This window comes from Pseudomonas sp. LY-1 (assembly GCF_053502595.1).
Genome location: NZ_CP094353.1, coordinates 4,797,501 through 4,911,269 on the forward strand (window position 1 = coordinate 4,797,501; position 113,769 = coordinate 4,911,269).

Annotated in this window: 101 protein-coding genes, 1 tRNA gene, 1 rRNA gene and 4 pseudogenes (2 of these 107 running past the window's edge); 50 read left to right on the plus strand and 57 right to left on the minus strand. The window is 61.3% G+C overall.

The window, feature by feature from the left end:
• A 16S ribosomal RNA gene (locus tag MOQ67_RS21920) occupies positions 1–448 on the minus strand; it reaches 1,089 nt to the left of the window's first position.
• Between the two features lie 417 nt (positions 449–865).
• Positions 866–2,047: a PDDEXK-like family protein gene (locus tag MOQ67_RS21925; RefSeq protein ID WP_198717615.1), complete on the minus strand. Its 1,182-nt coding sequence runs from the start codon at positions 2,045–2,047 to the stop codon at positions 866–868.
• A 134-nt stretch (positions 2,048–2,181) separates the two neighbouring features.
• On the opposite strand from MOQ67_RS21925, the gene MOQ67_RS21930 reads away from it, so the two are divergent.
• The gene (locus tag MOQ67_RS21930) at positions 2,182–2,328 is read left to right on the plus strand and encodes a DUF2986 domain-containing protein (RefSeq protein ID WP_017849362.1); all 147 of its coding nucleotides are present in this window, start codon (positions 2,182–2,184) and stop codon (positions 2,326–2,328) included.
• A gap of 24 nt (positions 2,329–2,352) precedes the next feature.
• On the opposite strand, the gene MOQ67_RS21935 is transcribed toward MOQ67_RS21930, so the two are convergent.
• The 9 genes from MOQ67_RS21935 to MOQ67_RS21975 all read right to left on the minus strand — a co-directional run bounded on the left by MOQ67_RS21935 (position 2,353) and on the right by MOQ67_RS21975 (position 12,576).
• Complete coding sequence (locus MOQ67_RS21935) at positions 2,353–4,410, minus strand: methyl-accepting chemotaxis protein (protein WP_017849363.1); 2,058 nt, start codon at positions 4,408–4,410, stop codon at positions 2,353–2,355.
• A gap of 241 nt (positions 4,411–4,651) precedes the next feature.
• Positions 4,652–5,347: a tRNA (adenine(22)-N(1))-methyltransferase gene (locus MOQ67_RS21940; protein ID WP_169886381.1), complete on the minus strand. Its 696-nt coding sequence runs from the start codon at positions 5,345–5,347 to the stop codon at positions 4,652–4,654.
• Positions 5,348–5,385: 38 nt separating this feature from the next.
• A complete protein-coding gene (gene argE / locus MOQ67_RS21945; protein ID WP_102618551.1) occupies positions 5,386–6,537 on the minus strand; it encodes an acetylornithine deacetylase in 1,152 nt (383 codons plus the stop codon).
• Positions 6,534–7,211 (minus strand): DUF1028 domain-containing protein, encoded by a 678-nt coding sequence (locus MOQ67_RS21950; RefSeq protein WP_193040247.1) that lies wholly within the window; start codon positions 7,209–7,211, stop codon positions 6,534–6,536. Before MOQ67_RS21950 ends, argE begins: the two co-directional genes overlap by 4 nt.
• A gap of 9 nt (positions 7,212–7,220) precedes the next feature.
• Positions 7,221–7,952, minus strand: a complete 732-nt coding sequence (locus MOQ67_RS21955) for a class II aldolase and adducin N-terminal domain-containing protein (protein WP_198717614.1) — start codon at positions 7,950–7,952, stop codon at positions 7,221–7,223.
• Between the two features lie 50 nt (positions 7,953–8,002).
• On the minus strand, positions 8,003–8,833 hold the full coding sequence (locus tag MOQ67_RS21960) for an ABC transporter substrate-binding protein (RefSeq protein ID WP_198717613.1): 831 nt from the start codon (positions 8,831–8,833) through the stop codon (positions 8,003–8,005).
• Between the two features lie 28 nt (positions 8,834–8,861).
• Positions 8,862–9,734, minus strand: a complete 873-nt coding sequence (locus tag MOQ67_RS21965; RefSeq protein WP_017849369.1) for a phytanoyl-CoA dioxygenase family protein — start codon at positions 9,732–9,734, stop codon at positions 8,862–8,864.
• 25 nt (positions 9,735–9,759) lie between these two features.
• Positions 9,760–11,277 carry an amino acid ABC transporter permease/ATP-binding protein gene (locus MOQ67_RS21970; RefSeq protein ID WP_198717612.1) on the minus strand — a complete coding sequence of 506 codons (1,518 nt, stop codon included), beginning with the start codon at positions 11,275–11,277 and terminating at the stop codon, positions 9,760–9,762.
• A gap of 324 nt (positions 11,278–11,601) precedes the next feature.
• Positions 11,602–12,576, minus strand: coding sequence for a LysR family transcriptional regulator (locus tag MOQ67_RS21975; RefSeq protein ID WP_198717611.1), 975 nt, complete (start codon positions 12,574–12,576; stop codon positions 11,602–11,604).
• 196 nt (positions 12,577–12,772) lie between these two features.
• Between MOQ67_RS21975 and MOQ67_RS21980 the strand changes: the two genes are divergently transcribed.
• From MOQ67_RS21980 to dmeF, 7 genes are all read left to right on the plus strand, one after another.
• Positions 12,773–13,195 (plus strand): RidA family protein, encoded by a 423-nt coding sequence (locus MOQ67_RS21980; RefSeq protein ID WP_010567220.1) that lies wholly within the window; start codon positions 12,773–12,775, stop codon positions 13,193–13,195.
• A gap of 54 nt (positions 13,196–13,249) precedes the next feature.
• Entirely contained in the window at positions 13,250–13,699 is a 450-nt protein-coding gene (locus MOQ67_RS21985; protein ID WP_198717610.1) for a type II 3-dehydroquinate dehydratase, read from the plus strand.
• Positions 13,700–13,770: 71 nt separating this feature from the next.
• Entirely contained in the window at positions 13,771–15,021 is a 1,251-nt protein-coding gene (locus MOQ67_RS21990; protein WP_198717609.1) for a flavin-containing monooxygenase, read from the plus strand.
• A gap of 75 nt (positions 15,022–15,096) precedes the next feature.
• Positions 15,097–15,453 (plus strand): VOC family protein, encoded by a 357-nt coding sequence (locus tag MOQ67_RS21995; RefSeq protein ID WP_198717608.1) that lies wholly within the window; start codon positions 15,097–15,099, stop codon positions 15,451–15,453.
• Positions 15,454–15,707: 254 nt separating this feature from the next.
• Positions 15,708–17,729 (plus strand): FIST N-terminal domain-containing protein, encoded by a 2,022-nt coding sequence (locus MOQ67_RS22000; protein ID WP_198717607.1) that lies wholly within the window; start codon positions 15,708–15,710, stop codon positions 17,727–17,729.
• Between the two features lie 208 nt (positions 17,730–17,937).
• The gene (locus MOQ67_RS22005; protein WP_046382607.1) at positions 17,938–18,213 is read left to right on the plus strand and encodes a metal/formaldehyde-sensitive transcriptional repressor; all 276 of its coding nucleotides are present in this window, start codon (positions 17,938–17,940) and stop codon (positions 18,211–18,213) included.
• The gene (dmeF, locus tag MOQ67_RS22010) at positions 18,210–19,133 is read left to right on the plus strand and encodes a CDF family Co(II)/Ni(II) efflux transporter DmeF (RefSeq protein WP_198717606.1); all 924 of its coding nucleotides are present in this window, start codon (positions 18,210–18,212) and stop codon (positions 19,131–19,133) included. The genes MOQ67_RS22005 and dmeF overlap by 4 nt, the downstream gene beginning before the upstream one ends.
• Positions 19,134–19,159: 26 nt before the next feature.
• Here dmeF and MOQ67_RS22015 read toward each other — a convergent pair whose 3' ends face one another.
• Positions 19,160–19,585, minus strand: coding sequence for a DNA/RNA non-specific endonuclease (locus MOQ67_RS22015; RefSeq protein WP_198717605.1), 426 nt, complete (start codon positions 19,583–19,585; stop codon positions 19,160–19,162).
• Between the two features lie 258 nt (positions 19,586–19,843).
• Between MOQ67_RS22015 and arsA the strand changes: the two genes are divergently transcribed.
• Complete coding sequence (gene arsA / locus MOQ67_RS22020) at positions 19,844–21,604, plus strand: arsenical pump-driving ATPase (protein WP_198717604.1); 1,761 nt, start codon at positions 19,844–19,846, stop codon at positions 21,602–21,604.
• Between the two features lie 271 nt (positions 21,605–21,875).
• On the opposite strand, the gene MOQ67_RS22025 is transcribed toward arsA, so the two are convergent.
• Positions 21,876–22,160 (minus strand): hypothetical protein, encoded by a 285-nt coding sequence (locus tag MOQ67_RS22025; RefSeq protein WP_198717603.1) that lies wholly within the window; start codon positions 22,158–22,160, stop codon positions 21,876–21,878.
• A gap of 383 nt (positions 22,161–22,543) precedes the next feature.
• Here MOQ67_RS22025 and MOQ67_RS22030 point away from each other — a divergent pair, with 383 nt between their 5' ends.
• Positions 22,544–22,774: a hypothetical protein gene (locus MOQ67_RS22030; protein WP_017845892.1), complete on the plus strand. Its 231-nt coding sequence runs from the start codon at positions 22,544–22,546 to the stop codon at positions 22,772–22,774.
• Between the two features lie 23 nt (positions 22,775–22,797).
• Complete coding sequence (locus tag MOQ67_RS22035) at positions 22,798–22,995, plus strand: hypothetical protein (protein WP_198717602.1); 198 nt, start codon at positions 22,798–22,800, stop codon at positions 22,993–22,995.
• Positions 22,996–23,191: 196 nt separating this feature from the next.
• Here MOQ67_RS22035 and MOQ67_RS22040 read toward each other — a convergent pair whose 3' ends face one another.
• The 3 genes from MOQ67_RS22040 to MOQ67_RS22050 all read right to left on the minus strand — a co-directional run bounded on the left by MOQ67_RS22040 (position 23,192) and on the right by MOQ67_RS22050 (position 26,685).
• Positions 23,192–24,205, minus strand: coding sequence for an isocitrate dehydrogenase (locus tag MOQ67_RS22040; RefSeq protein WP_198717601.1), 1,014 nt, complete (start codon positions 24,203–24,205; stop codon positions 23,192–23,194).
• Between the two features lie 562 nt (positions 24,206–24,767).
• Entirely contained in the window at positions 24,768–26,012 is a 1,245-nt protein-coding gene (locus MOQ67_RS22045) for a malic enzyme-like NAD(P)-binding protein (RefSeq protein WP_253397595.1), read from the minus strand.
• A gap of 442 nt (positions 26,013–26,454) precedes the next feature.
• Entirely contained in the window at positions 26,455–26,685 is a 231-nt protein-coding gene (locus MOQ67_RS22050) for a hypothetical protein (protein WP_198717600.1), read from the minus strand.
• 141 nt (positions 26,686–26,826) lie between these two features.
• Here MOQ67_RS22050 and MOQ67_RS22055 point away from each other — a divergent pair, with 141 nt between their 5' ends.
• Positions 26,827–28,482: a SulP family inorganic anion transporter gene (locus MOQ67_RS22055; RefSeq protein ID WP_198717599.1), complete on the plus strand. Its 1,656-nt coding sequence runs from the start codon at positions 26,827–26,829 to the stop codon at positions 28,480–28,482.
• A gap of 68 nt (positions 28,483–28,550) precedes the next feature.
• Here the strand turns inward: MOQ67_RS22055 and MOQ67_RS22060 are convergent, their stop codons facing one another.
• From MOQ67_RS22060 to MOQ67_RS22075, 4 genes and pseudogenes are all read right to left on the minus strand, one after another.
• Complete coding sequence (locus MOQ67_RS22060) at positions 28,551–28,736, minus strand: ribbon-helix-helix protein, CopG family (protein WP_019694382.1); 186 nt, start codon at positions 28,734–28,736, stop codon at positions 28,551–28,553.
• A gap of 214 nt (positions 28,737–28,950) precedes the next feature.
• Positions 28,951–29,325: pseudogene (locus MOQ67_RS22065) on the minus strand (ParA family protein); the annotation flags it as partial.
• Between the two features lie 122 nt (positions 29,326–29,447).
• Positions 29,448–29,523, minus strand: a tRNA-Asn gene (locus tag MOQ67_RS22070).
• An 85-nt stretch (positions 29,524–29,608) separates the two neighbouring features.
• Positions 29,609–30,493: a LysR family transcriptional regulator gene (locus MOQ67_RS22075; protein WP_198717598.1), complete on the minus strand. Its 885-nt coding sequence runs from the start codon at positions 30,491–30,493 to the stop codon at positions 29,609–29,611.
• Between the two features lie 101 nt (positions 30,494–30,594).
• Between MOQ67_RS22075 and lldD the strand changes: the two genes are divergently transcribed.
• Both lldD and MOQ67_RS22085 read left to right on the plus strand, forming a co-directional pair.
• Positions 30,595–31,737 (plus strand): FMN-dependent L-lactate dehydrogenase LldD, encoded by a 1,143-nt coding sequence (lldD, locus tag MOQ67_RS22080; protein WP_198717597.1) that lies wholly within the window; start codon positions 30,595–30,597, stop codon positions 31,735–31,737.
• A 315-nt stretch (positions 31,738–32,052) separates the two neighbouring features.
• The gene (locus MOQ67_RS22085) at positions 32,053–32,979 is read left to right on the plus strand and encodes a GGDEF domain-containing protein (RefSeq protein ID WP_198717596.1); all 927 of its coding nucleotides are present in this window, start codon (positions 32,053–32,055) and stop codon (positions 32,977–32,979) included.
• Positions 32,980–33,000: 21 nt separating this feature from the next.
• Here the strand turns inward: MOQ67_RS22085 and MOQ67_RS22090 are convergent, their stop codons facing one another.
• The 5 genes from MOQ67_RS22090 to trhO form a co-directional block, all read right to left on the minus strand.
• The gene (locus MOQ67_RS22090) at positions 33,001–33,771 is read right to left on the minus strand and encodes a TenA family transcriptional regulator (protein ID WP_232925539.1); all 771 of its coding nucleotides are present in this window, start codon (positions 33,769–33,771) and stop codon (positions 33,001–33,003) included.
• Between the two features lie 78 nt (positions 33,772–33,849).
• A complete protein-coding gene (locus tag MOQ67_RS22095; protein ID WP_198717594.1) occupies positions 33,850–36,312 on the minus strand; it encodes an EAL domain-containing protein in 2,463 nt (820 codons plus the stop codon).
• 71 nt (positions 36,313–36,383) lie between these two features.
• Positions 36,384–38,201, minus strand: coding sequence for an ABC transporter ATP-binding protein (locus MOQ67_RS22100; RefSeq protein ID WP_198717593.1), 1,818 nt, complete (start codon positions 38,199–38,201; stop codon positions 36,384–36,386).
• A complete protein-coding gene (locus MOQ67_RS22105) occupies positions 38,194–38,829 on the minus strand; it encodes a DsbA family protein (RefSeq protein WP_198717592.1) in 636 nt (211 codons plus the stop codon). The genes MOQ67_RS22100 and MOQ67_RS22105 overlap by 8 nt, the downstream gene beginning before the upstream one ends.
• Positions 38,830–38,832: 3 nt before the next feature.
• Positions 38,833–39,774: an oxygen-dependent tRNA uridine(34) hydroxylase TrhO gene (trhO, locus tag MOQ67_RS22110; protein ID WP_198717591.1), complete on the minus strand. Its 942-nt coding sequence runs from the start codon at positions 39,772–39,774 to the stop codon at positions 38,833–38,835.
• A gap of 86 nt (positions 39,775–39,860) precedes the next feature.
• Between trhO and MOQ67_RS22115 the strand changes: the two are divergent.
• Positions 39,861–39,983: pseudogene (locus MOQ67_RS22115) on the plus strand (outer membrane lipoprotein carrier protein LolA); the annotation flags it as partial.
• A 17-nt stretch (positions 39,984–40,000) separates the two neighbouring features.
• Here MOQ67_RS22115 and MOQ67_RS22120 read toward each other — a convergent pair.
• A complete protein-coding gene (locus MOQ67_RS22120; protein WP_198717590.1) occupies positions 40,001–40,294 on the minus strand; it encodes a BolA family protein in 294 nt (97 codons plus the stop codon).
• A 6-nt stretch (positions 40,295–40,300) separates the two neighbouring features.
• Positions 40,301–40,819: a DUF2059 domain-containing protein gene (locus MOQ67_RS22125; protein ID WP_010567461.1), complete on the minus strand. Its 519-nt coding sequence runs from the start codon at positions 40,817–40,819 to the stop codon at positions 40,301–40,303.
• A 193-nt stretch (positions 40,820–41,012) separates the two neighbouring features.
• On the opposite strand from MOQ67_RS22125, the gene MOQ67_RS22130 reads away from it, so the two are divergent.
• Together MOQ67_RS22130 and MOQ67_RS22135 are read left to right on the plus strand one after the other, a co-directional pair.
• Complete coding sequence (locus MOQ67_RS22130) at positions 41,013–42,401, plus strand: class II fumarate hydratase (RefSeq protein WP_198717589.1); 1,389 nt, start codon at positions 41,013–41,015, stop codon at positions 42,399–42,401.
• 335 nt (positions 42,402–42,736) lie between these two features.
• Positions 42,737–43,754, plus strand: a pseudogene (locus tag MOQ67_RS22135) (IS110 family transposase).
• Positions 43,755–44,229: 475 nt separating this feature from the next.
• Here MOQ67_RS22135 and MOQ67_RS22140 read toward each other — a convergent pair.
• The 3 genes from MOQ67_RS22140 to pap form a co-directional block, all read right to left on the minus strand.
• A complete protein-coding gene (locus MOQ67_RS22140; RefSeq protein WP_198717172.1) occupies positions 44,230–45,186 on the minus strand; it encodes a DMT family transporter in 957 nt (318 codons plus the stop codon).
• A 155-nt stretch (positions 45,187–45,341) separates the two neighbouring features.
• Complete coding sequence (locus tag MOQ67_RS22145; protein WP_198717173.1) at positions 45,342–46,526, minus strand: thiolase family protein; 1,185 nt, start codon at positions 46,524–46,526, stop codon at positions 45,342–45,344.
• A gap of 92 nt (positions 46,527–46,618) precedes the next feature.
• The gene (gene pap / locus MOQ67_RS22150; RefSeq protein ID WP_198717174.1) at positions 46,619–48,136 is read right to left on the minus strand and encodes a polyphosphate:AMP phosphotransferase; all 1,518 of its coding nucleotides are present in this window, start codon (positions 48,134–48,136) and stop codon (positions 46,619–46,621) included.
• Between the two features lie 141 nt (positions 48,137–48,277).
• Between pap and mnmC the strand changes: the two genes are divergently transcribed.
• A complete protein-coding gene (gene mnmC, locus MOQ67_RS22155; RefSeq protein ID WP_198717175.1) occupies positions 48,278–50,263 on the plus strand; it encodes a bifunctional tRNA (5-methylaminomethyl-2-thiouridine)(34)-methyltransferase MnmD/FAD-dependent 5-carboxymethylaminomethyl-2-thiouridine(34) oxidoreductase MnmC in 1,986 nt (661 codons plus the stop codon).
• On the opposite strand, the gene MOQ67_RS22160 is transcribed toward mnmC, so the two are convergent.
• Positions 50,258–55,078, minus strand: a complete 4,821-nt coding sequence (locus MOQ67_RS22160) for an NEL-type E3 ubiquitin ligase domain-containing protein (RefSeq protein WP_198717176.1) — start codon at positions 55,076–55,078, stop codon at positions 50,258–50,260. The two genes, mnmC and MOQ67_RS22160, sit on opposite strands and share 6 nt — an antisense overlap.
• Positions 55,079–55,387: 309 nt before the next feature.
• Here MOQ67_RS22160 and MOQ67_RS22165 point away from each other — a divergent pair, with 309 nt between their 5' ends.
• From MOQ67_RS22165 to MOQ67_RS22180, 4 genes are all read left to right on the plus strand, one after another.
• A complete protein-coding gene (locus MOQ67_RS22165; RefSeq protein WP_198717303.1) occupies positions 55,388–57,160 on the plus strand; it encodes an N-acetylglutaminylglutamine amidotransferase in 1,773 nt (590 codons plus the stop codon).
• A 3-nt stretch (positions 57,161–57,163) separates the two neighbouring features.
• Positions 57,164–58,909: an N-acetylglutaminylglutamine synthetase gene (gene ngg, locus MOQ67_RS22170; RefSeq protein ID WP_198717302.1), complete on the plus strand. Its 1,746-nt coding sequence runs from the start codon at positions 57,164–57,166 to the stop codon at positions 58,907–58,909.
• A 161-nt stretch (positions 58,910–59,070) separates the two neighbouring features.
• Positions 59,071–60,255 carry an osmoprotectant NAGGN system M42 family peptidase gene (locus MOQ67_RS22175; protein WP_198717301.1) on the plus strand — a complete coding sequence of 395 codons (1,185 nt, stop codon included), beginning with the start codon at positions 59,071–59,073 and terminating at the stop codon, positions 60,253–60,255.
• A gap of 59 nt (positions 60,256–60,314) precedes the next feature.
• Entirely contained in the window at positions 60,315–60,542 is a 228-nt protein-coding gene (locus MOQ67_RS22180; RefSeq protein WP_003236706.1) for a YheU family protein, read from the plus strand.
• Positions 60,543–60,551: 9 nt separating this feature from the next.
• On the opposite strand, the gene csrA is transcribed toward MOQ67_RS22180, so the two are convergent.
• Both csrA and MOQ67_RS22190 read right to left on the minus strand, forming a co-directional pair.
• Positions 60,552–60,755: a carbon storage regulator CsrA gene (csrA, locus tag MOQ67_RS22185; protein ID WP_198717300.1), complete on the minus strand. Its 204-nt coding sequence runs from the start codon at positions 60,753–60,755 to the stop codon at positions 60,552–60,554.
• Between the two features lie 156 nt (positions 60,756–60,911).
• Positions 60,912–61,727, minus strand: coding sequence for an SDR family oxidoreductase (locus MOQ67_RS22190; protein WP_198717299.1), 816 nt, complete (start codon positions 61,725–61,727; stop codon positions 60,912–60,914).
• 331 nt (positions 61,728–62,058) lie between these two features.
• Here MOQ67_RS22190 and MOQ67_RS22195 point away from each other — a divergent pair, with 331 nt between their 5' ends.
• On the plus strand, positions 62,059–62,211 hold the full coding sequence (locus MOQ67_RS22195; RefSeq protein WP_198717298.1) for a DUF3309 family protein: 153 nt from the start codon (positions 62,059–62,061) through the stop codon (positions 62,209–62,211).
• 55 nt (positions 62,212–62,266) lie between these two features.
• Here the strand turns inward: MOQ67_RS22195 and MOQ67_RS22200 are convergent, their stop codons facing one another.
• From MOQ67_RS22200 to MOQ67_RS22220, 5 genes are all read right to left on the minus strand, one after another.
• Entirely contained in the window at positions 62,267–64,354 is a 2,088-nt protein-coding gene (locus MOQ67_RS22200) for an LTA synthase family protein (RefSeq protein ID WP_198717297.1), read from the minus strand.
• A gap of 412 nt (positions 64,355–64,766) precedes the next feature.
• Entirely contained in the window at positions 64,767–64,958 is a 192-nt protein-coding gene (locus MOQ67_RS22205) for a PLDc N-terminal domain-containing protein (protein ID WP_198717296.1), read from the minus strand.
• A 68-nt stretch (positions 64,959–65,026) separates the two neighbouring features.
• A complete protein-coding gene (locus MOQ67_RS22210) occupies positions 65,027–65,557 on the minus strand; it encodes a hypothetical protein (protein ID WP_198717295.1) in 531 nt (176 codons plus the stop codon).
• A 41-nt stretch (positions 65,558–65,598) separates the two neighbouring features.
• Entirely contained in the window at positions 65,599–66,114 is a 516-nt protein-coding gene (locus MOQ67_RS22215; RefSeq protein WP_198717294.1) for an ankyrin repeat domain-containing protein, read from the minus strand.
• 111 nt (positions 66,115–66,225) lie between these two features.
• On the minus strand, positions 66,226–68,052 hold the full coding sequence (locus MOQ67_RS22220; RefSeq protein WP_198717293.1) for a long-chain-acyl-CoA synthetase: 1,827 nt from the start codon (positions 68,050–68,052) through the stop codon (positions 66,226–66,228).
• Between the two features lie 401 nt (positions 68,053–68,453).
• Between MOQ67_RS22220 and MOQ67_RS22225 the strand changes: the two genes are divergently transcribed.
• Positions 68,454–68,732, plus strand: a complete 279-nt coding sequence (locus MOQ67_RS22225) for a DUF3509 domain-containing protein (protein ID WP_048721059.1) — start codon at positions 68,454–68,456, stop codon at positions 68,730–68,732.
• Positions 68,733–68,788: 56 nt separating this feature from the next.
• On the opposite strand, the gene MOQ67_RS22230 is transcribed toward MOQ67_RS22225, so the two are convergent.
• From MOQ67_RS22230 to aroC, 4 genes are all read right to left on the minus strand, one after another.
• A complete protein-coding gene (locus MOQ67_RS22230) occupies positions 68,789–69,055 on the minus strand; it encodes a response regulator transcription factor (protein WP_198717292.1) in 267 nt (88 codons plus the stop codon).
• 210 nt (positions 69,056–69,265) lie between these two features.
• Positions 69,266–69,796 (minus strand): acireductone dioxygenase, encoded by a 531-nt coding sequence (locus MOQ67_RS22235; RefSeq protein ID WP_198717291.1) that lies wholly within the window; start codon positions 69,794–69,796, stop codon positions 69,266–69,268.
• A complete protein-coding gene (locus tag MOQ67_RS22240; protein WP_198717290.1) occupies positions 69,793–70,956 on the minus strand; it encodes an MFS transporter in 1,164 nt (387 codons plus the stop codon). The genes MOQ67_RS22235 and MOQ67_RS22240 overlap by 4 nt, the downstream gene beginning before the upstream one ends.
• Before the next feature lie 52 nt (positions 70,957–71,008).
• Positions 71,009–72,100 carry a chorismate synthase gene (gene aroC / locus MOQ67_RS22245; protein ID WP_198717289.1) on the minus strand — a complete coding sequence of 364 codons (1,092 nt, stop codon included), beginning with the start codon at positions 72,098–72,100 and terminating at the stop codon, positions 71,009–71,011.
• 142 nt (positions 72,101–72,242) lie between these two features.
• Here aroC and MOQ67_RS22250 point away from each other — a divergent pair, with 142 nt between their 5' ends.
• Positions 72,243–73,205, plus strand: coding sequence for an alpha/beta hydrolase (locus MOQ67_RS22250; protein ID WP_253397638.1), 963 nt, complete (start codon positions 72,243–72,245; stop codon positions 73,203–73,205).
• Positions 73,206–73,304: 99 nt separating this feature from the next.
• Positions 73,305–74,111: a hypothetical protein gene (locus MOQ67_RS22255; protein ID WP_198717288.1), complete on the plus strand. Its 807-nt coding sequence runs from the start codon at positions 73,305–73,307 to the stop codon at positions 74,109–74,111.
• Between the two features lie 98 nt (positions 74,112–74,209).
• Here the strand turns inward: MOQ67_RS22255 and prmB are convergent, their stop codons facing one another.
• The gene (gene prmB / locus MOQ67_RS22260; RefSeq protein ID WP_198717287.1) at positions 74,210–75,118 is read right to left on the minus strand and encodes a 50S ribosomal protein L3 N(5)-glutamine methyltransferase; all 909 of its coding nucleotides are present in this window, start codon (positions 75,116–75,118) and stop codon (positions 74,210–74,212) included.
• A gap of 240 nt (positions 75,119–75,358) precedes the next feature.
• Between prmB and MOQ67_RS22265 the strand changes: the two genes are divergently transcribed.
• The 5 genes from MOQ67_RS22265 (at position 75,359) to MOQ67_RS22285 (ending at position 78,139) form a co-directional block, all read left to right on the plus strand.
• Positions 75,359–75,949, plus strand: a complete 591-nt coding sequence (locus tag MOQ67_RS22265) for a cysteine hydrolase family protein (protein WP_198717286.1) — start codon at positions 75,359–75,361, stop codon at positions 75,947–75,949.
• 140 nt (positions 75,950–76,089) lie between these two features.
• Positions 76,090–76,410 carry a hypothetical protein gene (locus tag MOQ67_RS22270; RefSeq protein WP_198717285.1) on the plus strand — a complete coding sequence of 107 codons (321 nt, stop codon included), beginning with the start codon at positions 76,090–76,092 and terminating at the stop codon, positions 76,408–76,410.
• A gap of 75 nt (positions 76,411–76,485) precedes the next feature.
• A complete protein-coding gene (locus MOQ67_RS22275; protein WP_198717284.1) occupies positions 76,486–77,043 on the plus strand; it encodes a Smr/MutS family protein in 558 nt (185 codons plus the stop codon).
• 78 nt (positions 77,044–77,121) lie between these two features.
• The gene (gene folE, locus MOQ67_RS22280; protein ID WP_017845839.1) at positions 77,122–77,667 is read left to right on the plus strand and encodes a GTP cyclohydrolase I FolE; all 546 of its coding nucleotides are present in this window, start codon (positions 77,122–77,124) and stop codon (positions 77,665–77,667) included.
• 100 nt (positions 77,668–77,767) lie between these two features.
• Positions 77,768–78,139: a glutathione S-transferase N-terminal domain-containing protein gene (locus MOQ67_RS22285; protein WP_198717283.1), complete on the plus strand. Its 372-nt coding sequence runs from the start codon at positions 77,768–77,770 to the stop codon at positions 78,137–78,139.
• 110 nt (positions 78,140–78,249) lie between these two features.
• Here the strand turns inward: MOQ67_RS22285 and MOQ67_RS22290 are convergent.
• The 4 genes and pseudogenes from MOQ67_RS22290 to MOQ67_RS22305 all read right to left on the minus strand — a co-directional run.
• Positions 78,250–78,363 (minus strand): annotated as a pseudogene (locus MOQ67_RS22290) (AtuA-related protein); the annotation flags it as partial.
• A gap of 96 nt (positions 78,364–78,459) precedes the next feature.
• Positions 78,460–78,786: an AtuA-related protein gene (locus tag MOQ67_RS22295; protein ID WP_198717282.1), complete on the minus strand. Its 327-nt coding sequence runs from the start codon at positions 78,784–78,786 to the stop codon at positions 78,460–78,462.
• The gene (locus MOQ67_RS22300) at positions 78,783–80,108 is read right to left on the minus strand and encodes an acyclic terpene utilization AtuA family protein (protein WP_198717281.1); all 1,326 of its coding nucleotides are present in this window, start codon (positions 80,106–80,108) and stop codon (positions 78,783–78,785) included. The genes MOQ67_RS22295 and MOQ67_RS22300 overlap by 4 nt, the downstream gene beginning before the upstream one ends.
• A gap of 1 nt (position 80,109) precedes the next feature.
• Positions 80,110–81,402: a CitMHS family transporter gene (locus MOQ67_RS22305; RefSeq protein ID WP_198717280.1), complete on the minus strand. Its 1,293-nt coding sequence runs from the start codon at positions 81,400–81,402 to the stop codon at positions 80,110–80,112.
• Positions 81,403–81,513: 111 nt separating this feature from the next.
• On the opposite strand from MOQ67_RS22305, the gene MOQ67_RS22310 reads away from it, so the two are divergent.
• Complete coding sequence (locus tag MOQ67_RS22310) at positions 81,514–82,431, plus strand: LysR family transcriptional regulator (protein ID WP_198717279.1); 918 nt, start codon at positions 81,514–81,516, stop codon at positions 82,429–82,431.
• Between the two features lies 1 nt (position 82,432).
• Here the strand turns inward: MOQ67_RS22310 and MOQ67_RS22315 are convergent, their stop codons facing one another.
• On the minus strand, positions 82,433–83,035 hold the full coding sequence (locus MOQ67_RS22315; protein ID WP_198717278.1) for a glutathione S-transferase family protein: 603 nt from the start codon (positions 83,033–83,035) through the stop codon (positions 82,433–82,435).
• Positions 83,036–83,045: 10 nt separating this feature from the next.
• Positions 83,046–84,212 (minus strand): aminotransferase-like domain-containing protein, encoded by a 1,167-nt coding sequence (locus MOQ67_RS22320; RefSeq protein WP_198717277.1) that lies wholly within the window; start codon positions 84,210–84,212, stop codon positions 83,046–83,048.
• An 81-nt stretch (positions 84,213–84,293) separates the two neighbouring features.
• Here MOQ67_RS22320 and MOQ67_RS22325 point away from each other — a divergent pair, with 81 nt between their 5' ends.
• The 3 genes from MOQ67_RS22325 to MOQ67_RS22335 all read left to right on the plus strand — a co-directional run bounded on the left by MOQ67_RS22325 (position 84,294) and on the right by MOQ67_RS22335 (position 86,950).
• Positions 84,294–84,728: a MarR family winged helix-turn-helix transcriptional regulator gene (locus MOQ67_RS22325; RefSeq protein WP_198717276.1), complete on the plus strand. Its 435-nt coding sequence runs from the start codon at positions 84,294–84,296 to the stop codon at positions 84,726–84,728.
• Positions 84,729–84,925: 197 nt separating this feature from the next.
• On the plus strand, positions 84,926–86,257 hold the full coding sequence (locus MOQ67_RS22330) for an NCS2 family permease (protein WP_232925556.1): 1,332 nt from the start codon (positions 84,926–84,928) through the stop codon (positions 86,255–86,257).
• Between the two features lie 66 nt (positions 86,258–86,323).
• The gene (locus MOQ67_RS22335) at positions 86,324–86,950 is read left to right on the plus strand and encodes a LysE family translocator (RefSeq protein ID WP_198717274.1); all 627 of its coding nucleotides are present in this window, start codon (positions 86,324–86,326) and stop codon (positions 86,948–86,950) included.
• Here the strand turns inward: MOQ67_RS22335 and MOQ67_RS22340 are convergent.
• Entirely contained in the window at positions 86,947–92,217 is a 5,271-nt protein-coding gene (locus tag MOQ67_RS22340) for a dermonecrotic toxin domain-containing protein (protein ID WP_448675562.1), read from the minus strand. The genes MOQ67_RS22335 and MOQ67_RS22340 overlap by 4 nt on opposite strands.
• A gap of 142 nt (positions 92,218–92,359) precedes the next feature.
• Positions 92,360–92,713, minus strand: a complete 354-nt coding sequence (gene uraH, locus MOQ67_RS22345) for a hydroxyisourate hydrolase (RefSeq protein ID WP_198717272.1) — start codon at positions 92,711–92,713, stop codon at positions 92,360–92,362.
• Positions 92,714–93,102: 389 nt separating this feature from the next.
• Between uraH and puuE the strand changes: the two genes are divergently transcribed.
• The 6 genes from puuE to MOQ67_RS22375 all read left to right on the plus strand — a co-directional run bounded on the left by puuE (position 93,103) and on the right by MOQ67_RS22375 (position 98,888).
• Positions 93,103–94,029, plus strand: a complete 927-nt coding sequence (puuE, locus tag MOQ67_RS22350; protein ID WP_198717271.1) for an allantoinase PuuE — start codon at positions 93,103–93,105, stop codon at positions 94,027–94,029.
• On the plus strand, positions 94,026–94,541 hold the full coding sequence (gene uraD, locus MOQ67_RS22355) for a 2-oxo-4-hydroxy-4-carboxy-5-ureidoimidazoline decarboxylase (RefSeq protein WP_198717270.1): 516 nt from the start codon (positions 94,026–94,028) through the stop codon (positions 94,539–94,541). Before puuE ends, uraD begins: the two co-directional genes overlap by 4 nt.
• Before the next feature lie 41 nt (positions 94,542–94,582).
• Positions 94,583–95,584 (plus strand): allantoicase, encoded by a 1,002-nt coding sequence (gene alc / locus MOQ67_RS22360; RefSeq protein ID WP_198717269.1) that lies wholly within the window; start codon positions 94,583–94,585, stop codon positions 95,582–95,584.
• Positions 95,585–95,702: 118 nt separating this feature from the next.
• Positions 95,703–96,206, plus strand: a complete 504-nt coding sequence (locus MOQ67_RS22365) for an ureidoglycolate lyase (RefSeq protein WP_198717268.1) — start codon at positions 95,703–95,705, stop codon at positions 96,204–96,206.
• A 51-nt stretch (positions 96,207–96,257) separates the two neighbouring features.
• Complete coding sequence (locus tag MOQ67_RS22370) at positions 96,258–97,541, plus strand: urate hydroxylase PuuD (protein ID WP_198717267.1); 1,284 nt, start codon at positions 96,258–96,260, stop codon at positions 97,539–97,541.
• Positions 97,542–98,102: 561 nt separating this feature from the next.
• On the plus strand, positions 98,103–98,888 hold the full coding sequence (locus tag MOQ67_RS22375) for an outer membrane protein OmpK (protein WP_198717266.1): 786 nt from the start codon (positions 98,103–98,105) through the stop codon (positions 98,886–98,888).
• A gap of 47 nt (positions 98,889–98,935) precedes the next feature.
• On the opposite strand, the gene MOQ67_RS22380 is transcribed toward MOQ67_RS22375, so the two are convergent.
• Both MOQ67_RS22380 and MOQ67_RS22385 read right to left on the minus strand, forming a co-directional pair.
• Positions 98,936–100,090, minus strand: a complete 1,155-nt coding sequence (locus MOQ67_RS22380; protein WP_198717265.1) for a patatin-like phospholipase family protein — start codon at positions 100,088–100,090, stop codon at positions 98,936–98,938.
• Between the two features lie 30 nt (positions 100,091–100,120).
• Entirely contained in the window at positions 100,121–101,056 is a 936-nt protein-coding gene (locus MOQ67_RS22385) for a lipid A biosynthesis lauroyl acyltransferase (protein WP_198717264.1), read from the minus strand.
• 119 nt (positions 101,057–101,175) lie between these two features.
• Here MOQ67_RS22385 and minC point away from each other — a divergent pair, with 119 nt between their 5' ends.
• The 7 genes from minC to MOQ67_RS22420 all read left to right on the plus strand — a co-directional run bounded on the left by minC (position 101,176) and on the right by MOQ67_RS22420 (position 107,946).
• Positions 101,176–101,913: a septum site-determining protein MinC gene (gene minC, locus MOQ67_RS22390; protein WP_198717263.1), complete on the plus strand. Its 738-nt coding sequence runs from the start codon at positions 101,176–101,178 to the stop codon at positions 101,911–101,913.
• Positions 101,914–102,112: 199 nt separating this feature from the next.
• On the plus strand, positions 102,113–102,925 hold the full coding sequence (gene minD / locus MOQ67_RS22395; RefSeq protein WP_048721002.1) for a septum site-determining protein MinD: 813 nt from the start codon (positions 102,113–102,115) through the stop codon (positions 102,923–102,925).
• A gap of 3 nt (positions 102,926–102,928) precedes the next feature.
• Positions 102,929–103,183: a cell division topological specificity factor MinE gene (gene minE, locus MOQ67_RS22400; protein WP_003175252.1), complete on the plus strand. Its 255-nt coding sequence runs from the start codon at positions 102,929–102,931 to the stop codon at positions 103,181–103,183.
• Between the two features lie 96 nt (positions 103,184–103,279).
• Complete coding sequence (locus MOQ67_RS22405; protein ID WP_010208822.1) at positions 103,280–103,915, plus strand: RluA family pseudouridine synthase; 636 nt, start codon at positions 103,280–103,282, stop codon at positions 103,913–103,915.
• Between the two features lie 161 nt (positions 103,916–104,076).
• Positions 104,077–105,366 carry a M18 family aminopeptidase gene (locus MOQ67_RS22410; RefSeq protein ID WP_198717262.1) on the plus strand — a complete coding sequence of 430 codons (1,290 nt, stop codon included), beginning with the start codon at positions 104,077–104,079 and terminating at the stop codon, positions 105,364–105,366.
• A gap of 162 nt (positions 105,367–105,528) precedes the next feature.
• Positions 105,529–105,705: a hypothetical protein gene (locus MOQ67_RS22415; RefSeq protein WP_198717261.1), complete on the plus strand. Its 177-nt coding sequence runs from the start codon at positions 105,529–105,531 to the stop codon at positions 105,703–105,705.
• 72 nt (positions 105,706–105,777) lie between these two features.
• Positions 105,778–107,946, plus strand: coding sequence for a mechanosensitive ion channel family protein (locus MOQ67_RS22420; protein ID WP_198717260.1), 2,169 nt, complete (start codon positions 105,778–105,780; stop codon positions 107,944–107,946).
• Positions 107,947–108,015: 69 nt separating this feature from the next.
• Here MOQ67_RS22420 and MOQ67_RS22425 read toward each other — a convergent pair whose 3' ends face one another.
• From MOQ67_RS22425 to MOQ67_RS22440, 4 genes are all read right to left on the minus strand, one after another.
• The gene (locus MOQ67_RS22425) at positions 108,016–108,237 is read right to left on the minus strand and encodes an MbtH family protein (protein WP_198717259.1); all 222 of its coding nucleotides are present in this window, start codon (positions 108,235–108,237) and stop codon (positions 108,016–108,018) included.
• A 235-nt stretch (positions 108,238–108,472) separates the two neighbouring features.
• Complete coding sequence (locus MOQ67_RS22430; RefSeq protein ID WP_198731706.1) at positions 108,473–109,240, minus strand: N-acetylmuramoyl-L-alanine amidase; 768 nt, start codon at positions 109,238–109,240, stop codon at positions 108,473–108,475.
• 124 nt (positions 109,241–109,364) lie between these two features.
• Entirely contained in the window at positions 109,365–110,684 is a 1,320-nt protein-coding gene (locus MOQ67_RS22435; protein WP_198718015.1) for an ATP-binding protein, read from the minus strand.
• A complete protein-coding gene (locus MOQ67_RS22440; protein WP_198718005.1) occupies positions 110,684–111,364 on the minus strand; it encodes a response regulator in 681 nt (226 codons plus the stop codon). Before MOQ67_RS22440 ends, MOQ67_RS22435 begins: the two co-directional genes overlap by 1 nt.
• 176 nt (positions 111,365–111,540) lie before the next feature.
• Here MOQ67_RS22440 and dsbD point away from each other — a divergent pair, with 176 nt between their 5' ends.
• The gene (gene dsbD / locus MOQ67_RS22445) at positions 111,541–113,268 is read left to right on the plus strand and encodes a protein-disulfide reductase DsbD (RefSeq protein WP_198718006.1); all 1,728 of its coding nucleotides are present in this window, start codon (positions 111,541–111,543) and stop codon (positions 113,266–113,268) included.
• Positions 113,268–113,769, plus strand: the 5' portion of a protein-coding gene (locus MOQ67_RS22450) for a TlpA disulfide reductase family protein (RefSeq protein ID WP_198718007.1). The gene runs 344 nt beyond the window's last position; 502 of the gene's 846 nt are visible here — the first part of the coding sequence; its start codon is at positions 113,268–113,270; the stop codon falls past the right edge of the window. The genes dsbD and MOQ67_RS22450 overlap by 1 nt, the downstream gene beginning before the upstream one ends.

Genomic DNA, 113,769 nt, shown 5'->3' on the forward strand with positions numbered 1-113,769 from the left:
CCTTCCTCCCAACTTAAAGTGCTTTACAATCCGAAGACCTTCTTCACACACGCGGCATGGCTGGATCAGGCTTTCGCCCATTGTCCAATATTCCCCACTGCTGCCTCCCGTAGGAGTCTGGACCGTGTCTCAGTTCCAGTGTGACTGATCATCCTCTCAGACCAGTTACGGATCGTCGCCTTGGTGAGCCATTACCTCACCAACTAGCTAATCCGACCTAGGCTCATCTGATAGCGCAAGGCCCGAAGGTCCCCTGCTTTCTCCCGTAGGACGTATGCGGTATTAGCGTCCGTTTCCGAACGTTATCCCCCACTACCAGGCAGATTCCTAGGCATTACTCACCCGTCCGCCGCTCTCAAGAGAAGCAAGCTTCTCTCTACCGCTCGACTTGCATGTGTTAGGCCTGCCGCCAGCGTTCAATCTGAGCCATGATCAAACTCTTCAGTTCAAACATCTTTGGGTTTTTAAGAAACCCTAAACTTGGCTCAGCAATCGTTGGTTACATCTTTGATTTCTCGCGGAGTAACTTGTGATGCTGATAATCTTGTTGACTATCAGTCTGACTCCACAAGCACCCACACGAATTGCTTGATTCAGTTGTTAAAGAGCGGTTGGTTAAGATCTTTCGTCTCAACCGAGGAGCGCACTCTACAGCACACTCTTCGAAGTAGCAACCCTAAAAGTTTTTAATTTTATCAACAAAATCAATTACTTAAGCCAGACCAGCAGCGAACTGCTCGTTAGCGGGAGGCAAATAATACAGGATTAAATTACGTGGTCAACCCCCGCCTGAAAATTCTTTTCCCTACTCAGGCTCGGGAGTCTGAGTAGGGCAAGTAGCTGTCCAGCGGCGCGACCCCAAGCCTCAGCCTGGCTGATCGGCCGCCATGCGGCCCGCGCCCGACGCTGCTGCGCCGTAGAGTTCATGCGCCTTGTACCAGAGGTCGTACAGGTCGTCTGCCATGCGCTCTGCCGCTTGCGCTCGCGTCCCCGATGCAAGCAGTGTCTTCAGGTGCTCGTCGCTGGGGTGTTTCATATTGAGTTCGGTGGTGAAGCGCCAGAGCAAGCCATTGTCGCTGACGCCATCGTTCTCCAACAACAGCGTCAACATTTCCAGTTGCCCGAAATCGCGAGGATGGGATTCGGCATCGCAGCAATAGCCACAATAGAAGCGATGATTAAGCTCGATGTAGACCGAGCCCGCCATAAAGCCCAGCTCGTAGTGAAGGCCGTAATAACGGTTGTCCCTGGCCGCACTGTAGTAACGGTCGATAACCGCCGCAGTGGGCGCTTCAGAGGGCTTGGGCAGCGCGGGGTATTTATCTTCGACGCACTTGGCAACGGCTTGCCAGAGTTCCAGTTGCAGGTCTTTGAGCGTCTCGGTGAAGGCTCTCTGCAGGTCCTTGACCACGAGCAGGTTGTTGTCCTGGCGTAACGTCTGCTTGAGCGCGTCCATGTAGGCGTGTCCTTGGTTCTGGAAAGTCAGTTTTGCGATGAGGTCGATGTACTGCAGCAGGCTTTCTCGCACGCCCGCTTCGCGGATCACCCAAGGTTGGCATTGCTCAAGCCAAGGCAGGATGTCGGCGGCGTAGCTGATGCGTTGGTAGTCGATGCCCAGGCAACTGCGCGTGTCGGCGTCGCGCCCGTCCAGGGTGAGGTACAACGGCGGGAACGTCTGGTAGCCCTCGCCCTGGAGCGCTTCCAGGTAACGGTGCAACTGGGCGTCCTGGTCCTCGGCGTTGAGCTTGTTCTCAATGATGATCGCCTGGCGCTTGCCGTTGCGGATCAGGATGTCGACATTGCGGTACTCGACATCCACCGTGACAGCGCGACAATCGAAGCCTTCTATATTCAACGCCGCGAGCCACAGCTCCAGCAGTTTCCCGCCCGCGGCGTGGCCGCCCTTGGGGTTGAGCAAAAAAGCCAGGTAGCGAGAGTGCAGGCGGACCTCGTCCGAAGCGCTGCGCAACAGCGTGAACAGGTTGAAGGGTTCAGGGCGATGAAGCGTGGCCCTGAGTGAGGCGGCGCGAGTGATCAATAGGTGCAAGGCTCATCTCCTTGTGCTTGCGATGCCTGAGAATGAGGCATTGTGCCACTATTTTATGACACCGCACCGTCAAAATCGGGCCCATTGTTTTTAGCTGATATCATTCGAGAATTGACCAGGTGGGTGAGACCAACATGAACCGTCGTAAAAAGATCAATCAGCTATTAAAGGCCAACGCGAAAAAGGCCAGCGCCAAATTGGCGCCGAAAACCAAGGACAAGTACATCAGCAAGGCTGACCGATTGAAACTCGAGGTAGAGTCCAGTCAGGACACAAACTAGACCGGCTTACACCCGGCGGCCTATTCAACTCAGGCGGAAACGTGCGGTGTTGTCACTCAGCGCACGGCTGCCCTTGCTCAACGTATCCGCTGCCTGATTCACCGCCCGCGCGCCATCGAGCAAGCGCCCTGCTGCCTGATCCACTTGCTGGATATTGCCGCTCACCTCGTCCGCCGTCGTCGCTTGTTCTTCCACCGCCGCCGCGATGTGCGCCAGGGTGTCGGTGACGTTCTGCACGGCTCCAGCGATCTCGCCCAGCCGCGCGCCCAGCCCGGTAACGGATTCGGCATCGGTCAGCGCCTGGGCACAGGCGACGCTCATCAGTGTGACGGCCTGGCTGACCGTGGCGCGCAGGCTGTCGACGGTGCCGGCGATTTGCGCGGTGGAGGCCTGAGTGCGTTGCGACAGGCTGCGCACTTCATCGGCGACCACGGCAAACCCCCTGCCCTGTTCGCCGGCCCGCGCGGCTTCGATGGCGGCGTTGAGTGCCAACAGGTTGGTTTGCTCGGCGATGCCTCGAATGGTGTCGACCACCGACTGAATCTGCTGGCCCTGTTGGCTCACTTGCTCCAGAGCGTTGGCGGTGTCGGTCAGGCGCTGGTTGAGTTGCTGGATGCTCGCCGTGGTGCGCTGGCTGTCGCGGCTGCTGTCTTCAGCGATGCGGCGGGTGTGTTGGGCGCTGCCGGAGGCTTGCTCACAACTTTTGGCGACGCCCATGGAGGTGGCGGCCAATTGCGTCGCCGCCGCAGCGATCTGGCTGATCTGGTGTTGCTGGTCTTCGACGTCGCTGAGGGTGCTGCCCGACTGCGAATTGAGCGTAAGCACCGCCGACCCGAGTTGCTGAGTCTCGTGATTGACCCCCAGCAGGCTGGTACGCAGTTGCACCACCGCCACGTTGAGCGCCGCGCTGATCGCCGCCAGCTCATCGCGACCGTCCACAGCCACTTCCACACACAGGTTGCCGTCGCGCAACGACTCAGCCAGCGTGGTGATACCGCTGGCACTGCGGCGGATCGAGGCTTGCAGGCACATGAACAGGTACAGCGCCGCCAGGGCCAGCAGGCTGAAAACAGCCGCTACGGGGATGAATTGCTGCAAGGAGCGGTCGTGGTAATGGGTCAGGCGCGCATCCAGCGAGCCGAGCGATTGCTTGCGCAACGCGCCCAGGCTGCCGAGCATGGTGTCGACACTGCGCTCGAAACTGGCAGGGTCAAGCTTGATGGTGCCGCCGAACACGCCGTCGTCGAGCACTTTGAGCTCGCTGTCCAGTTGTTGCAGGCTGTTGTCGTACTGCGCGGTCCAGGGTTCCAGGCCGGCATATGGCTTGGCCTTGAGCGATGCCGCTGCCTTGACCAACTGGTCCCGCGCATCGCCGATACGGCCGCGCAGGTCGCGCATCTGCAAGCGGCTTTGCAAGGTGAACTGGCCCGAGGCGATGGACGACTGACCGATACTGGCCATGCGCCCGATACGCTCGATCAGGTCCGGCGTGTGCTGGCTGGAAATCTGCATCAGCAGGTAAGTCTCCAACCAGGGGTCGAGGATCAGGCCGGCGTCGAGGGTGATCTGTTCACGCAGGGTTTGCATGGCGCTCAGCGCCGAGGTGAAGCGATCGTAGCCGTCTGGCCACCAGCCGACGGTGCGCAGGGATTGCACATCCATCCCCTTGACCGCTGCCTGCAACGCATCGAAGCGGGCCAGGGTATCGGCGCTCGCGCCCTGTTTCTTGAGCGCGTCGCCCAGGGCTTGCAGGCTTTGCAGGATGAGCGGGTTGTTCGCATCCACCTGGTCCATCGCCGCCTTGGCTGCGGGAGTCGGTTCACGCAGCAGGTCCAGCGCTTTCCAGCGCGACGCCAGGTTGCGTTGGGCCGTTAATTGGCCATCTAGCGCGTCCAGGGTCAGCAGTTGAGAAACGCCGGACTTTTCGCTGGAAATCACCGCGAGTTTGTCGCGATAGTCCAGCCCGATCATCCAGAGGCTCCCGGCCAAGGGCAGCATGAACAGAATGAACAGAATCTGGAATTTGCGTGCGAAGCCGAAACGTCCGAGCAGGCGGATACCGGGTGACAAAAGACTGTGCATGGCCGACTACTCCCTAAAACCACCCACACGCGGCAACGATGGGTGACGCCTTGAAATGACTAACGGCAAAGTGCCATGTCATTGATTGGGAAGGCTCAAGCAAGATACGGGCCGCAGAGAGCGCCCCCCTGAACAGGCGGTGCGACACCCGAAAAATCGTGTGCCGTGCGCGAAGATGGGGCGAAAGCACTCAGCGTCGGGAACGACCGCGTAGCGAGTGGGTTCGATCAACCCGCTGCGGTCACGCCAGCAACGCGGTGATCCACTGCACTTGCTGGGCGACCTCTTGCACCTTGGCCGGCGGTAACGCCTGGCGAGCCTGTTCGAAACCGGCCAGGGTTTTCTGCTTTTGCCGCAGCAGGCGTTGCCACTTGGCCAGGAAGTCCGGGCTGCGGGCCTGCAGGTGCAGCGGGCCGAAGTACAACTCCTCGGCACTGTACACCCGCGGTTCGGCGCGCTCGGCGACGATGATCTCGTAGTAGAAGCGGTTTTCCCGCAACAACTCTTCGACCAGGATGCGGTAACCGTTGTCCATCAGCCATTGGCGCAACGGTTGTTCACCGCCGTTGGGTTGCAGGATCAGGCGCTCCTGGCCGGTGAGGCAGGCCTTGCCGCTGTCGAGGATGTCGCGGATGGTCTCGCCGCCCATGCCGCAGACGCTGATCGCACTGATCGCGTCGCCGGGTTCGATGGCTGCCAGGCCATCGGCCAGGCGCACGCTGACATGTCGCTCCAGGCCATTTTCACGCACGGTGCGTTCGGCGGCCTGGAATGGCGTCGCGGCCACCTCCCCCGCCACCGCCGCCGCGATCAGGCCGCGGCGCAGCAACGCCACCGGCAGGTAGCCATGGTCGGAGCCGATATCCGCCAACCGCGCCCCGGCCGGCACATGCGCCGCCACGCGTTCCAGGCGCATGGACAATGTGTGTTCGTTCAACTGGGGCCCCTTCTTCACCACGAGTGTCAGTGCGAGGGCTATTGACGCACAAACTCCACCACCCGCTCCAGCATTCGATCACAGGCATCCAGTTGTTGCAGGCTGATGAATTCATCCGCCTTGTGCCCCTGCTCCATGCTGCCAGGCCCACACACCACGGTGGGAATCCCCGCCTGATCGAACAACCCGCCTTCGCTGCCGAAGGCGACGGTACCGAAGTCCCGCGAACCGCAAAACTGCGCGACCCACTCAGCGGCCTGGCTTTGCGACGAAGTCGCCAACCCCGGATAGCTGGACAACTCACTGAAACCGATCGCGCACTGCGCACTCACCGCCTGCATCGCCGGCAGCAGGGTGTGCTCGGCATACAACCGTAACTGGTGCGCCACCTGCCACGGATCCTGGGCCGGCAGCGAGCGCACTTCGAAATCGAAGCTGCACTGCTGCGGCACGATATTCAGCGCCTTGCCGCCGCTCATCACCCCGGTTTGCACCGTGGAAAACGGCGGATCGAACGCCGCGTTCAGGTGTTGCGGCGCCTTGAGTTCTTCACCGAGCCGCACCAGTTCCCGGATCAAGCAGGCCGCGTATTCGATGGCGTTGACGCCCGACGGCGCATAGGCCGAATGACACGCCGCGCCATGCACATCGCAACGCATGGCCAATTTGCCTTTGTGCCCCAGCACCGGCTTGAGCTCGGTGGGCTCGCCGATCACGCACAACAGCGGCTTGACCGGCTGCGCGCAAAACCGTTCGATCAATGAACGCACGCCCAGGCACCCCACCTCCTCGTCATAGGACAGCGCGATATGCACCGGCATGCGCAACGACGCCCGCACCAACGCCGGCACACAGGCCAACACACAGGCGATATAGCCCTTCATGTCGGCGGTGCCACGCCCGTACAACTTGCCGTCTTGTTCGGTGAGGTCGAACGGCGCCACGCTCCAGCGCTGGCCGTCCACCGGCACCCCATCGGTATGCCCGGACAACACGATGCCGGGCACATCCGCCGGGCCGATGGTGGCCAGCAGGTTGGCCTTGTTCTTGTGTTCGTTGAACACCAGTTCACAGGTGACGCCGTGGCCCTGCAAATAAGTACGCACGAAGTCGATCAACGCGAGGTTGGATTCGCGGCTGGTGGTGTCGAAGCGCACCAGTTGCGCCAGCAGGTCACGGCTGTGGCTCATCGGTCATCTCCCGGCACCGCATAGCCCGGCGCGATGTGCGGGTGGAGGGCGCGGTCGAGGTAGTCTTGCAGTTGCCCGCGATAGGCCTGCCACAACTGATCGAGGGCGCCGATCGGCTCGGCATCGGCCCAGTCCACGCGCAGATTGACGATGGGCCAGAGCAGATCGTCGACCACCACCAAGGCTGCCGAATGCACCGGCCCCGCTTCGCCGCCGAGGGCCTGGCCTGCGTGCATCGCGGCGAGCAGCCGGTCAGCCAGATGCCCCGAGGCGTTTTCGAACGCGCCGACCATCGCGGCAATCACACCGGGATTGGCCAGCATGTTCCCGGCCGCAACACATTGCTCGCCACTCAGCGCGGCATGCAGGCCGAGGGTCTGCGCGCCGCTGAAGTGCGCGGTGCGGCCCAGCCGATCGATCACCGTCACCTGCCGATAGTCGCGATGGTCCTGCCCGGCGAACACTGCCGCCACGGCTTCACTCGGCGTCATGCCCTGCTCCAGCAGGTCGAGAATCTGCGGGCCCAGGCTCGGCAAAGTGATGTTCTGCGACGCCACCGCGCCCACACCGGGGCGCAGCCACGGGCAACGCGCGCCCACGGCGATGCTCGACGAACTGATGGCGATCCCCAACTGGCCCGTCTCGGCACAGCGGGCAACAACGGAAAAGGTCATAGCGCTTCCTCAGTCGAGCACCGACGCATCGGCATCGATCATCATTTGCTTCATTTCTTCAAAATGCTGGCGCGAGAAATCGGTAATGCCTTCCCAGCCCCGCGCGGTTTTTTCCGCCACTTCATCGGACAACACCCGCAACGGCTGCCCGGTGGACCACGCCGTGACGAGGATCTGGCAGGCGCGCTCCAGGGTCCAGATATCGTCGAACGCTTCACCGATGGACGAAGCGGTCACCATCACGCCATGGTTGCCCATCAACAGGCGGCTCTTGCCGTCGAGCAGGCCGACCAGGCGCGCGCCTTCGGCTTCGGTATCGGCCATGCCGCCGTAGAGCTCGTCCACCGCCACGCGGTTGAAATAGCGCGCGGTGTTCTGGTCGATCGCCGGGATGTGCGGCTTGGCCAGGCACGCCACCGCCGTGGTGTAGACCGGGTGCAGGTGCAGCACGGCGCGGGTGTGCGGCAGCAGCCGGTGGATCTGCCCGTGGATCGACCAGGCGGTGGCGTCCACGTTCGGGTGGTCGGCACAGTTGGGGTCATCGGCGTTCAATAGCAGCAGGTCGCTGGCGCGAATGCGCGAGAAGTGCTTCCACTTCGGGTTGAGCAAAAACTGTTTGCCATCGGCCGACACGGCAGCGCTGAAGTGGTTGGCCACCGCTTCGTGCATGCCCAGGTGGGCGACGATGCGAAAGGTCGCTGCCAGGTCGATGCGCGTCTGTTCTTCGAGGGATAACGCCATGGATCGGTCTCCGCAGGGCGCGACCGCAAGACGGCGGCCGCGCAATAGGCTTACTTGGGCATCAGCGCCGCAAGGTCGGCATCGGTGGGGGCCTCGAAGTTGTACTTCTTGAGCAAGGCCGCGTATTCCGGCGTGGCGCGGTACTTCTCCAGGCCGTCGAGCAAGGCTTGCTTGACCGTGTCATTGCCCTTCTTCACGCCGAAGCCGTTCAGCACCGGGTAGATCAAGGCGTCGGAGGAAATCACCACGCGGCTGCCCAGCTTGTCGATCACGCCACGGGCCACGGCCGCGTCGGTGATCTGCGCTTCGACCGCATGGGCCAGCAGCGCCTGGGTGGTTTGCGGGTCGGTGCTGTACTCGCTGATCTGGATCGGCTTCAAGCCCTTGGCCACGCAGTACTCGGCCGACAGTTTGTTCATCTGCGCGAGCCAGGACGTAGCGCCCATGGAACCGATCTTGTGGCCGCAGAATTCTTCCGGGGTCTTGGGTTGGAAGGTGCTGTCCTTAAGGGTCAGGATCGACTCACCGCTTTTCAGGTAGGGGATCATGTCGATGACCTTGACCCGCTCGGCGGTGATGTACATCGACGAGTTGGTCACATCGAAACGCCCGGCCTGCAGGCCGGTGATCAGGTTGGGAAAACGCGTGTCGAGAGTCTCGACCTTGCGCCCCATGACCTTGCCCAGGCCGTCCATGAACTCGATATCGAAGCCCGCTGGCTTGTTGTTATCCATGTACTCATAGGGGAAGAACGTCACATCGGAACCGGCGATGATCTTGCCGTCCTGCTGGAACGCCGAAGCCGCCAACGAGGTCATCGCAACCGCTGCGCCCAGCAGGCACACGGCAAGGGGACGAACACTTTTACGAAACGCTGTCATGGTCAATACCTGCAAGGGGGTTGGGAGGTTAGGCAGTGGCAGAATCTTGTCCGGCCTGTTGCACGAAGAAAGACGCGCCACGGGGTTTCTGCGGCAAGCGCAGTTGGTTGTCCGTGGAACGTATCAAGCCACTTTCTTCACCGGCCACCAGCAGGCCGGCATGTGCGCTGGGCAGAGGGTTTTCGCCGAATGGCAGCGCGTCTTCAGCGGCGTAGACGCTGATGAACAGGGTGCGCGGCAGTTCGGTCTCGTTAGGGCTGGAGGCATGCAAAAGCCGGGTGTGCATGAAGCACACGGAACCGGCCGGGCCGTAGCAGGCGACCGGTTGCCGACAGTGTTGCGCGACCACGGCGTCGTCCACCGCGCCGGTGAAACGCTGGTTCTGCCAGTGCGACCACAACGGGCCTTTATGGCTGCCGGGGATCACATTCAGCGGGCCGTTTTGCGGGGTCACTTCGCTGACCATCAGCAAGGCGGTGATGATGTCGTCGTTGCTGTGGGGCGTGAATAAAAAGTCCTGGTGCCACTTCACCTGGGTCGCGGTGCGGGGCAGCTTCGAGTTGATCTTGCTGTGGTGAAAGCGCGTGCCACTGGCGCCGATCAACTGCGCGGAAATCGCCGCCATGCGTGAATGCAACGCCACGCGCTCATACACCGGGGAAATCTCGGTGGGCGAACTGACCCGCCGCAGCGACGGGTGATCGGCGCGATGGTCGCCCTCCAGATCGAAGCGTGCGCGGCCATCCACGGTGGTGCCCCAGCCCTGGTCATGGCGGCGACTTTCTTCTACCCATTGGTCGAAGTCGTGCTGCAGCGCGGCCACTTCGTCCATCGACAACACGCCTTCCACCACCAGGTAGCCGTCGCGCTGGAACTGCTCGATTTGATGTTGCTCGATCATTTTGTTTTTCCTGAACGTTAGAGGGTCACGCCAGCGAGACGTCCTTGAGGAACGCCTCCACGCGTGGGTTCTGGCCGCTGCGCAATACCGCAGGCGTGTCGTCGCAGACCACACGCCCCTTCTCCATGAACACGATCCGATCGGAGACCTTGAACGCGAAATTCATCTCGTGGGTGACGATCACCATGGTGATGCCCTCCTCGGCCAAGGCTTCGATGACTTGCAGCACTTCGTTGACTTTCTCCGGGTCGAGCGCCGAGGTGGGCTCGTCGAACAGCATGATCTGCGGGCGCATCATCAACGCGCGGGCGATGGCCACGCGTTGCTGCTGGCCGCCGGAGAGTTGGTGCGGGTACTTCCAGGCGTGGTCGAGCATGCCAACCTTGTGCAGCAGCGCGTAGGCCTGTTGCTTGAGCGCGTCGGTACGCCCCAGGCCGTGGTATTTCGGCGCCATCAGCAGGTTGTCGAGCACGCTCAAGTGCGGGAACAGATTGAAGCTCTGGAACACCATGCCGATGTTCAGGCGATGCTCGGCGTGTTCGACGTACTGCGGTTTCTGCGCGCCGGTTTTGTTCAGGTGGATGAACGGCTGGCCGTTGATCTTGATCTCGCCGTTGTCCAGTTGCTCCAGGCCGTTGAGCAGGCGAATCAAGGTGGTTTTGCCCGACCCCGACGGCCCGATCACCGACACCACTTCACCGGGCTGGACCTGCAGGTTGACCGAGCCCAGCACCTCGATGTCGTTGTAGGCCTTGTGCAGCCGCGTGGCTTGCAGCGCCGGGGCCCCGGTGGTTGCCGGACGTTGCAGCGCAACCCGTTGTTGCGTGGCCAGCGCCAGCACCGTCGCATCGGGAACCCGCGACACATTGCGTTGGTTGACGTCGAGAAAGCGCTCCAGGCGTTTGAGCAGGAAGTCGAACACGGTGACGATAAACACGTAGAAAAACGCCACCGCCGCCATGGTTTCGATCACCAGGAAGTTCTGCGAATACAGGCGCTGGCCGACCATCAGGATTTCCGTCAGCGAGATCACCGACACCAGCGAGGTGAGCTTGACGATGGAGATGTATTCGTTGGCCAGGGACGGCAGCGCCACCCGCACGGCCTGGGGGATCACCACGCGCCATTGGGTGCCGAAAAACTTCAAGCCCAACGCCCGCGCTGCCTCGCCCTGGCCTTTGGGGATCGAGAGCAGACCGCCGCGATGGATCTCGGCCACATACGCCGTTTCGCAGATCACCAGGGCCAACAGGCCGGACCAGAACGGGTCGGCCAGAATCGCCGACGTGCCGGGCAGCGCTTGCGGCAGGTTGTAGATAAAGATCAACAGCACCAACAACGGCAGGCTGCGGAACAGCCAAATATAGCCACGCGCAGGAACGCTGAGCAGCCCATGCCTGGATTGCTTGGCCAGCGCCAGCAGAAAGCCCAGACCGATACTCAAGACCCAGGTCAGGGTGCTGAGCTTGATCACCGTCCACGTTGCGCGCCAGAACTCGGCGTCACCCAGCAGCCCCAACATATAATTCCAATCGAATGTCATCGTCGCGCTGCCCTGCCCCAAAAGAAGGAAATTGATCTGCGTCAATGAATTCAGAGTCGTGGGGACGGGCCCTTGGGGTCAATTCGTAAAACCCGGTCCACTGGGTAGGCAGAACCTACGCAGCCCCCCGCCGCCCTCGAAACCACCAAAAACCAATGTGGGAGGGGGCTTGCCCCCGATAGCGGCGCATCAGCAACACATCAGCAAGCTGACCCACTGCAATCGGGGGCAAGCCCCCTCCCACATTGGATATGCCGCATGCCCTGACCGAAAGGGTGCGCGCCTGAACTCACCGCGCCGAACACGCCACCTTTTGGTGCAAATTCAGCTCACACTGCTGAGCGAGCGCACCGCATGCGGGTCAAAAAAGCTCGGCGGGGCCATGCCGGGGATGTACTGGTCGGACACAAACATCCGGCAGCGCTCGGCAAACGCCGACACCACGCGTGACAGTTGAGTGTTGCTCGCCGTGGCGTACCCCAGCTTCATCGGCCGGTGCGTGCCCGCCAGGCGCAGGCGGATCACGCGTTTGCCGTCCTGGGACAGGTTCGATTTGGGCCGCGCATTCGCGAAGGAATAACCGATCCCGTTGCCGACCATGGCGCGCACCGTTTCGAGGTTGGTGGAGCGCATGATGATGTTCGGCGTGGTGCCCGCCTGCATAAACAGGCTGAGGAAATAGTCGCGGCTCCACGGCGTGTCGAGCAGCACCACCGGGTACGCCTCCAGATCCTGCATGCTGACCGCCGACAGGCTCGCCAGCGGGTGGTACTCGCCGACCATCACATACGGCGGCAGGTGCGCCAGGGGTTGGAAGTCGATGTCGGGGCTGGTCACCAGGTCGTAGGTCAGGGCGATGTCCAGCTCGCCGCTGCGCAGTTTTTCCAGCAGTTCCTCGTGGTTGCCCTCGGCCTGAGTCAGGCGCACGCCGGGAAACGCGCGGCCGAAGCCAAACACCAGCTCGGGGGTGATCATCGGCGCCAGCGACTCCAGGCAGCCCACCCGCAACGGCCCGCGCACGGTGTTCAATGACTCCGAGGCGATGGTGTAGAGGTTGCTCATCTGTTCCATGATCTGCTTGGCTTCTTGCATCACCAGACGCCCCACGGCAGTGAGGGAAATGCCCTGGGCGTGATGCCGGATAAACAGCTGGATGCCCAGCTCAGCCTCCATATGAGTGATCGCCGCCGAGATCGACGGCGACGACACATGGATGCGTTCAGCGGCGGCACTGATGCTGCCCGCCTCGCCCGACGCGACAAAATATTCCAGTTGGCGCTGAGTAATACGACTGAGCATCAGGCCTGTACCTCGGTAATGACTGTATGCCCAGCGTGTTGCAGGGTTCATGCCGGGATAGGCGCGGGGCCGGCGCAGGGCGATGACCAGCACGGGCTTCGGTTTTTCCTAAGCACTACCCCGCACAAATGCTGGTTTCGCCCGGCAACAGGCGATGTGAAGCTGATTGCATCCCGCTTCCGACGAGTCGCCAGCCATGCCCACCCACACCCGCATCCGCATGTTCAACACAAAGCAGACCTACCCCAACCAGGCGCTGGACAACGACCTGTGCCAGGCCGTGCGCGCCGGCAACACCATCTATGTACGCGGCCAGATCGGCACTGATTTCGACGGCAACCTGGTCGGCCTCGGCGACCCGCGCGCGCAAGCCGAACAAGCCATGAAAAACGTCAAGCAACTGCTTGAGGAGGCGGGTTCCGACCTGTCCCATATCGTCAAGACCACCACCTATTTGATCGACCCGCGCTACCGCGAGCCGGTGTATCAGGAGGTCGGCAAATGGCTCAAGGGCGTGTTCCCGATATCTACCGGGCTGGTGATTTCCGGCCTGGGCCAGCCCGAGTGGTTGATGGAGATCGATGTGATCGCCGTGGTGCCGGACGATTGGACCGTATGAAGGCGGCCGACGCCAACGTCGCGCTGCACGTCGCGAAATAAGCCGGAGAACCCCATGCCCCGCACCGTGTACTTCCTCAATGGCCCCAACGCCAACCTCTACGGGCTGGACAAGCACGGCACCTACGGCAGCGCCAGCTTCGCCAGCATCGAAGCGTGTTGCCAGGGCCACGCCGCAGAGTTGGGCCTGACCCTGGACTTTCGCCAGAGCAACCATGAAGGCGTGCTGGTGGACTGGATTCAAGAGGCCCGCCTGAACGCCGACGCCATCGTGATCAATGCCGCCGGGCTGAGCTACAGCTCGGTGCCGATCCTCGATGCACTGCTGGCGTTCGACGGCCCGATCATCGAAGCGCACATGAGCAATATCTGGAAGCGCGAAAGCTTCCGGCATCACTCCTACGTGTCCAAAGCCGCCACCGGCGTGGTCGCCGGGTTGGGCGCGCTGGGTTACCGACTCGCACTCACGGCGGTGGCCGAGCTGCTCAAAGAACCGCAGCAGTGAGCAGGCCGATCATCGATCAAATGCGGCTCTGCGGTATTGCAGATAAACCTCTAACTTTTCAGGAAACGCCTATGTCCGTCGAAACAATCAACACCCTGGTAGTCGGCGCAGGCCAGGCCGGCGTCGCCATGAGCGAGCACCTGTCGCTGATGGGTGTGCCGCATATCGTGCTGGAGCGCAGCCGCATCGCCGAGCGCTGGCGTTCGGAGCGCTGGGACTCGCTGGTCGCCAACGGCCCGGCCTGGCACGACCGCTTCCCCGGCCTGAAATTCGAGGGCATTTCCCCCGAAGCCTTCCCGCCCAAGGAGCGCATGGCCGACTACTTCCAAGCCTATGTCGAGATGCTCAACGCCCCGGTGCGCACCGGCGTCGAAGTGCAGCAAGTGGAGCGCCATGTCGGTCGCCCCGGCTTCAAGGTGACTACCTCGGCGGGCGTGATCGAGGCCGCTAACGTGGTGGCCGCCACCGGCCCGTTCCAACGCCCCTCGATCCCGGACATCGTGCCCGCCACCGCGCCGCTGCATCAGTTGCATTCCTGCGCCTACAAGAACCCCGGCCAACTGCCCGAAGGCGCCGTGCTGGTGGTCGGCGCCGGTGCTTCCGGCTCGCAGATCGCCGAAGAACTGCAAAAGGCCGGCAAAACCGTGTACCTCTCGGTCGGCGAACACTACCGCCCTCCCCGCGCCTACCGCGGCCGCGACTACTGCTGGTGGCTCGGCGCCCTGGGCCTGTGGGATGAAGTCAAAATCCAGCCGAAGAAAAAACACGTGGCCTTTGCCGTCAGCGGCTACGAAGGCGGCAAGACCGTCGACTTCCGCCGCCTCGCCCACCAAGGGATCACCCTGGTGGGCGCCACTGAACACTGGAACGCAGGCGTCATGACCTTCGCCCCTGGCCTGGCCGCCAACGTGGCGCAGGGCGATCGAGCGTACTTCGAGGTACTGCGCGACGCCGATGCCTATATCGAGGCAAACGGCTTGCCGTTCCCCGAAGAACCGCAAGCCAGGGAACTGCTGCCCGACCCGCAATGCCTGCTTGACCCGATCCTCAGCCTGGACCTGGCCGAAGCCGGCGTGACCACGATTCTGTGGGCCACCGGGTTCAAGTTCGACTTCAACTGGTTGAAGGTCGATGCGTTCGACGAGAACGGCGAACCGTTCCACAAACGCGGGATTTCGGCACAGAGCGGGATCTACTTCCTGGGCCTGCCGAATCTGGTGAACCGGGCGTCGTCGTTTATCTATGGGGTTTGGCATGATGCGAAGTACGTGGCAGATCACATCGTGTTGCAGAACGAGTACATGGCGTATGGCAAGGCTTAGCGCCTTGCTCCCAGCAGCCTTCCAACGACCGATCCGCTACAATCGCCGCTTTGGACATTCGCCAAGGAGGCAGCCATGAGCGTTCGTGGTCAAGATCGACAGATCGACAATATTGAATTCAATGTCAGCGACATTGCCCGCAGCAAAACTTTCTACGGCCACGCGTTCGGATGGACGTTCGTCGACTACGGCCCGACCTATACCGAATTCAGCGATGGCCGGCTGACGGGTGGCTTCACCACGGGGGAGCCGGTGCGGCCGGGCGGTCCTTTAGTCATCTTGTATGCGGACAATCTCGAGGACGCGCAGCGGCGGCTCAAGGCTGTGGGCGCGGTGATCTCCCGCGAAACCTTTTCGTTCCCCGGTGGAAGCAGGTTCCACTTCATTGATCCTGACGGCTATGAACTGGCCGTTTGGACAGCGCAACAGTAAAGACTGAGCTTTTATCGATTGAGCGAGCGCATGGTTTTATACATGCGCAAACTGTCCTTCCCCACTTTTATGCTGTTTCTGTGCTTGCAGGGTTGTGCAGAGATACCCACCCGTTCGGATGTAAATGCCGGATTGGCCCCCTGCACCTCGTCGTCGCCCCGATTCTCCTCCTCCAGTCTCCGCCACATCGGCCGATAACCTTATTAGCCGCAAGCCTATTGCATGCGTCCCCTCACTGGATCGAGCCCGTCGCCATGAATCCACTCAACTTCCTAAAAAAAGCCCGGGCCGATCGTCAAGGCACCGCCACCCTGACCTGCACCGCCAATGAGCTGGAGTCTTCATTGGCTAACCTGCGCATCGCGCCGGTGCTGATCACCGGTTTCATCTCCCCTCACTTGGACATCGACCAGGTCGCCGCCAAGCTCAAGCGCCGCTTCCCGCAAACCAGCATCAGCCTGTGTACCTCCGCCGGCGAGTTGTGCAACGCGGCGAATTCGCTGTATTGCACCACCGGCGAGCGCTGGGACCGGATTGTGCTGCAGCTGTTTGACGACAGCCTGATCGCCTCCGCCGAAGTGGTGATGGTGCCGCTGGAGTGTGAAGACATCCGCAGCGGCGGCAAGCGCATGGGCATGAAGGAGCGGATTGCCAAGCTGACGAGCAATATCAAGCGCGTGCAGGCGCACACACTGATCGACCATCGCGACACGCTGGCCTACGTGGTGTTCGACGGGTTATCGGCGTCGGAGTCGTTTTTCATGGAGGCGCTGTATGAATCGGGGCGTTTCCCCTGCCTGTTTGTCGGCGGGTCGGCCGGGGGCAAGCTGGATTTCCAGAAAACGCTGATCCATGACGGCCAGCGCAGTTACCAGAACCACGCACAAATCGTGTTCCTGAAGACCGCCGCGAATGTGCGTTTTGGCGTATTTAAAAGCCAGAACTTCAAACCGGCTGATTTGACCTTCAACGTGCTGACCGCCTCCGAAGAGGACCGCACGATTGACCAGGTGATCGACAGCGCGGGCAATATCAAGAGCATGGTGCAGGCGCTGTGTGACGCCTTCAATTGCGCGCCCCAGGCGCTGGAATCGAAGTTGGCGGATTACTCGTTTGCCATCCGCGTGGGCAATGAGTTGTTCGTGCGCTCCATCGCACGGATCGACTATGAACACCAGATCGTCCAACTGTATTGCGACGTGGCACCCGGCGAGGAGTTGGTGATGGTCCGGCGCACGCCGTTGCGTGAGGCCACCCGCGTGGACTACGAGCAGTTTCTGCGCGGCAAGGGCGGGCAGCCGGTGGCGGGCATTCTCAATGACTGCATTTTGCGCAGGCTGAACAACGCCACCGAATTGGGCAGCATGGCCGGGACGTTTGGCGATGTGCCGCTGGCAGGGCTGTCGACCTTTGGGGAAATCCTGGGCTTGAACCTGAACCAGACGCTGACCGCAATTTTCTTCTTTCGGGTGGCCAAGGGCGCCAGCTTCAGCGACGAGTACGCGGACAATTTCATTGCGCACTACGGCGAGTTCAAAGCCTTCTTCCTACGCCGCCAGGTGAATAAACTGGCGGGATTGAACCATGTGGTGGTCAAGCAGATTGCAGCGTTCAAAAACAATGACTTCAGCGGTGCCCTGAATACCCGCGGGCTGGACAGCAATATTTTGCCGGTGTTCGAGGGCCTGGCGGACCTGGGCCAAGTGTTGGCCCAGGCCGAACGTCAACACGCGGAAATCTCCTCGCAGATCAAGCATTACTCCGGCGAGTTGCACGCCTCGATGGACGAACTGGTTGGCACCATCGACCAGCAGAACACCGTGTCTGCGAAGGCCGGGGCGACGGTCGAGGGCTTGTCCAGCCAGGCCGATGATGCCGTGGTCGGTGCGCGGACCCTGGCCGGTTCGAGTTTGCGCATCCAGTCGATTGTGCAGGTGATTCAACAAATCGCCGGCCAGACCAACCTGCTGGCGCTCAACGCGGCGATCGAAGCCGCGCGCGCAGGCGACCTGGGCCGGGGTTTTGCGGTGGTGGCGGACGAGGTGCGCAAGCTGGCGGAAATCACCCGCAAGAATGCCGCAGAAATCGGCGTGGATATCGACCTGTTATCCGGCGAAATCCAGCGTGTTGCCCAGCAGATTGAAGACCAGTCCAGCGGCGTCGGTGCCTTGCGCGAAATGCTCGATGCACTGGAGGCGTCAAGCCGTGCGACAGAGGGGACTGCGCAACGGACCAAGACGATTGCGGATACGCTGACTGGGCTTACGCATGCGTAGACGCCCATGGGGTCTACCTCGGATGCTCAACTAGCTTGAACAGATTGCTCAGCCGGATCGGGCGCGTGTTGGAAGAGGTTTGATTACGAGGCCATCGAGTATAAACCGAGGGGGCCGGCCTTCAGGGGAATCGGCGCCCGGAGTGAAATATTGCATAGGGGGGCCAGGTATGTGATGCTCCGCACCTCATAGGTAGGGGGGGTATATTGTGAGCCATATAGCGGCAAACAAAGACAGTCTGATCAAGCGTGTCAAACGCATTGCCGGTCAGATTCAAGCGGTGGAAAGAGCACTGGAGTCGGACAGCGATTGCGCCAAGACCCTGCACCTGGTCGCCGCCACACGCGGCGCCATCAACGGTTTGATGGAAGAAATCATCGAAGAACATGCCAGGGCGCATGTGGCGGCCCCATCCCTCAGCGAGGAAGAACGTAACCAGGGCGTAGAAGAGCTGCTTGAAGCCATTCGGCGGTACTCGAAATGAGCCTCGATCACGCGCACGGTCACACCCACGAGCATGTCTTCCTCGGCGCGGCCCACGAAGAAAACGCCAAGCGCACCTTATGGGTGGTGATGCTGACGGTAGTGATGATGGTCGCGGAAATCGCCGCCGGCGCCCTGACCGGTTCGATGGCCCTGCTGGCCGACGGTTTTCATATGGCCACCCATGCGGGTGCGTTGGGCATCGCCGCTGCGGCCTATGCCTATGCCCGGCGCCATGCGTCCAGCCCGCGCTTCAGCTTCGGTACCGGCAAGGTCGGCGATCTGGGCGGCTTTGCCTCGGCGCTGATCCTGGCGCTGGTGTCCCTGGGCATTGGCATCGAGTCGATCATGCGCCTGCTGCAGCCGACCGAGGTGCAATTTGGGACGGCAACCCTGATTGCTATCGTAGGGCTGGTGGTCAATATCGTCAGTGCGCTGTTGCTCGGCCACGGTCATAGCCACGGGCATGACCACGAGCACGAACATGGCCATGGCCACGATAACAACCTGAGATCCGCCTACGTGCATGTGCTCGCCGACGCGCTGACCTCGGTGCTGGCGATTGCTGCGTTGCTGGCGGGGCGGTATCTGGGTTGGGTCTGGCTGGACCCGGCGATGGGCATCGTCGGCGCCATCGTGATTGCACGCTGGGCCTGGAGCCTGATGGGCGTGACCGCCGGCGTCCTGCTCGATCAGACCGACGTGCATGTTGCCGCAGAGATCCGGGAACTGGTGGAACAACCGGGCGACGCGACGATTACCGACTTGCACGTCTGGCAGGTAGGGCCAGGTGTGCATGCGGCAATCGTGAGCGTCGTCGGCCACGCCACAGCGGATGCCGACAGCATTCGCGAGCGCCTCAAACCGGTGCATGAAGTGAGTCACCTCACCGTCGAGTTTCGCACGCTCGGTGCGGCGTAGCGGCGACACTGGGCGACTCACACGCCTTACGTGCGCCCTACTGACCCGGAGACCGGAAGATTACCGAGCAACTTCAGCCCGGTACTCTTCACGAACGCGTCATAGTCCATCGGCCGCTGGATGCGCGGGTCGGGGTAGAACAGGTTGGTGCGTTCCTCGCCCTTGGCATCCTGCAATTGCGCGGCATTCAGGCGCTCGACCACCACCAGCGGCGTCTTGCTGGTCTGCGAATAGAGCACCGCAAAATTGTCGGAGCACAGGGCCAGGGGGCGCATACCAGCAGGCACGGTGGCGGTGTTGATGGGTTTCGCGGCGGGGAAAAGATCGGCACAGCCATCAAAGGACGCGCGTTGCTCGGTGGCGGTATAGAGGTTGGGCAGACTGCGGGCGTGGGCCACGGTCGAGAGCAAAACAAGGGCCGACAACCCGACTGCAATGTAGCGTAAGTGCATGCTTTAGATCTTTTTGGTAAGGGTAAACCGATGACCACCGACGGTGGTGCGGGGGCTGTTGATCCTGAAAAGCCTGGTTAGTGCCACACGGCGGCCCCTGCTCTATGCTTGGGCCGCGAGCTGCAGCCCACCTGCACAGACAATTGCGCTCAATGGACGGCAAAAATCAGCGTTTGATTGATATGACCACATTGGCGATTCTGAACATCGGGCTAAACTCCGATACCCAGTCATGCTCCGCAAGGGAGTCAGCGTGCCATGCAGTCCACCCTCAAACTACTCGATCAACCCACCCGATATATGTTCTTCACCGGCAAGGGCGGCGTCGGCAAAACGTCGGTCTCCACCGCGGTGTCAATCGCACTGGCTGACGCAGGCAAGAAAGTACTGCTGGTCAGCACAGACGCCGCCTCGAACCTTGATGAGATGCTCGGCGTTGAGTTAAGCAATCAACCTGTCGCGGTGCCGCACGTGCCTGGAATGTTCGTGCTCAATATCGACCCGGGGACCGCAGCCATTGACTATCGGGCGCGGGTGGTCGAACAAATGGGCGATCAGGCCAGCGATGAAGACATTGCCCTGGTGCGCGAGCAACTCTCAGGGGCATGCACGACCGAAATCGCAACCTTCGATGAGTTCTCGCACCTGCTGTCGCAGAGCAGCGCGGCCTACGAGCACATCGTGTTCGATACCGCGCCCACGGGGCACACGCTCAGACTGTTGAGCCTGCCAAAAGCGTGGAGCGGCTTTTTGAAGGGCAATGATCGTGGTGCGTCATGCCTGGGGCCGCACTCAGGCTTGAAAATGCAGGAGCAGCTATTCAATCAGGCACTGGCGGCGCTCAACGATCCAGCCTTGACCACTGTTGTACTGGTGACCCGCCCTGATAAAGGCGCTCTCGGCGAGGCGGCACGCTCCAGCGATGAGCTGCGTGAATTGGGCCTGAAAAACCAGCGCCTGGTGGTGAATGCGGTGTTTAAACGCAGCAATTTGTATGACCCGATCGCAGCAGCGATCGAGGCCGTAGGCCAACAGGCGCTCGACGAGATGCCAGCGTCGCTGCGCCAGCTTTCAGCCGACTACATCCCACTCAAGGCAGTCGATTCCGTAGGCCTGCCCGCACTTCGCGCACTGCTGACCCCGGAGCTCGCTCGCCCTGCCAGCACTGCAGCACCGACACCGGCACGCCTGGAATATCACGCTCTCTCGGAATTGATCGCCGAGTTTGCCCACGACCAGCACGGCTTGATCATGGTCATGGGCAAAGGCGGTGTTGGCAAAACCACCATTGCCGCCGCCATCGCGTTGGGCCTCGTGCAGCATGGCAAGTCCGTACACCTGAGTACGACAGACCCTGCCGCACATCTGGCGGTAACCCTCAACGCCGAGGTGCAGGGGCTCAGCGTCGGCCGCATCGACCCTAAGGTCGAGACCCAAAAATACGTGGACAAGATCGTCGCTTCCCGCGCGCCAGGCTTGACGGAAGACGAAATAGCCTTGCTCATCGAGGATCTGCGATCCCCCTGCACCGAAGAGGTCGCGGTGTTCCACGCGTTCTCCCGCGTGGTTGCTCAAGCCAAAAGCGCATTCGTGGTATTGGACACCGCCCCCACCGGGCACTCCCTGCTACTGATGGACGCCACAGGCGCCTATCACCGCCAGATGGTTCGCGAATTCAAAGGCAAAGCCTCGGACCACATCGTCACGCCACTGATGCGCCTGCAAGATGCGGACTACACCAAAATCATCCTCGTGACGCTGCCCGAAGCCACACCGGTGTCTCAGGCGGCGGCGCTGCAGGATGACTTGCGCAGGGCCAACATCGAACCGTTTGCCTGGGTGGTCAATAAGTCGCTACTGGCCACCGATACGACAGACCCGCTGCTGCGAGCGCGCCTGGATAGCGAGCGCAAACAAATGGCGAGGGTGGCCGACGAAACCCAGCACGCCGTCATCGTGGTGCCCTGGACAGCGGAGCCGCCGGTTGGCGTCGCCGGGTTGAAGCGCCTGCTGGACTGAAGCGATACGCGGCGAACTCATGCTGTGCGCCTGGATTGCTGGAGCAAATCCCAAGCCCAAAAAAGCCTGCATCGCTGCAGGCTTTTCTCTGTCTGGCACGCCCCGGACTCGAATAGAGAAACAAGCATCCGTTTTGCAATGAGACCCTGCTGATTTATATCCCTACGATTATCCCAATCAAGTTCGTACTTTATGCGAATTCTTCGATGTTCCATCAGCACGGCAGCAGCAAGACGTAGGCCTGTCTGTACTGGGTTTATCAGAACCGTATTTATCGCCAGACAGCCTTCAGACCCGCTCTCAGCGTTGATACAAAGCTTTTCAATGACGGATCTTTCTCGGCGTGCTGCTTAAGCCTGCCGATGAAAATCCACTCATATTCCGCCCAAAAAATTCGAATCGTTTTGGGTGATTTGCAGTCGAATACAACTTGATAAATTCTTGTTTCTCGCTGCTGAACGACGACGCATTGCTCAAGGCAAACCAACACTCGTTGCCCTGGCTCCAGGGTCGGAGCATTCAGCGGAAGGCGCTTCTCAATTGCTGTTTTCCGCATGATGACTGCCGTCCTTAAAATTCAAAAACCTTACGCGTTGCATCAAAAGCAAGGGAGTCCGCTGCGCCGAGGCACTCATCTGGAGCCTTTGCGCATGACGCCCTACGGGGCGTTCAACAATCACGCAAAACCGGCCGCACGGTCGTGCACCTGCAAAGCCACGCCTTGGGCGGACCTACTCGGCGCCGCGTGGCTCAGGTGCTTCGACAATCCTGCTCATGACTAGCCTCAAGCGACTCATATGTGCATAATATTATCATGCAATGATAATAGAAAGGCAATCGACTCGCCCCTGCTTCAGGCAGGGGCGAGGTCTTTTAATCAATTGCGGGGTGGCAAATACATGCATGAGAACAGCAATACGTGAGCGCTTGGAGACCCGTATGAAACGTGAGGACGTAAAAACCAAATACGCTGAAGGCATTCAGTTTGATACCCATTTGATTGCCAACCCGGCCAATACCCAGGAGTGGATCGTCTTCTTTAAAAAGGATGCAGGAAGAAGCTTCTTCCTAGTCAATGACAACGAAGAAATCGAACCCTTTCGGTACCTTGATGATTTGATTCATGAACTGCGAGAAATCGGTATCAAGGTTGCTGAAATTCACTTTTGAATTGTTTTCCTTGGAGTGTCGTCATGTCCGTCAAAATCGAGCAGCTATCTAGCCAGAGTGAACATCGATGGTCTGTGTGCATTGGAGCCAGGCGCATTCAATTTCGCAATGAACAGGGCGCAAAAGATTACGCAGAAAAGCTAAAAGAGCGTATTGAAGCCCCGCACTCATTCCCTCGCGCATGGTCGTCCGCCGACAAGCGCGATAGCAGCGAACAATAATATTTAATGAATATCTATTAACGCTAACATTACGACAACACAGTATTGCTACTTCCGTAGCGCGCCGTGGAGCTTCTGCTCTCGACCCAGTGGCCGCATGGGGTTCTGGGTAGGTCAGCGTGGAACACACGCAGAAAATCGCCAGCTCGTAGTGAGCTGGCGAATCGGACGACGCGCGTGTTTCCTGATGCGCTATTTAGCCGCGCACGTAGGCCACCAAGGCGTCAGCGAAGGACTCAGTGGTACCGGCTCCGCCCATATCGGGTGTCACTTGATCACGGGAGTTTTCCAGAACGGCGCGGATAGCGGTACGCACGCGTGTCCCCTTGTCCACCATGCCCAGGTAATCAAGCATGTCTGCGGCAGCCAACAACAATGCACATGGGTTCGCGATGTTCTTGCCGGCGATGTCCGGCGCCGAGCCATGGACCGCTTCGAAGATGGCCGCATCGGCGCCGATGTTGGACCCCGGCGCCAAGCCCAAGCCACCGACCAGGCCAGCGCACAAGTCTGAAAGGATGTCGCCAAACAGGTTGGTGGTGACGATGACATCAAATTGATGGGGATTCATCACCAACTGCATACAGGCGTTGTCGACGATCATCTCGTGGAATTCGATTTCCGGATAATCCGCAGCAACTTCACGCGCCACATCAAGGAACAACCCGGAGCAAGACTTGATGATGTTGGCCTTGTGCACCGCGGTCACTTTTTTACGGCCTTTGCTACGAGCCAGCTCGAACGCGTACCGCACGATGCGTTCGGAGGCTGTGCGCGTGACGCGAATGCTCGCCAGAGCAACTTCACCGTCCTCCGAAATACTCTGCCCTTCTGGCAGGTACGCCCCTTCGGTATTTTCGCGCACCGTGATGATATCGATATCTTCGAAGCGTGAACGAGTGCCAGGGAAACTGATCGCTGGCCGGACGTTGGCGTAGAGATCGAAGTGGCGGCGAAGGTGAACGTTGATCGAGGAGAAGCCGCGGCCAATCGGCGTGGTCAGAGGGCCTTTGAGTGCGACACCGTGTTTGGCGATCGTCTCGATGGACACGGGCGGCATCAGTTGCCCATGCTGCTGCAAGGCCTCCAAACCGGCCTCAACGAAGTCATACTGAAGATTGCAGTCAAGGGCATCGAGTACGCGTAGCGTCGCTTGCATGATCTCAGGGCCGATGCCGTCACCCTTGATGATTGCGATGGTTTTGCTCATGGTCTCTTCCTTAACAGCGCTTTGTCAGCCTGCTGTTTTGATGGGGGCATTGAGACTGGTGTCACGAGTCTGCTGATAGGCATTGACTGTCTGACGGCTTTCACCGCGGCAGAGTGCCGTGTGTCATCCTCCGCGCCGTGACTGCGCAGGTCATCACGGATCAATTGACGAGCGACCTGAGTGGGTGTCAGCTCTCGCGTCGCACAAAACGGGCATGAACGCGACTGCTACGAGCGAGCGCCCGGATCAAGCGTGCAGTCATTTGCTCCACCGATAACGCGCATAACATTAACATACAATGCTAATTCCACGTGGTGGAAAGCAGCGTTTTCCCGATGAGACAAAGGTCTTAGAACGCCTGTGCGTGGCAGGGCCAGGTCGCTTTTAGGCAGGCATAAAAGAAGACGAGTTGTGGCTCGGATCATTCAAGAACGGATGATCTTGCAAATGGCGGGCTGTCGATATTCAGGCGCTGCGGCGGCTGGATGCACACTGAGTGCGACAGTTGCCAACCGTGCAAAAGGTCGTGCAACTGCCGCACATCAGCCTGATGGACCTCCGCTTACAGCGGGTAGTGCGCTGGGTAATGCAGCTTCGCAACACCGGTGTCGATAGCGGCCTTGGCCACTGCGCCGGCGATTGCACCGAGCAGGCGAGCATCGAGTGCTTTGGGGAGAATGTAATCGCGCCCAAACTCAAGCTTATCGACATTGAATGCTTGCAGCACTTCCACAGGGGTTGGCTCTTTGGCCAATTGGCGCAGTGCTTCCACTGCCGCAATTTTCATCGCTTCGTTGATCCGGGTTGCCCGAACATCCAGGGTCCCGCGAAAGATGAACGGAAAGCCCAGAACGTTATTAACTTGGTTCGGGTAGTCAGAACGACCGGTCGCCATGATCAGGTCATCACGTGTGGCCATGGCCAGTTCGTAGCTGATTTCAGGGTCGGGGTTTGAGCAGGCAAACACGATCGGCTTGGGAGCCATCGCCGCCAGCGCTTGCGCCGGAAGAAGATTGGCTCCAGACAGCCCCACAAACACGTCAGCACCGCTCATGGCTTCCATCAGCGTAAGAGGGCCACCGTCGTTAACGAATTGTGCTTTGTATGGGTTGAGGTCTTTGCGGGCGGAGTGGATGACCCCGGTGCGATCGACCATGTACAGATTGCTTTTTTGCGCGCCAAGACTGAGCAGCAGGCGCATGCAGGCCGTGGCTGCGGCACCCGCGCCGAGGCAAACGATTCTCGCGTTCTCCAGCGTTTTGCCCTGAATCTCCAGCGCATTGAGCATACCGGCCGCGGTGACGATGGCGGTGCCGTGTTGGTCGTCATGGAAGACCGGGATGCTGCACAGCTCGATCAGGGCTTCTTCGATTTCAAAGCACTCAGGGGCTTTGATGTCTTCCAGATTGATGCCACCAAAGGTGTCAGCAATACGCACGACTGTGTCGATAAAGGCCTGGGAACTCTCAGCATTGACTTCGATATCGATCGAGTCGATGCCGGCAAAACGTTTGAACAGCAACGCTTTGCCTTCCATGACCGGCTTGCTGGCCAAGGGGCCTAGATTGCCGAGGCCCAAAATGGCCGTACCGTTTGTGATCACGGCCACCAGATTGCCTTTTCCGGTAAAGCGATAGGCGTTCTCCGGGTCCTTCGCAATTTCGCGAACAGGCTCGGCTACGCCGGGGCTGTACGCCAGTGCGAGTTGGGCGGCGGTGTCGGCAGGCTTGGTCAGCGCAATGCCGATTTTTCCAGGGGTTGGGAATTCATGGTAATCCAGTGCAGCCTTTTTGAAGTCGGTAGTCATGCGAGCCCCTAATTAGACATTGATTACAATCTTATGTTAACACTATTATAATGCAAGGCAATGAGATCCTGAGCCACAGACCAGGATCACATTGCCGGTTTGAATGCTGCTGATGAAGGGGTTTATCAGCGCCAGACCAACTCTATTGACCCTAAGACTTCAGGGCGGGCCTGTATTTTTTGGTCAATAGAGCCCTCCTATGCTTGAACCCGTCTTAGGCCACCTTGTGTGGCCGTTTTTTTGCGCGCACGAATACCCAATGCGCCACGACCTAAGCGCGGCACATCGGGATTCAGGGGTTTCTCATTGCGTTTTGGCTGCTGATCCACGCACTTCGACAATCGTGCGAATGGAATTCAGGGAACAGGATGGGGGGGCGTCGACTCTTTCTTTAACAGCGCTCAATCGTTACAGACATGATCAACCTTCCTGAGTGCAGCTCTCAGAAATGAACTTCGGCGGACTTGATACCCAGCTCGCGAAGCTCATGGATCAGATCATCGAGGCGTCCAAATGACTCCACTTCCTCATTGTCATTGACCAGAAAATAGCTTCTCCCTGCATCCTTCTTGAACAGAATGATCCACTCGTGCGTGTTGGCCGGATTGGCTATCACGTGGGTGTCGAAGTGCATGCCTTCCCCGTGGTTGGTTTTGACATCTTCGCGTTTCATGCGGGGTCTCCGGGCATAGGGTTCAGCTCTCTGAGCACTGAATCTAGAGCGTCTCAGGTGTTGTGCCGAGGCTAGACCAATTGCTTTGCTATTATCACATCGTGTGAATAGTATGCACATGCCACCAGAACGAGGCTAGTCATGATTGCGATACGAGAAGCTTGGAAAGCGGGCTTGTTAGGGCGCGAACATTGGCTTAGAAATATCGTCTCGGGGGTCATCGTCGGCGTCGTGGCGCTGCCCTTGGCCATGGCATTTGCCATCGCCTCCGGCGTCAAGCCGGAACAGGGGATCTACACGGCCATTGTGGGTGGCTTGCTGGTTTCGCTGTTCGGCGGAAGCCGGCTTCAGATTGCTGGCCCCACAGGGGCGTTCATCGTCATTCTGGCCAGCGTGACAGCCAAGTACGGTGTTGATGGCTTGCAGGTCGCGACAATGATGGCCGGGGCAATTTTATTACTGCTCGGTATCACCAAACTTGGCGCGCTCATCAAGTTCATCCCTGACCCCGTTATTGTTGGATTCACTGCCGGCATCGGGGTGATCATTTGGGTTGGCCAATGGAAAGACTTTTTGGGCTTGCCGAAAATCAGTGGCGAGCATTTCCACGAGCGGCTGTGGCACCTCATCCAGGCATTCCCCAACCTTCATGTACCCACGACACTGTTAGCCCTGCTGAGCCTGGCACTGGTGATCCTCACACCCAGACTGCCCGGCGTAAAGCGCGTTCCTGGCCCCCTGATCGCCATGGTCGTGGTGACGGCATTGCATGCCTATTTTCAATTCGACGGCGTGGCCACGATCGGGAGTGCCTTTGGGGGCATTCCCCAAGGGCTTCCCCAAATAGGCCTTCCTCAAATAACGCTGCCACAGGTCATTGAGTTGATTGGCCCTGCATTTGCAATCGCAATGCTGGGGGCCATCGAGTCACTGTTGTCGGCCGTTGTCGCCGATGGGATGGCCGGCACCAAACATGACTCCAACCAAGAGTTAATCGGCCAAGGCATTGCCAACCTGGTTACCCCGCTGTTTGGTGGCTTTGCTGCGACAGGTGCGATCGCTCGAACAGCAACCAACGTCCGCAATGGCGGCAATAGTCCAATCGCGGGTATTGCGCACGCCCTCACGCTGATTTTGCTGATCTTCTTCTTGGCTCCTTTGGCTTCGGATATCCCACTTTGCGCGCTGGCCGCGATCTTGTTCGTGGTCGCTTACAACATGAGCGAACTGAAGCACTTCAAGCGCATGGTCAAACGCGCCCCCAAAGCAGACGTCGCCATCCTTTTAATCACCTTCGGCCTGACCGTTTTCAGTGATCTGACGATCGCCGTGAACATTGGGGTCATTCTCGCCATGCTGCAATTCATGCGTCGTATGGCTTCCTCCGTGGAGGTACAGCTCATGGTCGAAAAAGAGCTGGAGGTGGAGTTGCGCATGAATGGGCATACACATCTTCCTCCCGGTGTTTTGGTTTACACCATTGAAGGCCCCCTTTTCTTTGGCGCAGCAGAAACCCTTGAGCGTGCTTTGGCTCAAACGCACACCGATCCCGAGACGTTGATTATTCGCCTGAAGCGAGTGCCGTTTATGGATATCACGGGCCTGCAAACGCTGCTCGAAGTGATAGAGCAACTGCAAAAACGCAACATTGTCGTAAAGCTGTGCGAAGCCAACGAGAAAGTGCTTGGCAAGCTCGACAAGGCAGGGATTCTTCAGGCGCTTGGTTCACAGCATTATCATGCTGACTTCAGCGGCGCACTGGTCAGCCATGCCCCGATTAACGAGACTCAGGGCTAGGCGTGGGGGCAGGAGTGAATGAGGCGCGACAAGCAGGCATTTGTCGTGCCCGCTCATACAGGGATGAATTATTTGCCATTGGCCGCAATTTTGCTTTTGGTCGCGTAGGACACGCCATGCGTCTCCAGGTAGTCCCTAATAAGCTGACGAACGACCTGAGAAGGCGTCAGATCCTGAGACGCACAAAGTTCCTCAAGGGCTTTTTTCTTGACGGGATCAATGAGCACAGTCAGTCGTGCAGTCTTGTTTTCCATGGAATTGCCTGTCGCCTAAATCGATCAATGATAATCAAATTATAATAGCAGGGCATTCATTTGTCACCGGTTAGGTTCTGGTCGTAAGACGGCCTCCTGCAAATCACGTTGTGCGCCTGGATTGCCGGGTCAACCAGGCGCTGGCAAGGAATGCTCCAGGACGCTTACAGAAAGACAATCTGAGGAGCTGTCGTGTCTGCGTATATTCTGATTAGGTATCGATCAGAATCAGATCAAAGCCCTGCTCGAAAGCCGGCAACAGATTCTTGAGACGAAGGCGCCCGTCAGCAGCATGGAGCAACAAATTTCCCAGCTGATTGAACGGATCATTGGAACGGATCAATGAGAGATTAGGAATGCAGGTCTGCGAAATGACCTGGTCGGCCCGAGTCTCGTTATTCGCGATCAGTTGATAGGTTCCACCAGACGCCTCATGCGATAGCGCATAAAACGACGACAGCGACGGCTGATTATCCAGATCGATGAGCAGGGTGCGGATCCCTGCATCGGCGCAGAACGCGCCCAGATTGACGCCGACCGTGGTTTTACCCGGCCCGCCTTTGGTTGAAACGACTGCAGCGACTTTCATGATATTGACCTCGGAATCGTAGGATTTGAGATGCATTCATGCTGGTCACGCTGTGCGCTTTGATCACCCCGGAAAATTCCAAGGCAAAAAAAAGCCTGCATCGCTGCAGGCTTTTCCCTATCTGGCTCCACGACCTGGACTCGAACCAGGGACCCAATGATTAACAGTCATTTGCTCTACCAACTGAGCTATCGCGGAATTCGCCGTATGTTACTGATTAAAAAGGATAAGTCAAGCACTCCGTAGCGCCTGGCGGGCGCATTCGGACAATTGGCGTGCGCCCCTACCCCGCGACGGCCATTTCCTTGGCCAAGTCCAGCCAGGCCCGGGCTGCAGGTGGCAGGTGGGCGCTGGCGCGCCAGGCCAGGGCGATGTGCCAGTCGGTGTGGGGTTCGTCCAAGGGGATCAGGGCGATGCCGGCGTGCTGGTGCTTGAGCGCGAGCATGCGTGGCAGAAAGGCGACGCCCAGCCCTGCCGCCACCAGGTCGACGATGAAGTCGATCTGCCCGCTGCGGGCGGTCACCCTGGGCGTCACGCCCTTGCGTTCGCAGGCGGTGAGGATTAATGCGTTCAGGGCAAAACCGGCTTCGAACAGAATGAACGGTGAATCCGCGAGGTCGGTGAAGTCGATGCGCTTGCGCCGCGCGAGCAGATGGCTCATGGGCAGCACGGCCATCAGTGGCTCATTGCGCACGGGCTGGTAGTCGAAGCCTTCGTCCACCGGCAGCAGCAGGGCCGCCAGATCGACCTCCCCGGCTTCCAGGCATTCGCGCAGTTTTTTGCTGCCATGCTCGGTGAGTTCGATATCGATGTCGGGGTAGCGGTTGCGGTAGGTCGCGAACATCGACGCGAACAGTACGCCGCATCCCACTGGCGGCAGGCCGATACGCAGCAGGCCGCGCTTGAGCTCGCGCAGGTCGTTGATCTCGGCGACCAAGTCGCTGCGCTCGGCGAGCAGCACCAGGGCACGGCGGTAGGCAATTTCGCCGGCGGCGGTAAGTTCGTTCTTGTGACCGAGGCGATTAAGCAGCGGCGCGCCCAGCTCGTCTTCCAGGGTCTTGACCGCCTTGCTCACCGTCGACTGGGTCAGCGACACCACCTGCGCCGCCTGGGAAAATCCGCCCTGACGCACCACCTCGACGAAGACACGCAGTGTTCTCAGGTTCATCGGTATTCCTTTTGCGACTGGATGCTAGCGATAAAAGTTGTTTTTATCATGCCAGATGTTTGCTTACCGTAATCCCCCTTTGCCCTGCGGAGACACTGTTCATGATCATTTCGTCGGCATCCGATTACCGTGCTGCCGCCAAGCGCAAGCTGCCGCGCTTCCTGTTTGACTACATCGACGGTGGCGCCTACGCCGAACACACAATGCGTGCCAATAGTTCGGACCTGGCCGAGATCAGCCTGCGCCAGCGCATTCTGCGCAACGTGGATAGCCTGAGTTTGAAGACCACGCTGTTCGGTCAGGAACATGCCATGCCGATCATCCTCAGCCCGGTGGGTTTGACCGGCATGTACGCGCGGCGCGGTGAGGTGCAGGCGGCCAAGGCGGCGACCAACAAGGGGATTCCCTTCTGCCTGTCGACAGTGTCGGTGTGCTCGATTGAGGAAGTGGCGTCGCAAAGCGCGCAGTCGATCTGGTTCCAGCTCTATGTACTCAAGGACCGCGGCTTTATGCGCAATGCGCTGGAACGGGCACAGGCCGCCGGGGTGACGACGCTGGTGTTCACCGTCGATATGCCGACGCCGGGCGCACGTTACCGCGATGCACATTCGGGCATGTCCGGGCCGTATGCCTCGGCGCGCCGGATGCTGCAGGCGGTCACCAAACCACAATGGGCATGGGATGTCGGCGTGATGGGCCGCCCGCACGACCTGGGCAATATCTCCAAGTACCTGGGCAAGCCCACCACCCTTGAAGATTACGTCGGCTGGCTGGCCAACAACTTCGACCCGTCGATCAGCTGGAAAGACCTGGAGTGGATACGTGAGTTCTGGAAAGGCCCGATGATCATCAAGGGCATCCTCGACCCGCAGGACGCCAAGGACGCGGTGAGCTTCGGAGCCGATGGCATCGTGGTCTCCAACCATGGTGGCCGCCAATTGGACGGCGTGCTCTCCACTGCCAAGGCACTGCCGCCGATTGCCCAAGCGGTAGGCGACGACCTGACAGTGCTGGTGGATTCCGGCATTCGCTCCGGGCTCGACGTGGTGCGCATGCTCGCCCTGGGCGCCAAGGCGTGTCTGTTGGGACGCTCGACCGCCTATGCGCTGGCCGCCGATGGCCAGCACGGGGTGGAAAACCTGCTGGATATCTTCGCCAAGGAAATGCGTGTGGCCATGACGCTGACCGGCGTCACATCGATCGAGCAGATCGACCCGAGCACCTTGGTTCAGCGCAGCGTGTAAAACTGCCATCAAGCTGCCATCAACCTGCCAAATAACTGACATTGCGCTGCAGTGGCTGTTTTTGCCCCCCTGAATAGCCTTTGATTTATAAGGATTTTATTAAAAAACAACAAAGTGGCATGAATCTCGCTCTAACCCTTTCAAGCAGGTTATGCGATGACAAGACGTGTGGCAGTGCCCAGGGGTTATAACCCCTGGCAAAGCGGTTTAAACTGTTTCCAATGTTTTACGGAACTGAAGGAACAGTAAGACGCTTGGCACTCGCCACTCTCATCGAGCCTGTAAGACAGCTAAGTGCTTAGAGGCCGACTGCTTATGAAAACCCCGCCCCAGACTCACGCAATCGACTTTGACAGTGCCAAATTGCAACGCCTGGGCTTTGGTCAGCCATCCTCTCTCCCGCACCGCCCCACCACGGTTGTTCAACTGCGCCAACAACTGGGCCTGCAATTGCAGACCAGCCTGGAACCGCAACGCATCCTCGGCCTGTTCTTTCGCGAGATCCAGCGCCTGGTGCCCCTGGACGCTATGCACTACGCCCATCAGCCCAGCGACCTACGCCTGGAATTCGGCCATCGCGGCCATCATTCGGTGAGCTACGCCTTGAGCCATGAAGGCGAACATTTGGGCGAGCTGATATTCCGTCGCAACCAACGCTTTATGGAAGAAGAACTGGGTCAGCTAGAATCCCTGCTCGCCACCCTGCTCTACCCGATGCGCAACGCCCTGCTCTATCGCGCCGCCACCCGCAGCGCCCTGCGTGACCCGTTGACCGAAACCGGCAACCGCATCGCCATGGACCAGACCCTGCAGCGCGAAATCGACATGGCGCGGCGACACTCGAACCCGTTGTCCCTGCTAATGCTCGACATCGATCACTTCAAACGCGTCAACGACACTCACGGCCATGCGGTTGGCGACAAGGTACTGCGCGCCGTGGCCGCGTCAATCAAGGGCCAGCTACGCAATATGGACATGGTGTTCCGGTTTGGCGGGGAAGAGTTTCTCGTCCTGCTCTCCAACACCGGCCGGGAAGCGGCGGCGATCGTCGGCGAGCGCCTGCGCCTGGCGGCACAGACCCAGGAATATTGGGCGGGTGACATACGCATCGATCTGACGGTGAGTCTGGGCTGCTCGACGTTGTTGGCTGGCGAGTCTGCCGAAAGCCTGTTGCGCCGGGCCGACAGCGCCCTGTATGTAGCCAAGCGCGAAGGTCGCAACCGCTTGGCGATGGCGGGGTAGCCCCCCGCCACGCGTTTTACATCACGCTTCGCTGGCGACGCGCACCAGGCGCTCGCGAACAGTCGCGGTCGCAGGCTTTTCGTTCTCCAGGCGCATGCAACTTTCCAGGAACAAGTACATGTAGTCGTAGCTCTTGCACACGGCCTGGCGCAGCTCTGCCTGCAGTTGTCGGCTGGGGTTCATGCCGGCCAACGTGCAAATGATTTCCAGTGCTTCCCAAGGGTGGGCATCGTCGTACTGGGCATGCATCTTCAGCCACTTCATTGCGCGCTTGCGGTCTTCCTCTGGGAAGGCTGCGGCATAAACGCCGGTGGAACACACCAACGCGGACCACTCCCCCGTCGCGCCCTCGATGGCGTAGTTGGTGGCGGCGATCGCAATGATCAACGAATCGGCCGAACTGGTGTGCCAGCACCAATGACTCAGTGCGTGCAGTTCCGGCGCTACGTTCTGTGCTTGCAGCTCTTCGAGGCTGACGCCGTGGGCACCGGCCCAATGCAGCCAATAGTCGGCGTGGTTCAATTCCACCCGAATATTGCGCATCAGCCAACGCCGCGCCATGTCCTCGCCAGGATGACGGGCAAACTTGGTCTTGGTGAGGTTCTGTGCCATGTACAAGGCAAACTGTTCAACCACGGGCCAGCCACCGATCAGGTATTGGCGCATGGTCTTGGCGCTCAGCGTGTTATCACGCATGCGCTGATACAGTTCGTGCTCGACAACTCGGCGCTTGCTCTCGCTACAACCCTGGATCAATTGCTGTGCCCAGGCGGGGTAACTCGAGGCTTCCATAAGTGGGCCGGTTCTGTTGAAGGTGTCGATCACTATAACGCTCCTTTTTAAGTGTGATTGTACAGACCAGCAAATGTTTCAGCGGAATGTGCCGGGCGCCTTGAATAACAGAGGCTGCGGCCGCACAGGTCGACACTGCAAGCTATCAAAGGTAAACAATTGCGGGCGTTCAATCACGTAGCCCTGAGCGTAATCCACACCGATCTCAAGTAAAGCCTGTTCGATGTGCGGCGTTTCAACAAACTCGGCAATTGTGCGTTTACCCATGACGTGGCCGATGTGGTTGATCACTTCGACCATGGCGCGGTTAATCGGGTCGTCCAGCATATCCTTTACGAAACTTCCATCGATCTTCAAGAAGTCTACAGGTAAATGTTTCAGATAAGCGAATGAGGACATTCCGGCGCAGAAGTCATCGAGTGAAAAATGGCAACCTAAGTCTTTGAGTTCATTAATAAAGCGAATTGCACTGCGCAAATTGGCGATAGCGCAGGTCTCAGTTATTTCAAAACAAATCATTTCTGGCGGAACGCTGTAAGCCGCGAACTTCTCGCGTAAAAAATCGAGAAAAGCGTCATCACCAATAGTTATGCCTGACAGATTAATCGCACACATAGCCATAGGCCGGCCCGGACGCTCATGCATGCAACGGGCAATGAGGTTGAACACGTTGTCCACCACCCAGCGATCCAGGGAACTCATCAACCCGTAACGTTCGGCGGCCGGAATAAAACTGTCGGGCAGGATGATCCGGCCGGACTCGTCGTGCAGGCGCAGCAGGATTTCAATGTGCCCACTGCCGGCGTCGGTGTGCCCCAGGGGCGCGATTTCCTGGGAGTACAGGCAAAAGCGGTTTTCTTCCAAAGCCATGTGCAGGCGTTGCACCCAGGCCATCTCGCCGAAGCGCAGGGACAGTTCGGAGTCGTCGGGGTGGTAGACCTGCACGCGGTTGCGGCCCTTTTCCTTGGCCATATAGCAGGCCATGTCGGCGGCGCGCAGCGACGTTTCCAGGGTGGTCGGGGTCTGTGAAATATGCACCAGGCCAATGCTGACGGTGGTCATGAATGGCCGGCCCTTCCACGCGAAATGCAGGTTCTGCACGGTGTGGCGCAGGCTTTCGGCGATTTTTTCCGCCACCGCCGCAGGGCAGTTCTCCAGCAGGATACCGAACTCGTCACCGCCCAGGCGCGCCAGAGTGTCGCCCTCCCGCAGATCCGATTGCAGCAGTGCGCAGATATGCCGCAACAGCTCGTCGCCTGCCGCATGGCCACAGGTGTCGTTGACCAGCTTGAACTGGTCCAGGTCGAGGAACATCAAGGCATGCCGCCCGTTGTGCTCACGCCCGACGTGTTGCAGCACCTGCTCCAGGCGGAACTCGAACTCACGACGGTTGGCCAGGCCGGTCAATGCGTCATGGGTCGCCTGCCAAGACAGATTGGCGATGTATTGCCGTTCCTGGGTCATGTCGTGCAGCACCAGCACCGCGCCGCTGACTTTGCCGGCACTGCGGATCGGCGCGCCCACCAATGTCACCGAGACGGTGCTGCCGTCCAGGCGCTGGATGGTTTTGGAGTGTTCGCTGCCGCCACTCAAGTGGCCCTTGGTGATGTGTTCGATCAGGGCGAAACCATCGGGCTGGGCATTTTCATCGAGTAGGTTGAACAGTGCCGCCAGGGGCTGGCCGTGGGCACGGGCCGACGCCCAACGAGTCAGTGCCTCGGCGGCCGGGTTCATGTAGGTAATGGCGCCATCGACATCGGTGGTGATCACGCCATCGCCGATCGACTCCAGGGTGATCTGTGCCCGCTCCTTCTCCACTTGCAGGGCATCGGCGAAAGCGTGCCGCTGCGTCAACAACTTATAGGTACGCAGCAGCGCCAGAGCGATCAGGCACAGTGCCGTGGCCAGGTTGGTGATCAGCAACAGCCGCAGGATGAAGCGCGAGCCTTCCCCCAGGGCATCGCTGAACGCCTTGGCCGCGGGTGTTACGCCGTCGTTGATGGCAAAGATTTGCGCCTTCCATTGCCGCACATTGTCGTCACGGACCTGGCCGGTGGTGATCGCCCGGTGCATCGCCTGGGCCAGGTCGTCCAGCTGGACCAGGTAGCCATCGCCCACGGCCCACAGCTCAATGGCTTTTTCCAAGTAACTGAAATGGCGAAAGTTGAGATACAGCCAGATCACACTGGAGACGTCATCCGGGTGGTTGCCGCCCTTGATGATCCCCAGGCGCGCCGCGTTGAGGTCGGGGGCCGGGCGGTCCAGGGCGATACGCAGCTCATGCCCGCCCTGGGGCACCGCAATCGCTTGCTGGTATTTGAGGTAGGTGGCTTCGTCGCGATTATCGGCGTACAGCGTCAGATAGTAGATGGCGTCTTTCTGGCCCTTGGACCACAGACTCTCGCCAGCCACATAGACGCGCACCGCTGAAAGCACATATAGACTGATGCAGCCTAATAATGCCTGGAACAATACGACGGCGATAAAGGGCCAGACAATGCCCAACAGCCTTGGCGTTCCGAGAGTCCGCTTCTGCTTCATGAAGTCCCTTGCACATGCACAGCCAAATACGCACGCGAACATCCGCTCCTGATAGCACAGCGTAGGCTAAATCAACGCACTTGTTGCAAGTGTCCGTAAAGTTTGGCGTATAGGCCGCCATCAGCGATCAGTTGCTGATGGTCACCGTCCTCTGCGATATGCCCACCGTCGAACACCAGTACCCGATCAGCTTGTTTCACCGCCGAGAGTCGATGAGCAATGATCAGTGTAGTGCGCCCACTGAGAAACCGCGCCAGCGCCTGGTGCAGGTTGTACTCGGTGGCAGCGTCCAGGGCCGAGGTCGCCTCGTCCAGGATCACCACCTTGGGCTCGGCCAAGACCATGCGCGCAATCGCCAGGCGTTGGCGCTGGCCGCCGGAAAAGCGCACGCCGGAGCGCCCCACCACACTGTCCAGGCCCAGTGGCAAGGCCTTGACGGTCGCGTCCAACTGGGCGATTTCCAGCGCCTGCCAACAGGCCCGGTCACTGCGATTGCGGCCCATGGTCAGGTTGGCACGCACGGTATCGTTGAACAGCGCGGGGTGTTGCAGTACCACCGCGACGTGCTCGCGGATGGTCTCCAGGCCGATTTCCTGCTGGGTTGCACCGCCAAAACGAATACTGCCCGCCTGCGGTGTGTACAACCCCAGCAGCAGTTGCACCAGGGTACTTTTGCCACCGCCGCTGGCGCCGACAATCGCCACCTTCTCACCGGGTTCGATGCTGAGGTTCAACTGGTCGAGCACCCGCTCTTCGCCATAGCCGAACGTCAGGCCACGCACGTCGATGCCGACCGTTTCGCGCCCGGTGAACGGGTCTGCGCCGCCGGCATATTGCGGCTCATCGGCACGGGCGAGCAGCTCGTTGATCCGCGTCAGCGCCCCGCCCGCGGCGTAGTAGGCGTATTGCAGGTTCAGCAACTGCTCCACCGGGCCGATCATGAACCACAGGTAGCTGAACACCGCGAGCATCTGGCCGATGGACAGGTCGGAAAACAGCACGGTGAGCATGGCCGCCGCGCGAAAAATGTCGATGCCGAACTGGAACAGCAAACCGCTGGCGCGGCTGGAGGCGTCGGTTTTCCACTGGGAGTGAATGGCATAGTCACGCACTTCCCGGGCCCGCTGGCCGAGGCGGCCGAGGAAAAAGCCCTGGCGATTGCCCGCACGGACCTCCTGGATGGCGTCGAGGGTTTCGGTCAACGCCTGAGTGAAGCGCGAGGTGCTGTCGTTCTCCAGTTTCTTCAGGTGCTTGACGCGCTTGCCCAACTGCACCGTGGCATAGATCACCAGCGGGTTGAACAGCAGGATCAGCAATGCCAGTTGCCAGTGCATCCACATCAATATCGCCGAGGTGCCGACCAAGGTCAGCATGGCCACCAGGAAACGGCTGAGGGTTTCGCCGACGAATTTGTCCAGCGTATCCAGGTCGGTGACCAGGTGCGTGGTGACGGTGCCGCTGCCGAGGCTTTCGTATTCGCCGAGGGAAATACGCTTGAGCCGCTCGATCAGGCGCACACGGATGCGGTAGACGATGTCCTTGGCCAGCCGCGCAAACAAGCGCGCCTGCACCACGTTGAACACCAGCGCAGCGCAGCGCAGGGTCAGGGTCACCAGCAGCATCAGGCCGATATAACCGGCGGCTTTCTGCCAGCCCAGGGGCAGCGCGTGGTTCATTACCTTGAGCGCGGCATCGCCATGGCCCAGCAGCACTTCATCAACCAGCAGGGGCAACAGCAGGGGGATGGGCACGCTGCACAGGGTCGCCAGCACGGCGACGCCATTGGCGACCCATAGGGATTTTTTGTGACGCAAGGCCAGGCGGCGTATTTCCGCCCAGGTCAGTCGATCGACGTGATGGGTGGGCTCTGCGTCAGGCTGATCAGGCACAGGCAGCTCGCTCCAGCCAGCGGGCGAGCAGCGGCGACAGCGCGGACAGCGGCTGATAGCCGTTGGTCAGCAAAGCCAACTGGCCATTGCGCTCAGCCAGCAGCGTCGGAAAACCGGCGATCCCCAAATCCTGCACCCAGGTGAAATCGGCGGCGGTGGCGGCGTGCTGTTCGGCACGGTCAAACGCCCCGGCGAACTCGATGCGCGGTATGCCGGCTTTTTCAGCCAGCTCCACCAGAATACTGGCGAGGGTCACGTCGCGCCCCTCGACATAAAACGCATGCTGGATCAGCCCCAGCAGCTTCCACGCGCAATCCGGCGCCAGGCTGCGCGCGGTGACGATGGCGCGGCACGCCGGCTCAGTGTCGTAGACAAAACCGTCAGGCAGCGCGCCGTCACGCTTGAACGTCTGCCCGGTGGCGTCGGTGACCGCCTGCCAGTGTTCCAGGATGTAGCGCCGTGTCGTCGGCTCCAGCGCCGCGCCACTGCCGGTGCGCAAGCCGCCCACCACCAGGTGCAGCTCCACACCGGCCGCCTTGGCCTGCTCGACCAACGCCTCGGCCACCGGGGCAAAGCCCCAGCACCAGGAACACATCGGGTCCATCACATAGAGCAGGCGCGCAGACATGGCTCAGGCCTCGGAAGGGGTTTGCTTGTAGTTGAAGCCAATCGGGTGCGGCATATTGCGGGCCTTGGCCAGTTCAATCTGCTTTTGCCGGTCGATCGCGCTGCGACGGGTTTTCTCCGGCAGCTTATCCCAGCAATGTGGACAACTGATGCCCGCCACGTAGTGCTCGGATGCACGATCTTCCACACTAACCGGTGTGCGGCAGGCATGACATTGATCGTAGTCACCTTCGCTCAAGTCGTGGCGCACGGTCACGCGGTTGTCGAACACAAAGCAGTCGCCCTGCCATTTGGTCTCGGCCTGCGGCACCTCTTCGAGGTACTTCAGGATGCCGCCCTTGAGGTGGTAAACCTCATCGAAGCCTTCGCTGAGCATATAGCTGGAAGCCTTCTCGCAACGAATGCCGCCGGTGCAGAACATGGCGACTTTCTTGTGCTTGGCCGGGTCGAAGTTGGCTTTGATGTAGTCGGGAAATTCGCGAAAACTGGTGGTTTTCGGGTCGATCGCGCCTTCAAAGGTGCCGATGGACACTTCGTAGTCGTTGCGGGTGTCGATCAGCAGCACTTGCGGGTCGCTGATCAGCGCGTTCCAGTCCTGCGGGTCGACGTAGGTGCCGACTTTTTTGTTCGGGTCGACGCCTTCGACGCCCAGGGTCACGATCTCTTTCTTGAGCTTGACCTTGGTGCGATAGAACGGCTGCTCGTCGCAGTACGACTCTTTGTGGTCGATATCGACCATGCGCGGGTCGTTCTTCAGCCAGGCCATCAGGCCATCAATGCCTTCGCGGCTACCGGAAACGGTGCCGTTGATGCCTTCTTCGGCGATCAGCAAGGTGCCTTTGATGCCGTTGTCGACCATCGCCTGCAGCAAGGGCTCGCGCAGGGCGACGTAATCTTCGAGGGTGACGAACTTATACAGTGCCGCCACGACAATCGGTTGAGTCATGGGTGTTCTCTCCAGGTGGCTACCCTCGTAAGGGGTGAACCGGATGCAAAAAAAACGCGCCGGCTAAGCGGCGCGTTGCGGATTCTATCAGGGATGAACCGTTAACTGTAGGAGCGAGCTTGCTCGCGAAGGTCGTGAACGATGACACGGATAACCTGACGCCCAGCGGCGCTCTGAGTTTTTTCGCGAGCAAGCTCGCTCCTACAGTAGATTCAACATCAACCCGTCAATGGCCGCCGGCGCAGGTCGGCGAGGCCGGGGCTGCGTCGATTTTCGCCCATTCTTCAGGCGTGTAGGTATGCAGCGCCAGCGCGTGAAACTCGCTCATCAGGTCACCCAGGGTGGCGTAGACCTTCTGGTGGCGCTTGACGCGGTTAAGCCCTTCGAACTGCTGGCTGACCAGCACGGCCTTGAAGTGGGTCTGCAACCCACGGCTGTGCATGTGGCTTTCGTCCAGCACGCTCAAGTGGTCCGGGCCCAGGGCGGCAAGCGCCGTTTCGATACGCTGTTGCATGGTCATTCCTGCTTACTTCTTCTTGGCCGGAGCGGCGGCTTTAGGTGTCAGCTCGTTGGTCATGTCTTCCAACAGCTTGTTCACCACCGGCACGGCGCTTTCCAGCTTGGCCTGGGTCATCTGGGCCGATTGCTGGGTCAACTGCGGCATTTTTTCCAGGACTTTCTTACCCAGTGGAGACTGGTAGAACGCAACCAGGTCCTTGAGCTCGGATTCGCTGAAGTTGCTGGTGTAGAGCTTGACCATGTCCGGTTTCAGTTTTGGCCAGCCGATGGCTTGGTCCAGGGCGGCATTGGCCTTGGCCTGGTAGCTGTCCAGTACGGACTGCTTGGCGGCCGGCGCTTTGGTCTGTTCGAAACGCTGGGCGAACATTTGCTGCACTTGCATGTACACCGGGGTCCCCAGCTTGTCAGCGTGGGCCAGGGTAAGGAAGGCTTCGGCACTGGCGTTGTGGCTGGCGGTATCGGCAAAAACCTGGCCGCTGGCGCAAACCAGAGCAACCGCGGTACAGATGGCACGAAGACGAGTCATCGAGTTTCCTTTTCTAGCAGGCGAGGTCAGACCCCAAGGGCGCCCATTCTGCGCCTAAAAAACCTCGCGGCTCAACCCCAGGCCCTGTCGGGCCTGGATTTGCGGTGGATGAATCCGATGAGAAGTCTTTTAGGGAACCCACTGGGTCGATCACGGCCTAAACTGCGCAAACGAACCTGAAGGAGTGTGCCCGATGAGCCGTATCGAAACCGACAGCCTGGGAGAAGTCCAAGTCCCGGATGACGCTTACTGGGGTGCGCAGACCCAACGCTCACTGGTGAACTTCGCCATCGGCGAGCAGCGCATGCCCCTGGCGGTACTGCACGCCCTGGCCCTGATCAAGAAATCCGCGGCGCGGGTCAACAGCCGCAATGGCGACCTGCCCGCCGACATCGCTCGCCTGATCGAACAGGCCGCCGACGAAGTGCTCGACGGGCAGCATGACGACCAGTTCCCACTGGTGGTGTGGCAGACCGGCAGCGGCACCCAGAGCAACATGAACGCCAACGAAGTGATCGCCGGGCGCGCCAACGAGCTGTCGGGCAAGGCCCGCGGCGGCAAGAGCCCGGTGCATCCGAACGATCATGTGAACCGCTCACAGAGCTCCAACGACTGCTTCCCCACCGCCATGAGCATCGCGGCGGTGCAGGCGGTCAACCAGCAACTGCTGCCCGCGATTACCCACCTGTCCGGCGGGCTGGCGGAATTGTCGGCACGCCATATGAAGCTGGTGAAGACCGGTCGCACCCACATGATGGATGCCACACCGATCACCTTTGGCCAGGAACTCTCGGCGTTCATCGCCCAGCTCGATTACGCCGAACGCGCGATCCGCAGCGCCCTGCCCCAGGTGTGCGAGCTGGCCCAGGGCGGCACCGCCGTCGGCACCGGGCTCAACTCGCCCCACGGCTTTGGCGAGGCGATTGCCGCCGAGCTGGCGGCCTTGTCGGGCCTGCCGTTCGTGACCGCACCCAACAAATTCGCCGCCCTCTCCGGCCACGAACCGCTGGTGACCCTGCACGGCGCCCTGAAAACCCTGGCCGTGGCCCTGATGAAAATCGCCAACGACCTGCGCCTGCTAGGGTCCGGCCCACGCGCAGGGCTGGCAGAAGTCAAACTGCCGGCCAACGAACCGGGCAGCTCGATCATGCCCGGCAAGGTCAACCCGACCCAGTGCGAAGCGCTGTCGATGCTCGCCTGCCAGGTCCTGGGCAACGACGTAACCATCGGCATTGCCGCCAGCCAGGGACATTTGCAGTTGAACGTGTACAAACCGGTGATCATCCACAACCTGCTGGAATCGATCCGCTTGCTGGCCGATGGCTGCAACAATTTCCAGGAACACTGCATCGCCGGCCTCGAACCCGACGCCGAACAAATGGCCGCGCACCTGGAACGCGGGCTGATGCTGGTGACCGCGCTCAACCCGCACATCGGCTACGACAAGTCGGCGCAGATCGCCAAGAAGGCTTACGCCGAAGGCCTGACCCTCAGGGAAGCCGCGCTGGATCTGGGCTACCTGACCGACGAACAGTTCGACCAATGGGTACGCCCGGAAAACATGCTGGAGGCCGGACAATAAGCGCATAGCACGTGCTTTTGCTTTGCTCTTGCTCTTGCTCTTGCTCTTGCTCTTGCTCTTGCTCTTGATCTGCTTTTGATCTTAGGCGCCCCGTAAAACCACGCTGGCCGAACGCAGGTTTGAATCCGTGGGTAACCCGGCAGGACGCCGGGTTAGCCGTCCTGGGCCAGGGATGGCCCATGACGGCGGCCCACGGATTCAAGCCTGCGTTCGGGCACACCGAGCCTAGGCGAGGTGCCGAGTGGTGGGGCAAGAGCGTTAATGAGATGGTCAGCCCGGCGAGAACCTCAGGTCTACACTACTGAGGTTCTCACTTTTCCTGAGGAGGTTTTCTCATGAACAGCGTAACGCTTCTAGGCATCGACATTGGCAAGAACAGCTTCCACTTACACGGCCAGGACGCACAAGGCCATCAGGTACTGCGCAAGAAGCTCAATCGAAGCCAGTTGCTGCCATTACTTGCACAAATGCCCCCCCTGCAAAGTCGCCATGGAATCCTGTGGCGGGTCACAGTTTCTTGCCAGAGAAATCACCAAGCTCGGTCATCAGGTCCAACTGATAGCGCCGCAGCATGTGAAGGCTTACGTCACCGGCAACAAGAACGACTTCATTGATGCCGAGGCTATCTGTGAGGCCGCATCACGTCCCAGAACGCGCTCTGTACAGGTCAAGTCGGTTGATCAGCAGGTGTTGTCGACCGTGCATAAACTGCGTAAATCACTGGTGAGTCGGCGCACTGGAGTGATCAACCAGGTGCACGGGTTCTTACTGGAGTTTGGCGTTATCTTTCCCGCTGGCTATGCCGCGCTGGATCGGGTTCCTGCATTGATGGAAGAGCACAATCTACCGCTGCGCCTGCGGCAGGCTATTAGTCGGATGCTTGATGACATTCGTCAATTGACCAGCGAAATCAAAGCACTGGATATCGAGATCAAGCAGCAGGTGAACGGGAGTGACGCTGGCAAAAGATTACAGAGCATCCCCGGCATAGGCCCCCTCATCGCTAGCGCGCTGGTGGCCGATGTCGGGGACGCTTCGATATATAAATCGTCCCGAGATTTTTCGGCTTCGTTGGGGCTGGTGCCACGGCAATACTCAACCGGAGGGCAAACCACGCTCCTGGGTATCAGCAAGCGCGGGGATCGGTATTTGAGAACCTTGCTGATGCAGGGCGCCCAAACCCTGCTTTATCGAATCGATAAGCGAAACGACGCCCTTGGAGTCTGGGCCAGAAACCTACTGGCTCGGAAACCGCTTAACAAAGTTGCCTGTGCGCTGGCTAATAAAATGGCCAGGATTGTCTGGGCGCTGCTGACCAAAGGTGGCACCTACAACGGGCATTTCACCGTGTGACCCAGCTTTACCACCGGCTTTTGCGACGTCAGTAATTGATGGCGATAAACGGCAGATACCCTGGCTGAGAACCTGATAAGCAAAATAGCTTTCGAAGCTGAAGCGCTTTTAAGGACAGGCAGGAGCGAATACTCATCAAGGGCCGAACGCGTAACCGCGCTCAAAAGGAGCCCGGATACATTAGCGCAAGCCTGATTTACCGTTCATCGTGACTGGATAGCAAAAGGTGGGCTGACCATACATTACTTTTGCGCTTTTCAAAAGTGAGCCGCCGTAAGGGCGGAACCCATAGCGGCCATTACCGCAGGAACGGATATGTACCCGGTCAACCGAAAGAACATGGTCGGCCCAGAGGCCGCCATCGGGGGCAAGCCCCCTCCCACATTTGGAACGAGGTGAACCTGTTGGATATGTATCCGCAAGCCCCCCTCCCACACTTAGGCCCGCGTACACCCGATAAAAACACCTGGGCCAATCAAGACGCCAACCGCGCCCGCCGCGCCTTGAGCCCCGCAAACAACGACGGCGCCAACGCCACCATCGCCGACCCCAACACCACCACCAACGCCCCCACATACCCCAGCGCATTGATCTGTTCAGCCTGCACAAAATCCGGCCACCACCACGCCGCCAAGGCCACTGCCACAAACGTCACCAACGGCGTCAGCGCCAGGGTCGCACTCACCCGCGAGGCTTCCCAATGGGCCAGGGCCTCGGCAAATGCGCCATAGGCCACCAGCGTGTTCATGCAGCACGCCAGCAGCAACCAGCCTTGCACCGGGCTCAGTTGCAGGGCCTCCAGCGGATGCGCCCAAGGCGTGAGCAACACAGCACACGACAGATAGATCACCATCATCACCTGCAACGAATTCCACACCGTCAGCAATTGCTTCTGGCCCAGGGCGTAGAACACCCAGATCGTGGTGGCGAGCAGGATCGTCAGCACCCCGGCGGTGTAAGTGCCCAAGGACGTCAGCAACTCCACCAGACGCTGGTTGAAGAACAGGCCAAAGCCGATGAGCAGCGCCACCAGGCCCAGCACCTGGCCCAGGCTGAAGCGCTCTTTAAATACAAACACGCTGGCGACCATCAGGAAGATCGGCCCCATCTGCACCACCAGTTGCGCCGTGCCGGGGCTGAGCATGTTCAGGCCTACCAGGTACAGCACGTAGTTGCCCACCAGGCCGCACACGGCCATTGCGACCAGCCAACCGCCGCGCGGCCCGAGCACGCGCACGCTGGGCAACCGCTTGACGGCGGCGAGATAGACGAACAGGCAACTGCCCGCGACCGTCAGGCGAAACCAGGTGACGGTAATCGGGTCCATCACTTGCAGCACTTGCTTGAGTTTGATCGGGAGAATGCCCCAGAGCAGCGCGGTCAGCAGGGTCAAGCAAAAGCCGTAGACCCAGCGGCCGGAAGAGATGTGCATGCGCGCCCCAGAAGCCAGAGGAAGTGGAACAGGCATTCTAGGGGCAAGGACACCGATTGGGATACGCCGCCATTCAAATGTGGGCTGGCTTGCCCGCGATAACGGAGTGTCAGCCAAACACCCGTTATCGCAGGCAAGCCAGCCCCACAACGGACTCAGCGCACAGCTTCGAACAGCCCGGTCGCCCCCATGCCGCCGCCCACGCACATGGTGACGACGCCATAGCGCAGATTACGCCGCTGCAACTCACGCACCAGGTGCCCGACTTGCCGCGAGCCGGTCATGCCGAACGGGTGGCCAATGGAGATCGAGCCGCCGTTGACGTTGTATTTGGCATTGTCGATTTCCAGGCGGTCGCGCGCATACAGGCATTGGGAGGCGAACGCTTCGTTGAGTTCCCACAGGTCGATATCCGCCACCTGCAAGCCCTTGGCCTTGAGCAACTTGGGCACCGAGAACACCGGGCCGATGCCCATCTCATCCGGCTCGCAACCGGCCACGGCAAAGCCACGGAAAAACGCCCTGGGCTTGAGCCCCAGCGCCAGGGCTTTGTCCAGGCTCATCACCAGCGTCATCGAGGCGCCGTCGGACAATTGCGAAGAGTTGCCCGCCGTCACCGAACCGTCTTCGGCAAACACCGGTTTCAAACCCTGGAGACTGGCCAGAGTGGTGTCCGGGCGATTGCAGTCGTCACGGTCGACCACGCCGTCGAGCACCTGCACCGCGCCGCTGTTCTTGTCCTCGACGGCGTACTTGACCGCCATCGGCACGATTTCATCGTTGAACAAACCATCGGCCTGGGCCTGGGCGGTGCGTTGCTGGCTTTGCAGGGCATACCGGTCCTGGTCCTCGCGGCTGACGTGATAGCGGCGCGCGACGATTTCGGCGGTCTGGCCCATGGGAAAATAGAGGCCCGGCACCTGTTCTTTGAGCAGCGGGTTGATCAGGTTGTCGGTGTTGACGCTTTTCATGGTCAGGCTGATGGACTCGACGCCGCCAGCGACAATGATATCGCTGCAGCCCGAGGCGATCTGATTGGCCGCGATGGCAATCGCCTGCAAGCCCGAGGAACAGAAACGGTTGAGGGTCATCCCTGCCGTGCCGGTGCCCAGTTGCGACAGCACCGCGACGTTGCGCCCGATGTTGTAGCCCTGGGCGCCCTCGTTGGAGCCCGCGCCGACGATGCAATCCTCCACCGTCGCCGGGTCGATGCCATTGCGCGTCAGCAGCGCGTTGACGCAATGAGCCGCCATGTCATCCGGCCGGGTCTGGTTGAACTTGCCGCGAAAGGATTTGGCCAGGCCGGTTCGCACGCTGTCGACGATCACTACTTCACGCATGGGGCTACCTCGATCTTGTCGTTGTTGGGAGATGGACCGAGGATAGATCCAGGCCTGCCCAACCGCGACGATCATTCACCCCGTCTATAGGCCTACTTCTTCTTGCCTTTCTGGTCGTGCTTGTCGGACTTGGCGAACGCCTCTTCCAGCGCCAGGTTGATGGTGCGCAACACCTTGACCCGCGCCCAGCGCTTGTCATTGGCTTCGACCAGGGTCCACGGTGAAACCTCGGTGCTGGTGCGGTCGACCATATCGCCCACGGCGGCACGGTATTGATCCCACTTATCGCGGTTGCGCCAGTCGTCGTCGGTGATCTTGAAGCGTTTGAACGGGATCGCTTCGCGGGCCTGGAAGCGCTCCAGTTGGGTCTGCTTGTCGATGGCCAGCCAGAACTTGACCACGATCACCCCGGCATCGCGCAGTTGCTCTTCGAAATCGTTGATCTCGCCATAGGCGCGCATCGAGTCCATCGGCGTGCAGAAGCCTTCGATGCGCTCCACCAGCACCCGGCCGTACCAGGAACGGTCAAACACGGTGAACATGCCCCGCGCCGGAATCTGCCGCCAGAAGCGCCACAGGTAAGGCTGCGCGCGCTCGTCTTCAGTGGGTGCGGCGATCGGCACGATTCGGTACTGACGAGGGTCGAGGGCCGCGGCGACCCGGCGGATCGCGCCCCCTTTGCCGGCCGCATCGTTGCCTTCGAAGACCGTGATCAACGCGTGCTTGCGCATGCGCTTATCGCGCATCAGGCCGGAAAGACGCGCCTGCTCGGTGATCAATTGCTCTTCGTAATCGTCTTTTTCCAGGCTCAGGGTCATGTCCAGACTGTTGAGCAGGCTCACTTGATCCACGGCCGCCGGCAACGGCGCCGGGTTCATGCCGCTGACTTTGCCCTTGGGCTGCCTCAGGGCGTTTTGCAGGCCTTCGAGCAGAATCTTGCCCACCGTGAGGCTGCGATAATTGCTGTCGACCCCTTCGATCACATGCCAGGGCGCGTAGTCGCGGCTGGTGCGGCGCAGGATGCGTTCGCCGAAGTGGACGAACTTGTCATAGGTCTTGGACTGCTGCCAGTCCAGCGGGCTGATCCGCCAACTGTGCAGCGGGTCGTCGGCCAAGGCCTTGAGCCGCGCTTTCATCTGTTTCTTGGACAGGTGAAACCAGAACTTGAAGATCACCGCGCCTTCGTCGCAGAACATCTTCTCCAGGCGCTCAGCGCCGGCGATGCCCTGATCGAGCCGCGCGTCCTTGATATCGCCCTGCACGCGGCTTTGCAGCATCTGGCTGTACCAGTTGCCGAAGAAGACCCCCATGCGGCCTTTCGCGGGCAACTGCCGCCAGTATCGCCAGGCTGGCGGGTGGGCCAGCTCTTCGTCGGTCTGCTGGTCGAAGGTGCGCACCTCGATCAGGCGCGGGTCCATCCATTCGTTGAGCAGCTTGACCGTCTCGCCCTTGCCGGCGCCTTCGACGCCGTTGATCAGGATGATCACCGGAAAACGTTTCTGCTGTTGCAGCTCGAACTGCACTTCCAGCAAGGCTTCGCGCAGGGCCGGTACTTCGGCGTCGTAAGTGTCTTTGTCGATGGCATGACCGATTTCAGCGGATTCGAACATGAGCAGCTCCGTTTCAAGATCGCTCAAGACTAGCGGATTGGGCAGCAACACGCGGCAGGAAATTCCACGCTCGCTTGCCATGGATCAATTCATTGCCGGTTGATCGGCTAGAATGGCCGCCTTGCCTTTGCCGAGTCGCCCATGAACCCTGTAACCCACGCCCAGCTCGACTGGGATGACCAAGGTCGCCCGCACTCGCGGGTCTTCGACGATGTGTACTTTTCCGACCAGTCGGGCCTTGAAGAAACGCGCTATGTGTTCCTCGAACAGAACCGTTTGCAGGCACGGTTTGCGGCCTTGCCGGCGGGCGGGCGCCTGGTGATCGGCGAAACCGGGTTCGGCACCGGGCTGAACTTTCTCTGCGCCTGGCAACTGTTCGAGCAACACGCGGTGGCCGGTGCACGCCTGCATTTTATCAGCGTGGAAAAGTACCCGCTGAGCCACGCCGACCTGCAACGCGCCCTGCTGCTCTGGCCGCAACTGCAGCCGTTCGCCGCGCAATTGCTGGCGCAGTACATCGCCATCCACCCAGGCTTCCAGCGCCTGGTGCTGGATAACGGCCGCGTGACCTTGACCCTGCTGATCGGCGACGCCCTGGAGCAGTTGCCGCAGTTGGATGCGCAGATCGACGCGTGGTTTCTCGACGGTTTCGCCCCGGCGAAAAACCCGGACATGTGGACCGCCGAGCTGTTTGCCGAACTGGCACGCCTGGCGGCCCCGGGGTCGACCATCAGCACCTTCACCAGCACCGGCTGGGTGCGACGCCTGATCAATGCCGCCGGGTTCAAGATGAAGCGCACGCCGGGCATTGGGCATAAATGGGAAATCCTGCGCGGTGAATTCCTCGGCTGGCCGGTCGAGACGCCGTTGCCTGCCGCGAGCAAACCGTGGTTCGCGCGCCCGGCGCCGCTGCACGGCGAACGCAGCGCCCTGGTGATCGGCGGCGGCCTGGCCGGCTGCACCACGGCGGCCAGCCTCGCCGCACGCGGCTGGAACGTCAGCCTGCTGGAGCGCCACGCCACCCTGGCCGAGGAAGCCTCGGGCAACCCGCAAGGGGTGCTGTACCTCAAGTTGTCGGCCCATGGCACGGCCCTTTCGCAATTGATTTTGAGCGGGTTCGGCCACACCCGGCGCCTGCTCGAACACCTGCACCGAGGCGTCGACTGGGACGGTTGCGGCGTGCTGCAACTGGCGTTCAACGCCAAGGAAGCCGAGCGCCAGGCCCAGTTGGCTGCGGCGTTTGCCCCAGGCCTGCTGCATCCGTTGGACCAGGCCCAGGCCCAAGCGCGCGCCGGTGTGGCGCTGGAACACGGCGGGCTGTTTTTCCCCGAGGGCGGCTGGGTACATCCGCCGGCCTTATGCGAATGGCAAGCCCGGCACCCGTTGATCAACGTGCTGACGCATCACGAGGCCCTTGAGTTGCAACGGGTCGACGGGCAATGGCAAGCCCTGGCCGGCAACACCCTGCTGGCCAGCGCCACGGTGGTGGTGCTGGCCGGCGCGGCCGAGATCAAGCGGTTCCCGTTCAGCGCCGAGCTGCCCCTCAAGCGCATTCGCGGGCAAATCACCCGCCTGGCGCAAACCCCAGACAGCCAGGCGCTGGCCACCGTGGTCTGTGCCGAAGGCTATGTGGCCCCGGCGCGCCTCGGCGAACACACCCTGGGTGCCAGCTTCGACTTCAAGAGTGACGACCTGGCGCCGACAGTCGCCGAGCATGTCGGCAACCTGGAGATGCTGCGGGAAATCTCCGTCGACCTGGCCCACCGCTTGAACGCCGACACACTGGCCGCCGATCAACTCGAAGGGCGCGCCGCGTTCCGCTGCACCAGCCCGGACTACTTGCCGATTGTCGGGCCGCTGGCCGATCACGCCCTCTTCGACCAGGCCTATGCCGCGCTGCGCAAGGATGCCCGCCAGGTCCCCGAGGCCGCCTGCCCGTGGCTCGACGGCGTGTACATCAACAGCGGCCACGGCTCACGCGGCCTGGTGACCGCGCCGCTGTGCGCTGAATTGCTGGCGGCCTGGCTGGACGATGAACCCTTGCCGCTGCCCAAAAGCGTGGCCGACGCCTGCCATCCGAATCGATTTGCCTTGCGTGCATTGATCCGCGGCACGGGCGGGTCATAACAACGGCAGCGGGCAGGCGGTCAGCGCGCCGGGCTTGAGCGCCTCTACGGTCTGACGCCGGATCTCGGCGGACTCAACCTGGTTCCGCTCCTGCAAAATCACGTTCATCTGCTCGCGGTAGTCGGTATCGCTCAACGTCTCGCCCTGATCAAACACCGCCTGCATCCGTTCGTCGAACGGCGCGGTCAAGCGCCCGAGCGACACACTGTTGGCCTTCTTCAAATAGCCGGTCCACACCGGCAGTTCGACCAGGTAATTCAACAACTCGGATGATTCCTCGGCCGCCCGCACCTGGTCAGCGGCAGCCCTCAAGTGCAAGGGTTTGACCTCACTCAAGCTCTCGAAACGCATATCTCGGGGTTGGCCCGGCAAGTCAAACGTGTCGGCCAAGCCTTTTCGAAAGGCCAGGCTCACCTCCAGCGGGTCGGCGCTGGGGTGTTCGTCGCTGTGCTTGCGGGCAAAACGCTCAAGCCGGTCGAGCCGAAACAATCCCCGACTTAAATGCAGCAGCGGTTCGGCGGTCAACTGACCGCCCTCGACGGCTTTCGAGGCCTCGTGAATATGCGTCAGCACCTCCAGATTGCTGAAACTCGCGGCCGCGGCATCGTCACAATTGAGCGGCGTGGCGGCGCGGTCAAAGACCTCCTGGCGCAAGGCGGCATCGTGTTCGGCCGACTCCAGCACCCACCACACGCGCCGGCTCATGTCCTCACGGACCGTGTTGGTATCGGCGGCGCCCCCCAGCCCGGCCAGTAGATGGAACAGCCCATCGGAGCCCGGTTCCGCCTTGAGCGCGCTCCAGGTGGCCTGTTTGCTGGTGAACAGCGTGCCCACGTCCTTCAACCAGAGCTCCTGCGCCCTTTGCTCGGTCATACGGGCAATATCATCTTCCAGAAAGCCCATGCCCACACCGACACGGCTTCGGTAGCGACTCAGCAACTGCCGACTGGCAGCATCCAGGGGGTTGCCCCCAAGGTTAAGCGTGCGCGCAACCCCGCGCGGGACATCGGCCAGCCATTGAGGCAACGCCGTGATTCGATTGCCACGCAGGTCCACCGTCTCCAGGTACGGTGGCCTGCGCAGACCGCCCGGCAGTTCCCTGAGCGAGCAGCTATTGAGGAACAATGTGCGCAGATCCAACATCCGCCCCACCGTCGGCGCGTTCAGCAGCGGGTTGTTATTCAGGTCCAGTAGCCGCAGTTCGGTCAAGCCCGCCAGGGTCGTGCGGGACGCCTCGGTCAGTTGCAACTGGTTGTCGCTCAGGTACAAGCGCTGCAACCCGGGCATCTGCTCCAGCGTCTGCGGCAGGTCGGTCAGTGTGTTGCCCATCAGGTCGAGCGTCTGCAGGCCCTTGAAGTGCTCAAGGAACTGCGCAACGTCATTGTTGAGCGCCATGTGCTTGAGCGACAGCACTCGAACATGGGCGAAATCAACTTCGGCTAGCAACTGAGGCAACGGGCCAGCCACCATGCCGTCCAACTTCAGGCCAAATACCTGCGCCTCTTCATTGGGCAGCAGCGTCTTGCGTTTCCAACTGCGCTCAATGGACTTCATGACCGATTGGCGCGCCGAGCGAAAATCCTTCCGGGCAGAACGGGACATACCTTTGGTCGCCGCCTTGTCGTCATACCAGCGCTTCAACGTCAGCAGCAGCACCTTGAGTTGGCCTTCCAGCCCTTTGACCGCCTTGGCGCGCGACACGTGATCCGGGCCCAGGTCGTGCAGCAACCAGCCGAGCTGGCGTGAGTCGAGCTTGGGGTAGAGCTTGCGCCCCTTGCGCATCAACGCGGCCGGCTGCGTCGGCGGATCTTGCCGTACCGCCTGAATGCACGCCAACGCCGGCTTGGGCTGCGGGCGCTGCGGCCAGAGGTAACGCGCCAGCGTCTTGCGCTCCGCTTGCGCCCTGGCCAGCAGCTCATGGCGCAAGAACGCGCCGCGCTGCGCACTCGTCAGTTTCAGCGTGGCCAGTTGATCGGTCGACAACGTATCCGTCAGGGCCTGGTAAAACCCCTCCTCGCCGGAAGCGAGCGGGGCCAACGCCTTGCCTTGCCCATCAAATGCCTGACAGCCCCGGGCCGTTGTCACGACGGTGCGGCGCAACGCCGCGTCCGGCGCGCCCTGTTGCGCAATCAGCTCGCCCGTGAGCGTTTCGCGGCGCACTTGCAGCGACATCGCCTGCGGCCAATCGGGCACTCGCGCCAGCAGCCCGACAGCCAGCCGCTGGGTGGCTTCGCTGCCTTGGCGCGGCCAGTACAAACCACTGAACGCCTGATCTTCTTCAAGCAGTTGCAACGCCTCGCGGGTCTGTTGCGCCAACGCCAGCGGCACCCGACCGGACTCACGCAACCGCCCGAGTTCCACGCTCGGTGTCTTGGACAGCAGCTCCCAGGCGATGCGATTGGGCAAGCGCGGATAGCGCGACTTGAGCAAGCCATGATCGCTGTGAGTGATCACCTCGGCGTCCTGATACAGCTGCTCGCACACCTGCCGATGAGTGAGATCGAGCGAGGCGAGCAAGCGTCGTTTCAAGGTCGCCTCAGCCGCGTCAGGTTCAACCACGCCGCCGAGCAATGTCTGGGTTTCATCGGCGTCCAGCGCGGCGAGCAGCGTTGGTATGACCTCGCCGTCTTCCAACTGTCGCTCGGTGATGTGGATGCTCATGTCTTCATAATTGAAGGGGGCTACGTCCGGGTAGCGCCCGAGCAGGTTGCCCTCACGGCTCAACACCTCGAAGTAGCGCCCGCTGGGCCAATCGGCCATATGCGGCAAGGCGAACATCTGGGTGCGTGCCGTACTGGTATCCAACTGTGCCTGATGTTCAAGCTGCCAAGTCAGGTCACGCACTTTTTGCTCTTGTATGAAACGCACCACACCGTCCCTGAAGCGCTCCGGCAATGGCAGGTTTTCCGCCGCCAGGTAGCGCAACTCGGACAACGACAGGTCGGCAATGTGCGCAATCTCGTTCAAGCGCTCATCGCTCAGCGCACCCAGCGCGGGATGCAAGCGTTTGATGATGTAGGACCGGTTTTCCCACTCTTCGGGCCGCTCCCACTCAAACCGCCAACCGCCCATGGAATTGTGCTCAAGCACCGGACGATAGGCCTCGCCGCGCTGTGGGTGCAGGGCGCGCCACTGCTTGGTGCCGGCGTCGAAGACCATCGAATACACCCCGCCTTCGATCTTGACGTAGAACCTCCCGTTGACCTGATACACACCCGCGCCGTTGGCCACGCTGCCGGCGATCACTTCCGGGGGCTGACGATAGGCCTGGGCCCGACGCCGCCATAACCCCGTGCTGTCGTCGGGCCGCTTGACGGCCTCCATGCTGTCAAAAAAATCCACCGGCCGGGTGATCAGGCGCTTGGCTGCGCTGAACACCTTTGCACCTGCCGCAAACAGAGCCATCCCCGCGATGCTTTCAGCCACGTTGACCAAATGCCCGAGCGCCTCGGCTTTTTCACGATGATTCCAGTCGTCAGTGCCCTCAAACACTTCGCCCAGTAACTGGCCGATGCCGACCCCCATCATCAAGGCCCCCAACCCCGGCACCACAAAACCGGCGACGTTGAGCACGGTCAAGCCGGCGTCCAGGTAGTTCTGCAGGCGCTTCCGGCGCGCGTCTTCATCCGCCTGCGCCGTGGGCACCGCCAACAGGTGCGCGTCGAGCAGCAGCTTGCCGGTGCCGACGTTGAAAAAGAACCTCGACAGGTTGCCCGTCTCCGCCACCGGTTCCAGACGCGCCAGGGTTCGGCTACGGTCAAATCGCTGGAAAAAATCGAAGCGTTCCGACTCGTCCAGGTAGCCGGTAAAGAAGCGCCGATAGGTCTGCACCTGGAGCTTGAGCGTCAGGTACTGTTTGAAGTCATCCAGCGACGGGTACTCGTACCAGGGGCGTATCGGTTCATTGGGCATGTACAGCACCACCGGGCCCGAGGAAAAACCATCTGTCGAGGCGTGGGCCAACACCATCACGCCCCACACGCAGCTCCCGCCGATATTCAGCCCCTGCCAGACCAGCGGCTTACCGTGAAACAGCAGATGCTGCATCTGCTCGGCGGGGGCATCCGCCTTGATCAGCGCCTGCAGCACCGTGTAGGTCGACTGGCTGATATCGCCCTTGGCATACGCGAGGTGCAGATCGGTCTGCATGTCCATGCACCTGGCTTGCCCCAGGGTCGAGACGGTTGGGTTGTAACTGCGCGCAGCCGCCGCTGAGTTGCCCGAAGCCGGCAGATTGAACACCTCCCGCAGATGCCGTTGATAGGCGGCACCGAGGTCCAGCTCCCGGCAGTAGCCCACGAAGGTTTCGGCGCTGAGGCCTTCAATGACCGCCTGCCCCGCACGAATGACCGAGCCCTGCTCCATCCCGCCGGGCTCGGCAAACGCCTGCGGGAAGTTCTGCATGGCCGCCTGCAGCAGGCTGTGTCGCTCAGTCTTGATGACCTCGATCGCCGGGCCGACCGGGGCTTTCATTTTGAAAGAACGCTGAGGCACATCCAGCGTGTCGCGCTCGATATCCAACGACGCATGCCCCTTGCCCGCCAGAAACGCCTTCAGCCGCTCGGCGCAAAAAACCTTGAGCGGTTTGACCCGCGCCAACAGGCGCGCCGCTCGTTCGTGAGGGTGCTGGCTGTGTTCATGGGCGTTTTGCAGGGCCTGGCGCGTCTGGCTATCGGCGTCTATCCACCAGGCGGGCAACGTCTCTTGCAGCACCTGGGCTTTGTCCAGGTCCGCGGTAATTTCCAACAGCGCGGCGGTGACTTGTTCTTGCGTCACCGGCGCGGCGGTTTGAGCTGAATCCTGTGATTCGGCCATCGGTAGCCTTCCTTATCGCGTTGAGTAATGACGCTCAACGATAAGCCCGACGCCTGCGGCGAATGACGCAAAAACCGGGGCGGTTGCCCCACCAAACCGCGCAAAATTTGTATGTTTACCAGCCCTATTTACCGCCCGCGAATCCGCCGCCACGCGCGGCGCAGGGTCGCGCCCGAGCAGTCAAGGCTGTTTGCCTTATAACAGATTGTTCTAAAACTCCGTTGATTTGCCCGTGTCAGTTTCTGGGTACGCGCCCTTTGGGCGTATTGAGTGTTGAACCTCCCCAACGGAAAAACCGGTAAGGAATTTATGTGCGGATTAGCTGGAGAACTACGTTTCGATGCCCAACCTGCCGACCTGGCTGCGATTGAGCGCATCACCCACCACTTGGCCCCACGCGGCCCCGATGCCTGGGGCTTCCATGCCCAAGGGCCGATTGCCCTGGGCCATCGGCGCCTGAAAATCATGGACCTGTCGGACGGTTCTGCCCAACCGATGGTCGATGCGCAGCTGGGTTTGTCCCTGGCCTTCAACGGCGCGATCTATAACTTCCCGGAACTGCGCCAGGAGCTGGAAGCCTTGGGCTACGCCTTCTATTCCGGCGGCGACACCGAGGTGCTGCTCAAGGGCTACCACGCCTGGGGCGAAGCCCTGCTGCCCAAGCTCAACGGCATGTTTGCGTTTGCCATCTGGGAGCGCGATGCCCAGCGTCTGTTTATTGCTCGTGACCGTCTCGGCGTGAAGCCGCTGTACCTGTCGCGCACCGGCCAGCGCCTGCGCTTTGCCTCGACGTTGCCGGCGCTGCTCAAGGGCGGCGATATCAACCCGATCCTCGATCCGGTGGCGCTCAACCATTACCTGAACTTCCACGCCGTGGTGCCCGCGCCGCGCACGCTGCTGGCCGGCATCGAGAAACTGCCGCCGGCCAGTTGGATACGTATCGACGCCCACGGCAACACCGAGCAGAAAACCTGGTGGACCCTGCCTTACGGCCCGCGTGAGGATGAGCAGCACCTGACCCTCGAAGACTGGACCGACCGCGTACTCGACAGCACCCGCGCAGCCGTAGCCATCCGCCAACGCGCCGCCGTGGATGTGGGCGTGCTGCTGTCCGGCGGCGTCGACTCGAGCCTGCTCGTCGGCCTGCTGCGGGAGGTCGGCGTGCAGGACCTGTCGACCTTCTCCATCGGTTTTGAAGACGCCGGCGGCGAACGCGGCGACGAGTTCCAGTACTCGGACCTGATCGCCAAGCACTACGGCACCCGTCACCACCAACTGCGCATTGCCGAGGGCGAGATCATCGAGCAACTGCCGGCCGCGTTCCGCGCCATGAGCGAGCCGATGGTCAGCCACGACTGCATCGCCTTTTACCTGCTGTCGCGGGAAGTGGCCAAGCACTGCAAAGTGGTGCAAAGCGGCCAGGGCGCCGACGAGCTGTTCGCCGGCTACCACTGGTACCCGCCAGTGGACGGCGCCAGCGATCCGTATGCGGCGTACCGCGAGGCGTTTTTCGACCGCAGCTACGACGACTACGCGGCCACCGTCGCGCCGAAATGGCTGACCGCCAATGACGCCGCCGGCGACTTCGTGCGCGAGCATTTCGCGATGCCGGGCGCGGACGCCGCCGTGGACAAGGCCCTGCGCCTGGACAGCACGGTGATGCTGGTGGACGACCCGGTCAAACGCGTCGACAACATGACCATGGCCTGGGGCCTGGAAGCGCGCACACCGTTTCTCGACTACCGCCTGGTGGAACTGTCGGCCCGCGTACCGGGCAAATTCAAATTGCCCGACGGCGGCAAGCAGGTCCTCAAGGAAGCGGCGCGTCGGGTCATCCCGAGTGAAGTCATCGACCGCAAGAAGGGTTACTTCCCGGTGCCCGGCCTCAAGCATTTGCAGGGCGATACCTTGAACTGGGTCCGCGATTTGCTGCTGGACCCGAGCCAGGACCGCGGCCTGTTCAATCCGGCCATGCTCGACCGCCTGCTCACCGACCCACACGGTCAACTCACCCCGCTGCGCGGCTCCAAGCTGTGGCAACTGGCGGCGCTGAACCTGTGGCTCAGCGAACAAGGAATCTGATCGATGAAACCTCTCGCAGCGGCTTACAGCCAACGCTTGCTCAAGGGCCAGGCGCCGACCTACGAGCGCCTGCAAGCACGCCTGGCCGAAGACGGCAGCCCACTGGCCGCCGAGCCGATCGCGGTGCATTGCGGCTGGGGCCGGTTGTTGATCGGCCACACGTTTCCCGACCCGGCCAGCCTCGCCGAGGAGCTGCTCAACGAGCAGGCCGGCGAGCGCGACATCGCGCTGTACGTGGCCGCGCCCCAGCAGATCCTGGGGATCGATCCGCAGCAACTGTTCCTCGACCCGTCCGACACGTTGCGCTTGTGGTTCTCTGACTATCGTCCGTCGACCCGCGTGTTTCGTGGCTTCCGTATTCGCCGCGTGCAGACCGAGGCCGATTGGCAAGCGGTCAACCAGCTCTATCAGGGACGCGGCATGCTGCCGGTTGACGCCGCACGCCTGACGCCCCGCCACGCGGGCGGCCCGGTGTATTGGCTGGCCGAGGACGAAGACAGCGGCGCGGTGATCGGCAGCGTGATGGGCCTCAACCATCAGAAAGCCTTCCACGACCCGGAACACGGTTGCAGCCTGTGGTGCCTGGCGGTCGACCCACACTGCACCCGCCCCGGCGTCGGCGAAGTGCTGGTGCGCCACCTGGTGGAACACTTCATGAGCCGTGGCCTGAGCTACCTGGACCTGTCGGTGCTGCACGACAACCGCCAGGCCAAGAGCCTGTACGCCAAGCTCGGCTTTCGTGCCTTGACCACCTTTGCGATCAAGCGCAAGAACGGCATCAACCAGCCGCTGTTCCTCGGCCCTGGCCCGCAGGCGGGGTTCAACCCCTACGCCCGGATCATCGTCGAAGAAGCCCATCGTCGTGGCATCGACGTACACGTGGACGACGCCGATGCCGGCCTGTTCACCCTCAGCCATGGCGGCCGACGCGTGCGCTGCCGTGAATCGTTGAGCGACCTGACCAGCGCCATCAGCATGACCTTGTGCCAGGACAAAAGCCTGACCCACAAGGTGCTCAACGCCGCCGGGTTGAAACTGCCGGCGCAACAACGGGCAGGCAGCGCCGATGACAACCTGGAGTTCCTCGACGAACACCAGCGCATCGTGGTCAAACCGCTCGATGGCGAACAAGGCCAAGGCGTGGCGGTGGATCTGCAGACCATCGAAGAGGTGCAACAGGCGATTGAAGCGGCGCGCCAGTTCGACAGCCGGGTCTTGCTCGAAAGCTTCCACGAAGGCCTGGACCTGCGCATCCTGGTGATCGGCTTCGAAGTAGTCGCCGCAGCGATCCGCCGCCCGGCCGAAGTGATCGGTGACGGCCAGCATTCCATCCGCGCCCTGATCGAGGCGCAAAGCCGTCGTCGCCAGGCCGCCACCGACGGTGAAAGCAAAATCCCCCTGGACGCCGAAACCGAGCGCACCCTGCACGCGGCCGGTTATGACTACTCCAGCATCCTGCCCAGCGGCGTGCAGTTGGCCGTGCGCCGAACCGCCAACCTGCACACCGGCGGCTGCCTGGAAGACGTCACCGGCATCCTCCATCCGACGCTGGTCGACGCCGCCGTGCGCGCCGCGCGTGCCCTCGACATCCCGATGGTCGGCCTCGACCTGATGGTGCCGGCGGCCGATCAAGCGGAGTACGTGTTTATCGAAGCCAACGAACGGGCCGGGCTGGCCAATCATGAGCCGCAGCCGACAGCGGAGCGGTTTGTGGATTTGTTGTTTCCGCACAGTCAGCCAAGCGCTTGAAAGATGTATTGCCTGGAGCGGCGCTATCGCGGGCAAGCCCGCTCCCACAGGTGACCGCATTCCAAATGTAGGAGCGGACTTGCCCGCGCTGAAGCCAGCCCCGCCACCGCCGCTAACCCCTCATCGAAACCATCGATGCCCTCACCCCATCAGGAGTTTCCATGACCCGAACCCTCCCCGAACCGGATCTCAACTACCTGCAAAAAGTGCTGCTGGAAATGCTCGCCATTCCCAGCCCGACCGGCTTTACCGACACCATCGTGCGCTATGTCGCCGAGCGCCTGGAAGAACTCGGCATCCCCTTTGAAATGACCCGCCGTGGCACCATCCGCGCCACCCTCAAGGGCCAGAAAAACAGCCCCGACCGCGCGGTGTCGGCGCACTTGGACACCATCGGCGCCGCCGTGCGTGCGATCAAAGACAACGGCCGCCTGACACTCGCCCCGGTCGGCTGCTGGTCGAGCCGCTTTGCCGAAGGCAGCCGCGTCAGCCTGTTCACCGACAACGGCGTGATCCGTGGCAGCGTGTTGCCGCTGATGGCCTCCGGGCATGCGTTCAACACCGCCGTGGATGAGATGCCGGTGAGTTGGGACCATGTCGAGCTGCGTCTGGACGCGTACTGCGCCACCCGCGCCGATTGCGATTCCCTGGGGATCGGCATCGGTGACTATGTGGCGTTCGACCCGCTGCCCGAGTTCACCGAGAGCGGGCATATCAGCGCGCGTCACCTCGATGACAAGGCCGGCGTCGCCGCCCTGCTCGCCGCTCTCAAGGCGATCATCGACAGCGGCGAACCCTTGCTGATCGACTGCCACCCGCTGTTCACCATCACCGAGGAAACCGGCAGTGGCGCGGCGGCCGCCCTGCCCTGGGACGTGAGTGAGTTCGTCGGCATCGACATCGCCCCGGTCGCCCCCGGCCAGCATTCCAGCGAACATGCCGTCAGCGTGGCGATGCAGGATTCCGGCGGGCCGTATGACTATCACCTGTCGCGCCACCTGCTGCGCCTGGCGACGGATAACGAACTGCCGGTACGCCGCGATCTGTTTCGTTATTACTTCAGCGATGCGCACTCGGCGGTCACCGCCGGCCACGACATTCGCACTGCTTTGCTGGCGTTTGGTTGCGATGCGACCCATGGCTATGAACGCACCCACATCGACAGCCTCGCGGCGCTGAGCCGTTTGTTGGCGGCTTACATTCTCAGCCCGCCGGTGTTCGCCAGCGACGCGCAACCGGCGCAGGGTTCACTGGATCGGTTCAGTCATCAGCTCGAGCACGAGACCCAGATGGAGAGCGACACCCGCGTGCCGTCGGTGGACAGCCTGGTCGGCCAGAAGTCCTGACACTGGCAACAACGGTCCCGGCGCAGTAGCATCGCCGGGACTTAACCCCAGAGGCTTGTATGCTGATTCCCTACGACGCACTTGAAGTCGACACCCTGACCCGCCTCATCGAAGACTTCGTGACCCGCGACGGCACCGACAATGGCGACGACACGCCCCTGGAAACCCGCGTACTGCGCGTGCGCCAGGCACTGACCAAGGGCCAGGCATTGATCGTATTCGACCCCGACAGCGAGCAATGCCAGTTGATGCTCAAACACGACGTGCCCAAGCATCTGTTCGACTGAAATGGCAGTTCAGGGGTTGGGCACCAGCACCGGATGAGTCGCGGCGCCCTGGCGTTCGACGATCTTCTGGTACACCTCGGCGCGATGGACCTGCACCCCGGCGGGGGCTTCGACCCCGAATTTCACCTGGGAACCGTTGAGTTCGAGAATGTGCAAGGCGATGTCATCGCCGATGGAAATGATTTCGCCTACGGCACGGCTTAAGACCAGCATGGCGGTTGTCCTTTTCGAGTGACAGGACCCCGACCTTGCGCGCTTGGGTGATGCTCAGCAATGACTTGCGGTCGAATCAGGCATCACCTACAGCAGTAGGTAATTTGCCTGACAGACCACATGATTTTTTTGCGCAGAGCCCGATCAAGAAACCGATCAGCCCTTAATCGCCTGGGCTTTGGCGCGCATCTTGTCAGCCATCACGGTCATCTCGTCATACAGCAACTGCGGGTTCTTCTGCTTCAACGCCCAGGCCATTCGCCCTTGCTCGTGGGGCAGGATCATGAACTCACCCTCAGCCACCCGCTGGTAAATGTAATCCGCGATATCGGCCGCCGAAATCGGCGAGCTTTCCAGCAACTTGCCCACCTGCGCCTTCATAGCCGGGGTCGGCCCACGGAATGAGTCCAACAGGTTGGTCTGGAAGAACGACGGGCACACCACGTGAACCCCGACTTCCTGCTGCTTGAGCTCCACCAGCAAACTCTCCGACAACGCCACCACACCCGCCTTGGCCACGTTGTAGTTGCTCATGGCCGGCCCTTGCATCAGCGCCGCCATTGAGGCGATGTTGATGATGCGGCCTTTGCTCTTTTCCAGCAGCGGCAGGAACGCCTTGCAGCCCTTGACCACACCCATCAGGTTGATTGCGATCTGCCAGTCCCAGTCTTCCAGGGACAGTTCGGCGAAGAACCCGCCAGAGGCCACGCCAGCATTGTTGACGATTACATCGATGCCGCCCAGCTTGACCTCGCAGGCCTGGGCAAAGGCGGTGAGCTGGCTGTAGTCGCGCACATCGCAACGCTGGATAAACCCATCGCCGCCCGCCTCGCGCACTCGCTTGAGGGTCTCTTGCAAGCCCGGCTCGCTGACATCCGACAAGGCCAACTGCCAACCCTCGCGGGCCCAGCGCAGCGCGATTTCGCGACCCAGTCCGGACCCGGCACCGGTGATCATCATGCGATTTTGCATAGGAAAATAGCCTTGTGGTTCACGGAAGAAGTGATCGGCAGTGTAGCGAAGGTTTTTCCTACACCCACGCACCATCCAATTGATGAATGCCCTGAGCAAACCGCGGGACGGGTCGGATGCCATGGCCTGGCCTAAGTTCAATCTTTTTCAACTAAGCGCAGGCATTTGTCGGCGCGTTAAAAGAAATAAGTGCGTTTCCAAAATGCTTTAAAAAAACACGGAATTTTCTGCGAAGCGGCACAGTCGGAGTTGTTAAGGCGTCCGCAATTAAACCGGTGGGCCTAATGTTAAACAACCAGTCCTTGCACAAGGCCTATAAGGAAATACAACTATGAGCCTCATTTTAATCATCATCCTGATTCTCCTGCTGGTCGGCGGTTTGCCGGTGTTCCCGCACTCCCGTAGCTGGGGTTATGGGCCGTCGGGTATTCTCGGTGCCGTCCTGGTGGTGCTGCTGATCCTGTTGTTACTCGGCAAGATATAAACGCCGGGCAAAAAAAAGAGGCCTTCATGAAGGCCTCTTTTTTATTGCCGGGCGATTAGTCCGGCTTACCGTCGACAACACCGGCGGTGTTATCCAGCAAACTTTTGGTCGCGGTCTGCAGGAACGATTCGAGCTTCTGTTTCAGCCCAGCCTCGTCCGGCGATTCCGCGATCACTTTACCGGTCGGCTCGGCGCCCAGTTCGTATTGCCACAGTTTCGCTGGCATTTCCTTAGGCAATACCAGCACGCGGTCGCCGGTGACCAACGCCACGGTCTGATCGCTGCCCGAAGGTTTGATCACGCCGAAGCCCTTGTCGCCTTCCGGCAGGTTGAGCAGGTCACGGCCCCAGCACTGGTGCAGGGTGTCGCCACCGAGACGGCCCATGATGGTCGGTACGATGTCGATCTGGGTGCCCACGGTGTGGTCACGCTCGCCGAACTTCTCTTGCATGCCCGGTGCAATCATCAGCATTGGCACGTTGAAGCGACCCAGGTCCATCTCGGTGATCTGCTGCTCGTTACCGAAACCGTGGTCGCCCACGATCACAAACAGGGTTTCCTTGAAGTACGGCTCCTTGCGGGCCTTTTCAAAGAACTGGCCCAGGGCCCAGTCGGAGTAGCGCATCGCCGTCAAATGCTCGTTGAGGCTGCCACGGTCGGTGACTTTCTCCACCGGCAACGGGGTCGGCAAGGCATACGGCGTGTGGTTGGACAGGGTTTGCAGCAGGGCGTAGAACGGTTTGCCGCCTTCACGCGCTTTCAGTTCTTCCAGGCCACGGTTGAACATGTCCTGGTCGGACACGCCCCACGTCGGATCGGAGAACACCGGGTCGACAAAGTCGTTGCGGCCGATGAAGTTGGTCATGCCCTGGTTGCTGAAGAAGCCCGACTGGTTGTCCCAGGCGAAATCGCCGTTGTAGACATACACGTCGTCAAACTTGCGCGCACTGAGCAACTGCGGCAGGCCCGACAGCTTGTGGCTGCCTTCCGGGGTCTGCATCAGGTACTCGAACCCCGGCAGGTTCGGGAAGCACGCCATGGTGGCAAACATACCCTGGTGGGTGTGAGTGCCGTTGGAGAAGAAGCGGTCGAACAGCAGGCCTTCCTTGGACAGTTTGTCGAAGTACGGCGTGATATTGCCCGGACGCCCCAGGGCGCCCACCGAGTGACCGGCGAAGCTCTCCATCAGGATGACCACGACGTTCTTGATCGGCAGGGTTTTCTCGGCCGGTGGCGTGAAATCACGGCGCACGGCGGCGGTGTCGGTATCCACCAGCTTCTCTTGCGGCAGCACCAGCATGTCGCGCACGGTCTGGGTGGCCAGCGGTTGTTCGAGGGTGGCCTTCCAGATGTTGGTGCGGTCTTCGGAGAAGCGCGACTTGGCTGCGGCGATCAGCGACAACGTGCCATTGAGGCCCAACTGGTTGGCGAAGTTCGAATCGGTGGTATAGACGTCACCCCAACGCAGCGGCGGGCCCTGGCGCAGGGTGCCGCGAGCGGCGACCACGGCGACCAGCAGGCACACCACAAACACCGCGATCCGCGAATACCACGGCGCCACTTGGCGGGTGCCAATGGTGCCGCCGCTGAACGGGCCGCGTGGGCGCGTCGCGCGGTCGGCGCCCTTGAAGGCCATGCTCAGGATCAGCGTGCCCACGGCCCAGGCGAGCAGGTAGCGCACCACCGGGAAACCGTACCAGAGCATGCTCATCACGGTTTTCGGGTCTTCCTTTACGTATTGGAAGACCAGGCCGTTGAGGCGCTGGTGGAATTCGCGGTAGAAGTCCATCTCCATCAGGCCCAGGAACAGCGCGATGCTGGAGGCCAGGGTCAGCCAGAAACGGAAGAACCCGCGCGCGGCCATGGCCCGCACACTGAACAGTGCCAGCAGCAAGGGGATCACCAGGTACACCACCAGGCGAATGTCCAGGCGCAGGCCGTTGGCGAACGCTTCCAGGAAGGTCGAGGCCGGTGTGTCGAGGATCATCTCGCGGTTGTACGCCAGCAGCGCCAGGCGCAGCAGGGAGAACATCACCATCATGACCAGTGCGCAAAGCAGCGTGTATGCCAGATGGGATTTGACGGTCGGTTGCAGCAGGCGATTAGAAGCTCGCTGCTGATTCAGGGCGTCCGGGTTTGCCATGTCGTTTCAGGACCCATTGGAAGTTTAAGTTGCGAAAGAGTGCAGTGGCGTCCGACCCTCGCCCAGGCTGGCTGGGGTAGGCGGTAAACGCGGTGGCGCAAATGGTGCCCGATCACTGCCGGCAACGCTATTAATTACTGAACGCGTGCCGCAATCCTGCCGCTGACGGAGCGTGAGATAGAGCCGTTGCGGGGAGATAAAGCCGGCGAATTGTCTTGGATGAGATGTGAAAATTTCGTACAGCGAATATTTCGACACACAATATCAAGGCATTCGTTGAAACCATTGTGGGAGGGGGCTTGCCCCCGATAGCGGTGGTTCAGCCACTGTTGTAACGACTGATACACCGCTATCGGGGGCAAGCCCCCTCCCACATTTTCCGTGCCCGCTTCTGCTTGAGTGAAGCTGGAGCTCAGAAGCGCATGTTGCCCCGTGGCCCGGCGATCGCCCAGATGATCAGGCCCAGGACCGGCAGCAGCAGGATCAACAGAATCCACAGCACCTTGGCACCGGTGCTTGCGCCACTTTTGAACACATTGATGATCGCCCAGATATCCAGCGCGAGGATGATCAGCCCGACCAGACCGTTGAAAGTGGAACCCATGGTGTCGCTCCTAAGTGAGGGCATGCCCTTGTAGGATAGCCAGCCCTGGCAGGGGGTTCCGTTTTATTTCAGACGTGGACCGCGACCCGCAGCGCTTCCAGGGACGGTTCGCCCTTGATGCCAACTTCGGCGCACAGTTCCAGCACGCGCGGCAGGTCGTTGCCGTACACCAGCACGGCCTGGATCTCGTCGTCCAGTGGCTGGCTGAAGTTCAGCAACACATAACCACCGTCTTCCGGGCTGAGGGCACTCATCTGGATCTGGATACGATTGAGCGCGGTGAGGGCTTCGGTCTTGGCCAGTTGCTTGGGCTTGAGGTTAAACGCCACGCCGGGGCCGAACGATGCAACGATCTGCGTAAACAGGTCGCCATAGGTGTCGGCCTGGAACAGCACGGTGTCCGGCAGGCTGCCGACCACTACCCACTCGCCCAACGGAATCGAGAACGTATCGTCGTAGTTGATGTCCGGGTTTGCCGCCAGAAACGCCACAGGGTCGGCGTAGGCCTGCGCCGCTTCTTCGGCGATGCGTGCCACCTCGTCGTCGCCCATGACGCCGGCGCTGATTTTACGGATGAGTTCGACGAGGGCGTTTTTCATGAAAGGGTCCTGTGGCGGGCTGGTTTTTGAGGGCGCGTAGCCTACACCAGTTTCTGCAACTGCGCCGCCGTATCCACCGCGCCCATGGTCTGTGCCGCTGCCAATGCCGTGGCGCCCTGGGCGTCGATCGCCTTGGGGTTGGCGCCCTGGCTGAGCAGGTAGTCGAGCATTTCGACGCGGTTGAACATCGCCGCCATCATCAATGCCGTGCGCCCGTCCGAGGATGACGCGTCAACCGGCGCGCCGCCTTCGATCAGCGCCTTGACCACGGGCAAATGGCCCTTGAACGCCGCACCGGCCATCGGCAGTTGATGCTTGTCATTGGCGATCTGCGGGTCAGCCTTGAATTCCAGCAGCACTTTTACCGCGTCGGCGTGGCCGTGATAAGCGGCCAGCATCAGCAAGGTGTCGCCATTGTGGTTACGCAGGTTGGCTGGTAAGCCCTTGGCCAGCAGCGCGGCCATCAGGGCGGCATCGCCTCTGCGCGCGACGTCGAAGACCTGCTCGGCAAATTCGGCGGCTTCGTCGTCAGTCATTTGTTTGGCGTGGTCCGACATGTGGGGGCTCCTTGTCTGGTAAGGCTTGGGGTACTGAAGCGTAGGCGCCCAGTGTCGCGAGGGAGTTCCCCACTGTCATGGTTTTTTTGTCGAAAGCGGCCATAGGCAGAATCAATAGCGGAACTGACCGCCCTGGATCTGCGCAAGCAACTGGCCGGTAACGGGCACGTAACTGTCCGAACCGGGCAACCAGGCGTACACCGGGTCGTTGCCCGCCTTGTCCGGGTCGAACGCTTCCTCCTTGAGCCGCACTTTCTGGTACTTGAACGTACCCGTTGTCTCCATCTTCATCTTGATCCGCAGGAACAGCGGCACCGCATAGTGCGGCAACTGGCCATGGGCGAATTGCAGCAACTCGCGCATATCCAGGGCGGCCAGGGATTCGCTGGGGGTGATGGCGACCATGCCGGCGCGGCCATTGGTGTTTTCGATCTCGACGCCGTAGGCCACCACTTCGGCGATCTGCGGGTGTTGCAGCAGGATGTTCTCGACCTCGGTGGTGGAGACGTTTTCACCTTTCCAGCGATAGGTGTCCCCCAGGCGATCGACAAATTGCGCATGGCCAAAACCGATGCTGCGCAGCAGATCGCCGGTATTGAAGTAACGGTCGCCCTTTTCGAACACGTCGGTCAGCACCACCTTGCGGTTCTTTTCCGGGTCGGTGTAGCCGTCGAACGGCGCCTTTTCGTCGATCTTGGCCAGCAGCAGGCCCTGCCCGCCCGTTGGCACCTTGCGCATGAAGCCATCGGCGCCACGCAGTGGCTCACCGCTGTCGTGGGCGTAGTCCACCAGCGCCCAGTGCTGCAGGCAGAAGCCGATGGTGTTGTCGAAATTCAACACATTGGTGAAGCCGATATTGCCGTCACTCGCGGCATACAGCTCACAGATATGCTCGACGCCAAAGCGTTGCTTGAACTGCGCCCATACGCCGGGCCGCAGGCCATTGCCGACCATCTTGGTCACGCGGTTGTCACGATCCTGGACGTTGGCGGGTTGGTCGAGCAAGTAACGGCACAACTCACCGACATAACCCAGGGTGGTGGCGTTGAACTTGCGCACATCGTCCCAGAACTGGCTGGCGCTGAATTTGCGGCGAATCGCAAACCCCGACGCGCCGACAATCGCCGAGCCCCAGCACACGCAAAGGCCAGTGGCGTGGTACAGCGGCAAGGTGCAATACAGGACGTCGGCGGGACCCATGTCGAGGGCGATGCTGCCGAAGCTGACGGCGGTTTTGGTCCAGCGGCCATGTTTCATGATGCCGGCCTTGGGCAAGCCGGTGGTGCCGGAGGTGTAGATATAGAAGCATGGGTCGTTGAAAAAGATCTGCCGGGAGCTGGCCAGGTTGTCCACCGCGCACTCGGCACTGGCGGCCATCAGGTCGACATAGCCAGCAGGCACGGCGCTGCTGTGTTGATCCGCGACAAACCAGGTGCGGTCCGTCTCGATCGCCACTTGCTCGCGCACCGCCGTGTAGGCCGCCACCAATTCCGCCCCCACCACAATCGCCACCGGGTTGACCAGATTCAGGCTGTGAACCAGCGCCGCCTGGGTTTGCGCGGTATTGAGCATGGCGCAGATGCCGCCCAGCTTGGCCACGGCCAGCACGTTGAGCAGCAATTCGGGGCGATTTTCAATAAACAACGCCACTACATCGCCTTTGCGGATGCCCTGGCGGTGCAAGTGATGGGCGATGCGGTTCGCACGCTGATTGGCGTCGCGGTAACTAAGCACGCTGTCGCCATACAACAACGCAGCGCCGTCAGGGTTGCGCAGGGTCGCTTGCTCGAAATGCCAGCCCAGGCCACAGGGCTGCGCGGGGTCGGTGACATTGGCGGCACGCATGCCGCGGACTACCCGAGGCAAGGCCCGGACGATGGCGGGCACCTTACGCAGCAGCATGCTCCAGGTAATCATGTCGTTTTGCGGAGGGTTCATAGAGGAACGTCCTTTTTCTTATTCTTCGTGGAGACCAGAAGCTCCGGCACTTTTGTAGGCAGCAAGCCACATGCTCACGGGAAAATACGCCAGCCGTTCTTAGGCTGTACACGCGGGATTTGAAATGTTTTGTATCCCGGGCCGGCAACAGGCAACCGACAAACAGGGAATTTAGCGACACATCCACAGTCCTTATGAGTAACGATGCGCCCGCCTGACCGGATCGAATAGCGCAAAATGCAGGATGCATGATGGCCACTCATGCAAATTGCACGAAATCAAAAATCTCAATTTTTCACAACTGATTGATTTTTAAAGACTTATTGTAAAGTAGTGAGGTGGCACAATCACTGCACCTATCACTCCATGCTTGCCAACTTGAGCCAACGGAGCTGATAGACATGAGCCTGATCCAAGATAAATTCGCCTCAGTATTTTCCCAATACGACGTCACCACTCAGCCACGCCCGGACGGCGGTATCCTGTTGACCCTGCGCAACAGCGAAGGTAAGCAGGTCAAGCGTTCGATCTCCTACCAGCAATTGCACACGGCCGATCAACTCACCTGGGTAATCAGCGCCATTCGCCGCGACCTGGCCGAACAAGCCAGCGACCTGCCGCAGATTTCGATGCTGCAAAGCCAGAACCGCTTTGCCCTGCCGACTTACCACTCGGCATAAGCCACCCATAAAAAAGGGCCGCGACGCCATTAAGCGTCGCGGCCTTTTTTATGAACTCAACACAAGCCCAAGCGGGCCGCTTCATTCATCGCTTGTACACGATTGTTGACTTGTAACTTGCCGTAGATGTTACGTAGGTGGAATTTCACTGCGGCTTGGGACGTTTCACGAATCCGGCTGATTTCCCAGATCGTCTTGCCTTCGGAGGCCCAGCGCAAGATCTCCAACTCGGTCCGGGTCAGGGGCTTGCCGGACAGGGCCAGACGCTTTCTGGCATCGATGGGCACGCTGAACGGCGTACCTGACGCCTCTGGATCACTCATCGCTTTCTCTCCTTCTTATTGGTTGATGCTTATCGCCTTTCGGATTCCTCCTATTGACAGGCGATATAAACATTGAGGCCGGAGAGAGTTACATAATGCAGAGCGTTAGAGCGTAAGGCCGGTGATAAACAGCCAGGCCTTACAGGTAAATAGGCCTTTTCCCACAACAAATTCCAACTTGCCGGGGTTGAACATTCAAGTCGATTAAGACTAGTCATCCATCCCTGGAAAACCGGCAGCGATATCGTCCCCGGTGAACTCAGACACCCCACCGTTTGCCGTATGGGACAGGCGCAACATCACAAAATGTGGGTTCTCGCCCATATCGAACCAATGAGGCATGCCGGCCGGGATCACCAACAGGTCATTTTTCTCACAGCGCACGCCGTACACATAGTCGCCAATGTGCAAGGCAACCAGGCCTTGGCCGGCGATGAAAAAGCGCACGTCATCTTCGCTGCAACGGCGCTCGGCGAGGAACTGATCGCGCAATGCCGCCTTCTGCGCAGGATCGCCGGGGACACGCAGCACGTCGACGCTGGCATAGCCGAGGGCGTCGATCTGCGGCCGGTACGCTGCGATCATGGCGGCGTCGTCCGCGCCTTTTTCAATAACGGCGGGCTGCCAGCGCTCGAATCGCACGCCGTGCTCGGCCAGGGTCGACACGACATCCTCGAAGTGGGTCAGGACTTTGTTCGGGGTATCCGGTGTGGAGACGTGGTAAACAGCTACATAACTCATAGGACAGTTCCTTGGTTCTGCTCGTGCAATCGAAAGCCGATGATAAGGGCGGCGGCCAGGGCCGCAACGCTGGCGATACTGAAGGTCAGGGCCGGCCCCAACAGGTTCCAGCTGTAACCGGAATACAACGCACCCAGCGCGCCGCCGGTGCCGGCCAAGGCCGCGTATAACGCCTGGCCCTGGCCTTGTTGGCGGGGGCCGAAGCTGCGTTGCACAAAGGCAATCGCCGCCGCATGAAAGCTGCCGAAGGTGGCCGCGTGCATCACCTGCGCCAACAGCAGCACCCAGAAAAATTCCGCGAACGCGCCCAGCAACAACCAGCGCAGCGCCGCCAACAGGAAACTCGCCATTAACACCCGGCGCAGCGAAAAGCGCGTGAGGATGCGGCTCATGCCCAGGAACATCAACACTTCCGCCACCACCCCGAGGGCCCACAGCATGCCGATCACGCCACGGCTGTAGCCCAAGTGTTCCAGGTGCAGGGTGAGAAAGGTGTAATACGGGCCATGGCTCATTTGCATCAACGCCACGCAGGCATAAAACGCCAGGACGCCGGGGCTGCGCAACTGCTTGAGGAAGCCTTCGCCGGCCAGGCGCGGGCCGTGGTTCGCCGGCTGCGCATTCGGCACCCACAGGCTGGCAGCAATGATCCCGGCCATGATCACCACGACCACTACCGGGTAAATATCCAGGCTCAGCCAGTCGAACAGGCGACCCATGATCACCACCGTGAGGATGAACCCGATGGAGCCCCACAGGCGGATCTGGCTATAACGCGAGGTCTGCTGGTGCAGGTGGGCCAGGGTGATCACTTCAAACTGCGGCAGCACCGCATGCCAGAAGAACGCATGCAGGGCCATGACCAGGGCCAGCCAGGCGTAGGTCTTGCTGACGAAAATCAGCGCAAAACTCACCAGGGTACACACCGCGCCAAAGCGCACGATGGCCAGGCGCCGGCCAGTGTAGTCGCCCAGCCAGCCCCACAGATTGGGGGCCACGCAGCGCATCAGCATGGGGATGGCCACCAGCTCGCCGATACGCGCGCTGGAGAACCCCAGGTGATCGAAGTACAGCGCCAGGAACGGCGCCGTTGCCCCCAGCAGGGCGAAGTAAAAGAGGTAGAAGCTGGAGAGTCGCCAGTACGGGAGGGCTGGCGTCATGCAAGGGGCCGCTTCGCGGCCCCACGCGAGCAAGCTCGCTCGCCACACACCGTCACAGCTGGCCCAGCACCGGGGTACTCACGCGCACATCGGCGTTTTGCCCACGGTTGCGCAGCAGGTGATCCATCAACACGATCGCCATCATCGCTTCGGCGATCGGCGTGGCGCGGATGCCGACGCACGGGTCGTGGCGGCCCTTGGTGATCACGTCCACCGGGTTGCCGTACACATCGATCGAACGGCCCGGCGTGGTGATGCTCGACGTGGCCTTGAGTGCCAGGTGCGCAACGATCGGCTGACCGGAGGAAATACCGCCGAGGATGCCGCCCGCATTGTTGCTGAGGAAGCCCTGCGGGGTCAGTTCATCGCGATGCTCGGTGCCGCGCTGGGACACGCAGGCGAACCCGGCGCCGATTTCCACGCCTTTCACGGCGTTGATGCTCATCAGCGCGTGGGCCAGTTCAGCGTCCAGGCGGTCGAAGATCGGCTCGCCGAGGCCCGGTTTCACGCCCTCGGCGACCACGGTGATTTTCGCCCCGACGGAATCCTGGTCGCGGCGCAGCTGGTCCATATAGGCTTCCAGCTCAGGCACTTTGTCCGGGTCGGGGCAGAAGAAGGCGTTGTCGCCGACACTGTCCCAGGTCTTGAACGGGATTTCGATCGGGCCCAGTTGGCTCATGTAGCCACGGATAACGATGCCCTGGGTCGCCAGGTATTTCTTGGCGATGGCACCGGCGGCCACGCGCATCGCGGTTTCGCGGGCCGAGCTGCGGCCGCCGCCACGGTAGTCGCGTTCGCCGTATTTGTGGTGGTAGGTGTAGTCGGCGTGGGCCGGGCGGAACAGGTCCTTGATCGCCGAGTAGTCCTTGGACTTCTGGTCGGTGTTGCGGATCAGCAGGCCGATGGCGCAGCCGGTGGTGCGACCTTCGAACACGCCGGAGAGGATCTCGACTTCATCGGGTTCCTGGCGCTGCGTGGTGTGGCGGCTGGTGCCGGGCTTGCGGCGGTCGAGGTCACGCTGCAGGTCTTCCAGGGACAGCTCAAGGCCGGGCGGGCAGCCGTCGACAATGGCGACCAACGCCGGGCCATGGCTTTCGCCCGCGGTGGTGACAGTGAACAGCTTGCCGAAGGTATTGCCGGACATGCAGGGCGCTCCGTGAAATCAGTTGTAATCACTCAGAGGTGATAACCAAGCGCGCCAGTATACGCGGGCCAACCGACTAGTTCATCCTCGAAACCTTCCCGGTAGACGTTGGTCGAACCGGCACCTCCTCAATGATGGCGCGATGATGCTTCGAGTTTTGCTGTTTACCCTCACCCTGTTGACTGCCGTAGCCCATGCCGCGTCCCCCGTGGTGTTGCAACGGCCCATCAGCCTCGACACCGGCAGCGGCGAGCTGTTCGGCTCGCTGCTGCTGCCGCAGTCCGACAAACCGGTGCCGGTGGTGCTGATCATTGCCGGCTCCGGCCCGACCGACCGCAACGGCAACAGTGCCGACGGCGCGCGCAACGACAGTCTCAAGCGCCTGGCCTGGGTCCTGGCTCGGCATAACATCGCCAGCGTGCGTTACGACAAACGCGGTGTGGCGGCCAGCCTGGCCGCCACCCCCGATGAACGCAACCTGACCCTCGACGCCTACGTGGCCGACGCCGTGGCCTGGGGCAAGCTGCTCCAAGCCGACAAGCGCATGGGCCCGCTGATCGTGCTGGGCCATAGCGAAGGCGCGCTGGTGGCTGCGCTGGCGGCACCGCAACTCGACCCGGCCGGGGTGATTTCCCTGTCCGGCAGCGCCCGCCCGGTCGACCAGGTGATCCGCCAGCAACTGGCCGGTCATCTCCCCCCGGCCCTGCAGTTGCGCAGCAATGAAATCCTCGACCACCTCAAGGCAGGCCAAGTGGATGCCGATGTGCCTGACCCACTGCTGGGCATTTTCCGACCCAGCGTGCAGCCGTATCTGATCAGCCTGTTTCGCGCCGATCCTTCGGCCGCCTTTGCCAAGTTGCGCATGCCGGCACTGATCATCCAGGGCACCCACGATTTCCAGGTGGGTGTGGGCGATGCCCGACAATTGAAGAGCGCCAAGCCCGATGCCGAACTGACGGTGATCGAAGGCATGAACCATGTGATGCGCATCGTGCCCAATGAGGTGAAGCAACAGTTGGCGTCCTACAACGACCCGCAATTGCCCCTCGCCGCCGAGCTGGGAACCCGCCTGGTGCGCTTTATCGACGGACTTCAACCCCGTTAACCGACTAATTGCCTCCAGTACTGGGAAAAACGGCCGATAAGCCCAACGTCGACAGCAAAAAGCCTGTCGATTGGCTGGGCTAGGACAGGATCGCGCCGCATGACTAACACCGAAGCAACACCAGAACCTACCGCCGACACCCCGGCGGAACACACCGAGGTCGTCGACGCGGCGTCCCTGCCGTGGGCGGACGTGCAGGCCGAACATTTCAAAATGCTGCGTCTGGCGCCTCTGGCCACCGACCGCGCCACCGGGGTACGGCCCTTGCGGTTCGTGCAATTTGGCTATGTCGAGCGCCATGACCAGCATCACAGCCTGCTGCGCATGGTCATCCAGTTGCCGGGACAAAGGGTGCGCCGCGAGCAGAATCACCTGGATATCTGGGTCGATCACGCTAAACACCGCGTGCATTTCGGCCCGGGCAATAGCCTCGAAATCGAACCGGCCAACCGTGGCATCGGCCGCTTCCTGGTCGCCCAAGGCGCCGCGTGGGCGAAGAAGAAGTGGTCGCACTACCGCGTCGACGGTGTGGACCTGTCCAACAAGGACGCCCTAAACGAAGCCACACGCCTGCGCCGCGATCATTTCTTGCGTATCCAGGGTTTTGATGTGGCCTACGCCGACGTGCAGCATCTGAAGGGCAACGTGCAACCCGGCAAGGTCAGCGACGTGCTCGATAGCTGGAACACCGAGAAAGTGCAGTTCGTGGAAATCCTTGAAGCCGCGCAAATGCTGCAACAGGCCGAGCAGAACCTGATGGAGCAGGAGGTGAAGCTGCGCAAGGAAGAGGAAAAGGTCACCAAGTTCAAGCGTGAGGACAGCGGGCTGCGCTTCACCATCACCTGTCTGGTGGCGTTTACCGTGTTTCAGGCGGGGTTGTTGATCTGGATTGCCACCCACCGGTGATGTGGAAGGGGGTTTGCTCCCGATAGCGGTGCATCAGTCAATGCATTCAGTGACTGTCACGCCCGCATCGGGGGCAAGCCCCCTCCCACACGGGTCGGTTAAACCCTGGCGGCGAATACCGCCTGATGGTTGCGGCACTGCTCCGCCGTGAGCATGAACACCCCGTGCCCGCCGCGCTGGAACTCCAGCCATGCGAAGTCGACTTCCGGGTACAGCGCCTCGACATGCACCTGGCTGTTGCCCACTTCGACGATCAACAAGCCCTTCTCGGTCAGGTGGTCCGCCGCCTCGGCCAGCATCCGCCGTACCAGGTTCAAGCCATCGTCGCCGCAGGCCAGGCCCAGTTCCGGTTCATGCTGGTACTCGTCCGGCATGTCGGCGAAGTCTTCAGCGTCCACATACGGCGGGTTGGACACGATCAAATCGAAGCGCTGGCCTGGCAAACCATCAAAGCCATCGCCCTGAACGGTATACACACGCTCGTCGGCGCCATGGCGCTCAATGTTCTGGTTGGCCACTTCCAACGCTTCAAACGACACGTCCCCCAACACCACTTCGGCGTCCTGGAACTCGTAGGCACAGGCGATGCCGATGCAACCAGAGCCGGTACACAGGTCAAGAATGCGTGCCGGCGGCTGGTCCAGCCAGGGTTCGAAGCGGTTTTCGATCAGTTCGCTGATCGGTGAGCGCGGGATCAGCACGCGCTCGTCAACGATAAACGACATGCCGCAGAACCAAGCCTCGCCAATCAGGTAGGCTGTCGGCACCCGCTCATGGATGCGACGGTGGAGCAGCCGTTGCAGGTGGGCGACTTCCTCTTCTTCCAGGTTGCAATCGAGGTAGCTGTCGGCGATTTCCCAGGGCAGATGCAAGGCGCCGAGCACCAATTGCCGGGCGTCGTCCCAGGCATTGTCGGTACCATGCCCGAAAAACAGCTCTTCCCCATGGAAACGGCTGACAGCCCAACGGATATGGTCGCGCAAGGTGCGCAGGCGGGAAGTGATCACGGGGGCAGACTCCTGGAAAAAACGACTGGCGATTCTAACAGCCTTCGTCTGTACCGACGATGTACGAAAAGCCTCAGCCGTATGTCGGATTTCATCCAATTTGCCATCATCGCGTCAAACAAGCGCACCTCTTGACATGGCTGCACGCCAGCAACGGCGTAGCTTACGATGGTAGCGATTCACAGAACCGCTCAGCCAGTGGACAATGGCGCAAAAGCCCCCCTCACAGGAGCCCCCAGAATGTCCGTTCCAAAGACGATGTTTCAAATCAGCGGTCGAGGTTACGCGGCTGCCAATCTCAGCCATGCGACCCTCGTGATCATCGATGCGCAGAAGGAATACCTCAGCGGTCCACTCGCCCTCACGGGCATGGACGCGGCGGTCGGCAATATCAAGCAACTGGTCGCCGCGGCGCGCAACGCCGGTCGCCCAATTGTGCATGTGCGCCACCTGGGCACCGTGGGCGGCCTGTTTGACCCACAAGGCGAGCGCGGCGAGTTCATTCCCGGCCTGGAGCCTATGGGCGACGAAACCATCATCGGTAAACTGCTGCCCAGCGCGTTCCACGGCACCGGCCTGGAAAAACACCTGCAGGACCTCGGTCCTCTGGACCTGATCGTCTGCGGTTTCATGAGCCACTCCAGCGTCAGTACCACCGTGCGCGCCGCCAAGAACCTGGGCTTTCGTTGCACCCTGGTGGAAGACGCCTGCGCCACCCGCGACCTGCCGTACAAGGGCGGCGTCCTGAGTGCCGAGCACGTGCAACAAACCGAAATGGCCATCATGGCCGACAACTTCGCCACCCTCGCCTTGACCAAAGACCTGATCTGATTGCCCTGGGATGAGCGGCGCGGCCGATTCAAGGCCCCGCTCATCTGCAAATGCCTGTCATTTGCTGCAATTACCTCTGGCACAGGAACAACCTGTGTATCTTCCGGTCGAAGGGCCGATACCCTGGAGGAAAGGTCGGAATGAAGATATCCGATGGTTTTGATGCTCGTCGCTTGCGCTCCAAGGGCCCGAGCAACTGGCGTCTGCGCCTGGCAACCGGCATTGCCGCGCTGCTGGCGATAATAGGTGTGCTGCTGGCGGTCGCCGGCGGCGCTGGCTTGTCGGGACATTCCCCGGCGCTGGGCGAACTGAATGCCAGCCCCGGCGGCTCGGCGATTCTGTTGGTGATCGGCCTGTTGGTGCTGTGGTTCGGCGTGTGGTTGTGGCGCCGCAGCCGTCGCCGGATGCGCCAGCCATTGGAGCTGAACATCGCCTCGCACTTGATGAAAAAGCACGACTGATGGCGCTTGGATAGCGTTTCCTGCGCCCCGGCCGCCGCGATTTAGGTAAACTGCCCGCCCCTCGCGGAGGCTGACATGCAAGACGACGATTTTTCCCTGTTCAAAAACGAGCTGCGCGGCGTCAAGCCGATCAAGCACGACCGCGCCGAGACCGGCAAACCCAAGACTGACCGGGCGCAGATCGCCAAGCTGCGCCAGGCCGCGACCGTGCGCACCGATGCCACCACCGTGGACGGTCTGTCGGACCAGTTCGTCATCGACGTCGGCCCCGAAGACGAGTTGATGTGGGCCCGCGACGGCGTACAGGAAAGCCAGATGCGCAAGCTCAAGGTCGGCCAGATTCCGTTCGAAGGCAGCCTCGACCTGCACGGTATGAATGTGGAAAAAGCCCGGGAAACCCTCTGGGCATTCCTCGCCGAAGCCACCAAGTTCGAAATCCGCTGCGTGCGCGTCACCCACGGCAAGGCCGTGCGCCTGGACGGCAAGCGGCCGATGATCAAGAGCCACGTCAACACCTGGCTGCGCCAGCATGCCCAGGTGCTCGGCTTTACCTCTTGCCAGGCCCGCCATGGTGGCGCGGGCGCGGTGTACGTGATGCTCAAGCGCACCATGATGGAAGGGCGCGACGAGTAACAAGTGCCATCGTCAGGCTTGCAGCGATGTGTCGGCCACCGTACCCTTGCGCTTTGCGAAAATCCCACAGGTAGTTTCATGTCCCTGGAACAGAATTACACCGCGATCCTCGGCCAACTCGGCGAGGACGTTACCCGCGAGGGCCTGCTCGACACGCCAAAGCGTGCCGCCAAGGCGATGCAGTACCTTTGCCGCGGCTATGAACAGACACTGGAAGAAGTCACCAACGGTGCCTTGTTCAGCTCCGACAACAGTGAAATGGTGCTGGTCAAGGACATCGAGTTGTACTCGCTGTGCGAACACCACCTGCTGCCGTTTATCGGCAAGGCCCATGTCGCGTATATCCCGAGCGGCAAAGTGCTGGGCCTGTCGAAAGTCGCGCGAATTGTCGACATGTATGCGCGCCGCCTGCAGATCCAGGAAAACCTCAGCCGCCAGATCGCCGATGCCGTGATGCAAGTGACCGGCGCGCTGGGCGTGGCCGTGGTGATCGAAGCCAAGCACATGTGCATGATGATGCGCGGTGTGGAGAAACAGAATTCGTCGATGATCACCTCGGTGATGCTGGGTGAGTTCCGCGAAAACGCGGCGACCCGCAGCGAGTTCCTCAGCCTGATCAAGTAACCGGTCGGGTAGGAAAAAGCCGGCGTTCATCGCCGGTTTTTTTTCGCCCCCGTAAATCAAGTAAGATGCGGCCCTCTGTTCTGGGCAAGAGGTTTCAGCCATGTTCGTCAAAGCACTTCGAGTGGGCCTCGGCCACGTCATCATCGCGGGCGACTACATTACCCGCCCACGCAAAAAGCAGCGCCCCGCCGAGCAGCAGGCGCAGGTCAACGCGGCCGCCAAAGAGCTGACCCTGTATCAGTTCCACGCTTGCCCGTTCTGCGTGAAGACCCGTCGTACCCTGCATCGCCTGAATGTGCCGGTAGCGTTGAAGGATGCGAAGAACAACGAACAGGATCGCCAGGCCCTTCTGGAACAAGGTGGCAAGATCAAAGTGCCGTGCCTGCGCATCGAAGAGAATGGCCAAACCACCTGGATGTATGACTCCAAGGTGATCATCGATTACCTGGACAAGCGTTTCGCCGCCATCTGACAGACCTGCGCCGATCCAATGTGGGAGGGGGCTTGCCCCCGATCGCGGAGTGTCAGTTGATGTATTCGGCGACTGACACGCCCTCATCGGGGGCAAGCCCCCTCCCACATTTAGTTCGGTGTTAGCAAATCCAGGTCCAGATCCAGCAATGCCGAACCCAGGCATTTGCCATGGGCGTCCAGCGCCAGCGAGCGGGTCACTCCGCCGCGCAAGATGCCCGGCAACCAAGGGTGATCATTGATCACCTGGACAAGCGTTTCGCCGCCATCTGACAGACCTGCGCCGATCCAATGTGGGAGGGGGCTTGCCCCCTCCCACATTTAGTTCGGTGTTGGCAAATCCAGGTCCAGATCCAGCAATGCCGAACCCAGGCATTTGCCATGGGCGTCCAGCGCCAGCGAGCGGGTCACACCGCCGCGCAAGATCCCCGGCAACACGAAGTTCAGCGCCTGGACATTGGGCAACTCATAGCGCCGTACCGGCGCCGCTCCCGGTTCCAACAAACCGGCGAAGAACGCCGCCACACGCTCGGCCGTGAGCTGTTCGCAGAGCCGCGGATAATCCTCGGCGCGATAGGCAATGATCGAGATATTCGAGGTGTCGCCCTTATCCCCGGTGCGGGAATGGGCCAGGGTATGCAGCTTCATGCTTCGATCCTCGGGTTGACTGCGCCGCGCGGCAACAACAACGATGCCACCGCCACCACCTGGCGCACGCTCTTGCTGGCACCGCCGCCGCCGGACGGGCCGTTGGTGTAGAGGGTTTCCACTTCATTGCCAACCCGCACCGCTTCGCTGCGCTCTTCACAACGCGCGGCCACGCGCAGGCGCACTTCCCACGGCTCGACGCTGCTGCGCGGGCCGTGCAGCGAGTCCATGCCGATCAACTCGGCGCGCACGTCCTGCATCTTCACGCCCATCAGTTCCAGACGCTTGAGCACCACTTCCCGCGCCAGTTGGGCGCGTGCGACGGCGCCCGGGCCGCCGTAGGACATCTGCCCCTCGCCGATCCACCCGTCCAGATAACCCACGCTGACTTTCAGCCGCTCTGGCCGCGCCCGTCCGGCAGCGCCCTGGGCGCGTACCCGGTCGACGCTTTCCTCGACAAAGCTCACGCGGGAAAAGTCGGCCGTCACGTCCGGCGTCAGGTATGCCGCCGGGTCATGCACTTCGTAGATCAGTTGCTCAGTACACGTGGCGCGGCTGACGCGCCCGCCGGACCCGCTCACTTTGGTGATCACGGCGTTACCCTCGGCATCGATCTCGGCCAAGGGGAAGCCCAGGCGCGCCAGGTCATCCACGTCCTTGAACCCGGGATCGGCGAAATAACCACCGCTGACCTGCCCCGCACATTCGAGCAAATGCCCGACCAGCGTGCCCCGCCCCAGGCGCGGCCAATCGTGCGCCGCCCAACCAAACTCAAACATCTGCGGCGCCAGGAACAACGAGGGGTCGGCCACACGCCCGGTGATCACCACATCGGCCCCGGCGTGCAACGCATCCAGAATGCCGTCGACGCCCAGGTAGGCGTTCGCGGAAATCAGCCGCGCGCCCAGCGAGCCGAGCGTCTGGCCGTTATCCAACACCTGCTCGGGGCGCAACACGTCGAGCACATCATCGCCCACCACCGCCACGACCTTGAGGGCCAGGCCCAGTTCGCTGGCGATGCGCCGCACTTCACGGGCCGCCGACACCGGGTTGGCCGCGCCCATATTGGTGATCACCCGCAAGCGCCGACGACCTTCATGCTCGCCCACAAAGGGCAGCACCCGGCGCATGCGTTCACTCAGCAGCGGGTCATACCCGCCCTGTGGATCGCTGATGCGCGCCTGTTGCGCCAAGGCGATGGTGCGTTCGGCCAGGCATTCGAAAACCAGATAATCCAGGTCGCCAAGTTCGGCCAATTCCACGGCAGGTTCGATACGGTCGCCGGAGTAGCCGGCGCCGGAACCGATGCGCAAGGTTTTCATCTCAAAACACTCCCAAGAGCAACGCCGTCAGGGTCATCAACACCGACGCGGCGAACAGAAACGGAATGGTGAAGCGCTGGTGATCGGCCAGTTCGATCTTGCACAGGCCCACCAACAGGAAGGTCGCGGGGGTCAGCGGGCTGACCGGGAAACCGGTGGTGTGTACGCCGAGCAACGAGGCCTGGGCCACTTGCAGCGGGTCGACGCCCAGGGCCTTGCCGACTTCGGCGATCACCGGCATCACGCCGAAATAGTAGGAATCAGGGTCAAACAACATGCTCAGCGGCATGGAAATAAAGCCCACCACCGCCGGGATCAACTTGCCATGGCCAGCCGGAATCTGCGCCACCGCCACTTCGGCAATCGCCTTGAGCATGCCGGTGCCTTGCATGATGCCGGTGAACACCCCGGCGGCGAGCAGGATACTGGCCATGGTCAGCGCCGTTTTTGCGTGGGCGTCGATGCGTGCACGCTGGGCGTCGACATTCGGGTAGTTGATGCACAGCGCGACCACGGTACCGAGCATGAACATCACCACCGGGTCGACCCAGCCGGCAATCATCACCACCATGACCAGCACGGTCAGGAGCAGGTTGACCCAGAACAGCCGTGGGCGACGCAGCTTGATGTCGTCGTCGCTGAGCACCCGTTGCGGCATCGCGTCCACCGTCGAACCGGCGCCCAGGCCCAGGCGTTTTTCCTCACGATGGCCAAGCCACCAGGCGCAGGCGAAGACGAAGATCAAGCCGACGATCTGCACCGGGATCAGCGGCTGGAACAGATCCGCCACCGGCACATGCAACGCCGCCGACGAGCGCAGCACCGGGCCGGTCCACGGCAGGAAGTTGACCCCGGCGGCCATCGCGCAGACGCAGGCGAGGATGCGTTTGTCGATGCCCAGCCGCGTATACAGCGGCAGCATCGCCGGCACCGTCACCAGAAACGTCACCGCGCCGGAGCCGTCGAGGTGGACCAGCAGGGCCAGGGTCGCGGTGCCAACGACAATGCGTGTCGGGCGCGTCCCTACTGTGCGCAGGATGCGATCAATGATGGGGTCCAGCATGCCGGCATCGGTCATGATCCCGAAAAACAGGATCGCGAACACAAACATGCCCACCACCGGCGCGACGTTCTTGATACCGGTAATGACGAAGGCACTGGTTTGCAGGCCGAACCCACCGAGCAGCGCGGCGATGATCGGCAAGGCGATCAGCGCAACCAGGGGCGAGAGGCGTTTGCTCATGACGGCAGCGAGCAAGCAAAGGATGGTAATGACACCCAGGGTAGCGAGCATGGGTTACTCCAGAGCGGCCTTGGTGGCCGGTTATTGTTTTCCCTGGAGTATTGGAAGCGCGTTAGACTTTGTAAATTGGAATATTCACCCGCTGGTGTTCGGAAAAACAAAATGAAGAATTCAATCCAACACATCCACGCCTTCCTCGCCGTCGCGCGCACCGGCAGCTTTACCAAGGCGGCCAACGAACTGCACCTGTCGCCGTCCGCGCTCACCGTGCAAGTTCAGCAACTGGAAGACTGGCTCGGCGTCGCCCTGCTCGACCGCAGCCCGCGACATGTGAGCATCACCGCCGCCGGCCAGGAGGCGCGCGGGCCGATGGAAAAACTGCTGCTGGACCTGGACAACATCGTCACCGGCTCCCGCGACCTCGCCGCCCTGCGCCGGGGCGTGGTGACTATCGCCGCCCTGCCCTCGGTCTGCGCAGGCGCCCTGCCGCCCGCGCTGCGCCTGTTTCGCGAACGGTTTGGCGGAATCGAAGTGCGCCTGCATGACTTGGTGGCCCACCGCATTCACGCCCAGGTACGCTCGGGCGAGGTGGATTTCGGCATCGGCGTGCGCGCACGACTGAGCCACGGGCTGGCGTTTGTGCCGGTGCTCAATGATCGGTTGTGCGCGTTTGTACCGCTGGATCATCCGCTCGCCCGCCATCGGACGTTGACCCTGGAGCAACTGGCGGATCAGCCGATCATCCTGACCGGGCGCGACAGCAGCGTGCGCGAACACGTCGAGGCGTTATTTGATCAGACACGCCTGACGATGAACGCAGGCATGGAGGCCAACTACATGTCGACGGTGTTGGCGCTGGTGCGTCAGGGCTTGGGGATCAGTGTGTTGCCGGAGTCGGCGGCGGACAGCCTGGAGGGGTTGAAGCGCATCAGCATCGATCATCCCGGCGTGAACCGGGAGATCGGGCTGATCAGTCGCAGCGGGATGGGCCTGAGCCCGGCGGCGCAGCGCTGTTTCGACTTACTGCATGAGCAATTATCCGACACACCACTGAGCCCCCTCCCACCGTTGACCGAGTGAGTCAGTCAAGCATGGCCACATGCTTGGGATGGCTGGCCACCCGCTTCAGCCACGCCTGCACGGCCGGGTAAGGCGTCAAGTCAAAACCGCCCTCATGCGCCACATGGGTGTAGGCATACAGCGCAATATCGGCAATCGAATACTGTTCGCCCACCAGGTACGGCGTGCTTTGCAACTGACGCTCCATCACCCTCAACGCCTTGTAGCCGCCCTTGTGACTGGTGTTGTATTCGTCGAGGCGATCCTGCGGCATGCCCAAATACAGCTGGATAAACCGCGCCACCGCAATATACGGCTCATGGCTGTACTGCTCGAAGAACTGCCACTGCAACACCTGGGTGCGCAGGCGCGGTTCGGTGGGCAGAAACTCGCTGCCATCGGCGAGGAAGTTGAGGATCGCGTTGGATTCCCACAGGCAGGTGCCGTCTTCAAGTTCCAGCACCGGGATCTTGCCGTTGGGGTTCTTGGCCAGGAACTCAGGGGTCTCGGTGCCGCCGTTGAGGATGTCGACATCCACCCATTGATACGGGATGCCCAACAGGTTGAGCATCAATTTGACCTTGTAGCAGTTGCCCGACTTGTGATCGCCATAAACCTTGTACATGGGGCTCCCCTTATGCCGCTTGCGCGTGCTGTGCTTGACGGACCACTGCGGCCAGGCGCTTGAGACCTTCGTCCAAACGGGACGGGTCGATATGACTGAAATTGAGCCGCAGTGAGCCAAGGTGCTGGTCCGGCTCGGAAAAAAACGGTTCACCGGGCATGAACGCGACGTTCTGATCGAGTGCAGGTGCCAACAAGGTGCGGGTATCGAGCGGTTGTTTCAAGGTCAGCCAGAAGAATAATCCGCCCTGGGGCACCTGCCAGTCCGCCAGATCGTTGAAATGTCGCACCAATGCGGCCTGGAATGAGTCGCGGCGCTGGCGATAGAAACTGCGCAGTTCCACCAGGTGCTGTTGATACTTTTCGCTGCCGATCCACTGCATCGCCTGCCACTGGCCGATGCGATTGGTGTGCAGGTCGGCCGACTGCTTGAGCTTGAGCAGGTGCGGGAACAGGTCGGGGCTGGCGATCAGGTAACCGACGCGCAGGCCGGGCAACAATGTTTTGGACACAGTACCGGTGTAGATCCAACTGGCCTTTTTCAGACGGCCGGCGATGGGCTGTGCACTGCCGCCGTCGAAGGTCAGTTCGCGGTAGGGTTCGTCTTCGATCAGGGTCACGCCGAACTCGTCGAGCAACGCCGCGACGGCTTCGCGCTTGGCCTCGCTGTAACGCACGGCCGACGGGTTCTGGAACGTCGGGATCAGGTAGATGAACGCCGGGCGGTGGCGTTCCAGATTTGTGCGCAGCGCGGCCAGGTCCGGGCCGTCGGCTTCCAGTTGCACGGTGAGACACTCGGCGCCGAACAGTTGGAAAATCTGCAGCGCGGCCAGGTAGGTAGGGCCTTCCAAGAGGATTTTCGTGCCCTTGTCGATATACAGCTTGGCCGCCAGGTCCAGGGTCTGCTGCGAGCCGCTGACCACCAGTACCTGGCTGGCCTGGCACGGCACGCCGAGTGCGCGCGCCTCGGCGGCGAGCAATTCACGCAGCTGCGGCTCGCCTTCACTCATGCCGTATTGGCCGATATTCAACGGCATGTCGTCCCAGTTCAACGCGGGCAACATCGCTTCGGCAGGCAACCCACCGGCGAACGACATCACTTCCGGGCGCTGGGCCGCCGCGAGGATTTCACGGATCAGGGAGCTTTTGAGGCGTGTAACACGTTCTGAGAAGGCCATAGGGTCACCGGTAGCAAAGCCTGTGGGAAATACGTCAAACTGGTTGACCGAAATTACGACGACTTCAGTGGATACGTCAATATGCTTGACCTTAAAAACCAAACCAGCCAGCAAAAAGCCATGGAGGCGTTCTTCTTCGGCTACCAGGCGTTCACCGCCAAGGCCGACGAAATGCTGGAGCGCCGTGGCCTGAGCCGGGTGCATCAGCGCATCGTGTTTTTTATCGCGCGCTACCCCGGCCTGAGCGTGAAGGAGCTGCTGGAATTGCTCGGCGTGAGCAAGCAGGCGCTGAACATGCCGCTGCGCCAATTACAGGAAATGCACCTCGTCGAAAGCGTCGCGTCCGAGACCGACAAGCGCAAACGCCTGCTGGAATTGAGCACCGAAGGCCTGCGCTTCGAGCAATCCTTACGCCGTGAACAGGTGAAGCTGTTGCAGCGCGCCTTCAATGAGGCGGGGGAAGAAGCGGTGAACGGCTGGCTGGCGGTCAATCTGGCGCTGAGTGCGGTGAATTAGCCTTTCATCCATTTTTGCGCAGACAATCGAAAACATTATTTGCTTTATTTGTATACAAAAGCATAATTCGCTTCGTGCGAGTTCCTGACCAATTAGTCAACAAAACCCGCCAGTACCTCACAGCGCCTACGCGCTGGCCATAACAATAAAATGCTTGAGGAGTACTCGCTGTGGATAGCCGCAAATCCGAAGCCCCGCTGGACCTCGCCCCGTCGGACCTCTCCCTCACGAACCCTGGCTGGCTGGAACGCCTGTTCAAACTGCGCTTGCATGGCACCACAGTGAAGACCGAGTTGATCGCCGGCCTCACGACCTTCATCACCATGGCCTACATCATCTTCGTCAACCCGAACATCATGGCCGACGCCGGGATCGATCACGGCGCCGCGTTCGTCGCCACCTGCATCGCCGCCGCGCTGGGGTGCCTGTTGATGGGCCTGTACGCCAACTGGCCGGTGGGCCTGGCGCCGGGCATGGGCTTGAACGCGTTCTTTACCTACACCGTGGTCGGGACCATGGGCTACACCTGGGAGACGGCCCTCGGTGCGGTGTTTATCTCCGGCGTGTTGTTCATGCTGCTGACGCTGTCGCGCATCCGTGAATGGCTGCTCAACAGCATTCCGGTGAGCCTGCGCCACGCGATGGGCGCCGGTGTGGGGTTGTTTCTCGGGGTGATCGGCCTGAAAACCGCCGGCATCATCGTCGACAGCCCGGCCACCCTGATCAAGCTCGGTTCGCTGCACGAGCCAGCGCCGTTGCTGGCGGCCATCTGCTTTCTACTGATCGCGATCCTCAGCTACCACCGGGTGTTCGGCGCGATCCTCATCAGCATCATCGCCGTGACCCTCGCCGGCTGGGGCCTGGGCCTGGTTCACTACAACGGCATCCTCTCCACCCCGCCGAGCCTGGCGCCGACCTGGCTGGCCATGGACGTTAAGGGTGTGTTCAATGTGAGCATGATCAGCGTGGTATTTGCCTTCTTGTTTGTACACATGTTCGACACCGCCGGGACCTTGATGGGCGTCGCGCAACGCGCCGGTCTGGTGAACGCCGACGGCAAGATCCACAACCTGTCCCGTGCGTTGAAGGCCGACAGCGCCTCCAGCGTATTCGGCGCCATGGTCGGCGTGCCGCCGGTGACCAGCTATGTGGAAAGCGCCGCCGGTGTCGCCGCCGGTGGCCGTACCGGGCTGACCGCTGTGACCGTGGGCGTGCTGTTTGTGGCGGCGATGTTTTTCGCGCCGCTGGCCGGCATGATTCCGGCTTACGCCACCGCCGGCGCGCTGATTTATGTGGCGATGCTGATGATGGCGAGCATGGCCCATATCAACTGGGACGAAGCCACCGACAGCATTCCGGCTATCGTCACCGCGATCATGATGCCGCTGACCTTCTCGGTCGCCGACGGGATCGCCCTGGGCTTTATCACGTATGTGGCGCTCAAGGCCGGCACCGGCAAGTACCGCGAAATCTCCATCAGCCTATGGGTGTTGTGCGCGATTTTTATCGCAAAATTTATCTTCCTGTAGTTCGGGAACGCACAAAGAAACCGCCTCACCCTCGGGTGAGGCTTTGGCATCAAAGGAGCACTGTAAATGAACCTGGAAACCTGGCTGCTGTTCAGTGGCGCGGCGTTGATCGTGATCCTGATTCCCGGCCCGCTGTCGCTGCTGACGATCAGCAACAGCCTCAACTACGGCCTGCGCCGTTCGTACCCGGCGTTTCTCGGCGGAGTGTTTGCCTCGATCTGCCTGTTGAGTGCCTCGGCACTGGGGCTGGGCGCGCTGTTGTTGGCGTCGGAACAGCTGTTCAGCGCCTTGAAGATGGTCGGCGCGCTCTACCTGTTTTACCTCGCCTGGCAGAGCTGGCAGCAATCGCGCCAACCGGCCCGGGGCGCGGTGGTGCCCCAGGCCGTCGCCACGCCGCGTTTTCGCGCCTTGTTTGGCCGTGCGTTTGTGCTGGGCGCGAGCAACCCGAAGGACATCCTGTTCTTCGCCGCCTTCCTGCCGCAGTTCCTCAGCAGCGACCGGCCGTTTCTGCCGCAGTTGCTCGTCATGATCGCCACCTGGACCGTACTCGACCTGCTGTGCAAGCTCGCCTACGGTCTTGGCGCCCACGGTGCTGCGCGGTATTTGCGCAGCGGCAACGGCCAGAGCTGGTTCAACCGCACCAGTGCCGGGCTGTTCGGGGCCGCTGGCGTTGCGTCGCTGATCAACCGCTAGGACGGGGTCACTTTGGCGAAATAGACGCTCGGAAGGGCGTCTCCTGCAGTAGGCCATTGGATGCCCGCTACGATTCGAAACAGGCGCTTGTCGTTCATCGCACTCTTGACGGCAGCCAACGCCACCGACGTCGGATTATTGCTGATCGCAATATTGAACCAACGATCCGTCAGCCGGCGTTCCAACTTGATAGACCCCAGCTCAAGCCAATGAACGGACACGTAGTACACCCGGTTTGAACCGGAAAGAGGATGAGTCACGAATAAATCACGGGTGGTCTTGTTGCCGTGCCTTACCAGAAGCTCCTCGACGCTGAACCCCTGCTGTTCCAGCACACGTTTGATCGCCGCGCACTGTGCAATGTCTCGCCGAGGTCCCATCTCGCGGCCGCCGGATCGCAGCGCCGGGTCCAAGTCGGTCACCTTGAAATCGACGCGAGTGAAGCCCGGTGCCTTGCCGTCAAAACCGATGTGAAAGGTTCTTTTGCCCCTTTCGGTGGACCGCAGCATTCTCAGCAAATCATCCGTCTGACCCGCCCTCGCGGGGGCTGGAGGCGACCAGTTGTCCAGCGTCGCGCGGATATTGAGCAGATGCGTGGCCGTTGCCGGGCGGGATGGGCCTGCCAACTCAATCAACCTTGCGGCGGTAAACTGTCGACTGGAGAGCGTCATGGTGGGGAACACCGCGCCCACATACTCCGGCAAAGGCTTATCGAACAGGGGCGCATGGACCAGCCATTCACCCGCAGGGCTACGTGTCACCGGGAAAGGCTGCTCCAGAATATCCACGCTGGTCCAGCGCTCAATGTCAAAACTGGCCAATGACACCATTGGCTCATTCCTGTGGATAAACACGATGCCGTCCAACGGCGCCTGATCACCCTGAGGGAGCATCCTGTAATAGCCGCTCATAGGGTCCATCACGCCGGTATTCGGCGGGGCCACCCGAAGGACATTGTGGGGAAACCCTCGGCTGTCCGACGCAATATGAAACACCTCGGGAACCGGAGAAGGCGCATCCGGGCTCTGAAGTGAAGTCCGCCAATTCGACCAGTAGCTCGACGTCGTGGATGACTGGCGAATGGCGTCTTCCGTAGCAACCCGTGCAGTCGCGGGCCACCAGTCGGGCGGCGGTGGCGTCGGCGGCGCGCGCCATGGGTTGAGCACGCCGGAACTTGTGCCCGCCACCGGTTGCGGGGCGTCCGCGCCGAGTGACCATTCCTTGGGCTGATGGAGGTGCAAAATCAGTTCGTCTTGCCCCGGCGCCTGCGTGTTTTTCAGGCGAAATACCGGTTCGTCCCCACGCCGGTAAAGCGGGTAATAGTGCGTGTCATCCGCCACAAAGGGCTCACCATTTTTCACATAGACGCCCGACTCGCCCGGCCCTTTCAGCGCAATGGCGCCCTCCGGCACCCCCTTGATTTTGAACCGCTCCAAGGCTTTCAACTGGGTCACGGGGGACGACGCCGTGCGGGACACCCCGCTGTGTACCGTCATCCGCAAACGATGTATGCGCCCCAGCAACCCCCTCAGCACCGGCCGCGCAATACCTGCGCCGGCACGGCCCACCTTCTTTGGGCCGGGGATTAAGTTCAGCAGCAGGTCGATCGCCATAAAGGCGCTCATAAAACCCACATCGACCGCATCGTGGGGGTCGCCGAAACGGTGATAACTGCGCGATACGCGCAGCAACTCATAGAAGTCATTGAACATCCCGTACAACGGCGAGAAAAAACCCACCACCGCCCGCGCGCGGGTGTCGCCCTGCTCACTCAGACGGCGGGTTCGATAGCTCGCCAACGCCTTGCCGGAATGGCTGGCGGCTTGAGTCCGCCGTTGCAAATCCAGCACGCTGGCGTGGTAGAGCAACGCCTCGGCGTTGCTGTGGGGCGTAGCCACAAACCCCAGCCAGTCCTGCGGATCGCTGGCGATCTGCTCAAGGGTTTGGGCTTCGATCTCCTCAAGCACCGCCGCAGGCTCCAGGTGCTTGATGCTGAACGAACGAACAAACTCGATCCCGCGCCAGATCCCTTTCACCATGAAAAAAGCCGGTATGGCTTTAAGCGTTTTTGCAGCCTGGACGTGTGCACCGCCGCCCTCCGCAGGCTGGGGGATCGCCTCGAATGCCCAACCCGGTGCGACCTGTCGCGCCAACGCCTTGACGTTATCCGGTAACGCGCCGATGCGGTTCAATTCAGCCTGGGCCCGTTGCAGGCTATCGTACTCGGTCAGGACCAGGGACGACGGCGCATCGGGCCAGTAAACCAGGCACAGTTCGGAGCGCCGGTCATGCACCACCACGATCCCTGCGACATAGCGATCATGCTGCATCGTGTGGCCCACCAGATGAACCACGTACAGCTGCAACTGGTGCTGGTTGTTCGACAGGTCTTGCGGTGTGCGGGCCGCCATCGCGGTCTTGAATACGCTTTGTGCCGTCGCCGTCAGCCCCTGCTGAGTCGCGCAGAACAGGTGATACTCAACGCCCGCGCGCAAGGCGCGATTCAACAGTTCGGGAATCCGTCCGTTGCTGAGCTCGCGATCGGCTTCAATACGCGGATAGAAAGCCCGGTTGATCAAGGTGTCGTACTGACCACCGATATCCAGCGAGGACACCATACGGGTCAAGTAAGCGGCATTCAGGCGTTGCTTCCACTCAGGTTGCAGATAGCGCGCGTGACTGAATCGCCAAGCGGTCCAGGGCGCCAGTGGGTCGAGGTTATGCAGCGTCAGTTGCAGCAGGCTGAAGGTCGTGCGCGCTGCGGTTGGGGTCAGCACGATGTTGCGATCACCCACCGTACAGCCGCTGATCCATCCACAAAAGGCACCGTGGACATCATCCGGCATATCAATCAACGGTTGGTCGATGTCCAACGGCGGGAAGAAACCGTCCTGGCGCAAACGGGCGATCAACGCGCGCCGGGCGAACGTGTCCAGGTCAGGCAGGCGTTGCTCAAGTCGGCCTTTAAACGCAAAGGCGCTGCCCAGGTACAGCCGCAGCAAGCGCTTGAAGGCTCTACGCTGGGCCTGGGTCGCGTGCGCCAACCAAGTGGGCAGTTTCTTCGCGTCAGACGCCGCCGTGCGCAGCAGCTCGATGTTGGCCAGAGCCTGGCCCAGGGCGTCATTGAGCGGAATATTCAGCTGTTCTTCCAGCTCGACCATCAGCAGCGAGCGGCTGAGCTCTGCATCCGTCACTTCACTGAAAATACGCGTGATGTCTTCGCGGCTTTGTTTCAAGCGGTCGTAGCAGCCCAGCAGTTTCTTGAGCGCCACCAGCGCAGGCTTGCCCTTGATCTCAACGTAGCGCACGCCGAGGGTTCCACAGGCCGCATGTGCGCGTAAGTCACGCCGCTTATCGTGCTCGACGCAGCCCCAAAGCACCGAGTCGTCAAGGCTGCTCAGGCTTGCCTTGAGGCTTTGGGTCAAGGCGTCCAGTCCGGCAAACGCCTTGACCCCGCCTTCGATTCCAAACGCGTACACCACCACCGGGAGCTGGCGCGACGGGCGCCTTACCGCCGCGGCCGTGGTCACCACCCAGACGTTATGGAGGGCGTAAAAGGCGTCCGGTTCGCTGCCCACCGCGATCGACAGTACTTGGGTCTGACTGCCAAGGCGTTGGCTGGGCGACGGCTGTTCCACCACTTCGATCATCAGGTCGCGATGCGCCGTACTGATCAGCTTGAGCCGGTGTTGCAACTCAACCTCGCAGCGCAGGGCCTCGGTTTGGGTGCGCATGAACAGCGACACGCGCCTGGGCGTACCCGCGCCGTCGGGACGCTCGGCCCAAAAAGCCAAATCGAGCAACCGATGCTGCCCATCCCGCATCAGTGTATTCAGCACGTCGGCATGCGCCTTGAGTTGGCCCACCAGCGCCACGATTATCTGGTACGCAAGCGTGTCCGCGCAGGGATCGTCCGGGACCAGCAGCGCAACCAGCGCTTTTTCGTAGCGTTTGACCTGACGCTCAGCGGCGCGCAGAGCCAGGCCGGACGCCGTGCTGGCGAAGATGATTTCTGCGCCTCGTCGTTGTCGGTCCCAGTTGAGCAATTGATCGCCAATAACGCCGAGTCGAGCGCCACCGACCAGTTGCCGCCTCGCCCCCTCCACCTGTGCCAGAAAAGGTGCGGCGTCCAGCGGCTGAGGCCGAGGCCGTTGCTCAGAAAACACGTGCGCGTAATTGATCTTCACCGCACAAGCCAGCTCGTTGCTCCATTGCCCGGTCAGCAACGCCTGGGCGCACAGCGTCAGCGCGTCGTCCATCAGCGGCAGGCCGCGAACAAAGCGGTGCGCCGCAGACAAGACTGTTGGCCGGCATAAGTCATTGCGCCGACTTAGCGGCAAGCACTGCCAGAGCGCGTGGAACCGGGACCGGTCCAACACCAGCAGGCCGTCCTGCAGGGCCGTGTAGGACGGGTACTCGTAGAAGTTACAGCCCTCTCCCGGCAGATAGACCACATGCGGTGCCTCGCAGGGGTCGCCTTCTCGATAAAGATGCAAGACCCCGGGAATCGCTACCGGAGGCGTACCCGGCCACAGCAACTGCCCCACTTGCAGCGTGGCCCAAGCCCCGCCCGCACGCTGGCGAGCCTCGGCGGTGGGGGCATCGATCAGGGCCTGAACCATGTCCCATGCCGCACTCGATAGCTGCTCCAGCTGCCGCGCCATAAACGCCCGGTCGGCGAAGAGCGCCTTGTGCAACTCGACCCAGCGCTCCCGGCGAGTGAGCCAGGAACCCTGCGCCAGGGTGTCCCAATAGACGCTGACCGCATGGGCCAGCCGCTCAAACAGCCTCAGCGCGATCACACGGCGCAGTGCTTCCAGCGGCGTATAAGGCAAGCGCCGGTTCGGCTCGTCTTTAACGCTCAGGGTGGTGAATTGATTGACGTTGATCACCACCGTCGGCAGGACCAGCAACGCCAGCGCCCGATCGGTCAGGCTGTCGACTTTGCGCGGCACGGCTGGCGGCTTGGGCTCGGTGAACAACAGGTGGTCCGGGTCCATCTCGAACGCTTTGCGCAGCTCGGCGCGAATGACCGTCAAGACTTTGGGCGAGCGTCCTATCAGGCGTGCCAGTGTCCGCGTCGCGGTGATACAGCGCGCGTCGGCAAGACCGATCTGATTGATCAGGCGACTGGGATGGGTATGGGCATTGATCCGCCGTTTCAACTGCTCGCGAATCGCCTGCGATTGCGCTTGGGCAGCGAGGTCCGGGTCGTCGGCAGTAGCGGTATCGGCTGAAACGCTCACGTGATCGGGGGACGAGGTCATGGTGTTTTCTTCTGCATGAGGAAAACACCCAGCCTAGGCAGTGCCTCCGTGCAAAAGGCGCTAGATAGTTGCACGCGCAAGCGGCATGAAAAGCCCGCCGTGTGGGCGGGCGAAAAACCAGCGAAGAGCTTTGGGGTGGCGCTCAGCTACCGCGGTAGGTGGAGTAACTGTAGGGCGAAATCAGCAGGGGCACATGGTAGTGATCCTGTTCAGCGCTGATGCCGAAGCGCAGCACCACCACGTCGAGGAAGGCCGGCTCTGGCAATTGCACGCCACGGGCACGGTAATAGTCGCCGGCGCTGAATTGCAGCTGGTACACACCGCTGCGGTAGTCGTCGCCTTGGAGCAACGGTGCGTCGCAGCGGCCGTCACTGTTGGTCACGGCGCTGGCGATCAGCTCCAGTTGCGCGCCGTCGACGCGGTACAGCTCAACCTTGATGGTGCTGCCGGGACAGCCGTGAGCGGCGTCCAAAACGTGTGTGGTCAAACGTCCCATGGCGTGTACGCGCCTCCCGAGGTCAGTAGAAGTGAATGCCGCACTTTTTTTGTGCAGCGAAAAAGCCGGCGCCGGCTGATTAAGACACTTTTTAAAAAAATTGTACACAATAAAAACCACAAACCCTACGATCCTCCAGTCGACCTTGCTCGACCGGCCGATTCACGAGTAATCCTTGCTTTTAAACAACCTTTTGTCCATTAGCTGACCAGTCAGGCAAGTTTCTTGCTACACCCTTGAAGGTGAGCGTGGCAGAAAAAAGGCAGAAATCCAGGCTTACAAAGCGGGCAATAAGTTGTATACAATCACTCATCACTGTGACGCCACTCAGTCTTTCCACTGCCCGGCCGCCACACACACCGCTACCACGCACAAGAAGGAAGACTGCAGTGAGCGCTGACTACCCACGCGACCTGATCGGTTACGGCAGTAACCCTCCTCACCCCCACTGGCCGGGCAAGGCACGCATCGCGTTGTCTTTTGTACTCAACTACGAAGAAGGCGGCGAGCGCAATATTTTGCACGGTGACAAAGAGTCCGAAGCCTTCCTTTCGGAAATGGTCTCGGCCCAGCCGCTGCAGGGCGAGCGCAACATGAGCATGGAGTCGCTGTACGAATACGGCAGCCGTGCCGGCGTGTGGCGCGTCCTCAAATTGTTTAAAGCATTCGATATCCCGTTGACCGTCTTCGCCGTGGCCATGGCCGCCCAGCGCCATCCGGAGGTGATCCGTGCAATGGTCGCCGCCGGCCATGAGATCTGCAGCCACGGCTATCGCTGGATCGACTACCAGTACATGGACGAGGCCCAGGAACGCGAGCATATGCTCGAAGCCATCCGCATCCTCACCGAGCTGACCGGCGAACGCCCGCTGGGCTGGTACACCGGCCGCACCGGCCCGAACACGCGGCGCCTGGTGATGGAGGAAGGCGGCTTCCTCTATGACTGCGACACCTATGACGACGACCTGCCCTACTGGGAACCCAACACCCCCACCGGCAAGCCGCACCTGGTGATCCCTTACACCCTGGACACCAACGACATGCGTTTCACCCAGGTGCAGGGCTTCAACAAGGGCGATGACTTTTTCGAGTACCTCAAAGACGCGTTCGACGTGCTCTACGCCGAAGGAGCCGACGCGCCGAAGATGCTTTCCATCGGCCTGCACTGCCGCCTGATCGGCCGCCCGGCGCGCCTTGCGTCGTTGAAGCGCTTTATCGAATACGCCAAGGGCCATGAACAGGTGTGGTTCACCCGCCGTGTCGACATTGCCCGTCACTGGCACGCCACGCACCCTTACAAGGGAGCGGCGCAATGACCGCGTTCCAGACCTTGAAACCGTCGAGCCTGAGCCGCGATGCATTCATCAGCGCCTTTGCCGACATCTACGAACATTCGCCGTGGGTGGCTGAAAAGGCTTTCGACCTGGGCCAGGACGCCTCACTCGACGCGGTCGAAACCCTGCACCAACGCATGAGCGACATCCTCTTGAGCGCCGATCACACCCGGCAACTGGCGCTGATCAACGCTCACCCGGACCTGGCCGGCCGTGCGGCCATCCAGGGCCAACTGACCGAAGCCAGCACCCAGGAACAAGCCGGCGCCGGTATTCACCAATGCACGGCCGAAGAGTTCTCACGCTTCACCGAGCTGAACGAGGCCTACAAAGCCAAGTTCAAGTTTCCCTTCATCATGGCGGTAAAAGGCAGCAACCGGCATCAGATCATCAACGCGTTCGAATCGCGCATCCATAACCCGGTAGACACCGAGTTCAAGTGCGCGCTGGACGAGATCAACAAGATCGCGCTGTTCCGCTTACTGACCCTCTAAACGACCATCCCCAGCCACTCTATCCAAGGCAGACAAGAAGAATGAAAGCGCAACCCTTACCGTTCGAGAAGTTCGTCAACCTCGCCGACGCCCGCCTCGGCACCAAGATCATCTCGGTGACCGATGACTGGTTCGCCGACGCCAACCGCCTGTTCCAGCCGACCCCGGCCGTGTGGAAGGAGGGCGTTTTCGATGATAACGGCAAGTGGATGGACGGCTGGGAGTCACGCCGCAAACGCTTCGAAGGCTACGACAGCGCAGTGATCCGCCTGGGCGCCGCCGGCTCGATCAAGGGCGTGGACATCGACACTTCATTCTTCACCGGTAACTTCCCGCCGTCGGCCTCCCTGGAAGCCTGCTTCCTCGCCTCGGGCGAGCCGGACGACAGCACCGAGTGGGTGGAAGTGCTGTCGGCCGTCGAGCTGCAAGGCAACAGCCACCACTACCACGCAATCAACCACGACCAGGCATTCAGCCACCTGCGCTTCAACATCTACCCGGATGGCGGCGTGGCCCGTCTGCGTGTGTACGGTGTGCCGTTCCGCGACTGGTCGGCGGTGGGCGACAACGAACAGGTCGACCTGGCTGCCGCGCTGAACGGCGGCCGCGCCCTGGCCTGCTCCGACGAACACTTCGGCCGCATGGGCAACCTTCTCAATCCGGGCCGTGGCGTCAACATGGGCGATGGCTGGGAAACCGCTCGCCGTCGCACGCCAGGCAATGACTGGGTGATCGTCGCGCTGGGGCATGCGGGCGAGATCGAGAAAGTCATCGTCGACACCCTGCACTTCAAGGGCAACTACCCGGACACCTGCTCGATCCAGGCCGCATTCGTGAAAGGCGGCACCGACAGCCAGATCGAAACCCAGTCGCTGTTCTGGCGCGAACTGCTGCCGGCGCAGAAGCTGGAAATGCACGCCGAACACACCTTCGCCGAGCAGATCAAGGCGCTGGGCCCGATCACCCACATCCGCCTGAACGTGTTCCCGGATGGTGGTGTGAGTCGCCTGCGAGTATTGGGCAAGGTCGCTAAATCGGCGTGAGCCCAATCGCGGGCAAGCCCGGCTCCCACAGGGGTACGCGGACAAATGTGCGAGCCGGGCTTGCCCGCGATAGCGGTAGATCAGACACCATCACATTCAAAAACTTAAGAAGACAGCCATGCGCACACTGATGATCGAACCCCTGACCAAAGAAGCCTTCGCCCCCTTCGGAGACGTTATCGAAACCGACGGCAGCGATCACTTCATGATCAACAACGGTTCGACCATGCGCTTCCACAAACTGGCGACGGTCGAAACCGCAACGCCGGAAGACCACGCCATCATCAGCATATTCCGCGCCGACGCGCTGCAAATGCCACTGACCGTGTGCATGCTGGAGAGACACCCGCTGGGCAGCCAGGCGTTCATACCGCTGCTCGGCAACCCCTTTCTGATCGTGGTCGCGCCACTTGGCGATGCACCGGTATCAGGCTTGGTCCGCGCCTTCGTCACCAACGGCAGGCAGGGCATTAATTACCATCGCGGCGTCTGGCACCACCCGGTGCTGACGATCGAAAAGCGGGATGACTTCCTGGTGGTTGATCGCAGTGGCACCGGCAATAACTGCGATGAGCATTTTTTCAAAGAGGATGAGCGGTTGATCCTCGCCCCCCACCAATAAGAGAAGGCCTGATCACCCGACAACAAGGGCGACAAGCGAGAGGTAAAGACTGTGGAAGCACATTTGTTGGAATGGCTGAACCTTAGCGTGCGCTGGGTTCACATGATCACTGGCGTCGCCTGGATCGGCGCGTCGTTTTACTTCGTCTGGCTGGAAAACAACCTCAACCGCGTCAACCCCAAGGACGGCCTGTCCGGTGACTTGTGGGCGATCCACGGTGGCGGTATCTACCACCTGGAAAAATACAAACTGGCTCCGCCGACCATGCCGGACAACCTGCACTGGTTCAAATGGGAAGCCTATTTCACCTGGATGTCGGGCGTCGCGCTGCTGTGCATGGTGTTCTACCTCAACCCTACGCTGTACCTGCTCGCCCCTGGCAGCAGCCTGAGCGGCACCGAAGGCGTGTTGTTGGGCATCGGCTCACTGCTCGCCGGCTGGTTCATCTACTCCTTTCTCTGCGACTCAGCCCTGGGCAAACGCCCTGCGCTGCTCGGCCTGACCTTGTTCGTGCTATTGATCGCGGCGGCGTATGGCTTCAGCAAAGTGTTCAGCGGCCGGGGCGCGTACCTGCATGTGGGGGCGATCATCGGCACCATCATGGTCGGCAACGTGTTCCGCATCATCATGCCGGCGCAACGCGCGCTGGTGGCGGCAATCGCGCAGAACCGCACGCCGGACCCGACCCTGCCGGCCAAGGGCTTGCTGCGCTCACGACACAACAACTACTTCACCTTGCCGGTGCTGTTCATCATGATCAGCAACCACTTCCCGAGCACTTACGGCAGCCAGTACAACTGGCTGATCCTGGCGGGGATTGCCGTGGCGGCGGTGTTGGTGCGGCATTACTTCAACACCCGGCATAACAGCCAGAAATATGCCTGGACCTTGCCGGTGGGCGCGTTGGCGATGATTTGCCTGGCGTATGTCACCGGGCCCAAGCCGGTCACGGACGTGGCCAAGACACCGGCAGCCATCGAGTACCAACCGTTACCGGAAACCGCGCTGGGCGGTGGCGTGAAACCCGCTGCGCCCGCCGCCCCCGCTGCTGCAGCCGCGCCCGCCCAGGCGACGATTGATTTCGACAAGGTGCATGGTGTGATCCAGGCACGCTGCGCCGTCTGCCATTCGGCCAGGCCCAGCAGCCCGCTGTTCAGCACTGCACCGGCGGGCGTGATGTTCGACACACCGACGCAGATCCAGCAACAGGCTGCGCGTATTCAGGCGCAGGCCGTGGCGAGCCAGATCATGCCACTGGGCAACATCACCCAGATGACCCAGCAGGAACGCGATCTGATCGGCACCTGGATCAATCAGGGGGCGCGCACGAATTAACGGATTAGCGCAGGACTAACCTGTGGGCGGGGGCTTGCTCCCTCCCATATCCGGCCTGCGTTGTCGCTGAATGTACTGTTCCACATCCTCGCGGCTTTGAACCACCCGCCGTCGTCCACACGCATTGATTCCTTCGTTCCAGAAAAACAATAAAGAACAGGAACCCCAACATGCATGCCATCCAACGGGGAACAGCCACACGCCGTGCCCCATTCTCGCCCCGCACGCGCTCTAACAGCGCACTTGAGCCAAGGCTTTGGAGCCAGTATTCTCCGCGCCCGCTCGAATCGACTCAAAAAAAAACAGCGAATATAAAAGCTGACTATAAGGCCAACTTATCCCGGCCTGCGGTCTGCGGCCCAAGTGCGCAAAAGTCCCCTGAGCTCGACTGCATCCGTTGCCGTCGACGACATTTTTTTGGGTTTTTTAGCACCTTGGCGCAGCTCTTGCTAAAGCATCAAAGCTGACCGAACAGACGATTTTTTCAGCGAACCAAAAGGCGCCACACCAGAGCGCCGACATAGAAGAAAAACCATAAAACTTTAACTCGGGAGCAACCGAATGAAACCTATGTTCAAAGGCCTGATGCTGGCAGGAACCCTGCTGGCTGGTGGCCAAGCTGTGGCCGGTGACCTGTTGCAGTGGCAGAACAACAGCCTGACGTACCTGTGGGGCAAAAACTTTACCGTCAACCCGCAGATCCAACAGACCGTCACGTTTGAACACGCCGATGCGTGGAAGTACGGCGACAACTTCTTCTTCCTCGACCGCATCTTTTACAACGGTAAGGAAGACGGCAACGTCGGCCCCAGTACTTACTACGGCGAGTTCACTCCACGCCTGTCGTTCGGCAAGATTTTCGACAAAGACTTGTCCTTCGGCCCGATCAAAGATGTATTGCTGGCGTTCACTTATGAGTTCGGCGAAGGCGATAACGAATCGTACCTGGTAGGCCCGGGCTTCGACCTGAACATCCCCGGTTTCGACTACTTCCAGTTGAACTTCTATCAGCGCCAGACCGAAGGCAATCGCGCAGGCGACGGCGTATGGCAGATCACCCCGGTGTGGTCGTACACCCTCCCGGTGGGCAACTCCAACATCCTCATCGACGGCTATATGGATTGGGTGGTGGACAACGACAAGAACGCCCGTGGCACTTATCACGCCAACCTGCACTTCAACCCGCAGGTCAAATATGACCTGGGCAAGGCGATGAACTGGGGCGAGAAACAACTGTATGTCGGTTTTGAATACGACTACTGGAAGAACAAATACGGGATCGAAGATTCCGGCGCGTTCAAGACCACTCAGGATACGGCGAGCTTCCTGGTCAAGTACCACTTCTGATTGAACACCGCCGAGTCATGTGGGAGGGGGCTTGCCTCCTCCCACCTTCAGATCGGCAACAGGCCCAGGAACCGCGTTATTTCCTCGCGCTTGGCCAGGGCATCACTGCGCCCCAACTCGATCAATTCGCTGCAATACCCCGCCTCGAACAGCAAATAACTGAGCACCCCCGCCCCGCTGGTCTTGGTCGCACCCGGCCCCCGCAGGAACAGACGCAACGCCGCCGGCAATTCCTGCCGATGCCGCGCCGCAATTTCATCGATCGGCTGACTCGGCGCAATCACCAGCACGTCCACCGGCGCCAGGCCCTGGGCCGCGCTGTCGATCGGTTGGAAATGGCTGAACTGGTTCAAGCGCTCCAGCAATTCGATATCACTTTCCAGGCTGTCAATGAACGTGCTGTTGAGCATGTGCCCACCGATCTGCGCCAGGGTCGGCTGCTGGCCAGTGTAGGCACGCTGCAACGAGTGTTCATGCTCGACGCCGCGCGGGTTGCCGCTGACGCCCACCACCAGCACGCGGTTGGCGCCCAGGTGCAAGGCCGGGCTGATAGGCGCCGATTGCCGCACGGCGCCATCGCCGAAATACTCATGCTTGAGTTTGACCGGGGCAAACAGCAAGGGAATCGCCGAACTGGCCAACAGGTGTTCAACCGTGAGTTGGGTGGGCACACCGATACGCCGATGGCGCAACCAGGCATCGATGGTGCCGCCGCCCTGGTAGAACGTCACCGCTTGCCCGGATTCGTAACCGAAGGCCGTGACCGCTACCGCCTTCAGGTGTTTGTCGCGGATGGCTTCGTCAATGCCGTCCAGGTGCAGTTTGTCGTGCAACAAATCGCGCAGCGGCGAGCTGTTGAGCAGCGCCACCGGCACCTGGGCGCCCAGGCCGAGCAGGCTGTGGAAACAGAAGCGACCGGCCTGGTGAATCACCCCCGGCCAGTCGCTGCGCAGCACCAGATGGCTGCGAAACCCCTGCCAGAACGCCGTCAGACGCTCGATCGCCGCAGTGAAGTCCATGGCGCCGCTGGCCAGGCTCACCGCGTTGATCGCGCCGGCCGACGTACCGACGATCACCGGAAACGGATTGGCCGCGCCCGGCGGCAGCAACTCGGCAATCGCCGCCAGTACCCCCACCTGATACGCCGCTCGCGCCCCGCCGCCGGAAAGAATCAAGCCTGTGACCGGTTCAGCTTGGCGCATCGCATTACTCCATGGGGGGAAAAGCAGGTCTTATCGACGGCGTTTTTCGTACAGTTTGGGCTCGCCCGGCGGCCGGCTCTTGAAGCGGCGATGGGTCCACAGGTATTGCTCGGGGCATTCGCGCACCGAGGTTTCGACCCACTGGTTGATCCGCAGGCAATCGATCTCATCGCTCTCGCCGGGAAAATCCGTCAACGGTGGGTGGATCACCAGGCGGTAACCGCTGCCGTCGGCCAGGCGTTCCTGGGTAAACGGCACCACCAGCGCCTTGCCCAGGCGGGCGAACTTGCTGGTGGCGGGCACGGTGGCGGCCTGGATGCCGAACAGCGGCACGAAGATACTTTGCTTGGCGCCGTAGTCCTGGTCCGGTGCGTACCAGATGGCCCGGCCGGCGCGCAGCAGCTTGAGCATGCCGCGCACGTCTTCACGCTCCACGGCCAGGGAGTCGAGGTTGTGGCGCTCGCGGCCACGGCGCTGGATAAAGTCGAACAGCGGGTTGCCGTGCTCGCGGTACATGCCGTCGATGGTGTGCTTTTGCCCGAGCAGGGCCGCGCCGATTTCCAGGGTGGTGAAATGCAGGGCCATGAGGATCACGCCCTTGCCGTCCAACTGGGCCTGCTTGAGGTGCTCCAGGCCTTCGACGTGGGCCAGCCGCGCCAGACGCTGGCGCGACCACCACCAACTCATGGCCATTTCAAAGAAGGCGATGCCGGTGGAGGCGAAGTTTTCCTTGAGCAAGTGTTTACGCGCTTGCGCGGACTTTTCCGGGAAGCACAGCTCCAGGTTGCGTGCGGCGATGCGGCGCCGTTCGCCGGCCACGCGGTACATGCCGGCACCCAGCAGGCGACCAATGGTCAGCAGCGCACGGTACGGCAATTGAGTGACCAGCCACAGCAGGCCGAGTCCCAGCCATAACAGCCAAAATCGCGGATGAAAAAATACAGCTCGAAAACGCGGGCGATCCATTACAGATTCCGGTAAAGACATGGGCCGCGCATTCTACAACGGTTCGACTCGGCTTGCGGCCAGTGGTTGTTCTCGTTATAAGTCTCGACACTTTTCGTGACAAGCCGCTTTTGCCGACCATGAGCCAAACCGAACCGCTAGACCAAGATCCCGTGTTCCAGCTGAAAGGCAGCATGCTCGCCATTACCGTGCTGGAATTGGCCCGCAATGACCTCGACGCACTGGATCGCCAGCTCGCCGCCAAGGTCGCCCTGGCGCCGAATTTCTTCAACAATGCCCCACTGGTGCTGGCCCTGGACAAACTGCCAGCCGGCGAAGGCACGATCGACCTGCCGGGCCTGATGCGCGTTTGCCGCTCCCATGGCCTGCGCACCCTGGCGATTCGTGCCAACCGTATCGAAGACATTGCCGCAGCCATCGCAATTGAATTGCCAGTACTGCCACCGTCGGGTGCCCGCGAGCGTCCGCTCGATCCGTTGGCCGGTGAAGTGAAGAAAAAACCGGAAAAACCACCGGAGCCTACGGTCAAACCGACCAAGATCATCACCTCCCCCGTGCGCGGCGGGCAGCAGATTTACGCCCAGGGCGGCGACCTGGTGGTGATCGCGTCGGTCAGCCCGGGCGCGGAACTTCTGGCCGATGGCAACATCCATGTATACGGCCCCATGCGCGGGCGTGCCCTCGCCGGCATCAAGGGTGATACCAAGGCGCGTATTTTTTGCCAGCAATTGACCGCTGAGCTGGTGTCGATCGCGGGCCAGTACAAGGTTTCAGAAGACTTGCGCCGTGACCCGCTGTGGGGCGCAGCGGTACAAGTCAGCCTGTCGGGTGATGTGTTGAACATCATCCGTCTTTAACGGATACTGCCGCATTTTCCAAGCATCTCTAGACTCTGATAGCACAGCGAAACCGGCAAGACTTGCGTAGGACTCATTTGAAGTTGGCGTTTCCCTGCGGAAACCACATCTTTTCCCTACAAAGGCTGTCCGCCTGCAGCGAGTTCCAAGAGATGTTTTTCAGGGACTGAAAGTCCTTTTTCCTTAGGGGTGAAACACCTTGGCCAAGATTCTCGTGGTTACATCCGGCAAGGGTGGTGTGGGTAAGACCACCACCAGCGCCGCTATCGGTACCGGCCTCGCTCTGCGCGGCCACAAGACAGTCATCGTCGACTTCGACGTCGGTTTGCGTAACCTCGACCTGATCATGGGCTGCGAACGCCGCGTGGTGTATGACTTCGTCAACGTGGTCAACGGCGAAGCCAACCTGCAACAGGCCCTGATCAAGGACAAGCGCCTTGAGAACCTGTACGTACTGGCCGCCAGCCAGACCCGCGACAAAGAAGCGTTGACCAAGGAAGGCGTGGGCAAAGTCCTCGCTGAACTGAAGGAAACCTTCGAATACGTGGTGTGCGACTCCCCGGCCGGTATCGAAACCGGTGCTCACCTGGCGATGTACTTCGCCGATGAAGCCATCGTGGTAACCAACCCGGAAGTCTCCTCGGTACGTGACTCGGACCGCATGCTCGGCCTGCTGGCCAGCAAGTCCAAGCGCGCCGAAGACGGCCAGGAGCCGATCAAGGAGCACCTGCTGCTGACCCGCTACAACCCGGAGCGCGTCAGCAAAGGCGAAATGCTCGGCGTTGAAGACGTCAAGGACATCCTGGCCGTGACCCTACTGGGCGTGATTCCAGAATCGCAAGCCGTACTGAAAGCCTCCAACCAAGGCGTACCGGTGATTCTCGACGACCAGAGCGACGCCGGCCAGGCGTACAGCGATGCCGTCGATCGCTTGCTGGGCAAAACCGTGGAACATCGCTTCCTCGATGTACAGAAGAAGGGATTCTTCGAGCGTATCTTTGGAGGCAACTAAATAATGAAATTTCTCGACTTCTTTCGCGCAAACAAAAAGCCAAGTACCGCGTCGGTAGCGAAAGAGCGTCTACAGATCATCGTGGCGCACGAACGCGGCCAACGCAGCACGCCGGACTACCTGCCAGCCTTGCAGAAGGAACTGGTCGAGGTGATCCGCAAGTACGTCAATATCGGCAACGACGACGTGCATGTCGCCCTGGAAAACGACGGCAGTTGCTCGATTCTGGAACTCAATATCACCCTGCCTGATCGTTGATCGAACGGGCGGTCGCCACGGCGGCTCCGTCACCTTGATCCCTTTGCGGGAGTCGGGTGGTCGAGCCGCCGTTGGCGTTTGTTACGAGGCTGTTTAATGCCGTTGTCCAACATCCATATCCTCTACCAGGACGACGCCGTCCTGGTGGTGAACAAGCCGACTTTGCTGCTCTCGGTGCCTGGCCGCGCCGACGACAACAAGGACTGCCTGATCACTCGCCTGCAGGAAAACGGCTACCCAGAGGCCAGAATCGTCCATCGACTGGATTGGGAAACCTCAGGGATCATCCTGCTCGCGCGGGACGCCGACACCCACCGCGAACTGTCCCGCCAGTTTCATGACCGCGAAACCGAAAAGGCCTACACCGCCCTGGCTTGGGGTCAACCGGAACTGGACAGCGGCAGCATCGACCTGCCCTTGCGCTACGATCCGCCGACCAAGCCACGCCATGTGGTCGACCACGAGTTCGGCAAGCACGCGCTGACCTTCTGGAAGGTGCTGGAACGTTGCGGTGACTGGTGCCGCGTCGAGCTGACGCCAATCACCGGGCGCTCGCACCAGTTGCGCGTGCATATGTTGTCTATCGGCCACCCGCTGCTCGGTGATGGCTTGTATGCCCATGAACAAGCCCTGGCCGCCTGGCCGCGCCTGTGTCTGCACGCGAGCATGCTGAGCTTCACTCACCCGCAAAGCGGCGAGCGGCTGCGCTTCGAGTGCCCGGCCCCCTTCTAAAGCTGTAAACACCGTCAAATCTGGGAGGGGATTGCAGTGGGTCAGTGAACAAATGCAGTGACTGACACTCCGCCATCGGGGGCAAGCCCCCGCCCACATTTGTGCTGTGCACTTCTCGCCATCGAACGGTAAACTCCGCGCATTGCTGTCTGGAGCTATTTATGCGCGAAGCGTTGAATCAAGGCCTGATCGACTTCCTCAAGGCCTCCCCTACTCCCTTTCATGCCACGGCTGCCCTGGCCCAGCGTCTCGAAGCGGCCGGTTACCAGCGTCTCGACGAGCGCGACACCTGGACCACCGAGGCCAACGGTCGCTATTACGTGACCCGCAACGACTCCGCGATCATCGCCTTCAAGCTCGGCCGCCACTCGCCGCTGCAGGGCGGCATCCGCCTGGTCGGCGCCCACACCGACAGCCCGTGCCTGCGGGTCAAGCCCCAGCCCGAGCTGCAACGCCAGGGCTTCTGGCAGTTGGGCGTCGAAGTCTATGGCGGCGCATTGCTGGCACCGTGGTTCGACCGCGACCTGTCCCTGGCCGGCCGCGTGACCTTCCGCCGCGACGGCAAGGTCGAAAGCCAACTGATCGACTTCAAACTGCCGATTGCCATCATCCCCAACCTGGCCATCCACCTGAACCGTGAAGCCAACCAGGGCTGGGCAATCAATGCCCAGACCGAACTGCCACCGATCCTCGCGCAGTTTGCCGGTGACGAGCGCGTGGACTTCCGCGCCGTGCTCACCGAACAGTTGGCCCGCGAGCACGGGCTGAACGCCGACGTGGTGCTCGACTACGAGCTGAGCTTCTACGACACCCAAAGCGCCGCCGTGATCGGCCTCAATGGCGACTTCATCGCCGGTGCCCGCCTGGACAACCTGCTGTCGTGCTACGCCGGCCTGCAAGCCTTGCTCACCAGCGAGACCGATGAAACCTGCGTGCTGGTGTGCAACGACCACGAAGAAGTCGGCTCCTGCTCGGCCTGCGGTGCCGACGGCCCGATGCTGGAGCAGACCCTGCGGCGCCTGTTGCCCGAAGGTGACGAGTTTGTACGCACCATTCAGAAATCGCTGCTGGTATCGGCCGACAATGCCCACGGCATCCACCCGAACTATGCCGACAAGCATGACGCCAACCACGGCCCGAAACTCAATGCCGGGCCGGTGATCAAGGTCAACAGCAACCAGCGCTATGCCACCAACAGCGAAACCGCCGGTTTCTTCCGCCACCTGTGCATGGCCGAGGAAGTGCCAGTGCAGAGTTTTGTGGTGCGCAGCGACATGGGCTGCGGCTCGACCATCGGCCCGATCACCGCCAGCCACCTGGGCGTGCGCACCGTCGACATCGGCTTGCCGACGTTCGCCATGCACTCCATTCGCGAGCTGTGCGGCAGCCATGACCTGGCGCATCTGGTGAAAGTGCTCGGCGCGTTCTACGCAAGCCGTGATCTGCCCTGAGCCAAAGGCTGAAAGCAGTTAACCATGTGGGAGGGGCAAGTCGAATCGTCGCACCACCCCCTCCCACATTTGGCTTCGCGTACACCTGATCTATATCACCTGCATTTCCCGCAATCCCACCTAGACTTGTCAATATTCCCACTCTGAGAAGGCCATCGCCTCATGATCACCATGTCCTCCTTCCACACCATGCTCATCCCTATCCTGATCGGCATGACCATGCTCGCGCTCGGTTTCAATTTTCGTGACAAGCCGCTCGGTGTGTTTGGCATGTGGGTCGGCATGCTGTTGATCCTGGGCACCGTGGTTTACAAGATCCTCGCTAAACTCGCTGAATAACAAATGCCCTCGCATTGGGCATAGGGGCCTCGTACACTCGGTCAATTCGTCGTTTTCAAGGTTGACCGCCTCGTGCTTTCCCGTCTGTTTGCCCTGCCCTGCTGCTTGCTGATCGCCCTGCTCACCCTGCTCCCGCTCGCTCCGGCCCAGGCCGTTGGCTTGCCCGGGCTGCTGGGTGGCACCAGCAAGCCGCAACCCCAGGCCGAGCTGCCGCTGGGGCAATCGCTGGACGAGGTGATCAAGACCCTGGAAAACGACCAGCAGCGCACCCAACTGCTGAGCGACCTGAAGAAACTTCGCCAAGCCACGCAAAAGGCCCAGCCGGCCGCCGAACAAGGCGTGCTCGGGCTGATCGGCAGCACGCTGTCTGGCCTTGAGCAGCAATTCTCCGGTGTCGACAGCCCGCTGGGACGCTGGTCCGATGAAGTGGACATGGCCACGGATGAACTCAAGGCCTTGATGCTGCCGGCCAGCGAATGGCTGCCGATCATCTTCGGTTTTGCCCTGATCCTCGCCGTGTGGAGCCTGCTGGCCGCCGCGCTGATCTGGCTCAGCCACCGCGTGCGCGAGCGCTTCGGCCTGCCCGAAGAACTGCCGCAACACCCGCGCACCTGGGACATGCTGCGCTTCGCCCTACGCAAACTGGGGCCGTGGCTGATCGCACTGGTGATCACCGTGTACCTGAGTTACGCGCTGCCCTCGTCCCTGGGCAAATCCCTGGCGATGGTGCTGGCATATGCGCTGGTGGTCGGCACCTGTTTCTCGGCAATCTGCGTGATCGCATTCTCCGTGCTGGACGGCCCGCATCGCCGTCGCGCGTTGTATATCCTGCGGCGCCAGGCGTTCCGGCCGTTGTGGTTGATCGGCAGTTTTGCCGCCTTTGGCGAAGCCTTGGGTGACCCCAGGCTGGTCGTTGCGTTGGGCCAGCACCTGGCGCACACGGCGGCAACTGTCGCGAATGTGATGGCCGCGCTGTCCACCGGTGTGTTTATCCTGCGCTTTCGCCGGCCGATTGCGCACCTGATCCGCAACCAGCCGCTGTCCCGTCGCCTGACCCGCCGCGCCCTCAGCGATGCGATCGAAATCATCGGCACCTTCTGGTACATCCCAGCCCTGCTGTTGGTCTGCATCTCGCTGTTCGCCACCTTCGTCTCCGCCGGCGACACCAGCAACGCCTTGCGTCAGTCATTGCTATGCACGGTGTTGCTGGTGCTGTGCATGGTGATCAACGGCCTGGTACGCCGCCATGCCCTCAAGCCGCAACGCGGGCACAAGCGCCATGCGCTGTACTCCGAACGCCTGAAGAGCTTCCTCTACACCCTCGCCCACCTGGTGGTGTGGCTGACGTTTATCGAGCTGGGGCTAAGGGTCTGGGGCTGGTCGTTGATCCGCTTCACCGAAGGTGACGGCCATGAAATCAGCGTCAAGCTGTTCGGCCTCGGCGGCACGCTGCTGTTTGCCTGGCTGATCTGGATTCTCAGCGACACCGCGATCCACCACGCCCTCACCCGCTCGCGCAAAGGCCTGGCCAACGCGCGCGCGCAGACCATGATGCCGCTGATCCGCAACGTGCTGTTCGTGACCATCTTCATCATCGCGGCCATCGTCGCCCTGGCCAACATGGGCATGAACGTCACGCCGCTGCTGGCCGGTGCCGGTGTGATCGGCCTGGCCATCGGCTTTGGCGCGCAGTCGCTGGTGGCGGACTTGATCACCGGCCTGTTCATCATCATCGAAGACTCCCTGGCCATCGATGACTACGTGGACGTCGGCGGCCACCTCGGCACAGTCGAAGGCCTGACCATCCGTACCGTGCGCCTGCGCGACATCGACGGCATCGTGCATACCATCCCGTTCAGCGAGATCAAGAGCATCAAGAACTACTCCCGTGAGTTCGGCTACGCGATCTTTCGGGTGGCGATCCCCTACAACATGGACATCGACGATGCGATCAAGTTGATGCGCGACGTCGGCCAGCAGATGCGCAACGACCCGCTGCAACGCCGCAATATCTGGTCACCGCTGGAGATTCAGGGCGTGGAAAGTTTCGAGTCGGGCAGCGCGATTCTGCGGGCGCGCTTCAAGACTGCGCCGATCAAGCAATGGGAAGTATCGCGGGCGTTCAACCTGTCGCTCAAACGCCATCTGGACGAGGCCGGGCTGGACCTGGCCACACCGCGCCTGAGTGTGCAGGTGGTGACCGGCGCTTCGGGCGGGCTGGAGAAAGAGAAGAACGCCTGAGCCTTCAGGCGCGATGTGGGCGCTGCCTTGCCCCCACATTGGAGATTCGCTGATTTCAGTGGGGTGGGCTCAGGTCAGCGCGGCGCCGTCCATCTTCTGGCGCAGGCTCAACGGACGCATATCGGTCCAGACCTCTTCGATGTAGTCCAGGCACTCTTGCTTCAGGCCGCTCTTGCCTGCGTTACGCCAGCCTTCCGGCACGGCCTTGTAGTCGGGCCAGATGGAATACTGTTCTTCATGGTTGACCACTACCTGAAACAGGATGTCGTCGCGGTCAAATGCTGAGGTCATTGCTGTTCTCCATCGTTCAAAGGCTGGCTGCGCACCACGCGCAGCGCTGATATCTATAGAAACGTACCAGGCTGGCGAAAAATTAGAGGCTGGCGACCGCTGCCGCCAAGGCACGCCCGAAAATCTCGGCGACCTGATCCTTCGACAATCACCGCCGCAGGCAACAACACCCCGTCTTCCGGGTCGTTGAGCAGGTTACGGATGGATGAAGCGCCAAATGAGGCAACGCTTGACGTCAAAGCCCCCGGTACTTGTCGTTCAGCGCATACAAAATCGCACACGTCTCGGCATCCAGGCACTCACAATAATCCCTGGCCCGAAAGTGCATTTGAAACGCGCGGGTCCGCAGCTCGAACGCCTGGCGATTCTGCGCCGGTTTATACCCGTAGCGCTGAAAGGCGCGTTCCACCTCCACCTCGGGCGGTAACCCGACACAAAATCGGCGCTGGTACATCGCCCGCGTCGCCTCATCGAACCAGGCCCCTACGCCCGCCTCGAACAGGCAACGCCAAGGCAAGCGTGGCCCCGGATCACTCTTGCGCCAATACGCCACATCCGAATGCCCGAGGATCTCGCTCGGGCCGATGTGCGGGTAACGCGCAAGGATGTCGCGCAGCAATTCGATCAATACATCCACCTGCTCCCGAGGGTACGCAGGAAAGGTAAACACGCCGTCCTCATCGCGCGCCTGGTTGACGATCTCGATGCCGATCGCGCGACTATTGAGGTTGTCCCGCCCGCCCCAGTGGCTCACCCCGGCATGCCAGGCGCGCTGCGCCTCATCCACCAGGCGGAACACGCGCAACTCGTCATAACCGGCGGCGCGGTAGCCGGGCTCAGCCGGATCAGGCAGCAGATAGTGCGCGCTGACACCGTGCCGCGTCAGGGTCTGCAGGGATGACATAAACGGCGCGGCGGTGTAATGCAGGACCACTTGCCCCACGGGCTCGCCGTTGCGTGCGTTGAAGTCCTTGGCGGGGAAACTGGTATCGATGACCAACATAAGAATCGTCCTTTTCGGTACAGGCCGAGTCATTCGGCCCGTTCAAGCGCAAAACAATGACCGCCATCCTGAAGGGTTGAACGTCAGGCGGGCGGTAACTATTTGGCACGCGAAAGAACGCTGATCAGCGCCGCAGCGGCATACCCAAATCGACCCGCAGGCCATCCGGCTGGCTATCGAACGTCAACGAGCAGGAGCAGCGCTGGACAATCGCCTGCACAATCGCCAGGCCCAGGCCACAACCCTCGCTGTTGCCGTTGCGCCAGAAGCGCTGGGTCAGGTATTGCAGGTCTTCGCTGGCGATCTGTTGGCCATGGTCACGCACGCGGAACACCACCTGATCGCCGGCCATCAACACACTCAGCTCCACCCGGGTATCGGCCGGGGTGTGGCGCAAGGCGTTGTCCAGCAGGTTGCGCAGGGCGGCGACGGCCAGGCCCACTGGCATTTCCACCGGGGTGTCGCTGAGGTTGTCCGGCAGGATCAGGTCGATGCGCTGGTTGTCGCCGGCGTTGGCGTCCTGGATCGCCAACCGCGCGACTTGCTCGGCGCTGGACTGCAAGCCGTCATCGAACGACAGGCTGCCCTCCACCCGCGCCAGCAAGAGCAATTGCTCGAGGGTGCGATGCAGGCGGTCGGCCCCCTCCTCGGCATGGGCCAGGGACTGATCGCGGGCCGCGCCTTCGGTCATGCGCGCCACTTGCAGGTGGGTCTTGATCGCGGTCAGCGGGCTGCGCAGTTCGTGGGCGGCGTCGCCGGTGAGGCGCCGTTCGCGTTCGATGGTCTTGGCGATGCGCTGCAACAGTTGGTTCTGAGTGTCGAGCAGCGGTTTCAACTCGCTGGGCAGCGGGTGGATCTGCAACGGTTCGAGGGAATCGGCACTGCGTCGCATCAAGGCGTCACGCATGCGATTGAGCGGCTGCAGGCTTTGCCCGATCCCCAGCCACAGCAGGCACAGGCACCCCAACAACGCCACACCGACCGGCACCGAGGCCGCCAGCAGGATCGACAGGTTCAACGCCTCGCGCTCCACCTGGCGGTCGGCGGTGGTAATGAACAGATCGCCACGGGCCAGGGTGAAGCTGCGCCACGCCGCGCCGTCAATGATCTGGTCGCGAAAACCGCTGCGATGGGATTCCAGGCCCTGGTCCGGCGTGGTGTGGCTGCGCGCCAACACTTCGCCGCGCAAGGAACTGACCTGACAGGCCATGCCGCCCGGCACGTTCAGTTGCTCGGCGCTGAAGTGCTTGCCCTCGGCGCTGCTCGCCAGGCCCGGCATCTGCTCCATCAAGCCGGCGACCATGCGCGCCGACGCAACCAGGCGCTGGTCGAGGGAGAACATCATCTGGTTACGCAGATCGTTGAGCATCCAGGCAGCCGCCAGCGCCCAGATCAACACAAAAGCGGCGCCGAGCTTGAAGGTCAGGCGCAGGCGCAGGCTCATCACGGGGTGCTATCTCCACCATCCGCCGGGCCCAGGCGGTAACCCAGGCCACGTACTGTTTCGACGATGCCGTTGCCCAATTTGCGCCGCAAATGGTGGATATGCACGTTGAGGGCGTTGCTTTCCAGTTCGTCGTTGAAGCCGTAGACGCTGTCTTTGAGCTGTTCGCTGGAGAGCACGCGGCCCTTGTTGTGCAGCAGCGCCTGCAACAGCGCTTGTTCGCGGCGGGAAAGGTCCACGGGCTGCCCGGCCAGCAGGGTTTCGCGGCTGCTCGGGTCGTAAGTGAGGCGGCCGTGTTCGATCAGGTTGACGCTGCGCCCCGCCACGCGGCGCAGCAAGGTTTGCAGGCGCGCAGCGAGCTCGCGCAGGTCGAAGGGCTTGAGCAGGTAATCGTCGGCGCCGGCCTGCAGGCCGTCGACGCGGTTGGTCACCGAATCCCGCGCGGTGAGGATCAGCACCGGAATTTCCAGGCCCTGGCTGCGCTGCTGTTGCAGCAACTTGAGGCCATCTTCGTCGGGCAGCCCGAGGTCGAGCACCATGATGTCGAATTCGGCAGCCTTGAGCATTGCCCGCGCGGCAGCAGCGCTGGCGACGCGCTCGACGGTAAAGCCCTGGGCGCCGAGGCCGGCCACGATGCCGCTGGCGATCAGTTCGTCGTCTTCACAGACCAGTACGTGCATGCTGAACCCTTCATGAAAGATGGGGGGATTAGAAGACAGAACGATTAAGCGCGCATTATGCCGCCAAAGTTCGCAACATCAGATAATCCCTACGCTCTAGAATAGCGTCCGGTTAATCATCGGTTAATCAACGCCACACATTGTGTGCCTCACTTGCATCGAACTAAGGCTTGACCATGCGGCATCTATTTACCTTACTGCTGATGTTGTTCGCGGGATTCGCCCAGGCCGTGCCGGGTAACCCGTTCGAGACCAAACCCGATTTCCTCCCGGTGGGCAAGGCCTTCACCTTGACCACCGAACGCCTGGAGTCCGGCGAAACCCAGCTGTTCTGGCAGATAGCCGATGGTTATTACCTGTACCAGCAGCGCATGAAGTTCGACGGCCTCGCCGAAAAACCCGCGCTGCCCGAGGGTGAAGCCCATAGCGATGAGTTCTTCGGCGAGCAGCAAGTGTACCGCCAAGGCCTCGAAGTGAAGATTCCGGCGGGGACGACCGGCCAGGTCAAGCTGGGCTGGCAGGGCTGTGCCGATGCCGGCCTGTGTTACCCGCCACAGTCGATGACCGTGGACCTGGGCGGCAACCCGGCCGTCGCCGCCACCGCACAAGCCCAGGACCAGAGCCTGGCCAGCGGCCTGCAGCAGCGCAGCCTGGGGTGGAGCCTGCTGGTGTTCTTCGGCCTGGGCCTGTTGCTGGCGTTTGCCCCGTGTTCGTTGCCGATGTTGCCGATCCTCGCCGGCCTGGTGGTCGGCAGCGGCGCCAGCCCGCGTCGCGGTTTTGCGTTGGCCGGCAGCTACGTGGTGTGCATGGCGCTGGTGTATGCCGCGCTGGGCGTACTGGCCGCGTCGCTCGGCAGCAACCTGGCGGCGCTGCTGCAAACCCCGTGGATACTCGGCAGCTTCGCCGCCTTGTTTGTAATCCTGGCCCTGCCGATGTTCGGCTTCTTTGAACTGCAACTGCCGGTGGCCGTGCGTGATCGTCTGGACAACGTCAGCCGCAACCAGCGTGGCGGCAGCCTGATCGGCGCCGGGGTACTTGGCGCGCTGTCCGGCCTGTTGGTCGGCCCCTGCATGACCGCGCCCCTGGCCGGCGCCCTGCTCTACATCGCCCAGAGCGGTAACGCCCTGCACGGCGGGCTGATCCTGTTCGCCATGGGCATCGGCATCGGCATTCCGCTGTTGCTGCTGGTGACCGTGGGCAACCGCTTCCTGCCCAAGCCGGGCACCTGGATGAATGTGCTCAAGGGCGTGTTCGGCTTCCTGTTCCTGGCCACCGCCGTGCTGATGATTCGCCCGGTGGTCGGGGAAAACCTGTGGCTCGGCCTGTGGGGCGCGCTGGCCATGGCCATGGCCTATTGCGGCTGGCGCCTGGCCCAGGATTTCGGGCGGGTCGCCATGCTGTCCGGCGCCGTTTCCGTGGTGCTCGGGTTGTGGGGCGGCCTGCTGCTGGTCGGTGCGGCGGGTGGCAGCGACGACGTGTGGCAACCGCTGAAGGTCTACAGCGGCTCGCGGACCACCAGCGCGCCAAGTGCCCACGAGGCGTTCATGACCATCAACGACCCGGCCGTGCTGCAAAGCCAGCTCGACAGCGCCAAGGCCCAGGGCCAATGGGTACTGGTCGATTACTACGCCGACTGGTGCGTGTCGTGCAAAATCATGGAAAAACAGGTGTTCGGCAAACCCCACGTGATGGACGCCCTGAAAGACGTGCGCCTGCTGCGCCTCGACGTCACCGCCGACAACGCCGCCAGCCGCGCACTGCTCGGCCGCTACAAAGTGCCGGGGCCACCGAGCTTTGTGTGGATCGGCCCGGACGGTGAAGAACGCCGCGCCCGGCGCATTACCGGCGAAGTCGATGCCGATACGTTCCTGCAACGCTGGACCCAGACGCGGGACGCCCGCTGATGCTGACCCTGACCATCGGCACCTTCGCCATCGCGCTGAATCACATCCTGCTGATCAGCGCGCTGATTCTCGCCACCCTGGTGGGATGGCGCGTGGCCAAGCGTGGCGGGGAAAACCCGGAGTCGGTGCTGTTCTACCTGTTCCTGCTGGGCATGTTGGCAGCCCGCATCAGCTTTGTGCTGATGTACTGGAGTTACTACCGCAACGACCCGTTGCAGATCGTCGACCTGCGCGACGGCGGCTTTCTCGCCTGGCCCGGCGTCATTGCACTGATCCTCGGCGCGCTGCTGTACGGCTGGCGCCGCCCGGCCCTACGCAAACCATTGAGTGCCGGGGTGATCACCGGCCTGCTGTTCTGGGGCATGACCAGCCTGTCGCTGAGCCTGTATGACAAAGGCTCGCGCCTGCCGGACATCACCCTGCGCAGCGCGAATGGCGAGGTGGTGCAACTGGCGGACTACCAGGGCGGCCCGCTGGTGATCAACCTGTGGGCCACCTGGT

What these genes read in the sequence shown, in the direction of transcription:
- MOQ67_RS21930 (WP_017849362.1), top strand. Translation starts at nt 2,182, where the DNA reads ATGAACCGTCGTAAAAAGATCAATCAGCTATTAAAGGCCAACGCGAAA.
- MOQ67_RS21935 (WP_017849363.1), bottom strand. Translation starts at nt 4,410, where the DNA reads ATGCACAGTCTTTTGTCACCCGGTATCCGCCTGCTCGGACGTTTCGGC.
- argE (WP_102618551.1), bottom strand. Translation starts at nt 6,537, where the DNA reads ATGAGCCACAGCCGTGACCTGCTGGCGCAACTGGTGCGCTTCGACACC.
- MOQ67_RS21950 (WP_193040247.1), bottom strand. Translation starts at nt 7,211, where the DNA reads ATGACCTTTTCCGTTGTTGCCCGCTGTGCCGAGACGGGCCAGTTGGGG.
- MOQ67_RS21955 (WP_198717614.1), bottom strand. Translation starts at nt 7,952, where the DNA reads ATGGCGTTATCCCTCGAAGAACAGACGCGCATCGACCTGGCAGCGACC.
- MOQ67_RS21960 (WP_198717613.1), bottom strand. Translation starts at nt 8,833, where the DNA reads ATGACAGCGTTTCGTAAAAGTGTTCGTCCCCTTGCCGTGTGCCTGCTG.
- MOQ67_RS21965 (WP_017849369.1), bottom strand. Translation starts at nt 9,734, where the DNA reads ATGATCGAGCAACATCAAATCGAGCAGTTCCAGCGCGACGGCTACCTG.
- MOQ67_RS21970 (WP_198717612.1), bottom strand. Translation starts at nt 11,277, where the DNA reads ATGACATTCGATTGGAATTATATGTTGGGGCTGCTGGGTGACGCCGAG.
- MOQ67_RS21975 (WP_198717611.1), bottom strand. Translation starts at nt 12,576, where the DNA reads ATGCTCAGTCGTATTACTCAGCGCCAACTGGAATATTTTGTCGCGTCG.
- MOQ67_RS21980 (WP_010567220.1), top strand. Translation starts at nt 12,773, where the DNA reads ATGCCCACCCACACCCGCATCCGCATGTTCAACACAAAGCAGACCTAC.
- MOQ67_RS21985 (WP_198717610.1), top strand. Translation starts at nt 13,250, where the DNA reads ATGCCCCGCACCGTGTACTTCCTCAATGGCCCCAACGCCAACCTCTAC.
- MOQ67_RS21990 (WP_198717609.1), top strand. Translation starts at nt 13,771, where the DNA reads ATGTCCGTCGAAACAATCAACACCCTGGTAGTCGGCGCAGGCCAGGCC.
- MOQ67_RS21995 (WP_198717608.1), top strand. Translation starts at nt 15,097, where the DNA reads ATGAGCGTTCGTGGTCAAGATCGACAGATCGACAATATTGAATTCAAT.
- MOQ67_RS22000 (WP_198717607.1), top strand. Translation starts at nt 15,708, where the DNA reads ATGAATCCACTCAACTTCCTAAAAAAAGCCCGGGCCGATCGTCAAGGC.
- dmeF (WP_198717606.1), top strand. Translation starts at nt 18,210, where the DNA reads ATGAGCCTCGATCACGCGCACGGTCACACCCACGAGCATGTCTTCCTC.
- MOQ67_RS22015 (WP_198717605.1), bottom strand. Translation starts at nt 19,585, where the DNA reads ATGCACTTACGCTACATTGCAGTCGGGTTGTCGGCCCTTGTTTTGCTC.
- arsA (WP_198717604.1), top strand. Translation starts at nt 19,844, where the DNA reads ATGCAGTCCACCCTCAAACTACTCGATCAACCCACCCGATATATGTTC.
- MOQ67_RS22025 (WP_198717603.1), bottom strand. Translation starts at nt 22,160, where the DNA reads ATGCGGAAAACAGCAATTGAGAAGCGCCTTCCGCTGAATGCTCCGACC.
- MOQ67_RS22030 (WP_017845892.1), top strand. Translation starts at nt 22,544, where the DNA reads ATGAAACGTGAGGACGTAAAAACCAAATACGCTGAAGGCATTCAGTTT.
- MOQ67_RS22035 (WP_198717602.1), top strand. Translation starts at nt 22,798, where the DNA reads ATGTCCGTCAAAATCGAGCAGCTATCTAGCCAGAGTGAACATCGATGG.
- MOQ67_RS22040 (WP_198717601.1), bottom strand. Translation starts at nt 24,205, where the DNA reads ATGAGCAAAACCATCGCAATCATCAAGGGTGACGGCATCGGCCCTGAG.
- MOQ67_RS22045 (WP_253397595.1), bottom strand. Translation starts at nt 26,012, where the DNA reads ATGACTACCGACTTCAAAAAGGCTGCACTGGATTACCATGAATTCCCA.
- MOQ67_RS22050 (WP_198717600.1), bottom strand. Translation starts at nt 26,685, where the DNA reads ATGAAACGCGAAGATGTCAAAACCAACCACGGGGAAGGCATGCACTTC.
- MOQ67_RS22055 (WP_198717599.1), top strand. Translation starts at nt 26,827, where the DNA reads ATGATTGCGATACGAGAAGCTTGGAAAGCGGGCTTGTTAGGGCGCGAA.
- MOQ67_RS22060 (WP_019694382.1), bottom strand. Translation starts at nt 28,736, where the DNA reads ATGGAAAACAAGACTGCACGACTGACTGTGCTCATTGATCCCGTCAAG.
- MOQ67_RS22075 (WP_198717598.1), bottom strand. Translation starts at nt 30,493, where the DNA reads ATGAACCTGAGAACACTGCGTGTCTTCGTCGAGGTGGTGCGTCAGGGC.
- lldD (WP_198717597.1), top strand. Translation starts at nt 30,595, where the DNA reads ATGATCATTTCGTCGGCATCCGATTACCGTGCTGCCGCCAAGCGCAAG.
- MOQ67_RS22085 (WP_198717596.1), top strand. Translation starts at nt 32,053, where the DNA reads ATGAAAACCCCGCCCCAGACTCACGCAATCGACTTTGACAGTGCCAAA.
- MOQ67_RS22090 (WP_232925539.1), bottom strand. Translation starts at nt 33,771, where the DNA reads ATGGAAGCCTCGAGTTACCCCGCCTGGGCACAGCAATTGATCCAGGGT.
- MOQ67_RS22095 (WP_198717594.1), bottom strand. Translation starts at nt 36,312, where the DNA reads ATGAAGCAGAAGCGGACTCTCGGAACGCCAAGGCTGTTGGGCATTGTC.
- MOQ67_RS22105 (WP_198717592.1), bottom strand. Translation starts at nt 38,829, where the DNA reads ATGTCTGCGCGCCTGCTCTATGTGATGGACCCGATGTGTTCCTGGTGC.
- trhO (WP_198717591.1), bottom strand. Translation starts at nt 39,774, where the DNA reads ATGACTCAACCGATTGTCGTGGCGGCACTGTATAAGTTCGTCACCCTC.
- MOQ67_RS22120 (WP_198717590.1), bottom strand. Translation starts at nt 40,294, where the DNA reads ATGACCATGCAACAGCGTATCGAAACGGCGCTTGCCGCCCTGGGCCCG.
- MOQ67_RS22125 (WP_010567461.1), bottom strand. Translation starts at nt 40,819, where the DNA reads ATGACTCGTCTTCGTGCCATCTGTACCGCGGTTGCTCTGGTTTGCGCC.
- MOQ67_RS22130 (WP_198717589.1), top strand. Translation starts at nt 41,013, where the DNA reads ATGAGCCGTATCGAAACCGACAGCCTGGGAGAAGTCCAAGTCCCGGAT.
- MOQ67_RS22140 (WP_198717172.1), bottom strand. Translation starts at nt 45,186, where the DNA reads ATGCACATCTCTTCCGGCCGCTGGGTCTACGGCTTTTGCTTGACCCTG.
- MOQ67_RS22145 (WP_198717173.1), bottom strand. Translation starts at nt 46,526, where the DNA reads ATGCGTGAAGTAGTGATCGTCGACAGCGTGCGAACCGGCCTGGCCAAA.
- pap (WP_198717174.1), bottom strand. Translation starts at nt 48,136, where the DNA reads ATGTTCGAATCCGCTGAAATCGGTCATGCCATCGACAAAGACACTTAC.
- mnmC (WP_198717175.1), top strand. Translation starts at nt 48,278, where the DNA reads ATGAACCCTGTAACCCACGCCCAGCTCGACTGGGATGACCAAGGTCGC.
- MOQ67_RS22160 (WP_198717176.1), bottom strand. Translation starts at nt 55,078, where the DNA reads ATGGCCGAATCACAGGATTCAGCTCAAACCGCCGCGCCGGTGACGCAA.
- MOQ67_RS22165 (WP_198717303.1), top strand. Translation starts at nt 55,388, where the DNA reads ATGTGCGGATTAGCTGGAGAACTACGTTTCGATGCCCAACCTGCCGAC.
- ngg (WP_198717302.1), top strand. Translation starts at nt 57,164, where the DNA reads ATGAAACCTCTCGCAGCGGCTTACAGCCAACGCTTGCTCAAGGGCCAG.
- MOQ67_RS22175 (WP_198717301.1), top strand. Translation starts at nt 59,071, where the DNA reads ATGACCCGAACCCTCCCCGAACCGGATCTCAACTACCTGCAAAAAGTG.
- MOQ67_RS22180 (WP_003236706.1), top strand. Translation starts at nt 60,315, where the DNA reads ATGCTGATTCCCTACGACGCACTTGAAGTCGACACCCTGACCCGCCTC.
- csrA (WP_198717300.1), bottom strand. Translation starts at nt 60,755, where the DNA reads ATGCTGGTCTTAAGCCGTGCCGTAGGCGAAATCATTTCCATCGGCGAT.
- MOQ67_RS22190 (WP_198717299.1), bottom strand. Translation starts at nt 61,727, where the DNA reads ATGCAAAATCGCATGATGATCACCGGTGCCGGGTCCGGACTGGGTCGC.
- MOQ67_RS22195 (WP_198717298.1), top strand. Translation starts at nt 62,059, where the DNA reads ATGAGCCTCATTTTAATCATCATCCTGATTCTCCTGCTGGTCGGCGGT.
- MOQ67_RS22200 (WP_198717297.1), bottom strand. Translation starts at nt 64,354, where the DNA reads ATGGCAAACCCGGACGCCCTGAATCAGCAGCGAGCTTCTAATCGCCTG.
- MOQ67_RS22205 (WP_198717296.1), bottom strand. Translation starts at nt 64,958, where the DNA reads ATGGGTTCCACTTTCAACGGTCTGGTCGGGCTGATCATCCTCGCGCTG.
- MOQ67_RS22210 (WP_198717295.1), bottom strand. Translation starts at nt 65,557, where the DNA reads ATGAAAAACGCCCTCGTCGAACTCATCCGTAAAATCAGCGCCGGCGTC.
- MOQ67_RS22215 (WP_198717294.1), bottom strand. Translation starts at nt 66,114, where the DNA reads ATGTCGGACCACGCCAAACAAATGACTGACGACGAAGCCGCCGAATTT.
- MOQ67_RS22220 (WP_198717293.1), bottom strand. Translation starts at nt 68,052, where the DNA reads ATGAACCCTCCGCAAAACGACATGATTACCTGGAGCATGCTGCTGCGT.
- MOQ67_RS22225 (WP_048721059.1), top strand. Translation starts at nt 68,454, where the DNA reads ATGAGCCTGATCCAAGATAAATTCGCCTCAGTATTTTCCCAATACGAC.
- MOQ67_RS22230 (WP_198717292.1), bottom strand. Translation starts at nt 69,055, where the DNA reads ATGAGTGATCCAGAGGCGTCAGGTACGCCGTTCAGCGTGCCCATCGAT.
- MOQ67_RS22235 (WP_198717291.1), bottom strand. Translation starts at nt 69,796, where the DNA reads ATGAGTTATGTAGCTGTTTACCACGTCTCCACACCGGATACCCCGAAC.
- MOQ67_RS22240 (WP_198717290.1), bottom strand. Translation starts at nt 70,956, where the DNA reads ATGACGCCAGCCCTCCCGTACTGGCGACTCTCCAGCTTCTACCTCTTT.
- aroC (WP_198717289.1), bottom strand. Translation starts at nt 72,100, where the DNA reads ATGTCCGGCAATACCTTCGGCAAGCTGTTCACTGTCACCACCGCGGGC.
- MOQ67_RS22250 (WP_253397638.1), top strand. Translation starts at nt 72,243, where the DNA reads ATGATGCTTCGAGTTTTGCTGTTTACCCTCACCCTGTTGACTGCCGTA.
- MOQ67_RS22255 (WP_198717288.1), top strand. Translation starts at nt 73,305, where the DNA reads ATGACTAACACCGAAGCAACACCAGAACCTACCGCCGACACCCCGGCG.
- MOQ67_RS22265 (WP_198717286.1), top strand. Translation starts at nt 75,359, where the DNA reads ATGTCCGTTCCAAAGACGATGTTTCAAATCAGCGGTCGAGGTTACGCG.
- MOQ67_RS22270 (WP_198717285.1), top strand. Translation starts at nt 76,090, where the DNA reads ATGAAGATATCCGATGGTTTTGATGCTCGTCGCTTGCGCTCCAAGGGC.
- MOQ67_RS22275 (WP_198717284.1), top strand. Translation starts at nt 76,486, where the DNA reads ATGCAAGACGACGATTTTTCCCTGTTCAAAAACGAGCTGCGCGGCGTC.
- folE (WP_017845839.1), top strand. Translation starts at nt 77,122, where the DNA reads ATGTCCCTGGAACAGAATTACACCGCGATCCTCGGCCAACTCGGCGAG.
- MOQ67_RS22285 (WP_198717283.1), top strand. Translation starts at nt 77,768, where the DNA reads ATGTTCGTCAAAGCACTTCGAGTGGGCCTCGGCCACGTCATCATCGCG.
- MOQ67_RS22295 (WP_198717282.1), bottom strand. Translation starts at nt 78,786, where the DNA reads ATGAAGCTGCATACCCTGGCCCATTCCCGCACCGGGGATAAGGGCGAC.
- MOQ67_RS22300 (WP_198717281.1), bottom strand. Translation starts at nt 80,108, where the DNA reads ATGAAAACCTTGCGCATCGGTTCCGGCGCCGGCTACTCCGGCGACCGT.
- MOQ67_RS22305 (WP_198717280.1), bottom strand. Translation starts at nt 81,402, where the DNA reads ATGCTCGCTACCCTGGGTGTCATTACCATCCTTTGCTTGCTCGCTGCC.
- MOQ67_RS22310 (WP_198717279.1), top strand. Translation starts at nt 81,514, where the DNA reads ATGAAGAATTCAATCCAACACATCCACGCCTTCCTCGCCGTCGCGCGC.
- MOQ67_RS22315 (WP_198717278.1), bottom strand. Translation starts at nt 83,035, where the DNA reads ATGTACAAGGTTTATGGCGATCACAAGTCGGGCAACTGCTACAAGGTC.
- MOQ67_RS22320 (WP_198717277.1), bottom strand. Translation starts at nt 84,212, where the DNA reads ATGGCCTTCTCAGAACGTGTTACACGCCTCAAAAGCTCCCTGATCCGT.
- MOQ67_RS22325 (WP_198717276.1), top strand. Translation starts at nt 84,294, where the DNA reads ATGCTTGACCTTAAAAACCAAACCAGCCAGCAAAAAGCCATGGAGGCG.
- MOQ67_RS22335 (WP_198717274.1), top strand. Translation starts at nt 86,324, where the DNA reads ATGAACCTGGAAACCTGGCTGCTGTTCAGTGGCGCGGCGTTGATCGTG.
- MOQ67_RS22340 (WP_448675562.1), bottom strand. Translation starts at nt 92,217, where the DNA reads ATGACCTCGTCCCCCGATCACGTGAGCGTTTCAGCCGATACCGCTACT.
- uraH (WP_198717272.1), bottom strand. Translation starts at nt 92,713, where the DNA reads ATGGGACGTTTGACCACACACGTTTTGGACGCCGCTCACGGCTGTCCC.
- uraD (WP_198717270.1), top strand. Translation starts at nt 94,026, where the DNA reads ATGACCGCGTTCCAGACCTTGAAACCGTCGAGCCTGAGCCGCGATGCA.
- alc (WP_198717269.1), top strand. Translation starts at nt 94,583, where the DNA reads ATGAAAGCGCAACCCTTACCGTTCGAGAAGTTCGTCAACCTCGCCGAC.
- MOQ67_RS22365 (WP_198717268.1), top strand. Translation starts at nt 95,703, where the DNA reads ATGCGCACACTGATGATCGAACCCCTGACCAAAGAAGCCTTCGCCCCC.
- MOQ67_RS22375 (WP_198717266.1), top strand. Translation starts at nt 98,103, where the DNA reads ATGAAACCTATGTTCAAAGGCCTGATGCTGGCAGGAACCCTGCTGGCT.
- MOQ67_RS22380 (WP_198717265.1), bottom strand. Translation starts at nt 100,090, where the DNA reads ATGCGCCAAGCTGAACCGGTCACAGGCTTGATTCTTTCCGGCGGCGGG.
- MOQ67_RS22385 (WP_198717264.1), bottom strand. Translation starts at nt 101,056, where the DNA reads ATGGATCGCCCGCGTTTTCGAGCTGTATTTTTTCATCCGCGATTTTGG.
- minC (WP_198717263.1), top strand. Translation starts at nt 101,176, where the DNA reads ATGAGCCAAACCGAACCGCTAGACCAAGATCCCGTGTTCCAGCTGAAA.
- minE (WP_003175252.1), top strand. Translation starts at nt 102,929, where the DNA reads ATGAAATTTCTCGACTTCTTTCGCGCAAACAAAAAGCCAAGTACCGCG.
- MOQ67_RS22405 (WP_010208822.1), top strand. Translation starts at nt 103,280, where the DNA reads ATGCCGTTGTCCAACATCCATATCCTCTACCAGGACGACGCCGTCCTG.
- MOQ67_RS22410 (WP_198717262.1), top strand. Translation starts at nt 104,077, where the DNA reads ATGCGCGAAGCGTTGAATCAAGGCCTGATCGACTTCCTCAAGGCCTCC.
- MOQ67_RS22415 (WP_198717261.1), top strand. Translation starts at nt 105,529, where the DNA reads ATGATCACCATGTCCTCCTTCCACACCATGCTCATCCCTATCCTGATC.
- MOQ67_RS22425 (WP_198717259.1), bottom strand. Translation starts at nt 108,237, where the DNA reads ATGACCTCAGCATTTGACCGCGACGACATCCTGTTTCAGGTAGTGGTC.
- MOQ67_RS22430 (WP_198731706.1), bottom strand. Translation starts at nt 109,240, where the DNA reads ATGTTGGTCATCGATACCAGTTTCCCCGCCAAGGACTTCAACGCACGC.
- MOQ67_RS22435 (WP_198718015.1), bottom strand. Translation starts at nt 110,684, where the DNA reads ATGAGCCTGCGCCTGCGCCTGACCTTCAAGCTCGGCGCCGCTTTTGTG.
- MOQ67_RS22440 (WP_198718005.1), bottom strand. Translation starts at nt 111,364, where the DNA reads ATGCACGTACTGGTCTGTGAAGACGACGAACTGATCGCCAGCGGCATC.
- dsbD (WP_198718006.1), top strand. Translation starts at nt 111,541, where the DNA reads ATGCGGCATCTATTTACCTTACTGCTGATGTTGTTCGCGGGATTCGCC.